Genomic DNA, 87539 nt, shown 5'->3' on the forward strand with positions numbered 1-87539 from the left:
CGCATTGGCGAATTCGGCGCGCTCCGACAGGAAGCCATAGCCCGGATGCACGGCATCGGCACCGGAGCGGCGGGCGATGTCGATCAACCTGTCGATAGCGAGGTAGGTTTCCGCCGGCGTGGCGCCGGGGAGGCTGTAGGCCTCGTCGGCCAGCTTGACGAAGGGCGCGTTCATATCCGGATCGGCGTAAACCGCCACCGATTGCAGGCCGTAGTCCCGGCAGGCGCGCAGGATGCGGACCGCGATCTCGCCGCGATTGGCAATCAGGACTTTCTTCATGCGGTGCTTCCTCATGGTTTCTTCTCTTCAGCCGTAGCGGGCTTGATTTCGGCAAAGGGCGCGATCGGCCGGAAACGGATTTTCGCGCCGATGGGGATCTGCCCGGCGAGGTCGAGGTGGTATTCGGCGACAGCACCGATCACCGGATAACCGCCGGTCAGCGGATGGTCCGCCAGGAACAATACCGGCTGGCCGCTATGGGGTACCTGGATGGCGCCGGTCGCCGTGCCTTCGCTCGGCAGCTCGACGCTGTCGATCCGCTCGATCGGCTGGTCGCCGGCAAGCCGGATGCCGACACGGCTCGATTGCGGCGTCACCTGCCAGAGCTGGCCGGTCAGCGTCGCAAGGCCTGTTTCGGTAAACCAGTCGGCGCGGGGTCCGAGCACCACATCGAGCGTGACGACATCGCCGGCCGCCGGCAAATCGAAGGCCGGGCTTTCCGTCAGCGAGACGCTCGTTAGCCCTGTTGCGCTTTCGTGGATGGCGAGTGTCGCGCCCGATGTCACCGGCGCGGGGCCGACGACGGCGAGCATGTCGGTGGAGGCGCTGCCGAGCACCGGCTTGACGTCGAAGCCGCCGCGTACGGCGAGGTAGCTGCGCATGCCCATGGCGGGGTTGCCGAGCGTGACGACGTCGCCCGGTTCCAGCGCCAGCGCCAGCGGCCGGTAGGAGGCCATGTCAAGAATGCGGCCGGAGGCATCCCTGACCGTGATCGGGCAGGGTGCTCCCGTCAGCGCGATCACCGCGCGGCTCGTTGCCTCGAAGGAGAAGCCGCCAAGGGTGATTTCCAGGCAGGGCAGGCCGGGCGGATTGCCGACGATGCGGTTTGCCGTCTTCAAGGCGGCCTGATCCAATGCCCCGGAGGCGGAGACGCCCTGGCCCGTCTGGCCGAAACGGCCGAGATCCTGAAACACTGCCGGGATTGGGGAAGCAAGGACATGGAAGGCCGACGAGGGACCCGTCGGTGCTTGCGCGCTCGCGTCAGTCCGTGCGGTCTTTGGCGGGGCGGCGGCCGTCTTGCCGTCTTTCGCAAGATCGGTAAAGCGGACGCGATAGCCCGGCTGGAACAGGGCCGGCGGGTCGCGGCTCAGGTCCCACATCTTGACCGGCGTGACGCCGATCAGCTGCCAGCCGCCAGGGCTCTCCTGCGGATAGACACCGCTGAAGGCGCCGGCGAGCGCGACCGCGCCGGCGGGAATGCGGGTGCGTGGGCTCTTGCGGCGCGGAACGTGAAGCGCGGGATCGCCGCCGACCAGATAGCCGAAGCCCGGCGCGAAACCGCAAAAGGCGACGGTGAATTCGCTCTCCGTATGGCGGCGGATGACCTCGGCGACGCTGAGGCCGGTCAGCTCCGCCACCTCGGCCAGATCCTCGCCATGATAGTCGACCGGGATTTCCACGATCGTTTCGACGGAAGGGGGAAGGGCGGAGAGATCGCGTGCGGCGACCTCGGCGGCGATCGCTTTCGCCGATATCCTATCCGGCTGGAAGCGGATCATCAGCGTGCGGGCGGCGGGCACCATTTCCTCGATGCCGTCGAGCGGCGAGGCCGTGAGCGAGGCGAACAGCGCCAATGTTTCGTCGAGGCCGGCAAGCTCGACCAGCAGCGTCGTCAGGTTGACGGGAAGGAAACGCATCGCGGCCTCAGACATGATAGGCGGAATCGGGAACATCGGTGACGAACATATGTCCCGGCGCGTGGGTGATGGCGAAAGGTACGCCCGATGCCATGACGGCGGCCTGCGGCGTCACCCCGCAAGCCCAGAACACCGGCACCTCGCCGGGCTCGATGCGCACGGCATCGCCGAAATCCGGCCTGGAGACGTCCTTGATGCCGATCAGCTCCGGCGCGCCGACATGTACGGGCGAGCCATGGACGGCCGGGAAGCGGCCGGAAATGGTTGCGGCATCGGCAACGCGGGACGCGGGGATCGGCCGCATCGAGACGACCATGTTGCCCTTGAGCCGGCCGGCGGGGCGGCAGGGCCGGTCGGTCAGATACATCGGCACGTTCGATTTGTCCGTCATGTGGCGAATCTCGATGCCCGCTTCGACCATCGGTGTTTCGAAGGTGAAGCTGCAGCCGATCAGGAAGGCGACGAGATCGGGATATTCCGCCCAGGCCTTGCTCGCGTCAGGCGTCTCCTCCGCGAGCTTGCCGTCGCGCCAGATGCGGTAGAGCGGCAGGTCGGTGCGCAGATCGGCGCCGGGTGCCAGGATCGTGCTGGGAGAGCCGGGATCGGAGACGTCGAGCACCGGGCAGGGCTTCGGATTGCGCTGCGCATAGAGCAGGAAATCGAAGGCCCAGTCGCGCGGCAGGACGATCAGATTGGCCTGGGTGAAGCCCGGCGCGATGCCGGAGGTCGGCTCGATGGCGCCATCCCGGTAGCGCTGCCTTGCGGCGCGGGCCGGTTGCGTATCGACGTGGCGAAGGCGGTCCGTGGCGATCATGTCGGTCTCCTGTCGGCCGCGTTCAGGCGGAGAGGAAGGATTGGACGAGGATACCCTCGGCCTCGAAGCGGCGGCGGATTTGCTGGGCGATGGCAACGGCGCCGGGGCTGTCGCCATGCACGCAGATCGACTGCGCTTCGAGCCGGATGGTCGAGCCGTCGATGGCCTGCAACGTTCCTTCGCGGACAAGCTGCAGCATGCGGTCGGCGATCACCTCCGGATCGTGGAGGACGGCGCCCGGTTCGCGGCGGGAGACCAGTTGCCCGTCCGGCGTATAGGCCCGATCGGCAAAGGCTTCTGCCACCACGGCAAGGCCCGCTTTTCTGGCGAGATCGAGGATCGGCGCATTGGCCAGGCCCATCAGCACCAGCGAGGGATCGATCGCCTTGATTGCATCGACAACATCCTTGCCCTGGCGCGGATCGTGGGCGATGCGGTTGTAGAGCGCGCCATGCGGCTTGACATAGCCGACATGTCCGCCGGCGGCCGCCGCGATGCCCTTCAGGGCGCCGATCTGATAGATGACGTCGGCGACGAGCTCGGCGCTGGCGACATCCATGTCGCGCCGGCCGAAGCCGACGCGGTCGGGATAGGAGACATGGGCTCCGATCGAAACGCCCTGCTCGATGGCGGAGCGTACGGTCCTCAGGATACCGACGGGGTCGCCGGCATGGAAGCCGCAGGCGATGTTGGCGCTGGAGGCGACGGCGAGCATCGCCGTATCGTCGCCCATGCTCCAGGCGCCGTAGCTTTCGCCGAGGTCGCTGTTGAGATCGATCGAAGCCATGGAAATGTCCTCCCTTACATGCTCAGGAATGCGAAGATCGGGTTGATCGACTTGTAACCCATGTACCAGGTGAGCGCGCAAGTCAGTATGCCGAGAACCAGCAGCCAGCGCGGATAGCGGTAACCGCCCATGAGATCGCTGCGCGCCCAGGCCGCATACATGAAGATGGAAAGGCCGATCGGCAGGACCAGGCCGTTCAGGCCGCCGACGAAGACCAGCATGGCGGCGGGCGTCGTCTTCATGATGACGAAGCCGATCAGCGACACGGCGATGAAGCCGACGGTCGCCAGGTTGCGGCTGCGCTCGCTGATGTCCTTCTTGAAGGCCGTCAGGAACGAGACGGAGGTATAGGCGGCGCCGATGATGCTGGTCATCGCCGAGGCAAGCAGGACGGCGCCGAAGAGACGCAGGCCGATCTGGCCGGATGCTGCCTGGAAGGCCTGGGCGGCGGGGTTTGCCGACTTGCCGGAGATGTCGATGACGACACCGCTTGCCACGACGCCGAGCACGGCGAGGAACAGGATGTAGCGCATCACGCCGGTCACCGCGATGCCGGTCAGGGCGGCGCGGTTGACGGCCTGGAGGTTCTCGATGCCGACCATTCCCTTGTCGAGCAGGCGATGGGCGCCGGCATAGGTGATGTAGCCGCCGACCGTGCCGCCGACGATCGTGGTGATCGTGGCGAAATCGATGGTATCGGGCATCACCGTCTGGTGCAGGGCTTCCGCGACCGGCGGACCAGCGACGATGGCGACATAGACGACGAGGACGAGCTTGACGATGCCGGCGACCAGGACGACGCGGTCCATGGCGATGCCGGCCCGTCGCGACAGGAAGATGGCGACGGCGGCAAGGGCGGCGATCGAACCGCCGATCTTCGGGTCCAGATCGAGCATCGCATTGGTGCCGAGGCCGGCGCCGGCGATGTTGCCGATGTTGAAGAACAGGCCGCCGACCATCACCAGCACGGCGAGAAGATAGCCGGAGCCGGGAATGGCGGCATTGGCGATATCCGAGGCGCGCATGCGGGTGACCGTGACAATGCGCCAGATGTTGGCCTGCACGACGAAGTCGATGACGATCGACGCGAGGATGCCGAAGGCGAAGGCGGCCCCGAGCTTGACGGTGAAGGTGGCCGTCTGGGTGATGAAGCCGGGGCCGACCGCCGACATCGCCATCAGCAGGATGGCTGCCGTCAGGGCGGCGCGGCGTGATTGCACCGGCGTGCCGGCAGAGGGGGTATCAGCGGCCGGGGCGGCGCTGCTCGATGAAAGTGAATGCTGCTCCATAAGGCATCTCCGTTGATCGCTTGCGTCATCCCGGGCCGTTCGGGCCGGTTTACGAGGGCAGCGTCGCCGCGTTTCACAATTCTGTCAAGATCGTTCAACGATTTTATGATATCGTTCTACCAATCTGTGCAATCCATGGGCATGATGCGATCCGAATAGGCATGGGATGCCGCCGAGCCGGGCAGTTTCCGGCGCTTTTGCACGCGAATATCCGTGGGGCGCGCTTGCCGGCCGTGGCGGGACCAGTTCCCAAGGTCCGTGAAGCAGGCTATCGATGCGCCATCGGTGCTGCCGCGCCGAATGGTTCGAAGGAAATTTTATGACGTCACGGGAAATGACCACGGCGCTCGTGCCGCGCCTGGCGGACGAGATTCGCGACAAGCTGATCGCCGGCGAATTTCAGCCCGGTCAGCGCCTGTCCGAGCCCGCGCTCTGCGCGGAGCTCCAGGTCTCGCGCAATTCGCTGCGGGAGGCTTTCCGGCTGCTCACCAAGGATGGGTTGCTTCGGCATGAACCCAATCGCGGTGTCTTCGTCGCCACGCCCGACATGGCCTCGATCATCGACATCTACAGGATGCGGCGGATCATCGAGTGCCGCGCGCTGGAACAGGCGCATCCGAAACATCCGGCCGTCGCCCGCATGCGCCGCGCCGTCGACACGGCATTGGAGCGCAGCGCATCCGGAGACTGGCGCAGTGTCGGCAGCGCCAACATGGCCTTCCATGCCGCCATCGTCGATCTTGCCGACAGCACGCGCCTGAGTGCTTTCTATACCCAGATCGCCGCCGAGCTTCGTCTGTGTTTCGGATTGCTGGACGATCCGGAATTCCTGCACGCGCCCTATGTCGACCAGAACGCGGCTATTCTGGCCGAGCTCGAAGCCGGAAGACCGGCGGCGGCGGCGGCGGCGCTCGAAGCCTATCTGGCGCGGTCCGAGCGCACGGTGCTGGCCGCCTTCACGCGCATCCGCGAAAACGGCGCCTGATCCCCGCAATATCGTCCGGCCGCGGTTTACGGGTCCATGCCGTCGAATTGCAGCCTGAGTGTCTTGCTGGCCGTCACTTGCGAGCGATCGGACGGAAATTCGCCGTCCTGATAGGCGACCAGCAGATCGAAGAGATTGTCGCGCAGGCATTTGCGCGGCTGGAGCATGTCCTGTGCCATGCCGGATATGGCCGGGCGGCTGACTGCCAGCCTCCGCCGGGACGTTGCCTCGATGATCAACACGATGTTGAACGTATCCGCGTCCGTCTCATCATCCTGGGTGAAGACTTCATAGAGCTGGTTTGGTTCGGCGCGGCCGATCCGGAAACCCAGGATGCGGGCGTCCGACACCATGTTCCGCAGGGCCTTGTCCAGGCCGGAAATCCCGGCCGGTGCCCGGCTTCTGTCGACGGAATAGGCCTGTATGAGTGCGTGGCTGCCGATGCCGTGGCCGCCGGCGGCGACAGTGCTTGCGGGAATTCGGAGCACGTTCGAAAAATGTCGCCGCATCTTCTGCGACCAGACACTGGGGTTGCGGACGAGATCCATATAGGCCGGATGCTCGACGGCGGTGAGATCCTGCAGCTCGTACAGGGTGAAATAACGCTGTTCGCCCTCCGCGCCGCCGCCGTAGCGCCGTGCGGCGCGCAGGCCCGGCGCCGTCAGCCGCTCCGGCACATGCTCGAACGTGTGCCAGGCTTCGTATTCCTCGGTCATGGCGGCGGGATAGTCGTTCCACAGGGCAAGGAAAGCGCTGTTCATGGCTGTCCCTCGATTTGAAGGATCACCTTGGAAGCGGTGCGGTCATGGGCGGCTTTGAAGCCCAAGAGTGCGTCGCCAAGCGGCAGACGGTGGGAAATCAGCGCGCGCATCATCTCCTGATGCGCATCGAGAAAGGCGATGACGTCGTCCCAGTTCTCCGCCGGCGCGCGATAGGAGCCGCGGATCTGCTGATGCATCCGCACCAGGCGTGTCAGGTCGATTTCGGCGGGCCGTGGATGGATGCCGACGATGGTGAACAGTCCCCGCTTCTTCAGGAAGGGCAGCGTCGCATTGACCAGCGCCGGCACGCCTGCCGCCTCGATGATCGCGTCGAAGGGGGCGAGGGGCGCAACCGCCTGCTCGAGGGTCGTGTCGCGCGTATCGATCAGATGTTCGAAACCGATGGTGCGCAAGGCCGCAAGCCGCGGCTCGTCGTCCCGCCCGACGACTACGACCCTTGCGCCCTTTTCCCGCGCCAGAACGGCAATCCCCTGGCCGATAAAGCCCGGTCCGATGACCAGCACTGTCTGGCAGGCGCGGATCTCGGCGGTGGCAACGGCTTCGGCGCAGACGGTCATCGGCTCGGTCAGCGCCGCCACGTCCATGGCGAGGCTGTCGGGCAATTTGTGGCAGTTGGCGTGGGGAACGCTGACCAGGGCTGCGAAGGCGCCGTTGCGGCCGATGCCGATGCCCTTGCGTCCGGTACAATTGTCGTCGTCATCCGCCAGGCAGGCGGCACATTGTCCGCAGGTGATGGAGGGTCGCACCGTCACGCGGGTTCCGATCAGGCTCTCGTCGAGATCCGGCCCGACCTTCTCGATATGGCCGGAGAGCTCGTGCCCGAGAGTGACCGGCATGGCGCTTTCCATGGCTTCATAGCCCGGCGTCCATTCGGCGATATGCAGATCCGTGCCGCAGATGCCGGCACAGTGGACGCGGATCAGGACTTCGCCGGCGGGAGGGGGAGCCGGTTCGTCGAGGACGCGAAATTCCACGCCGGCGCCGGGCCGGGTCTTTTGCAGTGCCAGCATGTTTATGTCTCCGGGGATGGGACGCGGACGCTATCCGCGCCAGTTCAGGAAGCGCCGTTCGATCAGCCCGATGACGAAATTCACGATCAGGCCCATGATCGACAATATGGCGACGCCGGTGAACAGTTTTTCGAGGTCGTAGAGCGAGCCGGCCTCGAGAATATAGGCGCCGACGCCGAATTGCGCACCGAGCATTTCCGCCGCGACCAGCAGGATGATCGCAATCGAGATCGAGACCCGAAGGCCGGAGAGAATGGCGGGAAAGGCGCCCGGCAGGACGATCTTGCGCACGATCGACCACCAGCTCAGTCCGAAGCTCTGACCCATGCGGATCAGCGATCGGTCGACATTGTCGACGGCGCCGTAGGTGGCGACGACCGTCGGCGTGAAGGTCCCGAAGGCGATCAGGGCATATTTCGAGGTCTCGTCGATCCCGAACCAGATGACGAAGAGCGGCAGCAGCGCGATCTTCGGGATCGGAAACAAGGCGGCGACCAAGGGCACGAGCCCGGCCCGGACATAGCTGAACAGGCCGATGCAGACGCCGATCGAGATACCGGCGGAGATGCCGAGGGCGGCGCCGATGAAAAGCCGTTGCAGCGAAGGCAGCAGGTGTTGCCATAACAGGCCGGTCCGCCAGAGCTGCATGAAGGTCTCGAGCACCGCCGAGGGACGCGGCAGCGTCAGGTTCGAGATGACACCGGCGCGCGTGCCGATCTCGGCAAGGGCGATGAGGACAATGAAGACCGCGATCGCCACGCCGCGCACCGGCCTCGGGGCAAAGCCGCCGCCGCGGAAGGGCACGGCGCGGACCGGTGCAGCGGTCCTGGCGTCCTCGGAGATTGCCGTTGTCGTCGGGAATGCGGTAGCGTCAGACATTGACCAGCTCCTTGTCGGCGGCCATGGCCTCCTCGCGCATCAGCTCCCAAAGCTGGGTCTGCTTTTCCTCCAGCACCGGATCGGCCAGATGTCGCTCCGACAAGGGCATGTCGATATCGACGATCTCGCGAATGCGGCCGGGGCGACGGGACAGGACGACGACACGATGGCCCAGCCGGACGGCTTCGTTGAGGTTGTGGGTGACGTAGACCGAGGTGAAGGGCTGTCGGGTCCAGAGCGAGATCAGGTCGTCCATCAGCAGTTCGCGGGTCTGGCTGTCGAGCGCCGAGAGCGGCTCGTCCATGAGCATGACAGCGGGGCGCACGGCTAGCGCCCGGCTGATCGCGACGCGCTGGCGCATGCCGCCGGAGAGCTGCTTGGGGAGCGCATGACGGAATTCGGAAAGGCGCGTGCGTTCAAGAACGTCGGTCACGATCTCGTCCATCTCGCCTCTGCCGAGGCCGTGATCCTCCAACACCAGCTTGATGTTGCCCTCGACCGTGCGCCACGGCAGCAATGCGAAATGCTGGAAGACGTAGGTGAGCGGATTGAGCGAACCCTTGGGCGGATCGCCGATCTGCAGGACCTCGCCCGAGGACGGGCGCTCAAGGCCGCCGAGGAAGCGCAGCAAGGTGGACTTGCCGCATCCCGACGGTCCGATCAGACAGACGATCTGACCTTGCGGTATGTCGAGCGAAATGTCCTTGAGGACCTCGACCGCGCCGTAACGGTGGTCGACATTTTTGAGTTTCAGGTCCATGAGTCCTCCAGGCGAAGACCCCGAAGGCCCCCGCATTCGGCCGCAAGCGGTCAGATCGTCTTGACGTAGGACGTGTCGAAGAGCTGCTCGTTAGTGATCGCGTCCTTGACCATGCCTTCGGATTTGAACCATTCGAGCTGTTCGACGCAGCTGTCGAGCGAGAGCGCCAACCCGTTGTTGATGCGCATGGCGCCGTCGATCAGGTTCTGTTTGGCGGTCTCGAAGGGACTGTCGCTTTCGACATATTTGTGGACGATCTTGGCGAGATCGTCGCGCGCGGCATCGTTGGCGGTCTTGTCGACGAAGGCGGCATTGTAGTCGGCGATCGCTTTGGAATAGGCCTTGATGAAGGCGGTCGTCAGCTCCCGTTCGCTCTTGGCGTTCTTCGTGGAGGTGAAGGCGGTCGTCACCTGATAGTTCGGCGCGTAGTCGGAGACCAGGCCGATCTGCTTGGCGGCCCCTTCGCGCAGCATCTGCTTGGCGACGTTCGGCTGGATCGCCCAGGCATCGATCTGGCCGGTGGTCAGCGCACCGACGATGGCGCCGAGCTTCTGCAGCGGGCGAAGCTGGATATCGGAGAGCTTGATGTTGTTGGCCTGCGCAATCTTGTGGATCATGAAATGGAAGGAGGAGCCGGCGGTGGTGATGCCGAAGCTCTTGCCGGCGAGCTTGGACGGGTCGGTCAGGCCGGCGTCGTAAGCCTTGTTCGAGGCGAGGATGATGGCGCCGACGGTGCCCTTCTCCTCGGTCAGCGCCCCGCCGATCACCTTGATCGCATCCTTCTGCGCCAGGCTGATCAGGCCGCCGCTCATCGCGGTGACGCCGAAATCGGCGTCACCGGACGCAATCGCAACCGCCATCGGCTGGGCGGCTTCGAAGAATTTCAGCTCGATATCGAGCCCGGCTTCCTTGTAGTAGCCGCGCTCATAAGCAATGAAGCTCGGCGCATGGCTCGCGAGATGCAGAACGGCGAGATTGCGGGTTGCCGCGCGTGCGGGCATGCCGAAGGCAGCGGCGGCGCCGAGGGCGCCCATGCCGGCAAGCGCCTGGCGACGGTTCAAGATCAGGCTCATCCGGTGTCTCCTCCCATGGGTGATGCCCTGCGGCGTTTCGGCTCCTCTTTGCCATCGGTGGCGGTGGAAGACAACCAACAATGATTACGTCTCCCATGCCGTAAAGGCATGGTTCGGCAACCTCCGGGACATTACCGGGCGAGGCTTCAAACCAGAGGGGGTAAATGCGCCAATCTGCGGGAGAGAATCTCGATCAGCTTGCGCAGATTGGCCGAATGCGGCCGCCGGCGATTCCAGAGGACCGAGACCTGGAACTTCGGGGCATTCTCGATCGGCCTGACGACGAGATTGCTTCCCATGGGGCCGAGAGTCGTCAGGCGATCGACGAGGACGATGCCCATCGCCTCGTTGGCCAGCGCGAGCGCGGTATCGGAAAAGCGTGCGACGGCGCGCGTGGTGACCTTGACCCTTGCGCGTCCGAGAAAGCCGTCGACAGCGTTCTGGTGCACGCCGCCCGGCGCGAAGGCGATGAAGTCGGCGCCGGCAAGATCGGTGGCGTGGATCAGGGCCTGACGGGCGAGCGGGTGATCCTTGGGGATGACCGCGACCAGATCGACGCGCCCGACATGCTCCACCGCGATCAACGGATGATCCGGCGACGCGAGTGTGACGATCGCTTCGCCGCGGCCGGCGATCAGATAGTCCTCGATCTGGTCGACGGGCAGGACATCGAAGAAAAGTTCGATCCCCGGCACTTCGACCGAGAGCGTGCGCAGCGCCTGCGGCACCAGCGCGCGAGCGACGCTCGCCGTCGAGCCGGTGCGGAAAACGGCTGTCTCGCCACGGGCGATGCGGCCGATCTGGGTGCCGACGCCAGCCAGCTGCCGGATCAGCGGATCGATTTCCGCATGGATCTCCAATGCCTCGGAGGTCGGCACCAGGCCGTTGCGGTCCCTCGCGAAGAGGGCGATGCCGAGCAGATCCTCGATGCGGCGGATGGTGCGGCTGAGGGCCGGCTGGGAAATATTCAGAACCTTGGAGGCGCCGGTGATCGAGCGCGCCTGCATCACGGCATGGAACACCTCGATTTGCCGCAGGCTGAGCAGGGTTTCGGTGGCCGGCGGCCCGGCGGAAGCGCCCGCATCGTCATCGCGCGTCATCGGCGGTCTTCTTCAGGAAGGGCAGGAGAGCGGCCAGAACCTCGTCGGCAGCGGTTTCGGGCAGCAGGTGGCCGCCACCGATGCCGATGCCCTGGATATCGTCCGCCCAGTCGGCCCATATGTTCATCGGCTCGCGGCCGCCGCCATACAGCCGCCCTTCTTCCCACAGGACAAGGACGGGGGCGCGGATTTTCCGGCCCGATGCGCGGTCGGCACGATCGTCGGCATCGTCAATCGTGGCGCCGGCCCTGTAGTCCTCGCACATGGCGTGCCGCACCTCCGGTCTGTCGAAGGCCGCCCGATAGTCCTCCAGTGCCAGCGGGTGAAGCTTGTCGATGCCGATCGCCATCTTGTCGAGGGTCAGATCGATCAGGAAGCGCGGGTCTGCCGCCATGAGTTTCTCCGGCAGCGGCGCCGGCTGCGCCATCATGAACCAGTGCCATGCGCCCATGCCGAAGGCCTTGTTGGCGCCCTCCCACATTTCCGGCGTCGGCACCACCGTCACCGAAACCAGCGCTGCGACCGCTTCCGGATAGTCGAGCGCCATGCGGTAGGCGACACGGCCGCCGCGGTCATGGCCGATCACGACGTAGCGGTCATGCCCGAGGGCCTTCATCATCTCATGCAGGCATCTTGCCATGCGGCGCTTGGAGCCCGCGCCATGCGTGTCGCCGAGGAGAAGGCTGTCGCCATAGCCGGGCAGATCTGGAACGATCACCCGATGGGAGGCGGCGAGAACCGGCGCGATGCGATGCCAGGTGGATCGCGTTTCCGGATAGCCATGCAGCAGCAGGATCGCCGGCCCGCGACCGCCGGCCAATAGGGCCAGTTCCGCCTCGGCGGTCACGATGCGGCTATCCTCGAAACCGGGGAAGAGCGAATTCACGGGTCTGTGCATGGTTTGATAATTCCGTTGCTGGAAGAGGTCGTCGTCGCGGCGACCAAACCAGTTTATATCGCGGCCCGCAATCCATGGCGTCAATGGATCGCTGGGCTCAGCACGCTCAGAAAGCATCCGAGACTTGAGGCCCGCCAAAGGATGATCCGCCAGCCGGGCGGTCCCAGTTCCCCTCATTCTCACCACAAGACCATCGTTTCCGGGCCGATTGCCCGCCACGTTCCGTCGCGACCGCAGCCCTGGCGACAGCGGCATTCGGGCTGTCGAGACGCGCTCGCGATTTATGTTTTCAATGCATTGTTGACATTTGTCGATTCATCTCCGAATATTGTCAACATCGGCGCCCGGAGGACAACTGGTGGCGTTGAATGACCTCATCGCGAGATGAGGAGGGAGGAAAGAACGTGGAATTCCTGCTGGAAGTGGAGGGGCTTCAGAAGTCCTTTGGCGGCGTGGCCGCGCTACGCGACGGCCGCCTGCAGCTGCATGCCGGTTCGGTGCATGCGCTGTGCGGCGGCAACGGCGCCGGCAAGTCCACCTTCCTCAAGATCCTCATGGGCATCCATGCGCGCGATGGCGGCTCCATTCGCCGCCGCGGGCAGGAGGTGGTCTATTCGACGCCCGCGCAGGCATTGGCCGCCGGCATCGCGATCATCGAGCAGGAGCTGAGCCCGATCCCGCATATGTCGGTCGCCGAGAACATCTATCTCGGCCGCGAGCCGGCGGCGCGTTTCGGCGGGATCGACTTCAAGACGATGAACCGCAACGCTCAGGCGCTCCTGGACGGGCTCGGCTTCGACATCCGCGCAAGCCAGTTCATGATGAATCTTTCCGTTGCCCAGGTGCAGCTCGTCGAGATCGCCAAGGCGCTCAGCCATGATGCCGAAGTCATCTTCATGGACGAGCCGACTTCGGCCATCGGCGAAAAGGAAGCCCAGCACCTGTTCGCCACGATCGAGCGCCTGAAGGCCGCGGGAAAGGGCATCGTCTATGTCTCCCACCGGCTGTCGGAGATTTTCCAGATCGCCGATTCCTACACGGTTTTCCGCGACGGAAGCTATGTCGGCAGCGGCGGCCTTGCCGATATCGACAGGCCCGAACTCATCCGCATGATCGTCGGTCGCGAGCTTGGCGAGGAATATATCAAGACCAATAGGCCGACTGATATCACCGGCTTCGAGGTCCAGGGCCTGACGGCGCCGGCAAAGATCGAGGATGTCTCCTTCAGCGTGCGCAAGGGCGAGATCCTCGGCATTTACGGCCTGATGGGGTCCGGCCGCACCGAGATCTTCAATTGCCTTTTCGGGCTGGACCGCCCGTCGGCGGGCAGCGTCAAGCTGGAGGGACAGGCGATCCGCGTCGCCAGGCCGGCCGACGCCATGGCGCATGGGCTTGCCTTCGTCACCGAGGACCGCAAGCTCACGGGCCTCAACCTTTCCGACAGCGTGCGCAACAATATCTGCCTGGCAAGTCTGCCCGAGATGAGCCCGCGCTTTGCGATGGACCGCGACGGGGAGGCCGCCGCCAGCCAGGAGATGATCCGGCGTTTCGGCATCAAGGCCGCGCGGGATTCGATGGCGGTGTCGGGGCTTTCGGGCGGCAACCAGCAGAAGGTGGTGCTCGGCAAATGGTTCCTGCGCAAGCCGAAGGTGCTGCTGCTCGACGAGCCGACCCGCGGAGTCGATGTCGGCGCCAAACGTGAAATCTATCGCATCATCTGCGATTTCGCCGCCGAAGGCGGGACGGTCGTCATGATTTCGTCGGAGATCGACGAGGTCCTCGGCATGTCCGACCGCATCCTGGTCATGCGCCAGGGCCGCTCCGTCGGGATCTATCGCAGGGAGGAGACGGACGCGCAGTCGCTCGTTCACCTGTCCACCTAGCGGACAGGCAAGCAGCACGACGTCCGGCAGAGAAAGGGAATGCAAGTGTCCACCACAGAAAACAATTCGCCCGGCACCTGGCTTGGTTCGGACCGGCGCAGGCTGATCATCCAGGAATACGGCATCTTCCTCGCCTTCCTGCTGCTGTCCGTCATCCTGTCCTTTTCCAACGAATATTTCCTGACGCCGGGCAACATATCGAACGTCCTGCTGCAGACCTCGATCAACGGCGTTCTGGCGATCGGCATGACCTTCGTCATCCTGACGCGCGGCATCGATCTTTCTGTCGGGTCGGTGGTCGCCCTTGCCGGCATCGTCGCCGCCAGTTTCGCGACATCGTCGGCGACGGCGGGCATTGCCGGTGCGCCCTATTCGCCACTCATCGCGCTTCCCGTCGGGCTATTGGTCGGCATTGCCTGCGGCGCGGTGGTGGGCCTCATCGTGTCGCGTTTCGCCGTGCCAGCATTCGTGGCCACGCTCGGCATGCTGTCGGCGGCGCGCGGATTGACGCTGATCTATGGCGGCGGCAAGCCGGTTCCCGCCCTGACGCCGGCATTCCGCTTTATCGGCACCGGCGATATCCTCGGTATCCCGATGCCGGTCGTGCTGCTGGCGATCGTCTTTCTCGTCTCGTGGTGGGTGCTCAACCGAACACGCTTCGGCCGCTACATCTATGCGGTCGGCGGCAACCCGCACGCCGCCAATACGTCTGGCATCAATGTCAGCCGGCTGCGCTTCTCCGTCTACGTCATATCGGGCGGGCTTTCGGGGCTTGCCGGCATGATCCTGTCGGCGCGCACCGGGTCCGCCCTGCCGCAGGCCGGCATCGCCTATGAGCTCGACGCGATCGCCGCCGTGGTGATCGGCGGCACCAGCCTTTCGGGCGGTGTCGGCCGGGTGACAGGAACCCTTATCGGCGCGCTCATCATCGGCGTCATGAACAACGGCTTGGACCTGATGGGCATCCAATCCTACTACCAGCAGGTTCTGAAGGGCGCCCTGATCGTCGGCGCCGTCATGCTCGACCAGAAGCGTAATCAGGGCGCCTGAAACGCTCACCGCATCCATTGCCATTCGGGTGTGCCGCACCCGAAACCCTGCCGTGCGCCGTCGTGGCGACCGGAAATCTCAAAGGAGGAGAACGATAATGAAGAAACTATTGATCGCCCTTGCCGCCGCGACCGCGCTTCTGGCCTCGCCGGCGCTCGCGCAGGACAAGAAACTCAAGATCGGGGCAGCGCCCTACGGCCTCAACGCCGAATTCATGCAGATCTGGTCGGCAGCACTCAAGGAACATCCCGCCGTCAAGAGCGGCGAGGTCGAGCTGACGGTCTTCGACGGCCGCTATGATGCCCTGGTCCAGCAGGAGCAGTTCAACACGATGATCACGCAGAAATTCGACGCAATCATCTTCGTGCCGATCGACATCGAGGCCGGCGCGACCGCCGTGCAGGCCGCCACCGATGCCGGCATTCCGGTCGTCGGCTCGAACACGCGCGTCAATTCCGACCTCTTGTCGGCCTATGTCGGCTCGGACGACACGATCTCCGGCTACATGGAAGCCAAGACCGTTCTCGACAAGATCGGCTGCAAGGGCAACGTCGTCATCCTCGAAGGGCCGATCGGCCAGTCGGCGCAGATTTCGCGGCTCGAAGGCAATAAGAAGGCGCTCGCCGAATGCCCCGATGTCAAGATCATCGAGGACCAGACGGCCAACTGGTCGCGTGCCGAGGCGCAGACGCTGATGGAAAACTGGCTGACGTCGCATCCGGGCCAGATCAACGGCGTCATCGGCCAGAATGACGAAATGGCGCTCGGCGCGATCGAGGCGATCAAGGCGGCCAAGCTGAACGTCAAGGATTTCGCCATCGCCGGCATAGACGGCATCACCGACGCGCTGCATGCCGTCAAGGACGGCACGATGACCTCCATCCTCCAGGATGCGAGGGCACAGGCCCAGGGCGCGATGGATCTCGCCATCTTCAACGCCAAGAAGGGCAGCTACAAGCCGGAATCCGACATCTGGGCCCAGTATCCGGACATGCCGTTCAAGGACGGCAAGGAGAAGAACTACAATGTGCCCTGGACCCCGGTGACGAGCGAAAACGTCGATAAGCTGCTCGAAACCCGCAAGTAAGACATCGCCATGCGGGGCGGCATCGTCGCCCCGCCCATCGCCCCAATCGAGGCCCAATCGAGGCTTGTGCAACATGACCGACAAAGCTCCAGACATTGACTTGACCTTCCCGCTGACCGGCAAGGTCGCCCTCGTGACCGGAGGGGCCTCCGGCATCGGCGCCGCCATCTCCGCCGCCTTCGTCGCCAAGGGCGCCAAGGTTGCCGTTCTCGACATCAACGCGGATGTCGCCGCCGCCAAGGCAGCCGAGCTCGGCGCCAATGCCAGGCCCTTCGTCTGCGACGTCTCCAACCCGCAATCGGTCGATGCCGCCGTCGCCGCCGTCCTTGCCGCCTTCGGCGGCATCGATATCGCGGTCAACAGCGCCGGCGTGGTGTTCCTCGCTCCGGCCGAGGCGCTTTCGCTCGATCACTGGGACAAGACGATCGACATCAATCTCAAGGGCAGCTTCCTCGTCACCCAGGCCGTCGGCAAGGCGATGATCGCCGCCGGCAAGGGCGGCAAGATCGTCAATCTCGCCTCCCAGGCCGGAACCGTCGCCATCGAGGAGCATGTCGCCTATTGCGCTTCGAAATTCGGCGTCATCGGCATGTCCAAGACCTTCGCGGCCGAATGGGGCAAATACGGCATCCGCGTCAATACGATCTCGCCGACCATCGTTCTGACCGAACTCGGCAAGAAGGCCTGGGCCGGAGAAAAGGGCGAGGCTGCCAGGAAGCGCATTCCGGCCGGCCGTTTCGCCTTTCCGGAAGAGATCGCCGCCGCCGCCGTGTTCCTCGCGTCGGCTGGTGCCGACATGATCAACGGCGCCGACCTGCTGGTCGATGGCGGCTATACCATTCTCTGAGCCCGGCGCTCGGACATCGCATAGGAGATATCATGCAGCGGTTCATCAACAATCCCGACTTCGTGGTCGACGACACCGTCAAGGGTTTCGTCAAGGCACATGCCGATATCGTCCGCCTGGCGGACAATCCGCGCGTCATCGCCGCGAAGGATGCGCCCCAGGCCGGCAAGGTCGGCGTGGTGACGGGCGGCGGCTCCGGCCATGAGCCGGCCTTCATCGGCTATACCGGCAGGAACATGCTCGACGCGGTCGCGGTCGGCGAACTCTTTTCGTCTCCGACGGCCAAGAGCTTCCATGACGCCATCCGCGAGGCCAATGGCGGCAAGGGGGTGATCTGCCTTTACGGCAACTATGCCGGCGACAACATGAATGTGAAGATGGCGATCAAGCTCGCCGCCAAGGACGGCATCGAGGTGGCGACGGTCGTCGCCAACGACGATGTCTGCTCGGCGCCGCCGCAGGAGCGCGAAAAGCGCCGCGGCGTCGCCGGCGAGATCTTCATGTGGAAGATCGGCGGGGCAAAGGCGGCGACCGGCGCGACGCTGGAGGAGGTCCGGCTCACGGCGCAAAGGGCGATCGACAATTGCCGCTCGATCGGCGTCGGCCTCGGCCCCTGCACGCTGCCGGCCGTCGGTCACCCGAATTTCACGATCGAAGCGGGGACGATGGAGGTCGGCATCGGCCATCACGGCGAGCCGGGCGTGCGCGTCGAGCCGTTGAAATCGGCCGAGGAGGTTGCCAGGGACATGTGCCAGATCGTCCTCGACGACCATGGCCTGCCGGCCGGCACTGACGTCGCCGTGCTGGTCTCCGGCCTCGGCGCCACGCCGCTCAACGAACTCTATATCCTCAACGATACGATCGAGACCGAGATCACCCGTCGTGGCTTGACGATCCACAGGACCTATGTGGGCAATTATTTCACATCGCTGGAAATGGTCGGCGCGACGCTGACGGTCATGGCGCTCGATGACGAGCTGAAAGAGCTGCTGGACGTCGAAACGCGCTGCACGGCGCTGCTATAGGGGGCTGACAATGCAGACATTCGACAACAAGGCCGCCGGCGGCATCGTGCTTGATATGGCCGACCGGATCATCGAAAACCGCGCCTATCTGAGCGAGATCGACGGCAAGATCGGCGACGGCGACCACGGCGTCAACATGGCCAAGGGTTTCGGCATGGCGGCCGAGCGGCTGAAGGGCAAGGACTTGTCGCTTGCCGCGTCGCTGGAGACGCTCGGAACCCTGCTGATGACGGAGATCGGCGGGTCGATGGGGCCGCTCTATGGCGTCATGTTCACCGAATTCGCCGAGAAGCTCGAAGGCATCGATCAGATCGACGCCGCCGCCTTCAGCCGCATGCTGCATGCCGGCCTCGAAGGCATCCAGTCGATCGGTTCCGCCAAGGTGGGCGACAAGACCCTTCTGGACACCCTGGTTCCGGCGGTGGAGGCCTTCGATGCTGCGACCGCTTCCGGTCAGTCCTTCGCGGAGGCATTGAACGCGCTGGTCGCCGCAGCCGAGAAGGGCCGTGATTCGACAGTCAATCTCGTGGCAAAGATCGGGCGTGCCAGCCGCCTGGGCGAGCGTTCGCTCGGTGTGCTGGATGCGGGAGCGACCTCATGCGCCATCATTTTGAAGGAACTCTCGCTCGGCGCCCTGAGCCGGCTTCAATAGCGCTTGAGGGCGAGACGCAAGGCAATCTCCCGAGACAGCGCGGCCGGATCGTGTCACGGCCGGCCGCGCGCCGCCTGTCTTTGTCCGAGGAGAACATTGCAAAGGCGCGGCGTTGCTTGCATCTTCCGAGGTCGAAACCGAGGGTGCGCAGGAATTGACGACAAGCAAGATTTCTCAGACTGGAAAAGCCCAGGCCAGCAAGGTCGGCACGATCGAGATTGCCGATTCGATGCCGCTGCGTTTTGGCGACGATCCCTATGTGTGGGCCTGCTGGCTCTATTATGAGGAGGGTCGCACGCAGGGCGACATCGCCGATATCATGGGGATATCGCGGGCGACGGTGAACAGCTATCTCGCCGATGCGCGCAGCCGCGGCATCGTCAATATCTCGCTTGAGCCCGCGCGCTTGAGTTCGCTTTCGATCGCGCAGGAACTGAAGCGGCATTTCGGTCTTGCCGACTGTCTCGTGGTTCCGAGCGACGATGGATCGCGTCCCCTGATCGACCGGCTTGGCGCGGCCGGCGCGCAGGCCACGGCGAAGCTCTTGAAGTCGGGCGATACGCTGGCCGTTGCCTGGGGACGCACCGTACTGGCGATTGCCGGCAATACCTCCGTCCCCAATCTGCAGGACGTGACCATCGTGCAGGCAACGGGAGGCACGCGGGCAAGCTTTGCCTACACGCCGGAACTTTGCGCATCGGCGCTTGCCAATGCCGTCAACGCCAAGCTCATCAACATCTCCGCCCCGGCCATCGTTTCCAATGCCGGCGTGCGCTCGGCCCTGCTGGAAGAGCCGCTGATCGAGGAACAGTTCGCGGCACTGTCCCGTGCCAACAAGGCGCTGTTCGGCATCTCGTCGCTGCGCCCCAACTCCACCATCCATACCAGCGGCTTCTTCGAATCCGTTTCCATTCAGGACTATCTGGCGAAGAATGCGGTGGGCGTCGTCGCCGGCCGTTTCATCGACGCGCAGGGCCAGGCCGTCGCCGGGCCGCTCGATGAGCGGACGATCGGCATATCGCTGGATATGCTGAAGGATATCGACATGCGCATCGCGGTCGCCGGCGGCTTCGACAAGGTGCCCGCGATCCTCGCAGCGCTCAGAGGCGGCTATGTCAATGTCCTGATTACCGATGCCGCCACCGGGCAGGGCATTCTGAATGCCGACGGCGTCACGGAATTCGGCCAGAAGCACGGCCAGCGCGCGCGGGCCGAAAATGCCAATCATCCGCCCGGCCATTTCCGAACGCACATCAAGAAATTCCTCAACGATCCCGACAATGTCGTCGAGGAGATGCTGGATGGCGTCATCTCGGCGCATCAGTCGCATATCGTCCCGATCAAGGGGTCCAACCGTGCGCTGGTCGCCAGAACCGGACCCCGCGCCGGCAAGGTCGGCCTCGTCATCGGTGGCGGCACCGGGCACGAACCCTGTTTTCTCGGTTATGTCGGCAAGGGGCTCGCCGACGCCGTCGCGGTCGGCAATATTTTCTCGTCGCCTCCTCCAGGACCCATCCTGGAATGTGCCCGCGCCGCTTCCGGCGGGCAGGGCGTTCTCTTCGTCTATGGAAACTATGCCGGAGACGTGATGAATTTCGAAATGGCCGCTGAAATGGCGGAGGACGAAGAGATCAGGGTCCGCACGGTGCTGACGACGGACGATATCGCCTCCTCGCCGGTCGAGGATCGCGAGGGACGGCGCGGCGTCGCCGGCAATTTCTTCGTCTTCAAGATCGCCGGCGCGGCCTGCGACCGCGGTCTCGGTCTTGCCGATTGCGAGGCCGTGACCCGCAAGGCGAATGCGCGGACTTTCACCATGGGTGTCGCGCTCGAGCCCTGTTCATTGCCGCAGACCCGGCGGCACAATTTCGAGATCGGTCCGGACGATATCGAGATCGGCATGGGCATTCATGGCGAGCGTGGCGTTGTTCGTGACAAGATGATGAGCGCCGACGAGATCACCGACCGGGTCATGGACCGTATCTTCGCGGAGATGAAGGCTGCGGCCGGCGATCGCGTCGCGGTGCTGATCAATTCCTTCGGCGCCACGCCGCTGATGGAGCTTTATATCCTGTTCCGGCGGGTCCGGCAGCGCCTGGCCGCCAAGGAAATCCAGATCGAGGCGAACTGGGTCGGGCATTATTGCACCTCCCTGGACATGGTCGGCGCATCGATTTCCATCCTGCATCTCGATCAGGAACTGACGGAATTGCTTCACCACCCCTGCGATACGGCATTTCTCAGGGTGGGATGAGCTCGAAAACGAGAACCAGACAGCGGATGAACCGTGTGAGCGTGCTTTTGGGAGGAACACACATGTCGGAAAATGGAGCCCGTCGGCTGAGCCGCATGTTCCAGCTGATTTCCATCGCCATCAATGCGGAGAAGGACCGTCTTTCGGATCTCGACGGCGCAATCGGCGATGCCGATCATGGAATTACCATGTCGTTGGGCTTTGCGGCCGTCAACAGCGGCCTTGCAAGGCTCGATCTCGATCATGCGCTGCCATCCGAAGTCCTGACGGTTGCGGCCTCCGCCTTCCTGGATGCCGTGGGCGCATCGACCGGTCCTCTGTACGCGACGGGCTTTCGCAGGGCGGCGCAGGCCCTCCGGCAGAATGAGGAGCTTTCGCCAGCGGGCCAGGCCGCGATCGTCGAGGCGATCACGCTCGGCATCAAGGAGCGCGGCAAGGGTCAGCGCGGCGACAAGACCATGCTGGATGCATGGATTCCGGCCGCCGAGGCCGCCGTCGATGCGCGCTCGAAATCGCTCGGCGCCCGGGACATGTGGACCGGTATTCTCGATGCGGCCGAGGCCGGGGCCGATTCGACGCGGTCGATGGTTGCGGCGCGGGGGCGGGCGGCAAGACTCGGCGAGCGTTCGCTCGGGCATATCGATCCCGGTGCCGCTTCGGCGGTCATCATTCTGAATGCCATGAAGGATGCTTTTTCAAGCTGAGCGATCGCGCCGAAGGGCCAATCGGTTGTGTGAAAAAGGTTTTTAAGGGTTGCCTTACACAAAGGCCGCCACAATTCCCTGCTATCTGCTAGTATGATCGGGTGGGATGGAATGTTCTCGTCGATAAGGGAATGGATGAACGGTTCGTTCGGGTCGCGTTCATAAAAGGCGCCGTATCGTCCGTTCACGCTATCGACATGACAGAAGGAGCGAGGGAATGTTTGGACGTTTTGCACGAGTTTCCTACATTGCGTTGATCGGCCTTGCCGCGACGCAACTGATACCGACCGCCGCCATGGCGCAATATTACGACGATCCGGGTCCGCCGCGCTGGGACCGCCGTCAGGACCGGGATTGGGACCGCCCGCCGCCGCGCGACTGGGATCGGGACCGGGATCGTGGTTGCAGCCGGCGTGATCTGATGGAAGCCGCGCGCGCCGAAGGCTTCCGCCGCATCGATTCGGTGCAGTCGAACGGCCGACGCATCGTCGTTCGCGGCTGGAACGACGGCGGCCCGGATCGCATGGTCTTCGCCAATCGGCGCGGCTGCCCGGCTCTGAACTGATAGACGCAACGCTTGCGGGCGATCTGCCGTACCGGGCGCTCGAGCGCACTGACACGAGAACGCCTCCGCCGGGTCATTCCGGCGGAGGCGTTTTGCCGTCTTATGAGGCTCTCTGGTTTTGAAGCGGAGCGGAGGATACGGATTTGCCGCGCCTTGTTGTTTGATGCTCTTTATTCATGTCATGAAACATAATTTTCATGAAATAATATATAGATATACTAAGATACAAAATGCGAAATTATGTACGATTTGCGCATAAAACGAGGATACTATAGTACAGTTTTCGAGGCGGGATGCGGAACTACATGAGGAATTAACCTTTTCCTGCCCGTGATAAGCGTCACTATTTTTTATTTACGTGACGGTGTTTCTTGCGATTGGGTTTTTCAGGTTTAGCCAAGCTATTTCTCGCAGCCTTCCGTTCCTCGCTGAAGGATAGGCAAGGCAATGTCGCGATCGTGGTCGCCCTCACCCTGGTTCCGATGATCCTCGCCGTCGGCGCGAGTTTCGACTATATCCGCGCCTACAATGCCAAGCAGAGCATGCAGAGCGATCTCGATGCGGCCCTGATCGCCGCGGTCAAGGAAATCGACAACGACGATGCGACTGCCCTCAAGCAGAAGGTCTCCGACTGGTTCCACGCGCAGGTGGAGAGCAGCTATACGCTCGGCGATGTCGAGATCGACACCACCAGTCATCGCATTACGGCAACGGCGAGCGGCACGGTCCCGACGACCTTGATGAAACTTGCCAATATCGATACGGTTCCGATCAGCGTCGGCAGCGCGGTCAAGGGACCGTCCACCTCCTATCTCAACGTCTATATCGTCATCGACAGATCGCCCTCGATGCTGCTGGCGGCAACGACGGCGGGTCAGCAGGCGATGTATAATGGCATTGGATGCCAGTTCGCCTGTCATACGGGTGATACGCACAAGATCGGCAAGACCACCTATACCAACAACTATCAATATAGTTCCGAAAAAGGCATCAAGCTGCGTGCCGACGTTGCCGTCGATGCCGTTCTGCAAGTGATCGGTCTGATCAATGAAGCCGACGAAACGCATCAGCGGATCAAGGTCGGCCTGTATAGTCTGGGCGATACGATTACCGAGGTTTTGGCGCCGACCCTGGATACCACCACTGCGAAAACGCGCCTGCAAGATCCCACCGCCGGTCTCACCAGCGCGACATCGACGACCTATACCTATTTCGACGTCTCTCTGGCGGCACTGAAGACGAAAGTCGGCACCGGCGGCGACGGCTCCTCTTCGGCGACGCCACTGAAATTGGTCCTTCTTCTGACGGACGGCGTTCAGTCGCAGCGCGAATGGGTGACCAGCGGTGTGACATGGACGAACGGTGTCCCGAGCAACGGGCCATACTGGAAAAAGGTGGCGCCGCTCAATCCGGATTGGTGCGGCTATATCAAGAACCAGTCGGCCACCATGGCGGTTCTCTATACCGAATATCTGCCGATCACGACGGACTGGGGATATAATGCAACCGTCGGCTCGACCATGGCGAGCGCCAGCTGGAAAAGCACTTGGGGCGGAACCATGGACAGCGGTGTTTCCACAAGCATCACGCGGCGGGACTATATCCCCTATGCGCTTGCCGACTGCGCCTCTTCGAAAAGCCTGTTCATGTCGGCGGCATCGTCGGATGAGATCACGGCGGGCCTGTCGGCGCTCTTCACCCAGTATCTCGCCTCCGTTCGGTTGACCCAATGAGGCGGGCCGGACCATTTGCTTCCCTTGGCCGACTGCTCGCCGATCGCAAGGGCGTGGCCGCGATCGAATTCGCGCTGCTCGCCCTGCCGCTCTTCATCCTGATCTTCACGATCATCGAAGTGTCGCTGATGTTTTTCGTCAATTCGGCACTGGATGCCTCGGTCCAGAAGATCTCGCGGATGATCCGCACCGGCGAGGCCGCGTCGTCGAAGATTTCCTTGACCAGCTTCAAGGCCAAGATCTGCAACGACATGCTCCTGTCCTTCGGATGTTCTGACAATCTCGTGGTCAAGGTGGACGTGTTGTCCGACATCTCCACCGTTGCCGGCACCGATCCGATCGACAGCAGCGGCAAGCTTGCCGTCACCGAGACCTACAATATCGGCAAGGGCACCGACTATATCCTCGTGCAGGCCTTCCTGCCGTGGAATGTCGTGGTCAACTATTTCTCCCTGTCGAACGCCAAACTATCCGATGGCCGCTATCTGCTCGGTTCTTCCGCTCTGTTCCGCAACGAGCCTTTCTGAGATGATGACGAAACGGAACATATGCCTCCATTGCCTCGCCAAGGGCTTCCGTCGTTTCGGGCGGGATCGGTCCGGCACATCGGGCGTCGAGTTTGCCCTGATATTGCCGATCCTGCTGTTGCTGATCGTCGGAACAATCGATCTCGGCCACGCGCTCACCGTCAGCCGCAAGATCGATGAGATCGCTTCCACCACCGGCGACATGATTTCGCAGCAGGGCACATGGACAAAGACCGATGTCGCCAAGCTTCTGACCGGTGCCAGTTTCATCCTTCAGCCTTACGACACCACCGGGCTTACGATCACGGTCGCCGTCGACGATATCAGCAGCAGTGGCAGCGCCACCGTCAACTGGTCGGCTGCGTTCAATACGACCGCCCTTACCGCCGGTACGACGAGCACGATCGCGGTGCCTGCCGCCATACAGGAAACCGGCGTCCAGATCATCCTGACGAGGGTGCAATATAAGCTGACCACCCCGGTGTCGGCGCTGTTTGCAAGCGTGACCGGATCGGATGGCTATACATTCGATCGCCATTTCTTCAACCGGCCGAGGGTCGGCAATACCGTCACCTATAAATAGGCGACATGGCGATGCCGCCGCTTGTAACGCCATCCCGGCTTGACTCGGCCGCTCCATAGACGTAGCCGCAACGGCATGATTTTCGTGAGCATCCCTGCGTGTACCCTGCATGCGGCGATAGATCAGGCGGCGGAGAGATCCAGATGACGATTAGCATACGTCCGGCGGAACGCGCCGATGCGGAGCTCATTTTGCGCTTCATTCGCGAGCTGGCCGAATATGAGAAGGCTTTGCACGAAGTCGAGGCAACGTCGCGATCCATCGAGGAATCCCTGTTCGGTCCCGGGTCGGTTGCCCATGCCGTCATTTGCGAGGTCGACGGCGAGGCGGCCGGTTTTGCCATCTGGTTCTACAGCTATTCCACCTGGCTTGCCCGCAACGGGCTCTATCTCGAAGACCTTTATGTCACCCCGCAAAGGCGTGGCTCGGGAGCAGGCAAGGCGCTGCTGAAATATCTGGCCAGGCTTGCCGTCGAGAAGGGTTGCGGCCGCTTCGAATGGAGCGTGCTCGACTGGAACGAACCGGCCATCCGGGTCTATCGCGCCATCGGCGCCGCGCCCCAGGACGAATGGGTGCGCTACCGGCTGGAAGGCGACGGGTTAAAGGCTTTCGCCGCGGACTAAAGCGCGCCGCGATCTTTCAGATTCGCGTCTCGCGCTTTAGGTCTTCGATCTTGCGCATGTCGTTCCCGCAAGGCCGCTGCACTTTTCCTGAAATTGCTCCGGGATGCCTGGGCGTCGCATAAGCAACGCCGCATTGGCAGCGGATATCCCATCCCGCCGCCGGCTTGGATGGTTCCGATCGCGTCGCTTTTTACTGCGATACGGAATTGACGATATTGCAGAGGCCGGTCCTCACCACATTGTTCGAGGTGACCTGGCCGACCTGGATATCGAACATGGCGTCGACACGCACGCCGGCACCCTTTTGGCGCGCCACCACTCTCAGGGTCTGAAGACGGCCGGAGCCGCTGGTGTCCTGATAGGCGTCGATGGCGGAGAGTTCCCGGTTAACCTCGATGCCGGAAAAGCCTTCCGCCGCGACTGCCTGGGCCAGCGTTTTCAGAACCGCCGCAGCCTTCGCCTTCGGATATTCCTGCCAGGTCTTATAGCTGACGGCCGTGACCATCGGCACGCCGCTGACCTTGAAATTGCTCTCGCAGGACGCCGCCTCGGCCACGCCGGCCGACAGGCCGAGCGCCATCAGAATTCCAATCGCCTGTTTCATAATTCATCCTCGTGTGAATCTTGTCGCGCGGGACGATACACGACATGCGATATTATAGAAAGACAAATATTCACTACATGGTTGTGTATTGCTGCAAGCCCCTGTGGCTGTCACTCTCGGCCCTTCAAGCGTCCGATATGGCTCGTTACTGGCGGGCCTGCACCTTCAAAGATCGAACTGATAGCTCGCCGGAACATAGCGGTAGCCGACATCCATTTTTTCGACATAGCCGAGAGAGGGATAGGGCATGTGATAGCCGATGAAGGGCACCCGGTCCGCGGCGATCATGTCGAATACTTTCCCGCGACTTTGCGCGGCCTGCTCCTTGTCGAGATCGAAGGCGACGTGCCAGTCCGGCCGCTGCAGGGAGGCGACGTAGTGGTTTGCCGTGTCGGCGGTCAGGACCAGCCGCTTGCCGGCCGATTCCACATGAAAGATCATGTGGCCGGGCGTGTGCCCATGGGCGGCCATAGCCGTGATGCCGGGCAGGACCTCCTCACCATCGCCGATGAGGGTGGCATCCTTGGCGAGCGGCGCCACTTTGGTTTTGGTCAGGGTCGCCACCTGTGCGGTCGGTCCCGACAGACGCTCCGGCGCGGTCCAGAAATCATGCTCGACCTTGCCCATGACGTAGCGCGCCTTCGGAAAGCTCGGCTTGCCCGCTTCCGTCAGGCCGCCGACATGGTCGGGATGGAAATGGGTGATGACGACTACCGTGACATCGTCGGGCGAATAGCCCGAGGCCTGCAGCCGCTCGCGCATCTTGCCGAGACCGCCGCCGCGAGCACCTTCGCCAAGGCCGGTGTCGAAGAGCACGAGATCCTTGCCGGTGTGAATGAGCGTGGGGGTGAAGCCGTTCGCAAAGCGGTCGGCAGGCAGGAAGTTCGCCGCCATGAGCTCGCTCACCGCTTCCGGCTGCTGGTTCGCGCCGAATGTCGGATAGGGGCCGTCGCCGACGCGGATGCCGTCGGAGATGGTGGTCACCTCGAAAGTTCCGAGCTTGAAGCGGTGGAAGGCTGGTGCCTCGGTGCCGGCCTGAGCGACATCGGCATGGGCGGCGCGAACCATGATCTGCGGCATGGCGAGGCTCGCCGCTCCAGCGAGGCTAAGCTTGAACAGGGAACGGCGATCGGTCGAAAGGGTCATCGTCTTCAGCTCGCTTTGGTGATGGTCACCCATACTTTTCCGGCAGAGTTGTCCGCCGAGCAAGCGTTTCACGCGAATTTGACCGGAATGCCGATTACGGGTTGCGTCGATCCGCGCCGTCCTTTTGGGCGCGGCGCGGATCGTGTCGTCTCTTTTAGGCCGGTGTGTGCGGCGTTGTCGGTTCCTGCGCGGTTTCGCGCGGTATGCGGAACCAGGCGACATAGAGCGCCGGCAGGAACAGCAGCGTGAGTACGGTGCCCACCACGATGCCGCCCATCATGGCATAGGCCATCGGCCCCCAGAACACTTCGCGCGAGATGGGGATCAGGGCGAGCGTGGCCGCTGCCGCCGTCAGCATGATCGGCCGCATCCGGTGTTCGGTCGCCTCGATCACGGCCTGCCAGGCACTGACCCCCGTTTCCCGCAAATGCTCGATCTGCACGACGAGAATGACCGAGTTTCGGATCAGGATGCCGATCAGCGCCAGCACGCCGAGGATCGCCACGAAGCCGAGCGGCGCGTTGCTCATCAGAAGGGCGGCAACCACGCCGATGAGGGCGGTGGGCGCGACCGCGAAGACCAGGAACAGCCGGCTGAAGCTCTGCAGCTGGATCATCAGGATCGTCGCCATGATGAAGATCATCATCGGGGCGACGGCCGCGATCGGTCCCTGTGCCTTGGCGCTTTCCTCGACGGCGCCGCCGACCACGACCGAATAGCCGACCGGCAGCGTCTTCTTGAACTGCTCGACCTTCTCGTCGAGCTGCTGGACCACGGTCGCCGGCTGGATGGCGCCGACGACGCCGGCCTTGATCGTGATGGTCGGAATGCGCGCGCGGCGCCAGATGGTCGGCTGCTCCAGCTCGTAGCGGAAGGTGGCCACGGCCGAGAGCGGAACCGATTTTCCGTTCGAGGCCGGCAGCTGCAGGTTCTGCAGCGTCTCGATGGAACCGCGTTCCGCCGTCTGGGCACGCCCGATCACATCGATCAGGTAGATGTCGTCGCGGATCTGGGTCGTGGTCGATCCCTCGACGATGCCGTTGAGCGCGGTGGCGATGTCTTCGGAGGAAACGCCGAGCTGACGCGCCTTGTCCTGCAGGACGTCGACCTTGACGACGCGCGCCGGCTCGTTCCAGTCGAAGATGATGCCGGTCAGCGACGGGCTGGCGCCCATGATTCCCGCGAAATCCTGCGCCACGCTGCGGACCTTCTGGATGTCGGGGCCGCTGATCCTGTATTGAACCGGCTTGCCGACTGGCGGGCCGATGTCGAGCAGCTTCACGAAGGCATCCGTCCCCGGGAAGGTCTTCCGCAGATAGTCCTGAAGCTCCGCCTGCACCTTGTCACGCACGTCCAGCCCCTTCGTGACGATGACCGTCTGGCCGAAGGTCACGTCGGGCGTCTGTACGTCGAAGGACAGGATGAAACGTGGCGCGCCCTGGCCGATATAGCTCGACCAATGATCGATGCCCGGATTGTTCGCCAGCATCTCCCGCTCGAACTGTGCCATCTGTCGGTTCGTTTCGGTGATGGAGCTGTTATGCGGCAGATTCCAGTCGACGATCAGCTCGGGGCGGTCCGAAGACGGGAAGAACTGCTGCTGCACATAGCCCATGCCGAAGAGGGAAAACCCGAAGGCGGCGACGGTCAGCGCAATGGTGACCCAGCGGAAGCGCAGCGCGAGTGTCAGGGCGCGCGAGAACAGCGAGCCGAACCAGCCCTTCTTCTCGTGATGCTTCTTCATCGTCTTGGGCAGGATCGTCACGCCCAACAGCGGCGTGAACAGCACCGCCACGATCCAGGAGACGAGCAGCGACACCGCGATCACGACGAAGAGGGTGAAGGTGAATTCGCCGGCGGCGCTGTCGTTGAGGCCGATCGGGATGAAACCCGCGACGGTAACGAGTGTGCCGGTCAGCATCGGGAAGGCCGTCGACGTATAGACATAGGTCGCCGCCTTGCGCAGGTCGTCGCCGACCTCCAGGCGCGCCACCATCATCTCGACCGCGATCATGGCGTCATCGACCAGGAGGCCGAGCGCGATGATGAGGGCGCCGAGCGAGATGCGCTGCAGCGAGATGCCGGAATAGGCCATCACCACGAATGTGATGGCAAGGACGAGCGGGATGGAGATCGCAACGACCAGGCCCGCCCTCAGGCCGAGGCTTATGAAGCTGATGGCAAGCACGATGGCGATCGCTTCGAAGAGGGCGCGGGTGAAACCGGAGACGGCTTCGTCGACCACGGCTGGCTGGTCCGAGACGCGATGAACCTCGACGCCGATCGGCAGGTCGTCGACGATCTCGTCGACCTTCTTTTCCAGCGCCTTGCCGAATTCCAGCAGGTTGGCGCCCTGCTTCATGCCGATCGCCACGCCGATGGCCGGCTGGCCATTGACGCGGAAGAGCGATGATGGCGGGTCGACATAGCCGCGCTTGATCGTCGCGACATCGGTCAGCGGGAAGAAGCGGTCGTTGACCCTGAGATTGATCGATCTCAGGCTTTCTTCCGAACTGAACTGCCCACCCACCCTGAGCGCGATGCGCTCGGGCCCGGCCTCGACGAAGCCGGATTGCGTCACGGCATTCTGCGCCTGCAACGTCGAGATGATGGCGGATCGGTCGATGCCCATCGCCGCGATCTTGCGGGTCGAGAATTCCAGATAGACCGCCTCGTCCTGCGCGCCGATGATGTCGACCTTGCCGATATTCGGGACGGTCAGAATGCGGGCGCGCGCGTCCTCGACGCGATCGCGAAGCTGTCTCTGGGTGAGACCGTCGCTGGTGAAGGCGAAGATGTTGCCGTAGACGTCGCCGAAGCGGTCGTTGAAGAACGGGCCGACGACACCCGAGGGGAAATTGCCCTTGATGTCGGCGATCATGTTGCGGACGCGCACCCAGGTGCTCTCGACATTCTTGGCCTTCGTCGTCGGAAGCAGGTTGACGAAGATGGTCGTCTGTCCCGCGACGGTTTCACTGCGGGTATAGTCGAGAGATTCCAGCTCCTCGAGCTTCTTCTCGATACGGTCGGTCACCTGTTTGGTCACTTCCTCGGCGGAAGCTCCCGGCCATTGCGCCTGGATGACCATGGTCTTGATGGTGAAGGAGGGGTCCTCTTCGCGGCCCAGCCCCAGATAGGAGAAGGTGCCGGCGAGAATGAAGACGATCATGAAGTACCAGACCATCGAACGGTGTTCGAGCGCCCAGTCGGAGAGGTTGAAGGTCTTCAAAGTTGATTCTCCTGCGTAAGTTTGACCTTCTGGCCTTCGCTCAGATGGTGAACGCCCGCTATCGCGACATGATCGCCGACCTTGAGCCCGTCGAGGATTCGCACCCGGTCCGGATCGTTGAAGGCATGATCGAGGGTGACGAGCTTGCGCGATACCGTCGCCTTGTCGGTATCGATCACCCAGACGCCCGGTTGGCCGTCCTTTTCCAGAATGGCGGTCGAGGGGAGCGAGATGGTCGGCTCGGCGTTGACGACGGCGCTTGCGGTAATGATCGAGCCCAGGCGGAAAGCATCCGGCGGGTTGACGAGCGTGATCTTGGTGCGCCGGGTGCGGGTGATGGCCTCGGCTTCCGGGGCGATTTCCCTGACGACGCCGGTCACCCGGATGGTCGGGTCTAGCTGCAGGGCGATCTCGAACGGCGAGCCGGGCTTCAGCCCATCGAGGCTTGCCTCGGGAATGTCGATGACGGCTTCGCGCACGTCCGGGCGCGCAACGGTCAGGACGGTCTGGCCGGCGGAGACGACCTGGCCGACTTCGGCCGAGGTCGCCGTGACCACGCCGTCGAATTCCGCCTTGAGCTGCGCATAGCCGAGCTGCTCTTCCGCCTTGGCCAGATTGGCCTGCGACTTGGCGACGGAAGCGACGGCCGACTTTTGCGCCTGCTCGGCGCTTTCCAGAGCGGCCTCGCTGCCGGAGCGGGATTCGGCGAGCGCGCGCTGGCGCTCTTCCGAGGCGGAGGCATTGGTCAATTGTGCCTGGCTGTTGGAAAGATCGGCGCGGGCGCTGCGAACGGCGAGTTCCAGCGAAAGCGGATCGATGGCGGCGACCACCTCGCCCTTGGTGACGAGATCGCCGACATTGACCTCACGGGCGATGACGCGCCCGAGGACGCGGAAGCCGAGATCCGTCTCGATCCGCGGTTCGATCGTGCCCGGCAGCTGCAGGCTGACGACCGGTTCGGACTTGACGACCGTCGACAGCACCGGCCGGACCTTCTGCTCGGCCTCGGCCGGCTTGTCGCAGGAAGACAGCATGGATGCCGTCAGCAGCAGGGATACCGCAATCAGGGGATATTTCATTTCGCGGCCTCCTCGCTGCGGTTCACGCGCTGGCCGGCACGCAGGAACTTGCCGCCTTCGACGACGACGGTTTCATCCGGCTTCAGGCCGCCGCTGACGGCGAATTGCCCGGTTTCATATTCCGCGACCTGAATCTTGCGCAACGAGACCTCGTTCGTCGCGGGATCGACGATCCATACGGCCGGCTGGCCCGAGGCCGATGCCATGGCGCTCCAGGGAAGCAGGATGGCTTCGGCGGAAGGCTTGGTGAAGGTGCCGGCGACGGCGGCTCCAAGCGGCATGTTGGCGTTGCCGTCCAGCCCGACCTTGACCCTTATCGTGCCGGTGGCGGAATCGATGGTCGGCGATATCTCCCGTATCGTGGCGGAGACCTGCCTCGGCGTGCCTGAAAGGAGGGATACCTCGACCCGGCTGTCAGGCTGCTCCCGCAGGAAAAGCGATTCAAACACGTTGAAGACCGCGTCGCGCGGTCCGTCATGGGCAAGTGTGAAGATCGATTGCGCAGCCTGCGCCACCTGGCCGACCTCGGCATTGCGTTCGGTGATGATGCCATCCGCATCGGCGCGCAATTCCGTATAGGACAGCGCGTCCTTGGCGGTCTCGAGCTGGGCTTTGGCGGATTCCTCCGAACCTTGCGCGGTCAGGAGCGTCTCGCGCGCGGTGTCATAGGCGGCCCGCGTCGTGACCTGGTTCTTGAAGAGGCTTTCCTGGCGGGTCGCTGCCAGCTGAGCCTGGGTCAGCTGCGCTTCGGCCGCCTGAAGGCTCGCGGTCGCGACATCGACATCGGCCTGCTGCTCCTCGGCATCTATCTTCGCCAGCAGGTCGCCGGCCTTGACCTTGGCGCCGACATCGACGGTCCGCTCGATGATCCGTCCGCTGACGCGGAACGAAAGCTCGGATTCGATGCGGGCCTTCACTTCGCCGGTGACGGTGGTCTGCGCGGTCGGCGTGCTGATCTTTGTCTCGATGGTTCTGACGTTTTGTGACGTCGGTGCGGCGGGCGTGTCTCTCTGATCGCAGGACGATATCGCCAGCGTCAGTGTGAGCAACCCCATGATGGCTGCCGATCTAATCATTCATCCCTCGGGCGCGGATTTTACGGTTGTGCATGCCTATTATTATTGACTGACTGACTAGTCAATGAAATAATCTGTTACAATTGAGATTGTTATATCAGAATTCCCTAAGAAGAAGGAGGAGGTCCGATGCCGGCGAAGAAGCAGGTGGGGCCACGGGCGCAGCGCAAGGCGCAGCGTCCTCAGGAAATCCTTGAGGCGGCCTTTGAGGAGTTCGTCGAGCGGGGCTATGTGGCGACTCGCGTCGAGGACATTGCGAGCCGTGTCGGCGTCACCAAGGGGACGATCTATTTCTATTTCGACACGAAGGAACGGCTGTTCGAGGAGATGATCCGTCACATCTCCGTCCCCTTCGCCGATATCAGCGCCTATGCAAGAAGCCTTACCGGCCCCTATCCCGAGCGGCTCAGAAAGTTCCTTCGCCTGCTTTACGATCTCATCGTCCTGGACCGGAATACGAGAGAGCTGCTGCGCTTCGTCATCACGGAAGGATCACGCTTTCCGCAGGTTCTGGATCGTCACCATGAGGAATTCATCGCGCCGATGAAGGAAGCGACGAGGAATCTCTTCGAAGCCGCCGTCGCCGCCGGCGAATTCCGCGACGGTCCGGCAATCAAGATCCCGGATGCCGCAATCGGGGCGACGATGATGCTATCGGTGATGCAGATGATCTTTGCCGATCGCATACCGCAGGACGTGGACGCATTTTTCGAGGCGCATGTGGACGTCATTCTGCATGGGTTGCTGGCAAAGGATTGCGCGGTCTGAACTCGGCGTCGCCAGCCCACACGGCGTCGCGGCGCAAAACCGGATGGGCCACGGGCTCCTTGGCCCGCAGCGCGTGGGCGCGCGCTATCTCCAGATAGCTGCCATAGACATAGCCGCCATTGCGGCGAATCCAGTCGGCCCGTTCGTGCCGGTAGACCTCGGGGAGCCGATACCATGGAATGCGAGGCAGCTTGTGATGCACGAAATGCAGGTTGTTGTAGAGAAACAGCGGCGCGAGAACAGAACGCTCGACGATGATGGTGCGCCCTTCCGGGCTCTCGGACCATTGGTGCTCGCAATAGGAACGCACGGCAAGCAGCGCGAGCCCCAGATATCCTGCCGTGCCCGCGTAGAGCCAGATCGGCACGCCGAAGGCGAACTGCACGAGGAGGATGACGGGCACGAGGCCAAGACCGTGCTTGACCCAGGCATCGCGCGTCCTGGCGTCGCCCCGCGCGATGCGCTTCCATTCGGCGCGGGTGAAGCCGGCAACATTGAGCGGCGGCCCGAGAAGCACCCGCCCCAGCAGGGTGTTGTTCGCCCTCAGGAGCAGCTGCAAAAGCCGCGGCAGGCGCAGCCAGTCGAAAAGAGCGATGTAATAGCTTTCCGGATCGTCATGCGGGTCGGTCAGCCGTTCGTCGAGGTGATGCTGCAGATGTGTGCGTTTGTAGCTGCGAAAGGGATAGAAAAGACCGATCGGCAGGAAAACCAGGGCTTCGTTCAGGCGCGCGCTGCGCGTGGGATGGCCATGCAGCACCTCATGCTGGAGGGAGGAGTGGAAAGCGACGGCAATGCCCATGACGATCAGTGCCAGTGCCGGCAATCGAGGATAGAGCCAGAGCCCGGCGGCCAGCCACAACCCGTAGCAAAGCACCAGCAATGCCAGTGTCGGCCATTCCGTCTGTGCCATGGGTCGGTATTCGGCGGGCGAGAAGGAGGAAAGGGAGCGCTTCACGAAGGGAGCCTATGGGTGAGCGAAAACGAATAATGAAAATGGAGGATATGGGTCAATAATCCTGACATATCCTATCGATGGCGATGCCGATAGCGGTTCGCCGAAATCTCGTCGGAGACTTCGGCGCATGTCGATCGCAGCTCCATATCCGTGCCGTCATCGAAATGGTCGTCGCTCAGCAAGGACCGATATTCCCGGACGAGCAGTCTTGTTTCGAGATCGTCGCGCAGCGCCGACAGGCGGAGGAAATGGCGTAGTCGGCCCATGGCCCGTCTCCTTCGTCAGGCTGCGCGCGCGCCGGACATCATCGTGTGGATGGCTCGATGCACCTCGGCCGGCGAGGAAAAATGCTGTCCATCCAGATCATGAACATGGAATTTCACGGCAATGAACTTGAGGAGGTCCCTGTCGGGTATGACGATGCCGACGGGAATGCCGGCATATTCGATCACCTGTTTCACCATTGCGATCATCCGCTCGCTGGCCTGTCCATTTCGGCCGGATCGTTCGGGATCGGGCCTGGCTGGATATGGCGTTTAATAGTCTACTTATTTTGTGGATTATATTGAGAGGCGCATGAGGTGAACATTCCATTCGATACCAAATGAATGGCGGAAGTGTAGAAAATTATTCGAACATATCTCGGTTTACTACAATGCTGCGATGGCCGTTGCGCGAAAACCATCTCCTGGGGCGTCCGCACGTCCTGGAAATGGCACTTGCATAAAATGCCGCGTGCCTAACTATGTCCGCGCGTGGAAAAAAAGAGGGAAAAGGAATGAGAACGTATTTTCTGGCTGCCATGGTCACGGCGCTCAACCTGACGGCGGGCGTGGCCCTCGCCGAGGGCGGCACGCTCGCCGATATCCAGAAGGCAGGGGTGATCAGGATCGGCACGACGGGCGACTACAAGCCCTTCAGCTACAAGGGCGCCGATGGCACGCTGACCGGCGCCGACATCGCCATGGGCAAGGATCTGGCGACGAGCCTCAACGTCAAGCCGGAATTCGTCATGACCACATGGAAGGGCATGCTGGACGATTTCAAGGCCGGGAAGTTTGATGTCGCGCTTGGTGGCATTACCGTCAATCCGGCGCGCGCTGAAGTCGGCGATTTTTCCGTGCCCAATGTGAGCGACGGCAAGCGCCCGATCGCGCGCTGCGCCGACAAGGACAAATATGCGACGCTCGAGGCGATCGATCAGCCCTCGGTGCGCGTGATCGTCAATCCCGGCGGCACCAACGACAAATTCGCCCATGAGCATTTCTCCAAGGCGCCGATCCAGGAGTTTGCGGACAACAAGGCGATCTTCGACGAGATCGCGGCCGGCAAGGCCGATATCATGGTCACCGACGGCATTGAGGTGGATATTCAATCCAAGCTGCATGCCGGCGTGCTCTGCCCGGTCGCCGTCAAGGAGCCTTTCACGCATTTCGACAATGCCTATCTGCTGCGCAAGGACCCGGCGCTGAAGGCGGCCGTCGATGCCTTCGTTCGCAAGCAACTCGACAGCGGTGAGTGGAAGAAGAAGCTCGACGCGGCAATCCAGTAGTCCGGCGAGCCGGCCGCCCAGGCATTGCTCGGGCGCCGGCGATCACCTTGCCCATTGTTTCGGCCTTCCGCTTCCCCCAGCAGGCGCAAGAGGCGCAATCGCGGCCATCGGCGGGAGGCTGGTTGGCCGCGCACCATAGTCTTTGCCTTCATGAGGCGAACACCCTATACCGCTATGCCAAGAGGCGAGAGACGCATGCACGCGTCACTCACGCGGGTCTCCTGCCGAAAGGAAGATGATGGATAGCATCAAGAGCGTCGACCGTTCCTTGAGGACAGGCTTGCTGTCCGATCTGCGCTGGGTGCCCTGGGCGCTTGCCGCCTATTTTGTCGTGCAGACCATCGTCCGCATCACCCTGTCGAACTCGCTGCGCATCGACGAGGCACAGCAGTTTCTCGTGGCCCAATGGCTCGACTGGGGCTACGACGAACAGCCGCCGCTCTATTATTGGCTGCAATATGGCGTGTTTGCCGTCTTCGGCACCACGCTGGCGTCGATGGTGGTGGTGAAGAACCTTCTGCTCTTCCTGGTCTATTACAGCTATCATCGCCTCGCGCGGTTGCTGCTTGCCGACAAGGGGATGGCGGCGATCGCCACGCTGTCCTTGCTGACCATGCCGCAAATGTTCTGGCAGGCGCAGCGCGACCTGACCCATACGGTGGGAACGCTGCTGGCGATCTGCCTGTTTCTCTACTATGTCGTGGTCACGCTCAGAAAACCCAGCCTCGTCTCCTATGCGCTGATGGGCATATGCGTGGGCGGCGGCATGCTGACGAAATATAATTTCGCCCTGATCGTCCTTGCCACCTTCGTTGCCGTTCTCAGACATCCCGATGGGCTGAAGCGCGTCCTCGACAAGCGGTTCCTGCTGACGCTGGCGCTTGCCGTCCTCGTCTTTCTGCCGCATGGCCTCTGGATGGTCTCGCACATGGGCGACGTCCTCGACCAGACGACGCGCACCATGGCCGAGCAGGGGCAGGGCAACAAGCTTTCCGATATCGGCAACGGGCTGAAGGAATTGTTCGGCACCGGCATCGTCATCATTTTGCCGACAGCCGTCATCTTCCTGATCTTCTTCCGCACGTCATTCGTCCAGAGTTTTCGTGCCAGAAGCCAGTGGTCCGATTTCATGGGCACGATCCTGCTCGTGACGCTCGCCATCCTGCTGGCGATGATCGTCGTCGTCACATTGACGACGTTCAGGGATCGCTGGCTGCTGCCATTCCTGTTCCTGGCGCCGCTCTATTTCTGCGTGAAGCTGGAGGCGCATGGGGTCGGCTCCGCACCGGTGCTCAAGACATTCCTTTACCTGCCCATTGCCATGATGGTGGCGCTGCCGATCATCATGGCCGCCGGCGTGCTCTTTCCGAAATCCGGCTCCTACGAGCACATGAACACGCCCTATCGGACCTTCGTCGAAAAGGTCGTGGCGGAGGAGGGGAGGGAGCCGGCGGCGGTGGTCACGATCAGCTGGCTCCGGGCCGGCAATCTCCGGCTCAACATGCCGTCCACGCCCATCATCTCGATGGACTATCCGCTGTTCGATCCGGACTCCGCGAGCCTTGGCGACGGGCCGATATTGCTTGTCTGGAACGAGAGAAACGGCAGTGCGTCGGCAATGCCGGGCTCGCTATCGGAATGGGTCGCCAAGAAATATGGGCCAGCGCTTGCCAATCCGCAGCAGCGCGACATGGCGCTGCCCTATTATTACGGCAGCGATCCGGACCGCTATCACTTCGGCTATGCCTGGGTCTATCCGAAGGGGAAATAGCCGCTGAGCGGAAGCCCGGCGGCATGGATCGGAGGCCGGCATCGCCGGCCTCTTTCGTAACGATCAGGGCTTATTCCGCGGCATGGCCGGCGGCGTCGACCGGCATATAGAGATCGCCGCCGTCCTTGTACTTCGCCGCCATCGCCTCCAGCCCTTCCTTCTGCGCTTCGGCGCGTATGTCGTGCGAGATCCGCATCGAGCAGAATTTCGGCCCGCACATCGAGCAGAAATGCGCGACCTTGTGCGCCTCCTTCGGCAAGGTCTCGTCGTGGAAGCTGCGCGCCGTTTCCGGATCCAGCGAGAGGTTGAACTGGTCCTCCCAGCGGAATTCGAAGCGCGCGCGCGACAGCGCGTCGTCGCGCAACTGTGCTGCCGGATGCCCCTTGGCGAGATCGGCGGCATGCGCGGCGATCTTGTAGGTGATGACGCCGGTCTTGACGTCGTTGCGGTCCGGCAGACCCAGATGCTCCTTCGGCGTGACATAGCAGAGCATGGCCGTGCCGAACCAGCCGATCATCGCGGCACCGATGCCGGAGGTGATATGATCGTAGCCGGGCGCGATATCGGTCGTCAGCGGCCCGAGCGTGTAGAAGGGCGCTTCGCCGCAGACGGCAAGCTGCTTGTCCATGTTCTCCTTGATCTTGTGCATCGGCACATGGCCGGGGCCTTCGATCATCACCTGGCAGTCTTTCGCCCAGGCGATCTTGGTCAATTCGCCGAGCGTTTCGAGTTCGGCGAATTGCGCCGCGTCGTTGGCATCGGCGATCGAACCGGGGCGCAGGCCGTCGCCGAGCGAGAAGGAGACGTCATAGGCGCGGCAGATGTCGCAGATTTCCTCGAAATGCTCGTAAAGGAAGCTCTCCTTGTGGTGATGCAGGCACCACTTCGCCATGATCGAGCCGCCGCGCGAGACGATGCCGGTGACGCGGTTGACGGTCAGCGGGATGTAATGCAGCCTGACGCCGGCATGGATGGTGAAATAGTCCACGCCCTGTTCGGCCTGCTCGATCAGCGTGTCGCGATAGACCTCCCAGGTCAGGTTCTCGGCGATGCCCTCGACCTTTTCCAGCGCCTGGTAGAGCGGCACGGTGCCGATCGGCAGCGGCGAGTTGCGGATGATCCATTCGCGGATATTGTGGATGTTGCGGCCGGTCGAAAGATCCATGACGGTATCGGCGCCCCAGCGGGCGGCCCAGACCATCTTCTCGACCTCCTCGGCCATGGAGGAGGTGACGGCGGAATTGCCGATATTGGCGTTGATTTTCACCAGGAAGTTCCGGCCGATGATCATCGGCTCGCTTTCCGGGTGGTTGATGTTGGCCGGAATGATCGCCCGGCCGGCTGCGACTTCCTGGCGGACGAATTCCGGCGTCACATGGTCGGGAATATGGGCGCCGAAGCTCTCGCCGTCGCGGGGCAGCGCACCGGCCTGTGCCTTGCGGCCGAGATTTTCGCGGATGGCGATGAATTCCATCTCCGGCGTGATGATGCCGGCGCGCGCATAGGCAAGCTGCGTGACCGCCTTGCCGTCCTTTGCCCGCAGCGGCTGGCGTTTCGTGGGAAATTCCGGCGTCAGCCGCTCACCGCTGGCAAAGCCGTTATCCTCGGGACGGACATGGCGCCCGTCATAGGCCTCGACATCGCCGCGGGCGAGAACCCAGCTGCGGCGCAGCTCGGCAAGACCCTGCTCGATACGGATATCGGCGCCCTCGATCGTGTAGGGGCCGGAGGAATCATAGACCGTGACCGGCGGCTCGCCGGACGTCGGATGCAGGCTGATTTCGCGCATGGGCACGCGGATATCGGGATGGATGTCTCCGGGAATGTAGATCTTCCGGGATGCCGGCAACGGGCCGGTGGTGACGGTTGGGGTGATAGTCTTTGCGGCGATATTCATGGTTTGAGGCTCCAAGTTTCGATTGGAGACCCAGTCCTCAGCCGGAATGATGAAAAGACGCCGGCTCGGATTCCACGTGGGAATCAAAAGCCTTTCGAGCGCTTGCACCGTCCCTACGCCAGTATGAACTGGATCAGGTTCAACGGGTCACTGCGCCACAAAAGGCCTAAGCCATATTGTCCAGCAGTATCTCAGCCCCTTGACGGGACCCCCCTGGTGAATGGAACCAGCCTAGTGAAGTCGACGGCCTTCCGTCAAGCGTCAATGCGAAGAGCAAGGCCATCCGCAAAAGGAAGGGCCGGCGGACTTGAGTGGAGAGGCCCCCGCATCTCCCGCTCAAATCGCCGGCCCTTGGACTATCGAATGCAACCGGTTGTTGCCGGCTTTCGATCAGACCTGAAGCAGTTCGCTGGTCGTATCGTCCTCATAGTTGGAGGAATACAGCGAGCCGAAATCCGGAAGCGGCGGTGGCTGCTGTGATTTCAGGCCATCTTCCAACTGGCTTTTCGTCAGCGATCCCGAGCCGGTGGTGTCGAGGCTGTTGAACAGGGTCGTGGCCTGCTCCTCGCTCACGTCGGACGGACGTGCGGCGATGAATTCCGCCTGGCTGATGCTGCCGTCGCCATCCGTGTCCATGTCGGAGAACAGGCTGGAGGTCTGGTCCTCGTCGGTGGAGTCACTGGTCGTGTCATCGGCGGGCGGCGGCGGTGGCGGTCCGTTGGGCTGCTGCATGGCATTTGCGAGCTGCTCTTCCGTCAGCGAACCGCTGCTGCTCGTGTCGAAGCTTTCGAACAATGCGGTCGCTTGGTCCTCGCTGACATCGGAGGGTCTTGCGGCGACGAATTCCGCTTCGCTGATACTGCCGTCGCCGTCGGTATCCATGGCGCTGATCATATCGCTCTGGCTGGTCTTGCCGGAGGACTGCTGGGTGGCGGTTGTGCTGCTGGTGGAGCTGTCGTCGTCCGACGAGGTATCGGTGGAGATGTTCGACTGCAGATTGAGCATGATGTTCATGAGCTGCGCGACGAGCTGCTCGGCCGAGGCGATCGAAGACTGATCGTCCGTTGAGGACGAAGAGGAGGATGACGACGATGAGCTTTTGCCGGATGTGCTGCTATCAAGCAGCGACAAAGCCGACTCTCCCGATGACGTCGAGCGGGATTTCTGACTTTGGTAATAGCTATTCGATGAAACTGACGTGATGCTCGTCATGGGGGGCCTCCAGATGCGAGCGTTGATATGGACTCTGGTTGTTACGCTGACTCAAAATTACTCTTGCCGCCGCGCTGACGTTGCATGGACGCGGCAGGGCGGGCTTTCGATCGCAATACGAGCGAATGGAATGGCCGAATGCTGGAGGCCAAACCTGCTCCGGGTCCCCGCCTGCGCCGGCGAAGACGGATGCAAGATTGGCATGGCAGCTACCGCCATCATGGCGTCATCGGCAGTCGCCATATCGTCGATCTGGCTTGTCCCAACGGCCCGAACCTGAACACGGAAACTTGCGCGTAGCTTATAGCAGTCGCCTGCCCATCTCTTTCCGGCTTCGCCGCCGGGCGCGATACTACCGCTAAAGAGCATGGGTTTCGGAAAGCAACCTGGCCGGGTTTTGCAGAAACAAATTTCAACAATTCGCCACACACGGAAACAGCGAATCTCCTTAGATTCCAGTGAGTCGCATGCCGCATCGAAGGGATACTTGGCGAATGACCGTTAACCCGCTTGTCTTCATCGCCACCCCCTGTTTCGGGGGCATGGTCGCCAAGGACTACATGCAATCCATCATCTCGCTGATCCAGGCTGGCGCGCAGTCCGGAGTGCAATTGACGCTGGCCCTGCTCGGCAACGATGCGCTGATCACCCGCAGCCGCAACACGCTCGTCTCGCATTTCCTCAATGATACGGCGGCCACCCATATGCTGTTCATCGACGCCGACATCAGCTTCGAGCCGGAGCAGGTGATGCGGCTGCTCAAGGCCGACAAGGATGTCGTCGCCGCCATGTATCCGATCAAGGATTACGATTGGGGCAATGCCGCCAAGGCACCCATGCGCGATGCCGAGACCCTGGCGGAGGCGGCGCTGCATTATGTCGGCACGCCGCTGACCGGCCAGAATGCCGAATGGGACGGCGATTTCGTCACCGCGATCTATGCGGGCACCGGCATGCTGCTGATCAAGCGCGCCGTCATCGAAAAGATGATCGCCGCCTATCCCGACCTGCGCTATGGCGCGATCCATGCCTATCCGGGCACCAAGCGGACGCCGGCCACCCAATATGCGCTCTTCGAATGCCTGATCGAGGAGGAAACCGGCATCTATCTCAGCGAAGACTTTGCCTTCTGCCATCGCTGGCGGGCGCTTGGCGGCGAGATTTGGCTCGACACCGCCAGCAAGCTCAACCACACGGGCGCGCACCGCTTCGCCGGCAATCCCGGCCCGCGCTATATGGCGCTCAGGGCCTGAAAACGCGCGGTCGGCGCCGGCTCATTGATCATGGTTTGACTGTTGTAACTCAGGACATCCTGAGCGGCGGATGCAGGAAGGACGGCATCACGGTGCCGCCCTCGCATGCAGAGCGATAGAGCCGTGCGGTGTCGAGTGCCTCGCGGATCGTCACGTCCATGTCGAGATAGCGGTAGGTTCCGAGCCGGCCGACGAAGGTGATGGAAGGCTCCCGCATGGCCCGCTCGACATAATGGGCAAGCTGCTCCTTCTCCTCCATCAGGCGGATCGGATAGTAAGGGATATCGTCCGGACCGCAGGCCCTGGAAAATTCGCGGTAGCAGACCGAGCCGCTATGCGCTTCCCAAGGGGAGAAGTGCTTGTGTTCGGTCACCCGCGTATAGGGTATGCCGGCATCGCCGTAGTTCATGACCGCGCAGCCCTGATAGTCGCCCTCATGGGTGAAGCGCTCGAAATCCAGCGTGCGATATCCGAGCCTGCCGTAGGCGTAATCGAAATAGCCATCGAGCGGGCCGGAATAGAAGACGTGGTCGTAGTCCTTGACGAGGCCGCTGTGAAACCGCGTTTCCAGATGCACTGCGATATTCTCGTGGTCGAGGATCCGCGCGACCATGTCGGTATAGCCGTTTTCCGGCATGCCCTGATATTTATGGAAGAAATAGTTGTCGTCGTAGTTGAAGCGGACCGGGAGGCGCTTCAGGATGGAGGCCGGAAGCTCCGTCGGTGAGCATCCCCATTGTTTCTGCGTATATCCCTTGAAAAAGGCTTCATACAGGTCCTTGCCGACGAAGCGCAGCGCTTGCTCCTCGAAGGTCCGCGGTTCCGCGATGGACTTGTCCGCCTGTTCCTCGATGAAGGCGCGCGCCTCGTCGGGCCTGAAGGTCTTGCCGAAGAACTGGTTGATCGTGTGCAGATTGATGGGCAGCGAATAGACCTGTTGCGCGCTCGTGGCCTTGACCCGGTTCTGATAGGGCATGAAGGTCTGGAAGCCGTTCACGTAGTCCCAGACCTCCCGGTCGTCGGTGTGAAAAATGTGTGGGCCGTAGACATGCACCATCACCCCGGTCGCCGGGTCGCGCTCGGTGTGGCAGTTGCCGGCAATATGGCCGCGGGTGTCGAAGACGTCGATCTCGTGACCCGCAAGAGCGAGTTCGCGCCCGATGACCGCGCCTGAAAGTCCGGCGCCGACGACGGCAATTTTCTCAGTCCGCGACATTGGCAATCAGCTCTTTTCGGGGGTGCATGTCGTCGACATCACGGTTTCGTCCACAGCCGGCTGTCCGGCCCGATGGGCGCGTAATCGTGCCATTCGGAAAGCTTGTCGAGATAGGCCTGCCGATAGGCGCGATCGTCGCAAAAGGCGATATTGTCCTGAACGAGTTCGATCCCGATATCGTAGTAGATGTCGAGGTTGCGCAGGTCCGGCACCGGCGTTTCGCCGCGCTCGCATTCCGCCTGCATCTGCCAGAAAAGCTCTTCGAGGCGGCGGGCGAGGGCCGGGATGTCGCGCAGGGGGCTGGTCTCCCGCTTTGCCTGCAGGCTGTCCCTGATCCTTTCGAGGCTCCTGGGGCCTTTGGCAAAACCGATGGCCTTTTCGATATAGTCCTCCGGCCCCGAAGAAATCAGCTCGGCAACGCCGGCCGCCGCGACGATGCTGTGGCAGAAGCGGGCCGCAAAGCTCTTGCCGGGGAAGGTGAGCACCGGCAATCCCATGGTCAGCGCGTCGGCCGCGGTCGAGTGGGCGCCGTAAGGGAATGTGTCGAGGAAAAGATCGGCGAGCGCGATCCGGGCAAGATGCTTGGCGTTCGGCGCCTTGGGCGCGAAGATGAGGCGGTCCGGCTCGACGCCGGCGCCTTCGGCCGCCTTGCACAGCCGCTGGTCGACATCGTCGCCCCCGGTCAAGAGCCAGAGGACGCTGCCCGGCGTGGCGAGAAGGATTTTCATCCAGTGGGAAAAGCTTTCCTGGGTGATCTTCTGCATGCCGTTGAAGCAGGCAAAGACGAAGACGTCCTCGGGCAGTCCCGCCTCGCTGCGCGACGGCCTTTCGGCGATCACCCGCTTGCGGTCGAGGGGCTGATTGCAGGCGATGCGAAGCACCTTCTCCGAATAATAAATCTCGTTCTCGGGCGGGATGATGCGGTCGTCGGCGATGATGTATTGGTGGAAAGGGCTGCCCATGCTGCCGGGATAGCCGCAGAAATTGACGATCACCGGCGCCGGGCGATAGGCGAAGATCTTCGTTCGCGCATGCTTGGTATAGCCATTGACGTCGATCAGGATGTCGATGTCGTCGTCGGCGATCTGCCTGGCGGCCTCGGCGTCGCTGAGGGCGGCGATATCGCGCCAGCAGTCGATCGCTGCCTTCATGCGTGCCTGGGTCGCATCGCCTTCGGCGCGCTCGCCGCAATAATAGGCGTAGATCTCGACGCTACGCTTGTCGTGCAGCTCCAGCACCTCCCTGAGCGCGAAGCCGACCGCGTGATCGCGCAGGTCGGAGGAGACATAGCCGATACGAAGGCGTTGGCCGGTTCCGGTTTTTCTCGCAACGGTCTTGCGCGGAAAGCCGCTGGTGTCGGGACGCCCGACGAAGGACTTGTTGTAGCGGTAGGCCCGCGCGAGCTGGAACAGGGGATCGTCGGAGTAGCAGGCCAAGGCCAGCGGCGACATGGCATCGAGCAGGTAGCGCATGGAGACGTGATCCGAAGAGATCAATGTCGGCCATTTGCACTGGCGCTGGCGCACCGCGCTCCAATGCTGGCCGGCCTCCGTCTTGTCGGGCCGCAGCTCCATTGCCTGCCATAACGCGGTTTCCGCGTCTTCCAGCAATCCGGCATTTTCCATGACGCGGCCGATGTGCTGCAGCGCCATCAGGCGATGCGCAAGCCGGTCGGGCGTGCTCTCGGCGGTCAGCTCCACGAAACTGCGCCATTGTTGAATGGCCTGCGTGGCGATGCCGCTGTCTTCGAATGCCCGGCCAAGATTGATGTGCGCCGGTCCGAAGCGCGGATCGTGTTTCAGGCAGGCGCGCAGCGCATGAATGGAACCGGCAATATCGCCCAATTGCCGAAGGGTCACCGAATAGTTGAAATAGACGAGATGCAGGAGGGGATGATTCTCGTTGAATGCGATCCAGACCTTGTAGATCTCGGCCGCTTCGGCTCTGTGCCCGGCGACGCTGCGGCTTTCGGCGACTTGAAACAGATCGGTGAGGGAAAGACGTTGCGAGCGGGCAAGGTCCAGAATGCCGCCGACGGAGGGAACTGGAGCGATTGCATCATTGGTGACCATGGAAAATCCCAGGAATTGACGGCCGGCCCCGCAAATCATTTGCGGGTGATCACCTCTCATTAGCGGCTCTAGCTTGCTCTAAGCATGCCACGTGATCGGCGCGCTTGGGTGAAAGCCCATTGCGCCCGATTTCCCCTGTTTTCGATCGGCCAAACGATCGAACTCCATCGAAAGCGTCGCCTGCCATCCCAGGCGGACGCCGACTATGCGACCAGATAGGCCGAAATGACCGCCGCGATCTGGTCGGAGCTCAGATAGCCCATCTGGGATTTCATCAGAGCGTCCAATTGGTCGCTCGACAGGCTCGCAATGTCCTGCGTGGACAATCCGGCCACGCCGGTCGAGCTGAACGAGGCGATATCCGCAGTCGAGAATGTTGCCAGTTCCGCGGTGCTCAAGGAGGCAACCTGCGTCGAACTGAGCGCGCTGACCTGGGTCGACGTCAAGGCTTCGGCCTGTTCCGTCGTCAGGGCGGAGATGACTTTGGTGGTCAATCCCATGATTGCGTTGGAACTCAAGGCGACGATGTCGTCGGTGGAAAGAAGCGCGATGTCGTCGGTGTCGAGTGCTGCGGCCTGCAATGCGTTCAGCGCGCCGAGTTGCGCAGTGGACAGGGTGGCGATTTGATTGGTGCTCATCGCCGCCACCTGATTGTAGCTCAGCCCGGCGATCTGGCCCGTCGACAAAGTGGAGATCTGTTCGGTGGTGAGGGCCGCGATAACGGCTGTGGACAGGCCATATATGCCGCTCGGGCTGAGTGCCGCGAGTTCCTCGGTCGAGAAGGTTCCGAGATCCTCCGTGGTCAGGCCGGCCGCTCCCGCCGAACTCAGCGCGGCGATCTGGGCAGTGGAAAGCGCGGCAACCTGCAGGGTGCTGAGCGCTCCGACCTGGGCGCTGCTCAGCCCCGCAATGCCGGCCGTGCCCAAGGCGGCGATTTCGGTGTCCGACAGCGTTGCGATGAAATCGGTGGGCAATCCCGCTATGGCGCTGGAACTGATCGCCGCCAGCTCCGCGGTCGAGAAGGTTCCCAGATCATCCGTGCTGAGGCCGGCAATCCCGGTCGAGCTCAGCGCGGCGATCTGGAGGGTGGAGAGCGCCTCGACCTGTTCGATACTCAAGGCATCGACCTGGGCGCTGCCCAATCCGGCGACGCCTGCCGTGCTCAAGGCCGCGATCTGCGCGGTCGAGAGAGCCGCTATGTCGCTGGTGCTCAGGGCGGCAACTTGCTTGGAGCCGAGAGCTGCCACCTGCGCGGTGGTCAGGGCCTCGACCTGACCGGTGCTGAGGACGGCGATCTGGGCGGTCGTCAGCCCCGCGACGCCGGACGCGCTCAAGGCTGCGATCTGCGCGGTCGAGAGCGTCGCGATCGTCTCGGTCGACAGTCCCGGCACGGCGGTCGAACTGATAGCGGCGATATCGGCGGTCGAGAAGGTTTCGAGGTCGTCCGTTCCCAGGACGGCAATCTGTTTCGAGTTCAGCGCCGCGACCTGGGCGGTCGTCAGGGCTTCGACCTGGCTGGTGCTGAGGGCCGTGACTTGCGCGGTCGTCAAGCCGGCAATGCCCGCCGTGCCGAGGGCCGCGATCTGTGCGGTCGAGAGGCTGGCTATGGTCTCGGTGGACAGGCCGTGAATGGCGCTGGAGCTGATGGCAGCGATGTCGGCGGTCGAGAAGGTGTCGAGATCGTCCGTCCCGAGTGCCGCGATCTGGCTGGAGGTCAGCGCGGCGACCTGGGCCGTCGTCAGGGCCTCGACCTGGCCGGTGCTGAGGGCCGTGATCTGCGCGGTTGTCAGGCCCACGATGCCGGATGTGCCCAAGGCGGCGATCTGCGCGGTTGAAAGAGCGGCGATATCGTCGGTCGTGAGAACGGCAAGCTGCGCGGAGCTGAGCGCGGCGATCTGGGCCGTGGTCAAGGCTTCGAGTTGATCGGAGCTCAAGACGTTGATTTGCGTCGTGGAGAGGCCGGCGATGCCGGCCGTGCTGAGCGCCGCGATCTGCGTGGTTGAAAGGGCTGCTATCGTCTCGGTCGACAATCCCGATACGGCGCTGGAGCTAATGGCGGCGACCTCGGCGGCCGAGAAGGTCTCGAGATCGTCCGCTCCAAGGGCGGCGATCTGCTTGGAATTGAGCACGGCCACCTGGACGGAGGTCAGGGCTTCCGCCTGGCCGGTGCTGAGCGCCGCGATCTGCGCTGTCGTCAGGCCGGTAATGCCCGATGTGTTCAAGGCGGCGATCTGTGCGGTCGACAGACCGGCAATATCGCCGGTCGTGAGGACAGCAAGTTGCGTGGAGCTGAGGGCTGCCACCTGTGCCGTGGTCAAGGCTTCAAGCTGGTCGCTGCTCAGAGCGTCGACCTGCGCCGTGGTCAGGCCGGCAATGCCGGCGGTGCTGAGCGCTGCGATCTGTGCCGTGGAAAAGGCCGATATCGTCTCCGTGGGCAATCCCGATACGGCGCTTGAGCTGATGGCGGCGATATCGGCGGTCGAGAAGGTCTCGAGTTGGTCCGCGCTGAGGGCGGCGATCTGCTTGGAGCTGAGCGCCGCGACCTGGAGCGTGGTCAAGGCCTCGGCCTGACTGGTGCTGAGGGCGGCGACTTGCGCGGTGGTCAGGCCGACAATGCCGGCCGCGCTCAGCGTCACGATCTGCGCGGTCGAGAGGGCTGCGATGTCGGCGGACGAGAGGGCCGCAACCTGTTTGGAGCTGAGGGTCGCGATCTGGGCCGTCGTCAGGGCCTGCGCCTGCGCGGTCGAGAGGACGGCAATCTGCGTGGTGGTCAGCCCGGCAATGCCGGCTGTGCCGAGTGCGGCGATCTGCGTGGTGGAGAGTGCGGCGACGACACCCGTATTGAGCGCGGCGATCTGTGCCGAACCAAGCACGGCGATCTGCTTGCTGGACAAGGCATCGGCCTGAGCCGTGCTCAAGGCGGCCATCTGCTTGGTGGAGAGGCCCGATATCCCTGCAGTGCTGAGGGCGGTGATCTGCGCGGTCGAGAGAGCGGCGATGACTGTCGTCGACAGCCCCGACACGGCACTGGCGCCGATTGCCGCGATATCGGCCGTCGAGAAGGTGGCTATATGGCTGGCGTCCATGGCCGCAAGCTGTGTCGAAGCAAGCGCGGCGACCTGGGTTGTCGTCAAGGCTTCGGCCTGCGCCGTGCTCAGGGCGGCAATTTGCTTGGTGGAGAGGCCGGTGATGCCGGCCGTGCTGATCGCCGCGATCTGTGCTGTCGAGAGCGCGGCCACGACGGTCGTGGAAAGTCCCGACAGCGCACTGGAGCTGATCGCCGCAATATCCTTGGTCGAGAAGGTGGCGATGTCCTCGGCATCAACAGCCGAAAGCTGCGCCGAGCTGAGCGCGGCGACCTGGGTTGTCGTCAGGGCCTCGGCCTGGGCGGTGCTCAAGGCCACGATCTGCTTGGTGGTCAGGCCTGATATCCCCGAGGTGCTGAGAGCCGCGATCTGATCCGTCGACAGCGCGGCGATCGCCGCCGTCGACAATCCGGATATGACGCTGGAGCTGATCGCCGCGATATCCTTGGTCGAGAAGGTGACGATGTCGTCGGTGCTGAGGGCGCCGACCTGTTTGGAGTTGAGGGCGCCAACCTGGGCAACCGTCAGGGCCTCGGCTTGAGCGGTGCTGAGGCCGGCGATCTGCGCGGTGGTCAGGCCGGCAATGCCCGAGGTGCTCAAAGCCGCGATCTGATCCGTCGAGAGGGCAGCGATGGCGCTCGTGCCCAAAACCGCGACCTGCGTCGAGCCGAGGGCCGCTATCTGCTTGGTGGACAAGCTGTCGATCTGAGCGGTGCTCATGGCATTGAGCTGTTCCGTCGTCAGGCCAGCAATGCCCGATGTACTCAAGGATGCAATCTGGTCCGTCGAGAGCGCCGCGACGACGGCGGTGGTCAACCCCGATATCGCACCGGAGCCGATCGCGGCGATGTCCTTGGTCGAGAATGTCGCGATGTCGTCGGCGCCGAGCGAGGCAAGCTGCGTCGAGCTCAGGGCGGCGACCTGTGTCGTCGTCAGTGCCTCCGCCTGGGTGGTGGACAATGCCGTGATCTGGTCGGCCGTCAGGCCGGTGATGCCAGCCGTGCTCAGCGCGGCGACTTGCGCCGTGGAAAGGGATGCGACGACCGCCGTGCTCAAGGCCGCGATCTGCTTTGAACTGAGCGCGGCCGTCTGCGCCGTCGTCAAGGCGGCAATTTGTGCTGACGTCAGGGAATCGATCTGATCCGTCGTCAGGTTCGTCATGCCCGACGCGCTCAAGGCGGTAAATTGCGCGGTGGAAAGGGATGCGATGACGGCGGTGCTCAGGCCGGATATGGCTTTGCTGCTGATGGCGGTGATATCGGCGGTCGAGAAGGTCGCTATGTCGTCCGTGCCGAGCGCGCCAAGCTGGACCGAGCTCAGCGCCGCGACCTGTGTCGTCGTCAGGGCTTGGGCCTGCGCGGTGCTCAAGGCCGCGACCTGATCGCTGGTGAGACCGGTAACCCCCGAGGCGCTCAAGGCGGCGATTTGGGTTGTGGAAAGAGATGCGATCACAGTCGTGCTCAGCGCCGCGATTTGAGCCGAGCTCAGCACCGCGACCCTTGCCGCGCTCAGTGCGGCGATCTGCGCCGTGCTCAACGTGTCGACCTGGCTGGTGGTCAATCCCGCGACCCCGGCGGTGCTCAAGGCGGCCACCTGGCCGGTGGAAAGGGCTGCGATGACGGCCGTGCTTAGCCCGGATACGGCTTTGCCGGTGATCGCGGCGATATCGGCGGTCGAGAAGGTTGCTATGTCGTCCGTTCCGAGCGCTGCGATCTGCGTGGAGCTCAGTGCCGCCACCTGGGCCGTGGTCAGGGCTTCGGTCTGGGCGGTGCTGAGGGCAGCGATCTGCTCGGTCGTCAGGCCCGTAAGCCCCGTCGTGCTCAGTGCGGCGATCTGCGCTGTCGAAAGCGAGGCGATGACATCCGTATTCAGCGCGGCGACTTGCGTCGAACCGAAGGCCGCGATCCGCGTGGTGTTCAGGGCCGCAATCTGGGTCGAGGAGAGAGCGTCGATCTGCACCGTCGTGAGGTTGGCGAGGGCGCTGGTGGTGAGCGCGGCGAGTTGCGCCGTGGAGAGGGATCCGATGACGTTCGTGCTCAGCCCGGATACGGCCTTGCTGGTGATCGCGGCAATATCGGCGGTCGAGAAGGCCGCTATGTCGTTCGTGCCCATGGCGGCGAGCTGCGTGGAGCTCAGGACGGCAACCTGCGTCGTCATCAGCGCCTCCGCCTGCGCGGTGCTCAAGGCGGCAATCTGGCTGGTGGTCAGACCGACAATGCCGGCGGTGCTGAGGACGGCGATCTGCGCCGTGGAAAGGACAGATATCGAGTCCAGGCCGATCGCGGCAACCTGCTTGGAGCTGAGTATGGCGGTTTGCGTCGTCGTCAGCGCGGCGGCCTGCGCGGTGCTGAGTGCCGGAATCTGGCTGCTCGTCAGGCCGGCGATGCCCGCCGTGCTGAGCGCGGCGATCTGCGCGGTCGAGAGCGCGGCGATAACGCCCGTGCTGAGCCCCGATACCGCCTTGCTGGTGAGTGCCGCAATATCGGCGGTCGAGAATGTCGCCATGTCGTCCGCGCCGAGCGCGCCGAGCTGGGTCGAGCTCAATACGGCCACCTGAGCCGTGGTCAGGGCCTCCGCCTGGGCGGTCGAAAGGGCGTTGATCTGGCCGGTGGTCAGGCCGGCGACGCCCGCCGTGCCCAAGGCGGCAATCTGTTCGGTGGTAAGAGCGGCGATTGCATCGGTGCTGAGGCCGGGTATGGCTTTGCTGCTGAGCACGGCGATCTCGGCGGTCGAGAATGTCGCGATGTCCTCGGCACTAAGTGCGGCAAGCTGTGATGAGCTCAGCACTTTCACCTGCAAGGAGGACAATGTCTCCACCTGCTCGGTGGTCAGGGTGGCGACCTGGCTGGTGCTCAGGCCCGCGACGGAACTCGTCTTCAGGGCGGCGATCTGGTCGGTCGACAGGACGGCGATGCCGTCCGTGCCCATGACCGCGACTTGTGTTGCCTTGAGGGCGCCGATCTGGGCTGTCGTCAGGGCTGCTATCTGTGCTGTCGAGAGGGAGGCGATCTGTGTCGTGGTCAGGCTGGCTATGCCCGAGGTGTTCAGGGTGGCGATCTGCGCCGTCGACAAGGCATCGATCTGCGTGGTGGACAGGGCTGCGACCGCACTGATGGACAGGGCTGCAAGCTGGCCGGTGGAAAGCGATGCGATCACATCGGTGCTCAGGCCGGATATGGCCTTGCTGGTGATCGCCGCCATGTCGGCGGTCGAGAAGGTCGCGATCTCGTCCGTCCCAAGCGCCGCAAGCTGGGTCGAGCTCAGCATCTTCACCTGCGTGGTGGTGAGCGCCTCTGCCTGCGCGGTGGACAGCGCGGCGATCTGCGTCGTGGTCAGGCCGGTGACGCCGGCCGTGCCGAGCGCCGCGACTTGCTTGGTGGATAGCGATGCCACCGTGTCCGTGGCAAGGGCCGCAATCTGCTTGGAAGCCAGCACGCCGACCTGGGCTACGGACAGGGAATCGATCTGCGCGGTGGAAAGGGCTGCCACCTGCGTCGTGGTCAGGCCCACGATCGCCGACGTGCTCAAAGCCGCGATCTGCGTGGTGGTCAGCGCAGCGAGCGTGTCGGTGCTCAAGCCCGCGATGGCCTTGCTTGTAATCGCGGCGATGTCGGCGGTCGAGAAGGTCGCGATCTCGGCCGTCCCAAGCGCCGCAAGCTGGGTCGAGCTTAGCGCCTTCACCTGCGTGGTGGTGAGTGCTTCGACCTGCGCCGTGGACAAGGCCGCAACCTGGTTGGTCGTCAGGCCCGCAATGCCGTTCGTGCTGAGGGCGGCGATCTGCGTCGTGGAAAATGCCGACAGGTCGTCCGTGTCCATGCCCGCAATCTGCGCTGCCTTGAGAGCGGCGACCTGAGCGGTCGTCAAGGCCCCGATCTGCGTCGTGGACAGGGCGGAAATCTGGTTCGTCGCCAGGCCCGCGACAGCGCTCGTGCTGAGCGCCGCAACCTGCGCGGTCGATAGTGCCGACAGGTCGCTGGTGCTGAGCGCCACGATCTGCGTTGTCTTGAGGGCGCCGACCTGGGCTGTCGTCAGGGCGGCGATTTGCCCGGTGGACAGCGCGCCGATCTGGGCCGTCGTCAGGCCGGAAACGCCGGAAGAGCTCAAGGCGGTGATCTGCGCGGTGGACAGCGACGCGATCACGTCCGTGCTCAGGCCGGATATGGCCTTGTTGGTGATCGCCGCCATGTCGGCGGTCGAGAAGGTTGCCAGGTCATCGGTGCCAAGGGCCGCAAGCTGGGTCGAGCCCAAAGCTTTTACCTGTGTCGTGGACAGGGCCTCGACCTGCGCCGTGGAGAGGGCGGCAATCTGGTTTTCCGCAAGACTCGCGACCGCGCTCGTGCTCAATGCCGCAATCTGCGTGGTGGACAGGGCGGTGAGGTCATCGGTGCTGAGCGCTGCGATATGCGTTGCTTTCAGCGCGCCGACCTGGGCGGTGGTCAAGGCGGCGATCTGCACGGTCGACAGGGCATCGATCTGGTCGCTCGACAGGCTCGCGACCGCCGTCGTACTCAGGGCGGCGATCTGTTCCGTCGAAAGAGCGGCGATCGCGCTCGTGCTCAATCCCGCAATGGCTTTAGTGCTGATCGCCGCCATATCGGCGGTCGAGAAGGTTGCGATATCCGCCGTGCTCAAGGCTGCAAGCTGCGCCGAACTCAGCGCACCGACCTGAGAGGAACTCAAGGCTTCCGCCTGGTCTGTCGTCAGCGCGCCGATCTGCTCGGTGGTGATCGCCGCGACCTGAAGCGAGGTCAGGCTTTCGATGTCGGAACTATCCAGGACGGCCAACTGGTCCAGGGTCAGGCCGACGATGGCGCTTTGCGAAATCGCGCTCAACTGCTGCGAGGTGAGGACGTCGACATCTTCCGTATCCAGGGCGGCGATCTGGGCCGACGACAGCGCGTTGATCTGTTTCGTGGACAGCGAGGCCACGTCTTCCGTGGTCCAGGCAGCGACGGACGCCGTCGAAAGCGACCTGATCTGGCTGGGGCTGAGAGAGGAAACGATCGAAGTCATGCGCGAAAACTCTTGCGTTAGCGAATACAAAAAAGTCGAGCAGCCTGTGGGACGGTATCGTTGCCAAAACCCGGCCTTGACGGAACCGAGGGTGACCGATTCCACGCCCAGCCTCGCCACTATCGTCGAGCTGGCTTGCCCGAACCTGAGGTTGGTGCGCGGAAGCGGTTGGATTTGCTAACTGGAGAAGAGCTGGCGGTTTCCCATGACGGGGTCGGTTTCGGCTGGGCGCACAATGACCCTGAGCATATGCGTCGATGCAGGGAAGGTATTGCGTGACTGTAGTTTTTAGACTACAAATCCTCGTGATTGAGTTAAGGCAGACGGCGCCCTTCGCCAGTGGGAAAGCCGTCTCCGGGACAAGCGAGCCAGAACGATTATCGCGGCGCGATTGATGCGGTTGGCTGAAGGCGTGCCGAGCGATGTGCAGCCGGTAGGCGAAGGCGTAAGCGAACTGCGAATTCACTACGGTCCCGGCTATCGCGTCTACTTCCAACAGCGCGGAAATGTCCTGATCGTGTTGCTATGTGGCGCGGATAAAGGATCGCAAACCCGTGATATCGCCGCCGCCAAGAAACTCGCCAAAGAATGGAGTTCACAAGTTGATTGAAAAACTGACCACTTACGACCCTGCCGCCGCGTTGGTTGATGATGAGGAGATCGCCGCTTTTATGGCCGATGCCTTTGAAACCGGCGATGCCGCCTATGTCGCCAAGGCACTTGGCGTCGTCGCTCGTGCCAAAGGCATGACCGAGATATCCCGCAAAACCGGCTTATCTCGCGAACAGCTCTACCGTTCGTTCAGCGAGCACGGAAACCCGACCCTCAAGACGACGTTCGCAGTGATGCGCGCCCTCGGTGTTGATATAACGGCCAAGACCCATACGGCACAGTGACGGTGCTTCCGGCTCTTGATCATCGTCCCAAGGCCAGACGAACAATGGTCTCCCGGCTTGTCATGAGGTAAGGGTCGGGCTCTATTCCGCCGCCTGTGGTTTGATGACGCCGCGGCGGATCTGGTCTTCCTCGATCGATTCGAACAGGGCGCGGAAGTTGCCTTCGCCGAAGCCATCGTCGCCCTTTCGCTGGATGAATTCGAAGAAGATCGGACCGATCACGGTCTTGGAGAAGATCTGCAGCAGGATTTTCGTCATGCCGCCATCGACCACGCCTTCGCCATCGATCAGAATGCCGTGCTTCTTCATCCGCTCGATCGGCTCGTCATGGCCGTTCACGCGGGCATGGGACATTTCGTAATAGGTCTCCGGCGGGCCGGGCATGAATTTGAGGCCGTTCTCGGCCAGCGTATCGGTCGCCTCATAGATGCGCTCGGTGCCGACGGCGATGTGCTGGATGCCTTCGCCCTTGTATTTCCTGAGGAATTCCTCGATCTGGCTCGTCTCGTCCTTGGACTCGTTCAGCGGGATGCGGATCTTGCCGCAGGGCGAGGTGATGGCCCGGCTTACCAGGCCGGTGATGCGGCCGTCGATGTTGAAGAAATGGATCTGCTTGAAGTTGAAAAGCTCGCGGTAGAAATCCCACCATTTGTCCATGTTGCCGCGATAGACATTGTGGGTGAGGTGGTCGAGGTAATAGAACCCGGCACCTTCCGGCTTGGGATTGCGCTCGCCCAGCCAGTCGAATTCGGCCTCGTAGGCCGAGCCCTTCTCACCATAGGTCTCGATGAAATAGAGCAGCGAGCCGCCGATGCCGACGATGGCCGGTACGTCGAGTGTCTTGTCCTTGCCGTCATAAGGTGTCGCGCCCTTGGCGACCGCATGGCGAAAAGCGTGGTCGGCATCGACGACGCGCCAGGCCATGGCGGGCGCGCAGGGCCCATGCTGGTCGACGAAGCGCATGGCATGGCTGCCGGGCTCGGCATTGACGAGGTAGTTGATGTCACCCTGCCGCCAGACGGTGACGTTCTTTGTCTTGTGTCTTGCGACCGGTTCGTAGCCCATGCGGGCAAACAGCTCTTCGAGTTTCTGCGGCTCGGGATGCGCGAATTCGACGAATTCGAAGCCATCAGTCCCCGCCGGATTGTCTGCGGTGATCTCGGAAACCGGTACGTCGTGTGGGAAAGGACCCATGGCAAACTCCTCCTGTCGCTCATGCATATGATGCTACAGGGCGGGTGCATTGTGCTTGCAATCTTGAGCCGACTTTGCTCCAATCGTGCATGATCCGTGCGGAAATTTTGAAAGAGATGCATGATGGAAGCGCTCGATGGATATGATCTCAAGATTCTGAGCCATCTGCAGGCCGATGGGCGGCTGACCAACAATGAGCTCTCCGAGCTGATCGCCCTGTCGCCGTCGCAATGCTCGCGCCGGCGCTCGCGGCTGGAGGCGGAGGGCTATATCCAGAGCTACCGGGCTCATCTCGACCGGCGCAAGCTCGGGCTCGATCTGCTGGTGGTCATCGCGGTGACGCTTGCGACCCACAATCGCGACAACGCCAAGCGCTTTGCGAGCCTCGTCGAGAACCTGCCGGAAGTGCTGGAATGCTTTTCGCTGACGGGCGAGATGGATTATCACCTGAAGGTGGTGACACGCGATCTCGCCGGGCTTTCCCATTTCGTCAACGACGTGCTGCTGCCGCATGAGAGCGTGCAGCACGTCAAGACCTCGATCGTGCTCAATGTCCTCAAGGATTCCGGTCCCATTCCGATCCAGAAGTCCGCGCGGACCTGATCTTAAAGATCGTCCAGATCGATCGGCGATCCCTTCTGCCCGATCACCCGTTCGACCGCGTCCAGCCCCGCTGCGAGCGAGTGAACGCCCGGCTGCCCCATGAGTGCCTCCAGTTCCGACTGGTAGTCGCGGGCAAGCGCGATCAGCTCCCGATAGGCCTGATGCCCGGCACTGGTGAGTTCCAGATGCTCCTGCCGCCGGTCGGTCTCGTCCCTCGTCCGCTTCACCCAGCGGCGCTGCTCCAAAGCGAAGACGGCCCGGCTGACTTTGGTCTTGTGCATGGCCGAATGCGCTGCGACGGCCTTTGCCGTCATGCGCCCGGAACTGCCGAGCGCGGCCAGCGAGCGCCATTCCGGCCGGGTCATGCCGTATCTCGCCTTGTAATGCGCGGCAAAGCGCAGGCCGACGAATTCGGCGGCCCGGTTCAGCCGGTAAGGGAGAAACAGCTCGAGCGAAAATTGATCCATGGCGTTGATGGTTACAAAATAATGGTTACATTTACAACTATATGGGAGTTACGGGAGGAAACAAGCCATGGAAAGCACGGTTGCGCCGAAGGCTAAACAGGATGTCGATCCGCGTCAGGCGCTCGCCTATATGCCCGGTTTCGGCAATGATTTCGAAACGGAGAGCCTGCCCGGCGTTTTGCCGCAGGGGCAGAACAGTCCGCAGAAGTGCAATTACGGTCTTTATGCCGAGCAGCTCTCCGGCTCGCCCTTTACGGCGCCGCGCGGCACCAATGAGCGTTCCTGGCTCTATCGCATCCGCCCCAGCGTCAGGCATACCGGCCGTTTCACGAAAATCGACTATCCGCTCTGGAAGACGGCGCCGCATGTCGCCGACCATTCGCTGGCGCTCGGGCAATTGCGCTGGAGCCCGTTGCCGGCGCCGGCGGAAAGGCTGAATTTCCTGGAAGGCATCCGCACGATGACGACGGCGGGCGACGCGCTGACCCAGACCGGCATGGCCGCGCATGTCTACACCTTCAACACCGACATGGTGGACGACTACTTCTTCAATGCCGACGGCGAGATGCTGATCGCGCCGGAAACGGGCGCTATCCGTGTCTTTACCGAACTCGGAAAAATGGATGTCGAACCGTCCGAGATCTGCATCGTCCCGCGCGGGACCATGTTCAAGGTGACGCGTCTTGGCGAGCAGCCGGTCTGGCGCGGCTATATCTGCGAGAATTACGGTGCCAAGTTCACGCTGCCGGATCGCGGTCCGATCGGCGCCAATTGCCTTGCCAATCCGCGCGATTTCAAGACGCCGGTGGCCGCCTTCGAGGACAAGGAGACGCCCTGCCGCGTGCAGGTGAAGTGGTGCGGCTCCCATCATGTCACCGAGATCGGCCATTCGCCGCTCGACGTCGTCGCCTGGCACGGCAACTATGCGCCCTATAAGTACGATCTGCGCACCTTCTCGCCGGTCGGCGCCATCCTTTTCGATCATCCCGATCCGTCGATCTTCACGGTGCTGACCGCGCCGTCCGGCGAGGAAGGCACCGCCAATGTCGACTTCGTGATCTTTCCGCCGCGCTGGCTCGTGGCCGAGCATACGTTCCGGCCGCCCTGGTATCACCGCAACATCATGAGCGAATTCATGGGCCTGATCTGCGGCCGCTACGACGCCAAGGAGGAAGGGTTCGTGCCCGGTGGCATGAGCCTGCACAACATGATGCTGCCGCATGGGCCGGATTTCACCGGCTTCGAAAAGGCGTCGAACGGCGAGCTGAAGCCGGTCAAGCTGGAGAACACCATGGCCTTCATGTTCGAAACCCGTTTCCCGCAGCAACTCACCAAATTCGCGGCCGAACTCGACACGCTGCAGGACGACTATATCGACTGCTGGTCCGGCCTCGAACGCAAGTTCGACGGCACGCCGGGTATCAAATAGGGGGCGGGGCGCGGGCTTGCCTTCTCGCGCCGTCGCCTCACGTCTTCAAGACAATACCAATCAACAAAAGCAGGGAAGCACTCATCCATGAAACTCGCCACATTGAAGGATTCCACCCGCGACGGCCGGCTGGTCGTCGTATCGAAAGATCTGACCCGCTGCTCGGAGGTCGGCCATATCGCCCGCACGCTCCAGGCGGCACTGGACGATTGGGCGCATGTAGGCCCGCGCCTCGCCCAGGTCGCGCAAGGCATCGAGACCGGCGCGCAGCCGACGGTCCGCTTCCACGAACATGATGCGACGTCGCCGCTGCCGCGCGCCTATCAGTGGGCGGATGGCTCGGCCTACGTCAACCATGTTGAACTGGTCCGCAAGGCCCGCAACGTCGAGATGCCGGAGAGCTTTTGGACCGATCCGCTGATGTATCAGGGCGGGTCCGACGCCTTCCTCGGGCCGCGCGAGCCGATCCCGCTGGCCGATGAGGCATGGGACGCCGATATGGAGGCCGAGCTGGCGGTGATCGTCGGCGATGTGCCGATGGGGGCGTCGATAGAGGAGGCGCGCAACGCCATCCTGTTCGTGATGCTGGTCAACGACGTCTCGCTGCGCGGCCTGATCCCGGCGGAATTCGCCAAGGGCTTCGGCTTCTTCCAGTCGAAACCGTCTTCGGCCTTCTCTCCGGTTGCGGTTTCTCCCGAGGAGCTGGGAGCGGCCTGGGACGGCGGCAGGCTGCATTTGCCGCTGCATGTCGATCTCAACGGCCAGCCGTTCGGCAGGGCCAATGCCGGTATAGACATGACCTTCGACTTTCCGCAGCTGATTGCCCATGCGGCAAAGACCCGAGCGCTCGTCGCCGGCACGATCATCGGCTCCGGCACGGTTTCCAACAAGCTCGACGGCGGACCGGGTAGACCGATCGCCGAGGGCGGGGCAGGCTATTCCTGCATCGCGGAAATCCGTACGGTCGAGACGATCACGCGCGGCGCTCCGAAGACGCCCTTCCTGCAGTTCGGCGACGTCGTGCGCATCGAGATGACGGATGAGAAGGGTCATTCGATCTTCGGCGCGATCGAGCAGACGGTGACGAAATATGAGAGGCAGCAATGAGCGAGACGGTGCTCTACGACTATTGGCGGTCCTCCGCGAGCTATCGGCTCCGGATCGCGCTCCACATGCTGGGGGCAGATTTCCGCACCGTGCCGATCGATCTGCTCGCCAAGGCCCATAAGTCGCAAGAGCATCTGGCCCGCAATCCGCAAGGGCTGGTGCCGGTCCTCGAGATCGATGGGCATGTCTTCAGCCAGTCGTTGGCGGTGATCGAATATCTCGACGAGACGCGCGGCGGCGTTTTCCTGCCGCGCGATCCGGTCGGGCGACAGCGGGTCAGGACGCTGTCCTATGCGATCGCCATGGAAATCCATCCGATCTGCAACTCCCATGTCGGCATGCATGTGATGGCGCTCGCCGGCGACAGTGAGGAGGCCCGGATCGCCTGGATGCAAAAATTCATCGGCGAGGGGATGGCCGCCTTCGAGCGGCTTCTGGATTCTCCGGCAACCGGCGTGTTCTGCCATGGCGATCGGCCGACCATGGCGGATATCTGCCTCGTGCCGCAGGTCTATAATGCCCGGCGCTGGAATGCCGATCTCTCGGTCTGCCCGAGGCTCGTCGACATTGCCGACCGCTGCGCCGGGCTGGAACCTTTCGCGGCTGCCCATCCGGACAAGGTGGTGCGATAGGGCGGTATGACGACAATTCCGTGCTTTACCGCCATCGCGCAGTCTGTTCGATCCACTGGCGCGTACGGGCTTCCGGGTCGTCGTTCAAGGTTATGTCGGTGACGACGGCGGCGCTGTCTGCCCCTGCGTCGAACACGCCCTGAAGCCTTTCGATGTTCAGCCCGCCGATCGCGACCAGCGGCAGCGGCGCGCTCCGGCGTTTCCATTCTCCGATCCGTTCAAGGCCCTGCGGCGCCCATTTCATCTGCTTGAGGATCGTCGGGTAGACCGGGCCGAGGGCGACATAGTCCGGCTTTGCCGCAAGCGCCGTCTCCAATTCCGCCTCGTCATGCGTCGAAAGGCCGAGTTTCAGGCCGGCGGCGCGGATGGCGCCGAGATCGGCGACAGCCAGATCCTCCTGGCCGAGATGGATGAAGTCGCATCCTTCCTCGATGGCGATCTGCCAGTAATCGTTGACGATGAGCTGGCAGTCATGCGCGGCGCAGACGGCCTTCGCCGCCCGGATTTCGGCGCGGATTTCCGCCTCCGGGCGATCCTTGATGCGCAGCTGCACCAGTTTCACGCCGAGCGGCACCAGCCGGACGATCCATGCGGCGCTGTCGACGATGAGATAGAAGGGGTCGAGCTTCATGCGAACACGGCCTTTCCGATGACGGGCGTGGATGGAACGGCCATGTCGCGCGGTTCGAGCATGCCGGCGGTGAAGGCCTGACGACCGGCCTCGATCGCCTTGGCGAAGGCGCCGGCCATGGCGATGGGATCGCCGGCGCCGGCAACGGCGGTATTGAGAAGCACGGCATCGAAGCCGAATTCCATGACGGTTGCCGCATGCGACGGCCGGCCGATGCCGGCATCGACGATGAGCGGCACCTCGGGGAAATGCGCGCGCATCGCCCGAAGCGCACCCGGATTGAGCGGTCCTGCCGCCGAGCCGATCGGCGCGCACCAGGGCATCAGCACCTTGCAGCCCGCGTTCAGCAGGCGCTCGGCCACGACGAGATCGTCGGTCGTATAGGGAAAGACCTCGAAGCCTTCGGAGGAGAGAATGCGCGCGGCCTCCACCAGTCCGAACACATCGGGCTGCAGCGTATCGTGATGGCCGATCACCTCCAGCTTGATCCAGTTGGTCTGAAACACCTCGCGTGCCATCTTGGCCGTCAGCACGGCTTCGGAGACGCCGTGGCAGCCGGCGGTGTTGGGCAGCACGCGCACGCCGAGCGCGCGGATCATCTCGAAGAAGGCACCGCCATTGCGTCCGCCGGCGGTTTCGCGGCGCAGCGAGACGGTGACGATCTCCGTCGCCGATTGCCTGACGGCCTCGGCGAGGATTGCGGGGGAGGGATAGCGCGCGGTGCCGAGCAGCAGGCGCGATGCGACTTCGGTTCCATAGAGAGAAAGCATGGGTCAGCCTCCTTGCATCGGTGTGAGGATTTCGATCCTGTCATTGTCGTTGAGAGCGTGATCGCCGCGATCGTCCCGATGAATGAGCTCGCCGTTGACGGCGGTCGCAAGCCAGTCGCCCTCATAATCCAATGCGGCCAGCAGATCGGAGAGCGTCGTCGCAACGACAGTCTGCGGCTCGCCATTGACGATCAGTCTCATGATGCATGCGCTCCTTCAAAGTTTCGGGAAAAGACGAGATCGGCAGCCTCCGCGGCCATGGCCGGCGCCAGTAGAAAGCCGTGGCGGTAGAGGCCGTTGAGGACGACCGCATGGGCTTCCCGTGTCACGCGCGGAAAATTGTCTGGGAAGGCCGGGCGGATGCCGGCGCCGGTTTCGACGACCGTGGCGTCGGCGAAGGCGGGATGCAGCGTATAGGCGGCGTTCAAGAGTTCCATCAGCGAGCGTGCCGTAATCGGCCCGTCGAATTCGGTCTCGATCATCGTCGCGCCGACCATGAACAGGCCGCCGCCGCGCGGCACGACATAGACTGGAATGCGCGGATGCAGCAGGCGGACGGGCCGGGTGAGCTGCAGCTCGTCGGTGCGCAGATAGAGCATTTCGCCCCGGATGCCGCGCAGGTCGCGGCTCCGGCCGATGCGAGAAGCGCCGGTGCAGTCGACGACATCGTCGAATGTCTCTTTGGGCTGTGGCTCAGACGTAAAATTCACGCCGCCTCCCGCGAGTTTGTCCCGCAAGGATGTCAGCACGCGGCGTGGATCGAGATGGGCTTCGCGCGGAAAGAACAGGCCCTGGCCAAAGCGTCCGGCAATCGCCGGCTCCAGTGCGGCCAGCTCGTCTTCCCCCAGCCATCGATGGCCCGTCGTGCGGCTGGAGAAGCGCTTCAGCTCGCTTTGGTCGCGGGCCGGCGCCACCACCAGCGTCCCCTGTCGGGCGACCTCGCCCGGCAGCATCGCCTCCCAGCGGTCGGCGGCATCCTCTCCCCGCCGCAGCACGGCTTCGTCGGCGCTTTCGCGCTCGCACCAGGGGGCCAGCATGCCGCCGGCGAGCCAGGATGCGGCCTGGCCGAAATCCGCGCGGGGATCGATGACGGTCACCGCGGCGGCGCGCATATGCAGCGCATGCGCGACCGCAAGGCCGGCGACACCGCCCCCTTTGACGAGGACACGCATTTCAGCCGGCCGGATGGCCGTTGATGGGAACGAGGTTTTGGGCGGCGATATTCATGGTTTGAGGCTCCAAGTTTCGATTGGAGACCCAGTCCTCAGCCGGAATGATGAAAAGACGCCGGCTCGGATTCCACGTGGGAATCAAAAGCCTTTCGAGCGCTTGCACCGTCCCTACGCCAGTATGAACTGGATCAGGTTCAACGGGTCACTGCGCCACAAAAGGCCTAAGCCATATTGTCCAGCAGTATCTCAGCCCCTTGACGGGACCCCCCTGGTGAATGTCTTGGAAGCTATGCTCGGGACTCGGCCCGTGTCAACCCTGAAGGCGAGTGCCGGATCGGCAAGCCGAGCCTTGAGGTCAGGCGATCAGCTTCTCGCCGTTCAGATGACGTTCGAGGAAGGGCAGGCTGTCCTGTCCCCAATAGAGCTCGCCATCATAGCGGAAGGTGGGAAAACCGAAGACGCCGGCCGTCTTCGCGAGTTCGTAATCGGAGCGCCAGCGCTCCTGCACATCGCTTTGCTGGGCGCGTGCCTCCAGCGCCGCGCCATCGAAACCGGCGGCGTCGGCGATCGCTTTGCGCACCTCGGCATTGCCGATATCTTCGGCACGCGACCAGAAGGCCTCCTGCAGGGCTGCCGTGAGGCGCACCCAATCCTTGCCTTCCAGCGCGGCCGCGATCACGGTGAGACCGGCGGGTGTGGGATCGGAAAGTCCCGCCCTGTTGTCGAGCTCGAGCGTCTTGCCGCGCAAGGCCGCCCAGCGCTTCAGGTCCTTGAACCAATAGGCCCGCCGCGGTTCGGGCCGGTTGCGTGAAAAGATCGCGCCGTTTTCCTCGACAAGCGGAATGACATAGGGCCGGATCTCCGCGCCGAAGCGCGCGGCAAGCGCGGTGAAGGGCTCAAGCCCGATGAAGGCCCAGGGCGAGCCGATGCCGAAGAAGTAGTCGATTGTCTTTGTCATTGTTCATTCCTGCTGTGAAGTTCGCGAAACACGACCGCCAAGGCTGGGGCAGATCGGGCCTGAGGTGCTAGAGCAATTCCAGGAAAAGTGTGCAGCGGTTTTCCGTCCGGAATTGCGTGAAAACGAGAGGCCAGAGCCGATCAGCCGGTTTTGAGAACGGCTCGGGCGGCAAGCGCGGGAGACGGCTCCGGCGCGTGCCGCGCCTTCTCGCCACGTTCCAGCGCGGCGCGTCCGAGGATGGAAATGGCCGTATCCTCCTGCGGCGCGTGCACCAGAACGGACTGGATATCGCGAAAATGCCGCTCGATGCCGAGGTCGGCGCTGAGGCCGGGATTGCCGAGCGCGCCGACGGCGAGATGGACGGCGTCGCGAATCTGCCGGCCGGCGAGAAGGCGGGCGCGGATCAGGGTTTCCGGGCTGTCGAGGCCATGATCCAGGGCGTCGAAGATGATCTGCCGGGCGCCCGCGACCAGAAGGTCGATCTCGCCCGCCAGCGTGACGAAACGCTCGGTGCGGGCGATCGGGTAGCCGAGATTGGAGGGTACGCGCTCGTGTGCGAAGCGGACGAAGGCCTCCTGGGCGGCTTCGGCCGCGCCGAGATAGATGGCGGTGAGCGCCAGCGTCATGGCGGCATGGGCGCGATTGTCCTGCGTGCCCGCGGCCGCATCAACGAGGTCGAGCACGTCTTCGCGCGGCACTTCGACATTGGTGAACTCGACGTCATGCGAACCGCTGGCGCGCATGCCGAGGCTTCGCCAATTCTCGATGATATCGATGCCTGGCAGGCCGGCCGGAACGACGAAGGTGCCGACGCGGCGCGGTTCCTCGTCGGTGCACGCCCAGACGAGGAAATGCGTCAGGCCGAGGGCGCCGGTGACGAAGCGTTTCTTGCCGGTGATCGACCAGCCATGGGGGGTGCGCCGCGCCAGCGTCTCGGGCAGGCCGCCGCGTGCCGGCGATCCCAGATCCGGCTCGACACGGGCTGCATTGAGCAGGATCGGCCGCTCCTTCGCCTCGGAGAGCAGGCGGCGATAGAGCGTTTCCGGCCACCGGCTGCGGGCGGCTTCGCCGAGATGCGTGAACATGGTCATCGCGCTGATCAGGGCGACGGACGGATCGCCGCGCCCCAAGGCAGCCAGAATCCGGCCCACTTCGGGAAGGGAGGCGCCGGCGCCGCCGAAGCGCGTTCCGACCGTGCTTTCCAGCAACCCGCTTGCGTGAACGGCCCGAATGCCGGCCCAGGGAAAGGCGCCTGTTGCGTCGGCGGCGGGGGCCGCATCGGCCACCTTGCGGACGACGTCGGTCAAATCGATCGTGTTATGGGACACTGATGGGGCCTTTCCGATTGAACATGCGCGGCCGGTCGGCGTGATCCGCCGGCCGCATATTCCCTTGCCGTCAGGCAACGTCCCGCTGAGCCTCGGCGCGCTCTTTAAGCCCGGCCCTCACCAGCGGCAGGATATAGCGGCCATAGTCGATGGCATCGTTGAGATTGTCGTAGCCGCGAATGGAGATCAGGTCGGCGCCGAGATCGATATAGTCGAGAATGGAATCGGCAATGGTCTGCGGCGATCCCACAAGCGCCGTCGAGGCGCCGCGCGCATTGGTGGCCGTCACCGTGGGATACCAGAGCGCCCGATCCTGCACCTCACCGCGCTTGGCGATCTCCAAGAGGCGCTGGGAGCCGACATTCTGCGGCGGCGGCGCCGAGACCGGCGCTTTGCCGAGGCCCTTGGCCCGGTTCTCGTTCAGCGCGTCGAGTACGCGATGTGCCTTGGCCCAGGCCAGCTCGTCGGTCTCGGCGACGATCGGCCGGAAGGTGACCCAGATGCGCGGCCGGTCCTTGCGTCCGGCGCGCTTGGCCTCCGTGTAGATTCGGTCGATCTGGTCTTTGGTTTCGGCCAGGGGCTCTCCCCAAAGACCGAAAATATCCGCCAGCGAGCCGCCGATCCGGTAGGCCTCGTCGGAGGAACCGCCGACCGAAACCGGGACCGTGCCGTTCACCGGGCGAACCTGGTTGCTGAACTGCTTGAACTGATAATAGCGGCCGTCGAAATCGAAAGGTTCGGAGGATTGCCACGCGCGGCGCAGGATGTGGATATATTCCTCGAGCCGCTCGTAGCGCTGTTCCTTGGTGAGGAAATCGCCCTCGCGCGCCTGCTCGACGTCGCTGCCGCCGGCAATGAAGTGAACGACCACGCGGCCTTCGCTCAGCTGATCGAGCGTCGCCAGCGCCTTTGCGGCGACCGTCGGATAGATCGTATTGGGGCGCAGCGCGATGATGATCTTGATGTTTTTCGTATTCGCGGCAACCGTCGCACCGATGGTAAACGGATCGAAGGATGAGGAATCATAGGGGATCAGAGTATAATTGAAGCCGTAATCATCCAGCGATCGCGCATAGCGCACCAGGAACTTCGGATCGATCGATGGCTGCGGCACCGGGTTCAGCTCGGTGGAGGGATTGGTGAAGGTAATGCTAATGAATTCCGCAGACATACATCTTCCTCGCGTGTCCAATCAAAATATTGCGTAGAGCCTAGTGCACGGCAATGCAGGCGAGAAAGACCAGTCTTTCTTTTGTCTAGTAATTTTATAGAAATTATTTTCATCCGCCGAAATCCCCTGAAAACCGGACCGGCGCGGCAGCGAGGCAAAGGAAAGACGTTCCGGGTTGCCGCTGTGGCCCGGAAGCGTTCGTCCTGGAGATTCTCGATAAAAAGAAGGGCTCTCGGCATGAACCGGAGCCCTTTCAGGTTGAAGGTCAAACCTCCAGAGGGAACAGCCAACGCGGCGAAACAGGGAGGAACGAGACGCCGTTTGCGTTGACTATGGCCATGATGCGTTGGCTAGGCCGCGATAGCGACATATGAGCAACCCAATTCGCGGCTTGTTTTGACATATATGTCTAATATTGAGCGGAAACTTGAAAAATGCCAGCATGACGCGAGATGCGTCGTATCCGTCTTGCGGCAGTCAACCGGGAACCGTAGGCCCCATGATCTCTCTCTGGATCGATCGCTTCCCCGTTAAATAATCTACTGTTTATATAGACTACTTACGCTTTCGATGATTAAGTGACCGTGCGGGTGGTTCGACCCGATCCGTTTCCCCTATGCCGAGATGCTTTCATGACCCAATCGATCGACCATGCCCGCGACGCTTCCGCCCCGAAAATCATCGACCGCATCGCGGCCTATGCCTCCGAACTTGTCGAGATCCGCCGTGACCTGCATGCGCATCCGGAGATCGGCTTCGAGGAGGTCAGGACCTCCGGTATTGTCGCCGAGAAGCTCGCTTCATGGGGGATCGAAGTCCATCGCGGCATTGGCAAGACCGGTGTCGTCGGCCGCCTGGTCGGGCGGCATCCGGGCAATCGATCGATCGGGCTCAGGGCTGATATGGATGCCCTGCCGATGCCGGAGGAGACCGGTCTGCCCTATGCGTCGATCTATCCGAACCGCTTCCATGGCTGCGGCCATGACGCCCATACCGCTATTCTTCTCGGGACCGCGCGCTACCTCGCCGAAACGCGCGATTTCGCCGGCACCGTCATCTTCATTTTCCAGCCGGCCGAGGAGGGGCTGGGCGGCGCCCGCGCCATGATCGCCGACGGCTTGTTCGAGCGCTTTCCCGTCGACGAGATCTATGGGCTCCACAATGCGACGCAGTTGCCTCCGGACCATCTGCATGTGAGCGCCGGCACGGTGCTTGCCGGTGCCGATTTCTTCGATGTGACGTTCAGGGGCAAGGGCGCGCATGGGGCACATCCGCATGCCGGCCGCGATCCGATCCCGGCCATTACCGAACTCGTCCAAGCGCTCCAGACCATCGTCAGCCGCAATGTGCCGCCGACCGAGCCTGCGGTTCTCTCGGTCACCAGGCTGGAGGCCGGATCGGCCTATAACGTCATCCCGGAGACGGCAAGCGTCGGCGGCACGATCCGCGCCTTTTCCGACGAGGTCAGAGAGCTGATCCGCTCCCGGCTGACGACCATTGCCCACAATGTCGCCGCCGCGCACGAACTGAAAGCCGAGGTCGATATCCGCGACATCTTCTCGGTGCTCAGCAATCATGCCGAACATGTCGATATCGTCGCCGATATCGGCCGCGAGGTTCTGGGGCCGGCACGGGTCTCCACGACGCCGAAGCGGGCGATGGGCAGCGAGGATTTCGCGGATTTCCTGCTGCATGCGCCCGGCGCCTTCTTCACGCTCGGCCATGCCGGCGCCGTCCCGGCCCACAATCCCGGCTTCATCCTGGATGACGCGATCCTGCCCGTCGGTGCGACATTGTTCTCGCGTCTCGTCGAGAGCCGGCTGAAGGCCGCATAAGCGATCAGCGCGGCTCAGGCCTCGAAATAGGCGGGATGGTCGATATCGCCGAGGAGGTCCGGCTGGGTCGGCGTCCAGCCGAGCAAGGCGCGGCTATGCGCGCTCGACGTCGGCGCGTCCATGCCGGCAAACCGCGCGAACCAGCCGAAATGGTCGGCCGCGTCCTCGCCGGATTTGCCGATAACGGGCAGGCCGAGGCGGCGGCCGATGACGCCGGAGATCTCCCGGAACGGCACGCCCTCTTCGGCGATCGCGTGATAGGGGCCGTCCATGGCGCCGCGTTCGAGCGCCAGCCGATAGAGGCGGGCCGCATCCAGCCGATGCACGGCCGGCCAACGGTTCAGCCCCTCGCCGATATAGGCGGAAACGCCTTTTTCGCGGGCGAGACGGATCAGGATGGGCACGAAGCCGTGATCGCCATGGCCATGGACTGATGGCGGCAGGCGCACGACCGCCGTGCGAAGCCCGCGCTCGGCGAGCACGGCGGCCGCCGCTTCCGATGCGCGTGGATAGCTGTCCGACGCTAGAGGCGGTTGGTCGCTTTCGAGCGCGGTGCGGCCCTGCGCCAGCAATGCCGTGCCGGAGGTCACGATCAGCGGCCGAGCGGTTCCCTCCAGTGCTGCGCCCAGCGTTTCGATGGCGCGGCGGTCCAGCGCGCAATTTTCCGCGAATTTTGAAAAGTCGTGGTTGAAGGCGGTGTGGATCACGCCGTCGGTCTCGGCCGCGCCGCGGCGCAGACTGTCCAGATCCTCCAGCGAGCCATGGAGGACCCTGGCGCCGGCCGCGACGAGCGCCGCCGCCCCGGCATCCGAACGGGTGAGCCCGAGCACGTCGTGGCCGGCACCCAGCAATTCCCTGACGACCGCGGAGCCAACCCATCCGGTCGCTCCAGTGACAAAGACACGCATGATGATTTCTCCTGATATCGGTCGCCGGCCGCATTCGCCGCCGACCGCACCAAGCTAGGAGGTTGAGCGAGAACGATCTATGCTATAGAGTTCGCATTATCTTTTCGATCGTTCGGAAATTCGACATGGACCCGCTCTCGGATGTGCTGTCGTTGCTGAAGCCGCGCAGCTATATGTTCGGCGGTTTCGAAGCCGGCGGCGATTGGTCGATCCGGTTCGGACCGCATGACGGCATCAAATGCTATGCCGTCGTCTCCGGCCAAAGCTGGCTCTCGGTCGAGGGTGTTCCCGACGCCGTGGCGCTGAAGGCGGGCGATTGTTTCGTGCTGCCGCGCGGCTGGCCGTTTCGCCTCGCCAGCGACCTGTCCTTGACGCCGACCGACTATCGCGCGCTGTTTCCGACGCGGCCGAATGGCAGCATCGCCGCCCTGAACGGCGGTGGCGATTTTTCCATCGTCGGAGGGCATTTCACCCTGGGCGGCGGAGATGCTGGCGTTCTCCTAGCGATGCTGCCGCCGATTGTCCACATCCGCAAGGAGACGGACCGCGCGGCGTTGCGCTGGTGCATGGAGCGGATGCGCCTGGAATTGCGCGAGCCGCAGCCCGGCGGCTTCCTGATTGCGCAGCAGCTCGCCTATACGATGCTGGTGCAGGCGCTGAGGCTGCATCTGGCGGAGGGGCTGGCGGGCGGCGTCGGCTGGCTCTTCGCGCTGGCGGACCGGCAGATGGCGGCGGCGATCACCGCTATGCATGCGGAGCCGGCGCATCGCTGGACCTTGGCCTCGCTGGCGGAGCGCGCGGGCATGTCGCGGACGAGCTTCACCTTGAAGTTCAAGGAGACTGTCGGGACATCGCCCATGGACTATCTCACGCGCTGGCGCATGATGGTGGCGGGCGAGAAGCTGAGCCATTCCGGCGATCCCGTTTCCACCATCGCCCTGTCGCTCGGCTATCAGTCCGAGAGCGCCTTCAGCACCGCCTTCAAGCGGATCATGGGATGCTCGCCACGCGAATATGCCCGCCGGGATTTGCCCCCCGCGATGCAAGAGGAACCCGAGAGCGCTGTCGGGCAGCTTCGGTCCGCGGCCGGCTGAAGCGTGAGGAGCGCCCCCGAGACTTGATCGTCACAATCGCCATCACGGACGCAGGGTGCCTTGCCGCAATCCTCAGAGGATCAGGATCGCGCGGATATCGTTGACATTGGTCAGCGTCGGCCCGGTCTTGACGAGGTCGCCGAGGGCGTCGAAATAGCGGTAGCTGTCATGGGCGGCCAGATGGGCGCGGGCATCGAGGCCGAGCTGCCGGGCGCGGGCAAGCGTATCGGGCGTGACGATCGCGCCTGCGGCATCCTCCGTTCCGTCGATGCCGTCGCTGTCGCCGGCGATCGCGAAGATGCCGCCGGCGCCGCCGAGCCCGACCGCAAGGCCGAGCAGGAATTCCGTGTTGCGGCCGCCGGCTCCGGCCGGCCCCTTGCCGATCGAAACCGTCGTCTCGCCGCCGGACAAGAGCACGGCAGGTGCGCGCACGGGTAGCCCTTTCGACTGAGCGGAACGGGCGAAGCCGGCCATGACGATGCCGGCCTCCCGCGCCTCTCCCTCTATGGCGTCGCCGAGGATCAGCGGGGTGATACCGCTTCGTGCTGCCTCGGCCGCTGCGGCTTCGAGCGCGAGGTAAGGGGCCGCGATGATGGTGACGTCGCCCGGCAGGGCTTCGGGCTTGGGCGTTTCCGCGCCGGCCTCGATCACCGCGCGCGCTGCCGCCGGCAGGTCGAGCTGATAGCGGCGGATGATCTCGCGCACCTCGTCGATGGTGCTGGCGTCGCCGATGGTCGGGCCCGACGCGATGGCGGCAGGATCGTCACCGGGCACGTCGGAGATGACGAGCGTGGCGAGGCGGGCGGGCCGGGCCGCCTGTGCCAGGCGTCCGCCCTTGATGGCGGACAGATGCTTGCGCACCGCATTCATCTCGCCGATGGCCGCGCCGCTGGCAAGCAGGGCGCGGTTGACGGCCTGCTTGTCTGCGAGGGTCATCCGGCCGGCCGGAGCGACCATGAGCGCCGAGCCGCCTCCGGAGATCAGCGCGACCACAAGGTCATCCGGCGTCAGGCCCCGTACCGCCGCGAGGATCTCGCGGGCGGCCGTCTCGCTCATGGCGTCGGGCACCGGATGGGATGCTTCGAGGATGCGGATGCGCCCAGCCGGAACGGCGTGGCCGTAGCGGGTGACGACAACGCCGGAGACGTCGACGTCGGGCCAGGCGGCATCGAGCGCCGCCGCCATGGCGGCCGAGGCCTTGCCGGCACCCACGACCACACAGCGCCCCCTGGGCTTTTCCGGCAGGTGCCGCAAGACCGCGGCGCTCGGGTCGGCGCTTGCCACGGCCGCATCGAAGAGGCGGCGCAGGATTGCGCGGCTCTCTGCATCTTTCCAGCGCATGCCGCCGCCCGTCAGACGTTCGAGGAGTAGATAGCATCCACCACGGCGTCTGTGACGTCCTTGGTGGTGGCGGTTCCGCCGACATCGGGCGTGAGGATGCCGGCACCCGTCACCCGCTCGACAGCGCGCATCAGGCGGGCGGAGGCGTCCTGCTCGCCGAGATGCTCGAGCATCTGCGCGGCGGTCCAGAAGGTCGCGACGGGGTTGGCGATACCCTTGCCGGTGATGTCGAAGGCCGAGCCGTGGATCGGCTCGAACATCGAGGGGAAACGGCGTTCCGGGTCGATATTGGCCGTCGGCGCGACGCCCAGCGATCCGGCCAGCGCGCCGGCGAGATCCGAGAGGATGTCGGCATGCAGGTTGGTGGCGACGATGGTGTCGAGGCTCTGCGGCTTCAGCGTCATGCGCACGGTCATGGCGTCGACCAGCATCTTGTCCCAGGTGACGTCGGGGAATTCCTCGGCCACCTCGGCGGCGATCTCGTCCCACATGACCATGCCGTGCCGCTGGGCATTGGACTTGGTGACGACGGTCAGGAGCTTGCGCGGGCGCGACTGGGCGAGCTTGAAGGCATAGCGCATGATGCGGGTGACGCCAACGCGGGTGAAGATCGCGACCTCGGTGCCGACCTCTTCGGGCAGGCCCCTGTGGGCGCGGCCGCCATGGCCGGAATATTCGCCTTCCGAATTCTCGCGCACGATGACCCAATCGAGATCGCCGGGGCCGCAATTGCGCAGCGGCGGCGTGATGCCGGGTAGGATCTTGGTCGGGCGGACGTTGGCATATTGGTCGAAGCCCTGGCAGATCGGCAGCCGCAGGCCCCAGAGGGTGATATGGTCGGGCACGTCGGGCGCTCCGACGGCGCCGAAATAGATGGCGTCGAACTTCTTCAGCCGGGAAAGGCCGTCCGCCGGCATCATCACGCCATGCTTCTTGTAATAGTCGGAGCCCCAGTCGAAGTTTTCGACGTTGAACTTCACGTCTCCCAGCCGTTTTTCAAGACTGGCAAGAACCGTGGTGCCGGCGGCGATCACTTCCGGGCCGATACCGTCGGCGGGGATGGTTGCAATTGCATATTCGCGCATGTTTCTCTCCGTGAGATATGAAGTTCAGGACCGCTGGCCCGCCGCCTGGATTGCCGACGCCTTGGCGGCGGCGCGGGACAGGATGAGCGTCAGTGCCGCCGACAGAACCAGGAGCCCCGCGACGAAGCAGAGCCCGCCGGCAAAACCGCCGGTCAGATCCTTGATCCAGCCGATCATCGAGGGGCCGACGAAGCCGCCGAGATTGCCGATGGAGTTGATGGTGGCGATGCCTGCCGCTGCGGCCGGCCCGGATAGGAACAGCGTCGGCATGCTCCACAGCGGCGGCTTCGAGCAGCTGATGCCGATATTGACGAGAGTGAGCGCGATGAGAACCGCGAGCACGCCTGTCGCACCGGCGGCGAAGGCGAGGCCGGCCGCCGCCAGAAGGCAGGCGAACACGACATGCCATGTGCGCTCGCCCGTCCGGTCGGAATGGCGCGCCCAGAAGACCATGGCGACGACGGCGAAGATGGCGGGGATCGAGTTCAGGAAGCCGACCTGCAGCGAGGAAAGGCCGAATTCCTTGATGATCTGCGGCGCCCAGATGCCGAGCGTATAGAGACCGGCCGAGGTGCCGAAATAGACGAGAGCGAGCGCAAGCACGCGCACATCGAGCAGCCCGGCCCAGACGCTGTGGCTTGCCTTGACGCCGGTGGCCTTCTGCTCGTCGTCCATGGTTTTCATCAGCCAGTTGCGTTCCTCGTCGGACAGCCATTTGGCCTTGGTCGGACGATCGGTCAGGTAGAACAGCACGACCACGCCGAAGATGATAGCCGGTGCCGCTTCGATCAGGAACATCCACTGCCAGCCGGCAAGGCCCATCAATCCATGCATCTGCATGAGCGCGCCGGAGATCGGCGAGCCGAGGACGGTCGAAAGCGGAGCCGCGGCCATGAAGAGCGCGGTGACCGCTGCGCGGCGGCGGGCCGGAAACCAGAAGCTCAGATAGAGGATGATGCCGGGAAAGAAACCGGCCTCGGCAACACCGAGGAGGAAACGCAGGATGTAGAAGCTGGTCGCGCCCTGCACGAAGGCCATCAGGCCGGAAACGATGCCCCAGCTGATCATCACCCGAGCGATCCAGATGCGGGCGCCGACCTTGTTGAGAATGAGGTTGGAGGGCACTTCGAAGAGGAAATAGCCGAGAAAGAAGATGCCGGCACCGAAGCCGAAGACGGTCGACGAGAAGCCGAGATCCTTGTTCATCTCCAGCGCCGCGAAACCGATGTTCACGCGGTCGAGGAACGCGATGAGATAGAGCAGCATGATGAAGGGAACGATACGAATCGTTATCTTGCGCAGAACGCGCGTTTCCAGTCCATTGGCCACGGCCATTTCCTCCCAGAATGATGACGTCGGCGCGCCTCCTGCGCCTTTGTCCAAACGATGCGGGAGAAAACCCTCATGGACAACGAAACCGAAATTATATAAATTATTGATATAATTTCGGAGAGAGAACCTTGGAAATCAAGCAGCTGCGCTGTTTCCTGGCGGTGGCCGAGGCGCTGCATTTCGGCCGGGCGGCGCAGAAGCTCGGCATTCTGCCCGCTTCGCTCGGCCGCGAAATCCGGCTTCTGGAGGAAGCGCTGGGCGCGCGCATCATCGAGAGGACGACGCGGCATGTTCTCCTGACGGATGAGGGCAGGCGGTTGCTGGACGATGCCCGTCAGATCGTGTCGCATGTGGATGCGGTGCAAAGCCGCTTTCAGCAGGTGCGGCAGGGACAGCGGACCGAGGTCCGGATCGGCGCGATCGACAGCGCCGCCGCCGGCCTCATTCCCCAGCTTCTCCATGACCTGAAGCTGAGCGATCCCGAGGTGTCGGTCCGGCTGCTCGAGGAAAAGACGGTGAAGCTGTTGCCCAGGCTGCAGTCCGGGCGTCTCGATCTCGCCTTCATCCGGCCGCCCGAGACCGTCGATCCCAGGATAAAGCTGCAACGGCTGTTCAACGAAACCGTCGTCGTCGCCATGGCGGCGAGCCATCGGCTGGCGGACCGGGAGCATATCGACATAGAGGAACTGGAAAACGAGCCGCTCATCGTTCCCGACAGACGCTCGCGGCCGCACAGCCATGATCTCACGATCAAGCTTTTCACCGATGCGGGAATGCATGTCCGTATCGCGCAGGTGGCGGATGAGAAGCAGACGATCGTCAACCTGGTGGCGGCCGATATCGGCCTTGCGATCGTTCCGCGCTGGACCTCGCGATTGAGCGTTAGCGGCGTCCGGTATCTGCCGCTGAAGACAAAGACCGACGGCGCCATGACCCAGCTTCCGCTCTCCGCCGCCTGGGTGAAGGGCGTGCGCGATCCGCTGCGCGACAGGGTCGTCGCCCTCTTGATGCGCAATCTCGATGCATATGCCCGCAATGCCTGATCCCCGGCACAACGCCGCGATGCGAATGCTTCAGCCTGCCGTTGCCGGATCGGCCAGCCGAAAGGTCACGATCACCTTCAGCCCCTTGCCCGCCTCTCCATCGCCGAGCGTTACGCTGGCGCCATAGAGTGCGGCGATCTCCTCGACAATGGGCAGTCCCAGCCCTGTTCCGCTCGCCTTCGGCCAGTCGCCGCGCGTGAAGCGGCTGAACATCGCGCCCCGCCGTTCCGGCGGGATGCCGGGGCCATCGTCTTCGACTTCGAGGCGGGCGACGGTCGCGTCCCGAAGCGAGCGCACCGTGACGATGGCACCAGGGCCGGCATAGGCGATGGCATTCTCGATGAGGTTTCGAAGCAGCTCCTCGATCAACAGCGGTTCGGCATGCACCAGCACCTCGCTCTCGCCCTCGAAGCCGAGATCGATGCCGGCTTCTGTCGCGGTCGGGACATGATCGGCGGTCACCTCCTGCGCCTTCAACGTCAGGTCCATCGCCCCGTTGCGCTGTTGCCCCCTGGTGGCGGTGGCATCGAGCCGGGCCAGCGTCAGCATCTGCATCAGGATGCGCTCGGCGCGGGCGACCGACTGATCGCCCTTGCGCACGGAATCGAGCGCTTCATCGAGCGAGCGGGCCCGCTGGGCCAGGGCAAGCTGGGTGCGCACGACGGCAAGCGGCGTCCGCAACTGATGGCTGGTATTGCCGGCGAACTGGCGCAGTGCGTTCAGCGCGCCCTCGAGCCGCACCATGAAGGAATTGACCGTCGTCACCAGCCCTTCGACTTCGCTTGGCGCGGCTTCCTCGATCGGGCTCAGATCGTCCGGGCTGCGCTGCGCGATCGCCTGGCCGAGACGGTTGAGCGGGTGCAGCGAAACGCTCACCGCGATCCAGACGCCGGCCCCGGCGCCGACGATCATCAGCAGGAGCCGCAGCGCCGAACGCAGGAGGATGGTTTGTGATAGCTGCTGGCGGGCAATGGTCGTTTCCGCCACCGTCACGAGGAAGGGAACGGAGCGGATGCCGGTCGAGGCGGAACGCTGCAGCGTCACGACGCGGATCGGTTCGCCCCGGAAGCTGTCGTCGGCAAAGGCGCTGGCCTGTCCGCCCTGGAGGGTTACCACCGGCAGCGTCTGATAGCCGGTGATGAAGCTGCCGGGCGGGCCGTCCACCCTGTAGAATACCCGGTCCTGCGCGGCCGATGTCAGCATTTCGAGCGCCACATAGGGAATGTCGACTTCCAAGGCGCCGTTTTCTCCGACCACGACCCGCTCAGCGATCGCCAGGGCCGATCCGACGAGAACGCGGTCGGAAACGGTCTGGGCCGTCTTGACTGCGTCGAACCAGGTGTCGAGCAGCGCCACGACACCCATGACCATGGTGGCGATCAGGAGCCAGGCCAGCAGGCGCGCGCGGAGCGAGTGACCGAAACGCAGCGTCATGCCGGCTCATCGCAACAGCGGTCGACATAATAGCCGATGCCGCGCGCCGTCTTCACCGTCAGCCCGTGCGGCGTCAGGCGGCGGCGCAACCGGCTGACATATTGCTCGATCGCATTGGTGCTGAGATCTTCGTCGAAGCCGATCAGCGATTGCATGATCGCTTCCTTCGACACCACCTTGCCGGCCCGCAGGAAGAGGGTTTCGAGCACGGCGCGTTCGCGGCTCGGGATGTCGATGCGGGTGCCGGATGCGGAAAAGACGCGCGAGGTGAGGTCGAAGGTGACGCTGCCGAATTCGACCGTCGATGTCCTCGATCCGGCTTGCCGCCTCAGCAGCACGCGGATTCGCGCTTCCAGTTCGCTGACGTCGAAGGGCTTGGTCAGATAGTCGTCGGCTCCGAGATCGAGGCCACGGACGCGCTCCTCCGGCGTGCCGCGCGCTGTCAGGATGAGCACGGCGGCCCGGTTCTGGCGGCCGCGAATGGCCTTCAAAACGTCCAGACCATCCATTTCGGGCAGGTTCAGGTCGAGAATGACGAGATCGAAACTCTCGGCCGTGACGGCGGCGAGCGCCGAGATGCCGTCGCCGACGACATCGACGGCATAGCCGCTGCCGCGCAGAATGGCCAAGAGCCCATCCGCCAGCGCTTCATTGTCCTCCACCAGAAGCAGTCGCACGTCCTTCTCCTTTGGCGCAAGATTAGACATGCGCGCCGTACTTGTGAACATGCCCGCCTTTCGGCACTATTGCCGGCATGCGCCTCCTCCACTGCTTTTTCATTCTCGTCGCTTCGATAGTGCCGGCAAGGGCCGATGCCATTTTCCTGCCCGCAGCGTCGGGGGCGGCCGATGCGCGCATATTGAAGATCTATTCGTCGCTGGACGAGCCGCTGGCAAGGCCGATGCTCGAAGGATTTCAGGCCACCAATCCGGATGTGGCGATTTCCTATGAGGATATGTTGACCGGCGAAATCTACGACCGCATCGTCCGGGAAACCGACAGCGGGGAGAAGACCGCCGACTTCGCCTTCTCCTCGGCCATGGATCTCCAGGTCAAGCTCGGCAATGACGGCTATGCCCAAAGGAGCGATCTGCCGCTGAGCGGCATATGGCCGAGCTGGGCGAACTGGCACAACACATCCTATGCGCTCACTTTCGAACCGGCTGTCTTTGTCTATCACAAGCCGAGCTTCGTCGGCCGCGAACCGCCCGGCACCCGCGCCGAGCTGGTCGAATTCCTTCGGAAAAACAACGATACGGTCTTCGGGCGGATCGGCACCTACGACATCGAGCGGTCAGGGGTAGGACACCTGTTCATGGCGCGCGATCAGGAGCAGTTCAGCGACATATGGTCCGTCATAAGCGCGATGGGCGAAGCGGGCGTCAAGCTCTACTCCGAAAGCCAGGCCATATTGGAGAGGGTGTCGGACGGGCGGTTCATCCTCGGCTACAACATTCTCGGCTCCTATGCGGCAGACTGGGCCTCCCGCCATCCGGATGTCGGCATTCTGCTGCCGCGCGACTATACGGTGGTCATGTCGCGCATCGGGCTGGTGCCGCAGGCTGCCGCCGCCCCCGATCTCGGTAAGCGCTACCTTGCATTCCTGATGTCGCAGGAGGGCCAGCAGATCATGGCGAGCAAGCTGCAGATCCCCGCCGTCAGCCCGGAGGTCGCCGGCCACAATACCGCGACGACCATGCACGCCCTGCACGGCGCCCAGCTCAAGCCCGTTCCCGTCAGCCTCGGCCTGATGGTCTATCTCGATCAGGTCAAGCGGGCGCGGCTGATCAAACGATGGAACGACGCGCTTCGTCTGCGGTGAGCTTTCCCCAGGGCGTCAGCTAAATGTCAGGCAAGTGTGGTGCCCTTGGTATGTTCCGTCTTGGAGGACTCGAAGACGGGATGACACGGGAGGAGTTCCGGATCACGGCGTGGCCCCATGCGGTCCCCGTGTGAGCGCTATCCCCCGATGTCCATTACATCATCAGCATGGCCGACACCGAATGGGGGGCCAACGGGGGAGACAGCCTTGAAAAGATTCGTTTTGACCGCGCTCGTCGCGAGCGCATTTTCGCTGCCGGTTCTCGCAGCGGACTACACCATCATCGCTCCGGCAAATCCCGGCGGCGGCTGGGATCAGACGGCGCGCACGATCCAGACCGTCATGCAGAAGGAAAGCATTTCGCGCAGCGTGCAGGTGCAGAACGTTCCCGGCGCCGGCGGCACGATCGGCCTGGCGCAGTTCGTCAGTCAGTCCAAGGGCAATCCGAACGCGCTGATCGTCGGCGGCTATGTCATGGTCGGCGCCATCCTCAACAACAAGGCGCCGGTCACGCTCAAGGACGTGACGCCGGTCGCGCGGTTGACGGGCGAATACGAGGCGATCGTGGTTCCGGCCTCGTCACCGTTGAAGACCATGGGCGATCTGGTCGAAGCCTTGAAGAAGGACCCCGGTTCCGTTTCCTGGGGCGGCGGCTCGGCCGGCGGCACGGACCATATTCTCGTCGGCCAGATCGCCAAGGCCGCCGGCGTCGACCCGAAGAAGATCAACTACATTGCCTTTTCGGGCGGCGGCGAGGCATTGGCGGCCATTCTCGGCAGCCAGGTCTCGGCCGGCGTTTCCGGCTACGGCGAGTTCGAATCGCAGATCAAGGCCGGCACGCTTCGCCTGCTTGCCGTCTCCAGCGACAAGCGCATCGATGGCGTCGATGGTCCGACGCTGAAGGAAGCGGGTGTCGACGTCGTCGTTCAGAACTGGCGCATGATCGCGGCGGCTCCGGGGCTCACGGACGAGCAGAAGGCCGCAATCTCCGCCGATATTGAGAAGCTGGTGACCTCGGCGACCTGGCAGGAAACGCTGAAGACCAAGGGCTGGCAGGATACCTATCTCTCCGGGAAGGCCTTCGAGGAGCAGCTCGCCAAGGATATCTCCGCGACGGAAGCCACCCTCAAGGACATCGGTCTGGTCCAATGAGCAGCAGCGACAGTCAAGCATCGTCGCCGCGCCGCCCCGACAGGGCGGCGCTTGCGATGGCGGTGGGGCTGGCGATCGCCGGGGGTGTCATCCTCTGGGATACCTCGCATCTCGCCGCCTTGGTCAACTATTCGCCCGTCGGCCCGACGACTTTCCCCTATGCCGTGGCGTCCGTCCTGCTGGCGCTTGCCGTCTGGACCGTCGTCGAGGCCTGGCGCGGCGATTTCCCCGTGCGCGAGCGTCAGGAGCTGGGGCCGGTCGTCTGTATCGTCGCTGGACTTGCCGCCCAGATGCTCCTTTTGAAGACGGCCGGATTTTCCATTGCAACCGCCGCACTCTTTACCGCCACGGCCTATGCCTTCGGCAAGCGCAAGATCTGGATCTCGTTCCCCATCGGCCTTTTTCTCTGTCTGGCCGTATGGCTGGTTTTCGCTCGCCTGTTGCAGCTTTCGCTGCCGGCCGGTCCGCTCGAGAAGCTGTTTTTCTAAGGAGGAATGCGCTTGAGCACATTCGACTTCCTCATGCAGGGACTGGCCGTCGCCGCCCAGCCCATCAATCTGCTCTATGCCTTGATCGGCGTCATCCTGGGCACGGCGGTCGGCGTCCTGCCCGGCATCGGCCCGGCGCTGACCGTGGCGCTGCTTCTGCCGGTGACCTTCCAGCTCGATCCCGCCGGCTCGCTGATCATGTTTGCCGGCATCTATTATGGCGGCATGTATGGCGGCTCCACCGCCTCCATCCTGCTGAACACGCCGGGAGAGAGCGCCTCGATCATCACCGCGCTCGAGGGAAACAAGATGGCGCGCGCCGGGCGCGGCGGTCCGGCGCTGGCAACGGCGGCCATCGGCTCCTTCGTCGCCGGCCTGATCGCCACCATCGGCCTCGCCTTCGTCGCGCCCTATATCGTCAAGCTCGCCCTCGTCTTCGGCCCGCGCGAATATTTCGCCCTGATGGTGCTTGCCTTCGTCACCGTGTCGTCCGCCTTCGGGGATTCGACGCTGCGCGGCCTGACATCGCTGTTCATCGGCCTGGCGCTCGCCATGATCGGCATCGACCAGTTGAGCGGCCAGACGCGGCTGAGTTTCGGCGCGCCCGATCTTCTCGACGGCGTCGAGGTGACGACGCTGGCCGTCGCCATGTTCGCGATCGGCGAGACGCTGTTCATCGCCGCTCAGGGCAATCGCATTGCCGAACAGGTCGAGATGGTGCGCGGCTCCGTCTGGATGACGGCCTCGGATTGGGCACGCTCCTGGAAACCTTGGCTGCGCGGCACCTTCATCGGCTTCCCGATCGGCGCCATGCCGGCCGGCGGCGCCGAGATCGGCACCTTCCTGTCCTACGCGGCCGAGAAACGGCTCAGCAAGCATCCGGAAGAATTCGGCCAGGGCGCGATCGAGGGTGTGGCGGGTCCGGAAGCGGCCAACAATGCTTCGGCCGCGGGAACCCTGGTTCCGCTACTGACGCTCGGCCTGCCGACCTCGGCGACCGCGGCGATCATGCTGGCGGGCTTCCAGCAATATGGCCTGCAACCCGGACCGCTGCTGTTCCTGACCAATCCCCAGCTTGTCTGGGGTCTGATCGCCAGCCTGCTGATCGCCAACCTGATGCTGCTCATTCTCAACCTGCCGCTGGTCGGTCTCTGGGTGCGGCTTCTGTCGATCCCGAAGCCGTGGCTCTATGCCGGCATCCTGCTGTTTGCGACGCTCGGAACGATCGGCGCCAATCCGTCCGTCTTCGAGCTCGGCATGCTGCTGGCATTCGGCGTGATGGGCTATGCCATGCGGGTGCTCGGCTATCCCATCGCCCCCGTGGTGGTCGGCCTGATCCTCGGGCCGCTTGCGGAGCAGCAGTTGCGCCGGGCGCTGGCCATCAGCCAGGGTGACGTTACCGTCCTTTTCACGTCACCCATCGCGGCCATGCTTCTGCTTCTTGCCGCGGCCGCTCTCATCGTGCCGCTTATCATGCGCATTCGCGGGCGCGGCGCGGTACTCGCGCAACTCGCCGCCAACGAGGACTGATCGCGGGCCGGATTGAACGCACGCATATGCATCGGCTCAGCTGCATATGCGTGCGTCGCTGCTAACTCTCTGCCGTCAGCGCATGCTTCACGCGAAGGATGGTCAGAGCGACGGCTCCGATGACCACGGGAATGGAAATCAGCATGACGATGGGGTTCAGGTGATATCCGGCATGCTCCACCGTCTCGAAGACCACCTTGAGCAGGCTCAGAAGATAGTAGCTGATCGCGATGATCGAAAAGCCTTCGACGGCGCGCTGGATCTTCACCTGGGTTGCCGCGCGCTCGGCCATCGCCTGGATCTGGGTGGCGTTCTGATATTCGATCTCGACCTGAATGCGCGTCTGCAGGAGGTCGATCAGGTGCATCGTGGCGTGGGAGAGCTGGTCCAGGCGCAGGGCCGTCGCCTCGCAGGTGCGCACGGCGGGCTTGAAGCGTCTTGCGACGAACACCCCGAACCGCTGGAAGCCGGGCACATGCGTCTCGCGAAGTTCGGCAATGCGCTCCTCCACGATCTTTGCATAGGCGGCCGTCGCTCCGAAGCGATTGCGCGTTTCCGCCGTTGCGGAGATGATCTGGGCTGATAGCACGGATATCTCGTCCAGAAGCTTCTTGTGTTCGGTGGTGGGCGTGGTGAGATTTCGATCGGTCAGTTCGACGAGCTTGGCATCGTAGTTGCCGAGCAGAGGGCCCAGGCGGCGGGCCTCGGGAAGGCCGAGCAACGCCATCGAGCGATAGGTTTCGATCTCGTAGACCCGTCTCACCATTCGTCCCAGACGATAGTCGTTCAAATCATTGTTGAAGAGCAGGATGCGGCTGGTCTGGTCGGGACGAACACGGAAGTCGGAACAGACCTGCGCCGCGCCACCGCCGATCGATGAAGCGGTCGCGTCCTGAAAGTCGAATTTGGCCAGCACAGGGCCGAGCTCGGCAGGCGCCGGCCCCAGCACCAGGATGCCAACCCGGCAAATGAGCTGTGAGGAGGCGATACCCGCCAGAGCCTCGAAATCGGCGACGGACAGGCGGGACTTCGGCCACTCGTCGACCTCCGCCCTCAGTCGCGTTACGCGTGTAACGGTGACGAATTCGGTATGGTGCTCCACCTGCGTCCTGACGCTTTCGCCGGCATCCGCGGCATCGTCGGGGACAAAATAGGCGTCATGCAGCCCAAGCGATCCCGAGGGCTTCAATGCGATGTGTTCGACGAAGGCCGGCCCCGAGAAGTAGATCGAGGGTCGGGCATGAAGTTCGGCATTGAAGTCTGACGACATGAATTTCTGCTCGGTGATTCAGGAAACACGTCCCTACATTGTTTTGCTTTGGCGATACGCGCAACAGCGATCGCCATGATGGCCACCCGATGCGACACCTTGCCTCTCATTGCCATGGAGCCGGAGCGCCATCATCGCTCTCACGGAACAAGGCGAAAGCATGCAAGAATGATGGAATTCCATCATTCAGATATTCTCTGAAATGTAGATATTGAAAGGGAGGAAGGTCTGGCCGGCCATCTGGGCATCGCCGTTTTCTATCGAGCCGATCATTTGGCTGATCAGTTCCCGGCAGAGGGCCGGCAGCGGCGTGTCGATGGCCATCGTGACGGTCCCGTCCATCAGCCCGGCCTTGCTCTCCGGAACCAGCTCGTTGACGATGAGTATCAGATCGCCCGCACATCTTTCTTCGCGAATGGCCGCGATCGCGCCCTCCATCCCGCCGCCGCAGACATAAAGACCGATGAGATCGGGATGCTTCTGCAACAGGTTCAGCGTCGCCTCGTGGGTGATATCGGCCGCGTCCAGATTGATCAGCGTGTCCAGCACCTCGAATTCGGGCGCGTTCTCGCGGAAATAGGAACGGAAACCGATCTCGCGCAGTTCATGGCCATGGAAGCGGTGACTGCCGACGAAACAGGCGACCTTGCCTGGCTTGCGGGCCATGCGCGCGATTGTCCAGGCCGCCGAACGCCCGACTTTCCGGTTGTCGAGGCCGAGATAGCCGGTACGGATGCCGCTGGCGAAATCGGAGAGGACGGAGAAGACCGGAATACCCTTCGCCTTCAGCTCCTCGACGGCATTCGCCACGGCCGGATAGTCGGGCGCGACCATGGCAATTGCGTGATTGCGGGCCGTAAGCGCCTTGACCTGCTCGACGATCGCGGTCGGTGTCGAGACCGGCGGATATTCGATCTGTACCTGCAGGCGGGCCGTGGTCACGGCCGCCGCCGCCGCTTCGATCTCCCTGGCAAAAGCCTGGTAGAAGGATTGCATCGGCTTCTGCAGCAGGAAGGCGAGCTGATAGCGCGGCAGGTCCTCGAAGACGCGCTGCCGCAGCAGGCCGACGGCATGATAGCCGATCGATTGCGCCGCCTCATAGACGCGCCGGGCCGTTTCCTCCCGCACGGGCAGGCGTCCGTTCAATACGCGGTCGATCGTGGCGACGCTGACGCCGGATGCTTTTGCAAGATCGGAAATGGTCGGACGCCGCATGGGTTTCTCCTGAGGTATTTCATCATTCGTGACAACTGAAAATGATGTTATCTGATAGATTCCATCATTGCTGGATTGAGGCAAGCGAAATCTCGTTTTATCCTTTTCGACATGAGATGCGGGACGCCCTTTTGCGCGGCCGCGGGAGGGTAGGAATGACGGAGATTGTCAAGCGTGATTACAGTCTGCTGGGCGAAAGCGCCAAGCGGGCGGTGGAAACGGGGCTCGCGGCCGCGGAGTGGTATCATACCGATATTCCGCGCAAGGAGATGAAGGCGCTGATGCAGCGCTCCGACGAGGCGGCGATCCGCGACACCATCATCTGGCTGGGCAGCATGGCGGTCTTTGCCGGGCTTGGCGTCTATTTCTGGGGTTCCTGGCTCTGTATCCCCTTCTTCCTGGCCTATGGCGTGCTCTACGGTTCCGCCTCCGACAGCCGCTGGCATGAATGCGGGCACGGCACGGCCTTCAAGACCCGCTGGATGAACGACGCGGTCTATCAGATCGCCTGCTTCATGATCATGCGCAATCCGGTCACCTGGCGCTGGAGCCATACGCGCCATCACACCGATACCGTCATCGTCGGTCGCGATCCGGAAATCGCCGTCATGCGGCCGCCGGATCTCCTGCGCCTGATCCTCAATTTCTTCGGCATTCTCGATGCCGCCTACGGCATGATGGATATGGTCCGCAATGCGCTGGGGATCGTCAGCGCCGAGGAGAAGACCTTCATTCCCGAGCAGGAGCAACCCAAGGTCATCCGCGTCGCCCGCATCTGGAGCGTCATCTATATCGGGACGATCGCAGCCGCCCTCTACATGGGCTCGATCCTGCCGCTGGTGCTGATCGGCCTGCCTAGGCTCTATGGCGCCTGGCATCACGTCCTGACCGGCCTGCTGCAGCATGGCGGTCTGGCCGACAATGTCATCGATCACCGGCTGAACAGCCGCACGGTGCTGATGAACCCGGTGAGCCGTTTCATCTACTGGAACATGAACTACCATGTCGAGCACCACATGTTCCCGATGGTGCCCTATCATGCGCTGCCCAGGCTGCATGCCATGATCAAGCACGATCTGCCGGCGCCCAATCCGTCCATCTGGTCGGGTTATCGCGAAATGATCCCCGCCTTTCTCCGCCAGCTCAGGAACGAGGACTATTTCCTGAAGCGGGAGCTGCCGGCGACGGCGCGGCCCTATCGCGAGGAATTCCACAATTCGCCGGCCGAGGCCGCGCAATAGACTCCAAAATCAGGAACAGGGAGGAAAACATGGGCGACAACTGGATCGAGGTCTGCGCGGCCGACGAGATCGACGAAGAGGATGTCATCCGCTTCGACCATGGCGGGCGCACCTTCGCCGTCTACCGCAGCCCCGAGGACGAATATTTCGCGACCGATGGCCTGTGCACGCACGAGAAGATTCATCTCGCCGACGGGCTGGTCATGGACAACATCATCGAATGTCCCAAGCATAACGGCCGTTTCGACTACAGGACCGGCGAGGCCAAGGGTGCCCCGGTCTGCGTCAACCTCAAGACCTATTCCGTCAAGGTTGAAAACGGCACCGTCTTCATTGCCATTTGAGGAGAGGATCATGGCGCATTTCGTCATCGTCGGCGCCGGGGAATGCGGCGCCCGCGCCGCCTTCGCGCTCAGGGAAAAGGGTTTCGACGGCGACATCACCCTGATCGGCGCCGAGGCGCTGCATCCCTATGAACGCCCGCCGCTATCGAAGGAGACGCTTGCCGAGCAGCCCGAACCGAAATTCGTCGCTTCGGCCGAGCGCTATGGCGAGCAGCGCATCGCTCTGCGGCTCGGCACGCATGCGGCGGGCATCGATCCCGCCGCCAAGCTGGTAAGGCTGAGCGACGGGCAGGTGCTCGGCTATGATAAATTGCTGCTGGCAACCGGCGCTTCGGCGCGGCCCTTTCCCGGCAGTGCGGGAGTGGGCGGCAATATCCGCGTGCTGCGCACGCATGCGGATGCGTCGGCGCTCAGATCCGCGCTTCGCCCCGGCCGACATATCGCCATCATCGGTGGCGGCTTCATCGGGCTCGAACTGGCCGCGACGGCGCGCAAGCTCGGTGCCGACGTTACCCTTGTCGAGGGATTGCCGCGTATCCTGAAGCGCGGCGTGCCGGAAGAGATCGCCGCGATCGTGGCGCAGCGTCATCGCGACGAGGGCGTCGATATCCGCTGCAATGTGCGCATTGCCGGCATCGAGGATCGCGCCGAAGGTGCTGCGATCCATCTTTCCGGCGGCGAGGCGATATCAGCCGATCTCGTGCTGGTCGGCATCGGCGCCCTCCCGAATGTCGCGCTTGCCGAAGAGGCGGGCCTTGCGATCGACAACGGCGTCGCCGTCAACGAGCACCTGGAGGCCTCGGTTGCCGATATTCTTGCGGCCGGCGATTGCTGCTCCTTTCCGTTGGCGTTGTACGGCGGGCGACGGGTGCGGCTGGAATCCTGGCGCAATGCGCAGGAGCAGGGCACGTTGGCCGCGGCCAACCTGCTCGGCGAGCGGGCGAGCATTTCCGCCGTGCCGTGGTTCTGGTCCGATCAATATGACCTGACGCTGCAGATCGCCGGCCTTGCCGATGGTGCCGCGACGACGCTCAAGCGCGATCTTGGCGATGGCGCCTTCATTCTCTTTCATCTCGACGAGGCCGGCCGGCTGCTGGCGGCGAGCGGCATCGGACGCGGCAATGCGGTTGCCCGCGATATCCGCCTGGCTGAAATGCTGATCGCCGCCCGCGCGCATCCCGATCCGCAAGCGCTTGCGGCAAGCCACGTCAAACTCAAATCCCTGCTCGCCGCGTGACGGCCCGACAACAAGGAATTTCCCATGAAGAAGCACAATCGCGCGACCGTCGCCGATCTGCTGGCATTAAAAGGTAAGAAGCAGCTTACTATGCTGCGCGTCACTTCGCTCGAAGAAGCCGAGGCGGCGGAGCGCGCCGGCATCGATATGCTGTCCGTGCCGCCGGCGCTGCTGGGGCCTGCATTTCGCGAAGCGGCGCCGAGCCCCTTTGCCGTTCCTGGCCTCGAATATGGCGACTACGTCTCGGCGGAAGAGTATATGCGCGAAGCCTTCAAGGCGCTGAAGGCCGGCGGCGATGCCGTCTATTGCGCCGCCGGGCTGCAGACGATCCGGCGGATGCGGGAGGAAGGCATTCCGGTTTGCGGCCATGTCGGCCTCATCCCGTCGAAGGCGACCTGGACGGGAGGCTTCCGCGCCGTCGGCAAGACGGCCGCAAGCGCCTTCGAGATCTGGCGCCAGACCAAAGCGCTGGAAGAGGCCGGCGCCTTCGCCGCCGAGATCGAGGTGGTGCCCGGCGATGTCGCGGCGGCGATCAGCGGGAGGACGTCGATGCTGATGATCTCCATGGGCGCCGGCAGCGGATGTGACGCTCAATATCTCTTCGCCGACGATGTGCTCGGCAGCAATCGCGGACACCGGCCGCGCCACGCCAAGGTCTACCGCGATTTTGCGGCGGAATATGACCGGCTGCAGGATGAACGCGCCGCGGCCTTCAAGGAGTTCGCCGATGACGTCCGCTCGGGCGCCTATCCGGCGAAGGGGCATCTCGTCGGGATCGACGAAGCGGAGCTGCAGACCTTTCTTCGGCAGCTTGCCGATGGCGGGCGATGATGCGGCCGTGTCAACCCATGGCATTTCATGATTTTAATTGGACGGCATAAGATGAAAAATTACGTTCTACGGGTATCGTGCCAATCGACGCGTGGGATTGTGGCTGCGATCGCCAATTATCTGGCCGACCAGGGCTGCAACATCGTCGATTCCAGCCAGTTCGACGATCTCGACACCGGCAAGTTCTTCATGCGCGTCTCCTTCATCTCCGAACAGGGCGTCGG

General features: G+C 63.4%; 79 protein-coding genes and 2 riboswitches (1 of these 81 cut by a window edge). Of the genes, 37 read left to right on the top strand and 42 right to left on the bottom strand.

Features of this window, described 5'->3' with window-relative positions; genetic code table 11:
• The 5 genes in view from FHX11_RS16270 to FHX11_RS16290 are tightly spaced (at most 22 nt apart) and all read right to left on the bottom strand, a layout consistent with a single transcriptional unit that may run on beyond the window.
• Window positions 1–279, bottom strand: the 5' portion of a protein-coding gene (locus FHX11_RS16270) for a biotin carboxylase N-terminal domain-containing protein (protein WP_184358670.1). Its footprint begins 1455 nt before the window's first position; 279 of the gene's 1734 nt are visible here — the first part of the coding sequence; the start codon lies at window positions 277–279; its stop codon lies beyond the left edge, outside the window.
• 11 nt (window positions 280–290) lie between these two features.
• Window positions 291–1916, bottom strand: coding sequence for a 5-oxoprolinase/urea amidolyase family protein (locus FHX11_RS16275; protein WP_184358671.1), 1626 nt, complete (start codon window positions 1914–1916; stop codon window positions 291–293).
• A gap of 7 nt (window positions 1917–1923) precedes the next feature.
• Window positions 1924–2730, bottom strand: coding sequence for a putative hydro-lyase (locus FHX11_RS16280; protein WP_184358672.1), 807 nt, complete (start codon window positions 2728–2730; stop codon window positions 1924–1926).
• 22 nt (window positions 2731–2752) lie between these two features.
• A complete protein-coding gene (locus tag FHX11_RS16285) occupies window positions 2753–3517 on the bottom strand; it encodes a 5-oxoprolinase subunit PxpA (protein ID WP_184358673.1) in 765 nt (254 codons plus the stop codon).
• 14 nt (window positions 3518–3531) lie between these two features.
• Window positions 3532–4806 (bottom strand): NRAMP family divalent metal transporter, encoded by a 1275-nt coding sequence (locus tag FHX11_RS16290; RefSeq protein WP_184358674.1) that lies wholly within the window; start codon window positions 4804–4806, stop codon window positions 3532–3534.
• Window positions 4807–5125: 319 nt separating this feature from the next.
• Here FHX11_RS16290 and FHX11_RS16295 point away from each other — a divergent pair, with 319 nt between their 5' ends.
• Window positions 5126–5791 carry a GntR family transcriptional regulator gene (locus FHX11_RS16295; protein ID WP_184358675.1) on the top strand — a complete coding sequence of 222 codons (666 nt, stop codon included), beginning with the start codon at window positions 5126–5128 and terminating at the stop codon, window positions 5789–5791.
• Between the two features lie 26 nt (window positions 5792–5817).
• Here FHX11_RS16295 and FHX11_RS16300 read toward each other — a convergent pair whose 3' ends face one another.
• The 7 genes from FHX11_RS16300 to FHX11_RS16330 all read right to left on the bottom strand — a co-directional run bounded on the left by FHX11_RS16300 (window position 5818) and on the right by FHX11_RS16330 (window position 12293).
• On the bottom strand, window positions 5818–6552 hold the full coding sequence (locus tag FHX11_RS16300) for a hypothetical protein (RefSeq protein ID WP_184358676.1): 735 nt from the start codon (window positions 6550–6552) through the stop codon (window positions 5818–5820).
• Window positions 6549–7583, bottom strand: coding sequence for an alcohol dehydrogenase catalytic domain-containing protein (locus tag FHX11_RS16305; RefSeq protein ID WP_184358677.1), 1035 nt, complete (start codon window positions 7581–7583; stop codon window positions 6549–6551). Before FHX11_RS16305 ends, FHX11_RS16300 begins: the two co-directional genes overlap by 4 nt.
• Before the next feature lie 30 nt (window positions 7584–7613).
• On the bottom strand, window positions 7614–8462 hold the full coding sequence (locus tag FHX11_RS16310; RefSeq protein ID WP_184358678.1) for an ABC transporter permease: 849 nt from the start codon (window positions 8460–8462) through the stop codon (window positions 7614–7616).
• Window positions 8455–9222, bottom strand: a complete 768-nt coding sequence (locus FHX11_RS16315; RefSeq protein ID WP_184358679.1) for an ABC transporter ATP-binding protein — start codon at window positions 9220–9222, stop codon at window positions 8455–8457. The genes FHX11_RS16310 and FHX11_RS16315 overlap by 8 nt, the downstream gene beginning before the upstream one ends.
• A gap of 50 nt (window positions 9223–9272) precedes the next feature.
• A complete protein-coding gene (locus FHX11_RS16320; protein ID WP_184358680.1) occupies window positions 9273–10295 on the bottom strand; it encodes an ABC transporter substrate-binding protein in 1023 nt (340 codons plus the stop codon).
• A gap of 146 nt (window positions 10296–10441) precedes the next feature.
• Window positions 10442–11395 (bottom strand): LysR family transcriptional regulator, encoded by a 954-nt coding sequence (locus tag FHX11_RS16325; protein WP_184358681.1) that lies wholly within the window; start codon window positions 11393–11395, stop codon window positions 10442–10444.
• Window positions 11382–12293 (bottom strand): alpha/beta hydrolase, encoded by a 912-nt coding sequence (locus tag FHX11_RS16330; RefSeq protein ID WP_184358682.1) that lies wholly within the window; start codon window positions 12291–12293, stop codon window positions 11382–11384. The genes FHX11_RS16325 and FHX11_RS16330 overlap by 14 nt, the downstream gene beginning before the upstream one ends.
• 15 nt (window positions 12294–12308) lie before the next feature.
• Here FHX11_RS16330 and FHX11_RS16335 point away from each other — a divergent pair, with 15 nt between their 5' ends.
• The 14 genes from FHX11_RS16335 to FHX11_RS16400 all read left to right on the top strand — a co-directional run bounded on the left by FHX11_RS16335 (window position 12309) and on the right by FHX11_RS16400 (window position 25826).
• A complete protein-coding gene (locus FHX11_RS16335; protein ID WP_184358683.1) occupies window positions 12309–12665 on the top strand; it encodes a hypothetical protein in 357 nt (118 codons plus the stop codon).
• A 32-nt stretch (window positions 12666–12697) separates the two neighbouring features.
• Window positions 12698–14176, top strand: coding sequence for a sugar ABC transporter ATP-binding protein (locus tag FHX11_RS16340; RefSeq protein ID WP_184358776.1), 1479 nt, complete (start codon window positions 12698–12700; stop codon window positions 14174–14176).
• Between the two features lie 45 nt (window positions 14177–14221).
• Window positions 14222–15226 (top strand): ABC transporter permease, encoded by a 1005-nt coding sequence (locus FHX11_RS16345; protein WP_184358684.1) that lies wholly within the window; start codon window positions 14222–14224, stop codon window positions 15224–15226.
• Between the two features lie 97 nt (window positions 15227–15323).
• Window positions 15324–16313 carry a substrate-binding domain-containing protein gene (locus FHX11_RS16350; RefSeq protein WP_184358685.1) on the top strand — a complete coding sequence of 330 codons (990 nt, stop codon included), beginning with the start codon at window positions 15324–15326 and terminating at the stop codon, window positions 16311–16313.
• A gap of 73 nt (window positions 16314–16386) precedes the next feature.
• Complete coding sequence (locus FHX11_RS16355; protein ID WP_184358686.1) at window positions 16387–17160, top strand: SDR family oxidoreductase; 774 nt, start codon at window positions 16387–16389, stop codon at window positions 17158–17160.
• 32 nt (window positions 17161–17192) lie between these two features.
• Window positions 17193–18185, top strand: coding sequence for a dihydroxyacetone kinase subunit DhaK (locus FHX11_RS16360; protein WP_184358687.1), 993 nt, complete (start codon window positions 17193–17195; stop codon window positions 18183–18185).
• Window positions 18186–18195: 10 nt separating this feature from the next.
• Window positions 18196–18837 (top strand): dihydroxyacetone kinase subunit DhaL, encoded by a 642-nt coding sequence (gene dhaL / locus FHX11_RS16365; RefSeq protein ID WP_184358688.1) that lies wholly within the window; start codon window positions 18196–18198, stop codon window positions 18835–18837.
• A 229-nt stretch (window positions 18838–19066) separates the two neighbouring features.
• Window positions 19067–21091 (top strand): bifunctional sugar-binding transcriptional regulator/dihydroxyacetone kinase subunit DhaK, encoded by a 2025-nt coding sequence (locus FHX11_RS16370; RefSeq protein ID WP_184358777.1) that lies wholly within the window; start codon window positions 19067–19069, stop codon window positions 21089–21091.
• Between the two features lie 62 nt (window positions 21092–21153).
• Window positions 21154–21795 carry a dihydroxyacetone kinase subunit DhaL gene (gene dhaL / locus FHX11_RS16375; RefSeq protein WP_184358689.1) on the top strand — a complete coding sequence of 214 codons (642 nt, stop codon included), beginning with the start codon at window positions 21154–21156 and terminating at the stop codon, window positions 21793–21795.
• A 217-nt stretch (window positions 21796–22012) separates the two neighbouring features.
• Window positions 22013–22360, top strand: coding sequence for a hypothetical protein (locus FHX11_RS16380; RefSeq protein ID WP_184358690.1), 348 nt, complete (start codon window positions 22013–22015; stop codon window positions 22358–22360).
• Window positions 22361–22731: 371 nt separating this feature from the next.
• Window positions 22732–24093: a TadE/TadG family type IV pilus assembly protein gene (locus FHX11_RS16385; protein WP_184358691.1), complete on the top strand. Its 1362-nt coding sequence runs from the start codon at window positions 22732–22734 to the stop codon at window positions 24091–24093.
• Window positions 24090–24620, top strand: coding sequence for a TadE/TadG family type IV pilus assembly protein (locus tag FHX11_RS16390; RefSeq protein WP_184358692.1), 531 nt, complete (start codon window positions 24090–24092; stop codon window positions 24618–24620). Before FHX11_RS16385 ends, FHX11_RS16390 begins: the two co-directional genes overlap by 4 nt.
• Before the next feature lies 1 nt (window position 24621).
• Entirely contained in the window at window positions 24622–25203 is a 582-nt protein-coding gene (locus tag FHX11_RS16395; RefSeq protein ID WP_184358693.1) for a TadE/TadG family type IV pilus assembly protein, read from the top strand.
• Between the two features lie 143 nt (window positions 25204–25346).
• The gene (locus FHX11_RS16400; RefSeq protein ID WP_184358694.1) at window positions 25347–25826 is read left to right on the top strand and encodes a GNAT family N-acetyltransferase; all 480 of its coding nucleotides are present in this window, start codon (window positions 25347–25349) and stop codon (window positions 25824–25826) included.
• Between the two features lie 190 nt (window positions 25827–26016).
• On the opposite strand, the gene FHX11_RS16405 is transcribed toward FHX11_RS16400, so the two are convergent.
• The 5 genes from FHX11_RS16405 to FHX11_RS16425 form a co-directional block, all read right to left on the bottom strand.
• Complete coding sequence (locus FHX11_RS16405; protein WP_184358695.1) at window positions 26017–26430, bottom strand: hypothetical protein; 414 nt, start codon at window positions 26428–26430, stop codon at window positions 26017–26019.
• Between the two features lie 165 nt (window positions 26431–26595).
• The gene (locus FHX11_RS16410) at window positions 26596–27609 is read right to left on the bottom strand and encodes an MBL fold metallo-hydrolase (protein ID WP_246781029.1); all 1014 of its coding nucleotides are present in this window, start codon (window positions 27607–27609) and stop codon (window positions 26596–26598) included.
• Window positions 27610–27730: 121 nt separating this feature from the next.
• Entirely contained in the window at window positions 27731–30805 is a 3075-nt protein-coding gene (locus FHX11_RS16415; protein WP_184358696.1) for an efflux RND transporter permease subunit, read from the bottom strand.
• Entirely contained in the window at window positions 30802–31884 is a 1083-nt protein-coding gene (locus FHX11_RS16420; protein WP_184358697.1) for an efflux RND transporter periplasmic adaptor subunit, read from the bottom strand. The genes FHX11_RS16415 and FHX11_RS16420 overlap by 4 nt, the downstream gene beginning before the upstream one ends.
• Window positions 31881–32960, bottom strand: coding sequence for an efflux RND transporter periplasmic adaptor subunit (locus FHX11_RS16425; RefSeq protein WP_184358698.1), 1080 nt, complete (start codon window positions 32958–32960; stop codon window positions 31881–31883). Before FHX11_RS16425 ends, FHX11_RS16420 begins: the two co-directional genes overlap by 4 nt.
• A gap of 129 nt (window positions 32961–33089) precedes the next feature.
• Between FHX11_RS16425 and FHX11_RS16430 the strand changes: the two genes are divergently transcribed.
• The gene (locus FHX11_RS16430; protein ID WP_184358699.1) at window positions 33090–33728 is read left to right on the top strand and encodes a TetR/AcrR family transcriptional regulator; all 639 of its coding nucleotides are present in this window, start codon (window positions 33090–33092) and stop codon (window positions 33726–33728) included.
• Here FHX11_RS16430 and FHX11_RS16435 read toward each other — a convergent pair.
• The 3 genes from FHX11_RS16435 to FHX11_RS16445 all read right to left on the bottom strand — a co-directional run bounded on the left by FHX11_RS16435 (window position 33688) and on the right by FHX11_RS16445 (window position 35147).
• Window positions 33688–34638 carry a fatty acid desaturase gene (locus FHX11_RS16435; RefSeq protein ID WP_184358779.1) on the bottom strand — a complete coding sequence of 317 codons (951 nt, stop codon included), beginning with the start codon at window positions 34636–34638 and terminating at the stop codon, window positions 33688–33690. The genes FHX11_RS16430 and FHX11_RS16435 overlap by 41 nt on opposite strands.
• Window positions 34639–34754: 116 nt before the next feature.
• Window positions 34755–34949 carry a hypothetical protein gene (locus FHX11_RS16440; protein WP_184358700.1) on the bottom strand — a complete coding sequence of 65 codons (195 nt, stop codon included), beginning with the start codon at window positions 34947–34949 and terminating at the stop codon, window positions 34755–34757.
• 15 nt (window positions 34950–34964) lie between these two features.
• Window positions 34965–35147 (bottom strand): hypothetical protein, encoded by a 183-nt coding sequence (locus tag FHX11_RS16445; RefSeq protein WP_184358701.1) that lies wholly within the window; start codon window positions 35145–35147, stop codon window positions 34965–34967.
• A gap of 314 nt (window positions 35148–35461) precedes the next feature.
• On the opposite strand from FHX11_RS16445, the gene FHX11_RS16450 reads away from it, so the two are divergent.
• Together FHX11_RS16450 and FHX11_RS16455 are read left to right on the top strand one after the other, a co-directional pair.
• Window positions 35462–36235 carry a transporter substrate-binding domain-containing protein gene (locus FHX11_RS16450; protein WP_184358702.1) on the top strand — a complete coding sequence of 258 codons (774 nt, stop codon included), beginning with the start codon at window positions 35462–35464 and terminating at the stop codon, window positions 36233–36235.
• 235 nt (window positions 36236–36470) lie between these two features.
• Window positions 36471–38006 carry a glycosyltransferase family 39 protein gene (locus tag FHX11_RS16455; RefSeq protein ID WP_246781030.1) on the top strand — a complete coding sequence of 512 codons (1536 nt, stop codon included), beginning with the start codon at window positions 36471–36473 and terminating at the stop codon, window positions 38004–38006.
• 70 nt (window positions 38007–38076) lie between these two features.
• Here the strand turns inward: FHX11_RS16455 and thiC are convergent, their stop codons facing one another.
• Both thiC and FHX11_RS16465 read right to left on the bottom strand, forming a co-directional pair.
• Window positions 38077–39903 carry a phosphomethylpyrimidine synthase ThiC gene (gene thiC / locus FHX11_RS16460; RefSeq protein ID WP_184358703.1) on the bottom strand — a complete coding sequence of 609 codons (1827 nt, stop codon included), beginning with the start codon at window positions 39901–39903 and terminating at the stop codon, window positions 38077–38079.
• A 92-nt stretch (window positions 39904–39995) separates the two neighbouring features.
• Window positions 39996–40128, bottom strand: a riboswitch (TPP riboswitch).
• A 165-nt stretch (window positions 40129–40293) separates the two neighbouring features.
• Complete coding sequence (locus tag FHX11_RS16465; RefSeq protein WP_246781031.1) at window positions 40294–41034, bottom strand: EF-hand domain-containing protein; 741 nt, start codon at window positions 41032–41034, stop codon at window positions 40294–40296.
• Window positions 41035–41609: 575 nt separating this feature from the next.
• Between FHX11_RS16465 and FHX11_RS16470 the strand changes: the two genes are divergently transcribed.
• On the top strand, window positions 41610–42368 hold the full coding sequence (locus tag FHX11_RS16470; RefSeq protein ID WP_184358705.1) for a hypothetical protein: 759 nt from the start codon (window positions 41610–41612) through the stop codon (window positions 42366–42368).
• Between the two features lie 49 nt (window positions 42369–42417).
• Here FHX11_RS16470 and FHX11_RS16475 read toward each other — a convergent pair whose 3' ends face one another.
• The 3 genes from FHX11_RS16475 to FHX11_RS16485 form a co-directional block, all read right to left on the bottom strand.
• On the bottom strand, window positions 42418–43584 hold the full coding sequence (locus FHX11_RS16475) for a UDP-galactopyranose mutase (RefSeq protein ID WP_184358706.1): 1167 nt from the start codon (window positions 43582–43584) through the stop codon (window positions 42418–42420).
• 38 nt (window positions 43585–43622) lie between these two features.
• Window positions 43623–45656, bottom strand: a complete 2034-nt coding sequence (locus tag FHX11_RS16480; protein ID WP_184358707.1) for a glycosyl transferase — start codon at window positions 45654–45656, stop codon at window positions 43623–43625.
• Between the two features lie 203 nt (window positions 45657–45859).
• Window positions 45860–53755, bottom strand: coding sequence for a hypothetical protein (locus FHX11_RS16485; RefSeq protein WP_184358708.1), 7896 nt, complete (start codon window positions 53753–53755; stop codon window positions 45860–45862).
• Between the two features lie 379 nt (window positions 53756–54134).
• On the opposite strand from FHX11_RS16485, the gene FHX11_RS16490 reads away from it, so the two are divergent.
• Window positions 54135–54365, top strand: coding sequence for a type II toxin-antitoxin system RelE/ParE family toxin (locus FHX11_RS16490; RefSeq protein ID WP_348649711.1), 231 nt, complete (start codon window positions 54135–54137; stop codon window positions 54363–54365).
• Window positions 54358–54651, top strand: a complete 294-nt coding sequence (locus tag FHX11_RS16495; protein WP_184358709.1) for an addiction module antidote protein — start codon at window positions 54358–54360, stop codon at window positions 54649–54651. The genes FHX11_RS16490 and FHX11_RS16495 overlap by 8 nt, the downstream gene beginning before the upstream one ends.
• Before the next feature lie 81 nt (window positions 54652–54732).
• Here the strand turns inward: FHX11_RS16495 and hppD are convergent, their stop codons facing one another.
• Window positions 54733–55845 (bottom strand): 4-hydroxyphenylpyruvate dioxygenase, encoded by a 1113-nt coding sequence (gene hppD / locus FHX11_RS16500; protein WP_184358710.1) that lies wholly within the window; start codon window positions 55843–55845, stop codon window positions 54733–54735.
• A 123-nt stretch (window positions 55846–55968) separates the two neighbouring features.
• Between hppD and FHX11_RS16505 the strand changes: the two genes are divergently transcribed.
• The gene (locus FHX11_RS16505; RefSeq protein ID WP_184358782.1) at window positions 55969–56448 is read left to right on the top strand and encodes an Lrp/AsnC family transcriptional regulator; all 480 of its coding nucleotides are present in this window, start codon (window positions 55969–55971) and stop codon (window positions 56446–56448) included.
• Window positions 56449–56450: 2 nt separating this feature from the next.
• Here the strand turns inward: FHX11_RS16505 and FHX11_RS16510 are convergent, their stop codons facing one another.
• Window positions 56451–56915, bottom strand: coding sequence for a MarR family winged helix-turn-helix transcriptional regulator (locus FHX11_RS16510; protein ID WP_184358711.1), 465 nt, complete (start codon window positions 56913–56915; stop codon window positions 56451–56453).
• Window positions 56916–56982: 67 nt separating this feature from the next.
• Here FHX11_RS16510 and hmgA point away from each other — a divergent pair, with 67 nt between their 5' ends.
• The 3 genes from hmgA (at window position 56983) to maiA (ending at window position 60083) form a co-directional block, all read left to right on the top strand.
• A complete protein-coding gene (hmgA, locus tag FHX11_RS16515; protein ID WP_184358712.1) occupies window positions 56983–58344 on the top strand; it encodes a homogentisate 1,2-dioxygenase in 1362 nt (453 codons plus the stop codon).
• A gap of 87 nt (window positions 58345–58431) precedes the next feature.
• Entirely contained in the window at window positions 58432–59451 is a 1020-nt protein-coding gene (locus FHX11_RS16520) for a fumarylacetoacetate hydrolase family protein (protein ID WP_184358713.1), read from the top strand.
• Window positions 59448–60083: a maleylacetoacetate isomerase gene (maiA, locus tag FHX11_RS16525; protein WP_184358714.1), complete on the top strand. Its 636-nt coding sequence runs from the start codon at window positions 59448–59450 to the stop codon at window positions 60081–60083. Before FHX11_RS16520 ends, maiA begins: the two co-directional genes overlap by 4 nt.
• A 25-nt stretch (window positions 60084–60108) precedes the next feature.
• Here maiA and FHX11_RS16530 read toward each other — a convergent pair whose 3' ends face one another.
• The 7 genes from FHX11_RS16530 to FHX11_RS16560 all read right to left on the bottom strand — a co-directional run bounded on the left by FHX11_RS16530 (window position 60109) and on the right by FHX11_RS16560 (window position 66113).
• Window positions 60109–60714 carry a thiamine phosphate synthase gene (locus FHX11_RS16530; protein ID WP_184358715.1) on the bottom strand — a complete coding sequence of 202 codons (606 nt, stop codon included), beginning with the start codon at window positions 60712–60714 and terminating at the stop codon, window positions 60109–60111.
• Window positions 60711–61484, bottom strand: a complete 774-nt coding sequence (locus tag FHX11_RS16535) for a thiazole synthase (RefSeq protein WP_184358716.1) — start codon at window positions 61482–61484, stop codon at window positions 60711–60713. The genes FHX11_RS16530 and FHX11_RS16535 overlap by 4 nt, the downstream gene beginning before the upstream one ends.
• Window positions 61485–61487: 3 nt before the next feature.
• Window positions 61488–61685, bottom strand: a complete 198-nt coding sequence (thiS, locus tag FHX11_RS16540; RefSeq protein WP_184358717.1) for a sulfur carrier protein ThiS — start codon at window positions 61683–61685, stop codon at window positions 61488–61490.
• Window positions 61682–62656 (bottom strand): glycine oxidase ThiO, encoded by a 975-nt coding sequence (gene thiO, locus FHX11_RS16545; protein ID WP_184358718.1) that lies wholly within the window; start codon window positions 62654–62656, stop codon window positions 61682–61684. Before thiO ends, thiS begins: the two co-directional genes overlap by 4 nt.
• Window positions 62657–62803: 147 nt before the next feature.
• Window positions 62804–62936: riboswitch (TPP riboswitch) on the bottom strand.
• 75 nt (window positions 62937–63011) lie between these two features.
• Complete coding sequence (locus FHX11_RS16550) at window positions 63012–63614, bottom strand: DsbA family protein (protein ID WP_184358719.1); 603 nt, start codon at window positions 63612–63614, stop codon at window positions 63012–63014.
• 140 nt (window positions 63615–63754) lie between these two features.
• On the bottom strand, window positions 63755–64942 hold the full coding sequence (locus FHX11_RS16555) for an acyl-CoA dehydrogenase family protein (RefSeq protein WP_184358720.1): 1188 nt from the start codon (window positions 64940–64942) through the stop codon (window positions 63755–63757).
• Between the two features lie 70 nt (window positions 64943–65012).
• Complete coding sequence (locus FHX11_RS16560) at window positions 65013–66113, bottom strand: LLM class flavin-dependent oxidoreductase (RefSeq protein WP_184358721.1); 1101 nt, start codon at window positions 66111–66113, stop codon at window positions 65013–65015.
• Window positions 66114–66745: 632 nt separating this feature from the next.
• Between FHX11_RS16560 and FHX11_RS16565 the strand changes: the two genes are divergently transcribed.
• Complete coding sequence (locus FHX11_RS16565) at window positions 66746–67948, top strand: M20 aminoacylase family protein (RefSeq protein ID WP_184358722.1); 1203 nt, start codon at window positions 66746–66748, stop codon at window positions 67946–67948.
• 14 nt (window positions 67949–67962) lie between these two features.
• Here the strand turns inward: FHX11_RS16565 and FHX11_RS16570 are convergent, their stop codons facing one another.
• Window positions 67963–68856: an SDR family oxidoreductase gene (locus FHX11_RS16570; protein WP_184358723.1), complete on the bottom strand. Its 894-nt coding sequence runs from the start codon at window positions 68854–68856 to the stop codon at window positions 67963–67965.
• A 125-nt stretch (window positions 68857–68981) separates the two neighbouring features.
• On the opposite strand from FHX11_RS16570, the gene FHX11_RS16575 reads away from it, so the two are divergent.
• Window positions 68982–69950, top strand: a complete 969-nt coding sequence (locus tag FHX11_RS16575; protein ID WP_184358724.1) for an AraC family transcriptional regulator — start codon at window positions 68982–68984, stop codon at window positions 69948–69950.
• Window positions 69951–70022: 72 nt separating this feature from the next.
• Here the strand turns inward: FHX11_RS16575 and FHX11_RS16580 are convergent, their stop codons facing one another.
• From FHX11_RS16580 to FHX11_RS16590, 3 genes are read right to left on the bottom strand one after another with little or no spacing between them, the layout of a single operon-like run.
• Entirely contained in the window at window positions 70023–71291 is a 1269-nt protein-coding gene (locus tag FHX11_RS16580; protein ID WP_184358725.1) for a glycerate kinase, read from the bottom strand.
• An 11-nt stretch (window positions 71292–71302) separates the two neighbouring features.
• Complete coding sequence (locus tag FHX11_RS16585) at window positions 71303–72376, bottom strand: tartrate dehydrogenase (RefSeq protein ID WP_184358726.1); 1074 nt, start codon at window positions 72374–72376, stop codon at window positions 71303–71305.
• 24 nt (window positions 72377–72400) lie between these two features.
• A complete protein-coding gene (locus FHX11_RS16590) occupies window positions 72401–73705 on the bottom strand; it encodes an MFS transporter (protein ID WP_184358727.1) in 1305 nt (434 codons plus the stop codon).
• A 131-nt stretch (window positions 73706–73836) separates the two neighbouring features.
• Here FHX11_RS16590 and FHX11_RS16595 point away from each other — a divergent pair, with 131 nt between their 5' ends.
• Complete coding sequence (locus FHX11_RS16595; protein WP_184358728.1) at window positions 73837–74751, top strand: LysR family transcriptional regulator; 915 nt, start codon at window positions 73837–73839, stop codon at window positions 74749–74751.
• 30 nt (window positions 74752–74781) lie between these two features.
• On the opposite strand, the gene FHX11_RS16600 is transcribed toward FHX11_RS16595, so the two are convergent.
• Window positions 74782–76179, bottom strand: a complete 1398-nt coding sequence (locus tag FHX11_RS16600) for a sensor histidine kinase (RefSeq protein WP_184358783.1) — start codon at window positions 76177–76179, stop codon at window positions 74782–74784.
• A 2-nt stretch (window positions 76180–76181) separates the two neighbouring features.
• On the bottom strand, window positions 76182–76862 hold the full coding sequence (locus FHX11_RS16605; RefSeq protein ID WP_184358729.1) for a response regulator transcription factor: 681 nt from the start codon (window positions 76860–76862) through the stop codon (window positions 76182–76184).
• A 77-nt stretch (window positions 76863–76939) separates the two neighbouring features.
• Here FHX11_RS16605 and FHX11_RS16610 point away from each other — a divergent pair, with 77 nt between their 5' ends.
• The 4 genes from FHX11_RS16610 to FHX11_RS16625 all read left to right on the top strand — a co-directional run bounded on the left by FHX11_RS16610 (window position 76940) and on the right by FHX11_RS16625 (window position 81177).
• A complete protein-coding gene (locus FHX11_RS16610) occupies window positions 76940–78007 on the top strand; it encodes an ABC transporter substrate-binding protein (RefSeq protein WP_184358730.1) in 1068 nt (355 codons plus the stop codon).
• Window positions 78008–78214: 207 nt separating this feature from the next.
• On the top strand, window positions 78215–79159 hold the full coding sequence (locus FHX11_RS16615; protein ID WP_246781032.1) for a tripartite tricarboxylate transporter substrate binding protein: 945 nt from the start codon (window positions 78215–78217) through the stop codon (window positions 79157–79159).
• The gene (locus tag FHX11_RS16620; RefSeq protein WP_184358732.1) at window positions 79156–79647 is read left to right on the top strand and encodes a tripartite tricarboxylate transporter TctB family protein; all 492 of its coding nucleotides are present in this window, start codon (window positions 79156–79158) and stop codon (window positions 79645–79647) included. Before FHX11_RS16615 ends, FHX11_RS16620 begins: the two co-directional genes overlap by 4 nt.
• A gap of 12 nt (window positions 79648–79659) precedes the next feature.
• On the top strand, window positions 79660–81177 hold the full coding sequence (locus FHX11_RS16625; RefSeq protein ID WP_184358733.1) for a tripartite tricarboxylate transporter permease: 1518 nt from the start codon (window positions 79660–79662) through the stop codon (window positions 81175–81177).
• A gap of 61 nt (window positions 81178–81238) precedes the next feature.
• Here FHX11_RS16625 and FHX11_RS16630 read toward each other — a convergent pair whose 3' ends face one another.
• Both FHX11_RS16630 and FHX11_RS16635 read right to left on the bottom strand, forming a co-directional pair.
• Window positions 81239–82447, bottom strand: a complete 1209-nt coding sequence (locus FHX11_RS16630; RefSeq protein ID WP_184358734.1) for a DUF3422 domain-containing protein — start codon at window positions 82445–82447, stop codon at window positions 81239–81241.
• A 186-nt stretch (window positions 82448–82633) separates the two neighbouring features.
• The gene (locus FHX11_RS16635) at window positions 82634–83662 is read right to left on the bottom strand and encodes a LacI family DNA-binding transcriptional regulator (protein WP_184358735.1); all 1029 of its coding nucleotides are present in this window, start codon (window positions 83660–83662) and stop codon (window positions 82634–82636) included.
• A gap of 155 nt (window positions 83663–83817) precedes the next feature.
• Between FHX11_RS16635 and FHX11_RS16640 the strand changes: the two genes are divergently transcribed.
• The 5 genes from FHX11_RS16640 to FHX11_RS16660 form a co-directional block, all read left to right on the top strand.
• A complete protein-coding gene (locus FHX11_RS16640) occupies window positions 83818–84903 on the top strand; it encodes a fatty acid desaturase family protein (RefSeq protein ID WP_184358736.1) in 1086 nt (361 codons plus the stop codon).
• 29 nt (window positions 84904–84932) lie between these two features.
• Complete coding sequence (locus FHX11_RS16645; protein ID WP_184358737.1) at window positions 84933–85247, top strand: MocE family 2Fe-2S type ferredoxin; 315 nt, start codon at window positions 84933–84935, stop codon at window positions 85245–85247.
• A gap of 10 nt (window positions 85248–85257) precedes the next feature.
• The gene (locus FHX11_RS16650; protein ID WP_184358738.1) at window positions 85258–86484 is read left to right on the top strand and encodes an FAD-dependent oxidoreductase; all 1227 of its coding nucleotides are present in this window, start codon (window positions 85258–85260) and stop codon (window positions 86482–86484) included.
• A 24-nt stretch (window positions 86485–86508) separates the two neighbouring features.
• Window positions 86509–87315, top strand: a complete 807-nt coding sequence (locus FHX11_RS16655) for a 3-methyl-2-oxobutanoate hydroxymethyltransferase (protein ID WP_184358739.1) — start codon at window positions 86509–86511, stop codon at window positions 87313–87315.
• Window positions 87316–87366: 51 nt separating this feature from the next.
• Window positions 87367–87539, top strand: a 173-nt coding sequence (locus FHX11_RS16660; protein WP_184358740.1) for an ACT domain-containing protein, incomplete at its 3' end; no start/stop codon positions are given.

This window comes from Rhizobium sp. BK602 (genome assembly GCF_014195095.1).
Classification (GTDB): Bacteria; Pseudomonadota; Alphaproteobacteria; order Rhizobiales; family Rhizobiaceae; genus Rhizobium.

Coding starts and splice junctions, on each gene's coding strand:
- FHX11_RS16275 (WP_184358671.1), bottom strand. CDS start 1,916: ATGCGTTTCCTTCCCGTCAACCTGACGACGCTGCTGGTCGAGCTTGCC.
- FHX11_RS16280 (WP_184358672.1), bottom strand. CDS start 2,730: ATGATCGCCACGGACCGCCTTCGCCACGTCGATACGCAACCGGCCCGC.
- FHX11_RS16285 (WP_184358673.1), bottom strand. CDS start 3,517: ATGGCTTCGATCGATCTCAACAGCGACCTCGGCGAAAGCTACGGCGCC.
- FHX11_RS16290 (WP_184358674.1), bottom strand. CDS start 4,806: ATGGAGCAGCATTCACTTTCATCGAGCAGCGCCGCCCCGGCCGCTGAT.
- FHX11_RS16295 (WP_184358675.1), top strand. CDS start 5,126: ATGACGTCACGGGAAATGACCACGGCGCTCGTGCCGCGCCTGGCGGAC.
- FHX11_RS16300 (WP_184358676.1), bottom strand. CDS start 6,552: ATGAACAGCGCTTTCCTTGCCCTGTGGAACGACTATCCCGCCGCCATG.
- FHX11_RS16305 (WP_184358677.1), bottom strand. CDS start 7,583: ATGCTGGCACTGCAAAAGACCCGGCCCGGCGCCGGCGTGGAATTTCGC.
- FHX11_RS16310 (WP_184358678.1), bottom strand. CDS start 8,462: ATGTCTGACGCTACCGCATTCCCGACGACAACGGCAATCTCCGAGGAC.
- FHX11_RS16315 (WP_184358679.1), bottom strand. CDS start 9,222: ATGGACCTGAAACTCAAAAATGTCGACCACCGTTACGGCGCGGTCGAG.
- FHX11_RS16320 (WP_184358680.1), bottom strand. CDS start 10,295: ATGAGCCTGATCTTGAACCGTCGCCAGGCGCTTGCCGGCATGGGCGCC.
- FHX11_RS16325 (WP_184358681.1), bottom strand. CDS start 11,395: ATGACGCGCGATGACGATGCGGGCGCTTCCGCCGGGCCGCCGGCCACC.
- FHX11_RS16330 (WP_184358682.1), bottom strand. CDS start 12,293: ATGCACAGACCCGTGAATTCGCTCTTCCCCGGTTTCGAGGATAGCCGC.
- FHX11_RS16350 (WP_184358685.1), top strand. CDS start 15,324: ATGAAGAAACTATTGATCGCCCTTGCCGCCGCGACCGCGCTTCTGGCC.
- FHX11_RS16355 (WP_184358686.1), top strand. CDS start 16,387: ATGACCGACAAAGCTCCAGACATTGACTTGACCTTCCCGCTGACCGGC.
- FHX11_RS16360 (WP_184358687.1), top strand. CDS start 17,193: ATGCAGCGGTTCATCAACAATCCCGACTTCGTGGTCGACGACACCGTC.
- dhaL (WP_184358688.1), top strand. CDS start 18,196: ATGCAGACATTCGACAACAAGGCCGCCGGCGGCATCGTGCTTGATATG.
- FHX11_RS16370 (WP_184358777.1), top strand. CDS start 19,067: ATGCCGCTGCGTTTTGGCGACGATCCCTATGTGTGGGCCTGCTGGCTC.
- dhaL (WP_184358689.1), top strand. CDS start 21,154: ATGTCGGAAAATGGAGCCCGTCGGCTGAGCCGCATGTTCCAGCTGATT.
- FHX11_RS16380 (WP_184358690.1), top strand. CDS start 22,013: ATGTTTGGACGTTTTGCACGAGTTTCCTACATTGCGTTGATCGGCCTT.
- FHX11_RS16390 (WP_184358692.1), top strand. CDS start 24,090: ATGAGGCGGGCCGGACCATTTGCTTCCCTTGGCCGACTGCTCGCCGAT.
- FHX11_RS16395 (WP_184358693.1), top strand. CDS start 24,622: ATGATGACGAAACGGAACATATGCCTCCATTGCCTCGCCAAGGGCTTC.
- FHX11_RS16400 (WP_184358694.1), top strand. CDS start 25,347: ATGACGATTAGCATACGTCCGGCGGAACGCGCCGATGCGGAGCTCATT.
- FHX11_RS16405 (WP_184358695.1), bottom strand. CDS start 26,430: ATGAAACAGGCGATTGGAATTCTGATGGCGCTCGGCCTGTCGGCCGGC.
- FHX11_RS16410 (WP_246781029.1), bottom strand. CDS start 27,609: ATGGGTGACCATCACCAAAGCGAGCTGAAGACGATGACCCTTTCGACC.
- FHX11_RS16420 (WP_184358697.1), bottom strand. CDS start 31,884: ATGAAATATCCCCTGATTGCGGTATCCCTGCTGCTGACGGCATCCATG.
- FHX11_RS16425 (WP_184358698.1), bottom strand. CDS start 32,960: ATGATTAGATCGGCAGCCATCATGGGGTTGCTCACACTGACGCTGGCG.
- FHX11_RS16430 (WP_184358699.1), top strand. CDS start 33,090: ATGCCGGCGAAGAAGCAGGTGGGGCCACGGGCGCAGCGCAAGGCGCAG.
- FHX11_RS16435 (WP_184358779.1), bottom strand. CDS start 34,638: ATGGCACAGACGGAATGGCCGACACTGGCATTGCTGGTGCTTTGCTAC.
- FHX11_RS16440 (WP_184358700.1), bottom strand. CDS start 34,949: ATGGGCCGACTACGCCATTTCCTCCGCCTGTCGGCGCTGCGCGACGAT.
- FHX11_RS16445 (WP_184358701.1), bottom strand. CDS start 35,147: ATGGTGAAACAGGTGATCGAATATGCCGGCATTCCCGTCGGCATCGTC.
- FHX11_RS16450 (WP_184358702.1), top strand. CDS start 35,462: ATGAGAACGTATTTTCTGGCTGCCATGGTCACGGCGCTCAACCTGACG.
- FHX11_RS16455 (WP_246781030.1), top strand. CDS start 36,471: ATGATGGATAGCATCAAGAGCGTCGACCGTTCCTTGAGGACAGGCTTG.
- thiC (WP_184358703.1), bottom strand. CDS start 39,903: ATGAATATCGCCGCAAAGACTATCACCCCAACCGTCACCACCGGCCCG.
- FHX11_RS16470 (WP_184358705.1), top strand. CDS start 41,610: ATGACCGTTAACCCGCTTGTCTTCATCGCCACCCCCTGTTTCGGGGGC.
- FHX11_RS16475 (WP_184358706.1), bottom strand. CDS start 43,584: ATGTCGCGGACTGAGAAAATTGCCGTCGTCGGCGCCGGACTTTCAGGC.
- FHX11_RS16480 (WP_184358707.1), bottom strand. CDS start 45,656: ATGGTCACCAATGATGCAATCGCTCCAGTTCCCTCCGTCGGCGGCATT.
- FHX11_RS16485 (WP_184358708.1), bottom strand. CDS start 53,755: ATGACTTCGATCGTTTCCTCTCTCAGCCCCAGCCAGATCAGGTCGCTT.
- hppD (WP_184358710.1), bottom strand. CDS start 55,845: ATGGGTCCTTTCCCACACGACGTACCGGTTTCCGAGATCACCGCAGAC.
- FHX11_RS16505 (WP_184358782.1), top strand. CDS start 55,969: ATGGAAGCGCTCGATGGATATGATCTCAAGATTCTGAGCCATCTGCAG.
- FHX11_RS16510 (WP_184358711.1), bottom strand. CDS start 56,915: ATGGATCAATTTTCGCTCGAGCTGTTTCTCCCTTACCGGCTGAACCGG.
- hmgA (WP_184358712.1), top strand. CDS start 56,983: ATGGAAAGCACGGTTGCGCCGAAGGCTAAACAGGATGTCGATCCGCGT.
- FHX11_RS16520 (WP_184358713.1), top strand. CDS start 58,432: ATGAAACTCGCCACATTGAAGGATTCCACCCGCGACGGCCGGCTGGTC.
- maiA (WP_184358714.1), top strand. CDS start 59,448: ATGAGCGAGACGGTGCTCTACGACTATTGGCGGTCCTCCGCGAGCTAT.
- FHX11_RS16530 (WP_184358715.1), bottom strand. CDS start 60,714: ATGAAGCTCGACCCCTTCTATCTCATCGTCGACAGCGCCGCATGGATC.
- FHX11_RS16535 (WP_184358716.1), bottom strand. CDS start 61,484: ATGCTTTCTCTCTATGGAACCGAAGTCGCATCGCGCCTGCTGCTCGGC.
- thiS (WP_184358717.1), bottom strand. CDS start 61,685: ATGAGACTGATCGTCAATGGCGAGCCGCAGACTGTCGTTGCGACGACG.
- thiO (WP_184358718.1), bottom strand. CDS start 62,656: ATGCGTGTCCTCGTCAAAGGGGGCGGTGTCGCCGGCCTTGCGGTCGCG.
- FHX11_RS16550 (WP_184358719.1), bottom strand. CDS start 63,614: ATGACAAAGACAATCGACTACTTCTTCGGCATCGGCTCGCCCTGGGCC.
- FHX11_RS16560 (WP_184358721.1), bottom strand. CDS start 66,113: ATGTCTGCGGAATTCATTAGCATTACCTTCACCAATCCCTCCACCGAG.
- FHX11_RS16565 (WP_184358722.1), top strand. CDS start 66,746: ATGACCCAATCGATCGACCATGCCCGCGACGCTTCCGCCCCGAAAATC.
- FHX11_RS16570 (WP_184358723.1), bottom strand. CDS start 68,856: ATGCGTGTCTTTGTCACTGGAGCGACCGGATGGGTTGGCTCCGCGGTC.
- FHX11_RS16575 (WP_184358724.1), top strand. CDS start 68,982: ATGGACCCGCTCTCGGATGTGCTGTCGTTGCTGAAGCCGCGCAGCTAT.
- FHX11_RS16580 (WP_184358725.1), bottom strand. CDS start 71,291: ATGCGCTGGAAAGATGCAGAGAGCCGCGCAATCCTGCGCCGCCTCTTC.
- FHX11_RS16585 (WP_184358726.1), bottom strand. CDS start 72,376: ATGCGCGAATATGCAATTGCAACCATCCCCGCCGACGGTATCGGCCCG.
- FHX11_RS16610 (WP_184358730.1), top strand. CDS start 76,940: ATGCGCCTCCTCCACTGCTTTTTCATTCTCGTCGCTTCGATAGTGCCG.
- FHX11_RS16620 (WP_184358732.1), top strand. CDS start 79,156: ATGAGCAGCAGCGACAGTCAAGCATCGTCGCCGCGCCGCCCCGACAGG.
- FHX11_RS16630 (WP_184358734.1), bottom strand. CDS start 82,447: ATGTCGTCAGACTTCAATGCCGAACTTCATGCCCGACCCTCGATCTAC.
- FHX11_RS16635 (WP_184358735.1), bottom strand. CDS start 83,662: ATGCGGCGTCCGACCATTTCCGATCTTGCAAAAGCATCCGGCGTCAGC.
- FHX11_RS16640 (WP_184358736.1), top strand. CDS start 83,818: ATGACGGAGATTGTCAAGCGTGATTACAGTCTGCTGGGCGAAAGCGCC.
- FHX11_RS16645 (WP_184358737.1), top strand. CDS start 84,933: ATGGGCGACAACTGGATCGAGGTCTGCGCGGCCGACGAGATCGACGAA.
- FHX11_RS16650 (WP_184358738.1), top strand. CDS start 85,258: ATGGCGCATTTCGTCATCGTCGGCGCCGGGGAATGCGGCGCCCGCGCC.
- FHX11_RS16655 (WP_184358739.1), top strand. CDS start 86,509: ATGAAGAAGCACAATCGCGCGACCGTCGCCGATCTGCTGGCATTAAAA.